This is a genomic window from Fibrobacter sp. UWB16 (genome assembly GCF_900215325.1).
Taxonomy (GTDB): domain Bacteria; phylum Fibrobacterota; class Fibrobacteria; order Fibrobacterales; family Fibrobacteraceae; genus Fibrobacter.
On record NZ_OCMS01000001.1, the window covers coordinates 1 to 115,343 of the forward strand.

Below are 115,343 nucleotides of genomic sequence, written 5' to 3' on the forward strand. Positions count from 1 at the left end.
GCGAAAATACTGCAACCGGCATGGGGATAATCGCGCTAAAGCATGCGTTCAACAAAGACAAGCTGCTGGAACTGTTGCCTCAGTTCTGTAAATTCCTGGATAAAATGCCACGAAACGAGGCCTCTTGTCTGCTTGAAAAAACAAGTATATATTTCAAGAAACCCCTACGCTTCGGCAATGGAAAAGCAAGCTTTTCCGCTGCTCTCAGCTTGTAGGGTTTTGATAGAGTATTTAGGTAAAGATTTCCTAAAGGAGCTGAACATGGCGTTCGTAAGCATTGGGCAAAAATACGGTTTCGTAAGCATTGGCGACTATTTCCGCCAACAATTGGCAGAAGAGCGCCAGCAAATGACGGAAGAGCGCCAGCAATTGGCGGAAGAACGTCAGCAATTGGCGGAGGAACGTCTGCAATTTGAAGAGAAACTCGCCGATGAACGTGATAAGTTGAAAAAAGCCGAAGAAGAAAAGCTTCGTACGGCTCGAGGGCTATACAAAGATGAAGTCCCCATAGATATTCTTGTCAAAAGATTCAACTTGACCAAAGAACAGATTCTCAGAAAATAAAAAACGGGCGACCTAAACAGGCCGCCTAGTTTGTACATTCTTTCGTCTAGTTTATGCGCATTGCAGTGCGCCGAGCATGTCGTAGACTTGAGCTTCGACACTGAGGAGTTCCATGTCGTAATTCGGAGCCCATTCGAGAATAGGCACGTTGTTGGTCTGGGCATATTCGCGGAAAAGGCTCTTATCGCCAACGGAATGGCCCAACAGCACCGGACAAGTGTTATTATGAACGTTCAAGCCTTCAATAAGCTTGTCAGATTTAAACCCATAGGACAAATTGAAAACGAAGTCGGCGTTGGCACAAGCCTCGTCGATAACATCCTTGTCGGATTCTGCATCACAGGCAAAGATTTCCCCTATTTCAATATTACCGATAGCGTTGAAAACACCATCCTTGATGTCCTTGAGCATGGACAGGAGCCCATGGCCAAGGATCGTATCGGATCCCCAGATTAAAACATTCATACACTCACCTTCTTATTGCTTTTTGTGTAATGATTGTCTCACGGCACTCATTACTTTTTTATTACGCGCCGCATATATAGTAAAATTTACTCTAATTTGGAATAAAAAGTTAAAAAAATCATACAAAAATTTGACTTTTATCACACATCGTAAAGAAAATGCCCTGATTTTATACTTAACTAGCGAGGCATAATATACAAATGGATACCCAAGCTAAGCCCCGCCCGCATGATGTACTTTTTGGTTCTTGAAAAGAATAATTACTATATTTACGCCGGATTTTAACCAAAAACCCGCGAATGCGGGGCAAATAAAAAAGGAATAAACAATGTCCGAAAATCTCTCTGTACTGACCAAGGCCCGTCAGGCCTATCAGCCGAAGCTCCCGGTGTCCCTCAAGAATGGCGCCCTCAGCGTGAAGATTAACAAGGGTGCAGCTACGGAATCCGTTAGCGACCAGGCCAAGATCAAGGAACTCTTCCCGAACACTTACGGTCTTCCGGTTGTTCAGTTCGAAGCTGCCGAAGCCAAGGCTGGCAAGGCTCTCCGCATGGGCGTGGTTCTCTCTGGTGGCCAGGCTCCGGGTGGACATAACGTTATCGCCGGTATCTACGACGGCATCAAGTCCGTTTCCAAGGATTCCGTCCTTTTCGGTTTCCTCGGCGGTCCGAGCGGTCTCGAAAACGGCAAGTACATTGAAATTGACGACGCCAAGATGGACGCCTACCGCAACGCCGGTGGCTTCGACATGATCCAGTCTGGCCGTACCAAGCTCGAAACTGAAGAACAGTTCAACAAGTGCATCGCTGTTGCTAACAAGCTCGACCTCGACGCTATCGTTATCATCGGTGGTGATGACTCCAACACGAACGCAGCAGTTCTCGGTGAATACTTCCAGTCCAAGGGCGTCAAGACCTGCGTTTGCGGTTGCCCGAAGACCATCGACGGTGACTTGAAGAACGAATTCATCGAAACCTCTTTCGGTTTCGACACCGCTGTGAAGACCTACTCTGAACTCATCGGCAACATCATGCGCGATGCTAACTCCGCTCAGAAATACTGGCACTTCATCAAGCTCATGGGCCGCTCTGCTTCCCATATCGCTCTCGAAGCCGCTCTCCAGACCCACCCGAACATCTGCCTTATCTCTGAAGAAGTCAAGGCTAAGCAGATGAAGCTCAAGGACGTGATCAAGCAGGTTGCTGACGTTGTTTACGCTCGTGCAGCTCAGGGCAAGAACTTCGGTGTCGCCCTCATTCCGGAAGGCCTCCTCGAATTCATCCCGGACGTTGGCGTCCTTATCTCTGAACTTTCTGAAGCCCTCGCCCACCACGAAGCTGAAGTCGAAGGTCTCGACACGGCTGCTAAGGTCGAAAAGCTCTGCGCATGGGTCAGCGCTGAATCCGCTGAAGTCCTCAAGAGCCTCCCGGCTGGCATCCAGGCTCAGCTCATGCTCGAACGCGACAGCCATGGCAACGTTCAGGTTTCCCTCATCGAAACTGAAAAGCTCATCATCGAAATGGTCAAGAAGGAACTCAAGAACCGTGGTGACTTCAAGGGCAAGTTCTCTGCTCTCAACCACTTCTTCGGTTACGAAGGCCGTTGCGCAGCTCCGTCCAACTTCGACGCTGACTACTGCTACAGCCTCGGCTTTGCAGCCTCTGTTCTCGCCCTCAATGGCATGAACGGCTATATGAGCTCTGTCCGCAACGTCACCAAGGGTATCGAAAACTGGGTCGCTGGCGGCCTTCCGATCACCATGATGATGAACATCGAACGCCGTCACGGCGCCGACAAGCCGGTTATCCGTAAGGCTCTCGTTGAACTCGAAGGCCCGATGAGCGCTCCGTTCAAGTACTTCGCCGCTCGCCGCGACGAATGGGCTAAGACTGAATCCTACACCTATCCGGGTCCGATCCAGTACTGGGGTCCGAGCGAAGTTTGCGACATCACGAACTTCACGATCAAGCTCGAACGCGGTGCAATGTAATCTTTGATTGCATAAAGCAAAAAAGAGAAGCTCAACAGAGCTTCTCTTTTTTTTATTTCGCGAGTTTTGCGAGCACGTCAAGCACGCAAAAATAGCGGGCAGAGCCCGCCACATTTTCTATCCCTTATTCGCTTCGCTTGTGCTTAGCAAGTAAGCGTCGATGAACGGCTTGATTTTTCCGTCGAGAACGCCTGCCGTGTCAGACGTTTCAACGCCTGTGCGGAGGTCTTTCACAAGCTGGTACGGCTGCAGCACATAGCTTCGGATTTGGCTACCCCATTCGACCTTCTTCTTCTCGGCCATGCGGGCATCACGCTTCGCTTCTTCTTCCAAGCGGTAGTGTTCTGCAACCATGGTCTTGAGCATCTTGTAGCAGGTTTCGCGGTTTTGGATCTGGCTGCGTTCCGTCTGGCAGCTAGCCATGATGCCTGTCGGCAAGTGGGTCATACGCACTGCAGAATCCGTCTTGTTGATGTACTGACCTCCAGCACCACTACTGCGGTACGTGTCCACGCGCACTTCAGACATATCGAGATCAAACTCCACGTCTTCGTGTTCGGGGTACAGATAAACGGCCGTAAAGCTCGTATGGCGGCGGGCGTTGGCATCAAACGGGCTGATGCGCACCAAGCGATGAACGCCGATTTCCGAACGGAGCAAGCCGTAAGCATTTTCGCAAGTGACTTCAATCGTAGCGCTCTTGAGACCAGCATCTTCCGCTTCCTGGAAATCCACGACCTTGAAGTCCATCTTTTCGCGTTCAAAGAAATGCGTGTACATGCGGAAAAGCATGAGCGCCCAGTCCTGGGACTCCGTGCCACCTGCACCCGGATGGATAGACATAAGGCATGCACAGGCATCGTCCGGGCCGTTCAGCATCTTCTTGAATTCCATCGCTTCGACTCTAGACTTGAGGTCCGCAATGTCGGATTCGAGCGTTGCCGTGAGGTCGGCAGATTCCTCGTCCTTGCTCATTTCATACAGCTCGGCAAGGTCATCGCACGTCTGGGAAACTTCTTTCCAGGAATCAATGAGTCCCTTGAGGTTCCCAATCTTTTTCATCATCGCCTGCGCCTTTTCCTGATCGTTCCACAGGTTCGGGTCGCCGGAATCCTTTTCAAGGACATAGAGTTCTTCGGTCTTTGCCTCTAAGTCAAAGATACCCCCAGAGTTTATCGATGCGGCTGCGCAACTCGATAAGCCCGGTATGTGTAGTGTTGAATGCCATATCAAACCTCTAATATCAGCTAGTTAAAAAAAGAAGTGCCATCCTGAGTGCAGAACCGTAGATTCAAAATCGAAGGACCCAAAAGGATCTCTGGATTCTTCGACTTCGCTACGCTTCGCTCAGAATGACACGTACAAACAGTTCGTGCTATTACTTAGCAGCGCCGATTGCCTGAGGCGGTTCGTACTTCTTGTCGAGGTACTGGACCTTGTAGGTCTTGCCAAGTTCGTCGAGGTAAGCCTTGAGCTTTGCCTGGCGTTCCTGTTCGCGCTGTACACGCAAAATGTAGTCGATCTGGTGCTTGTAGCTTTCAAACTTGCCATCGTTCTTTTCGGTAAGCATGAAGATAGACACACCATCATTTTCGGTAATGACTTCAGAGATTTCACCGACCTTGATCTTGCCAACAGCCTTGGCAAAAGCGGCACTCTTGGACTTGGCGACAAACTTGTTCATGATACCGCCAGTCTTCTTGGCTTCCTTATCGTCGCTGTACATAGCGGCGAGCTGAGCAAACGTTGCCTTCTTGGAACGAACCTGGGCAGCAAGACCCTTCAACATGTCCTTGGCATCACTGATTTCCTGAGCGCTCTTACCCTTGGTAGAGATGAAAATACGAGCACCGCTAATGGTATCGTTGATAGCAACCTTGGACTGGTTGAGCTGCCAGAAAGCCTTGAGATCTTCTTCGGTCGGATCCTTCGGATACGGAACCTTCTTTTCGAGAATCTGTTCGCTCTTGAGCTGGTCTTCAATCTTGGACTTGAACTGAGCCATCGTCGTGTTAGACTTCTTGAGTTCCTTCTGAAAAGCATCTTCGCTCGGGAACTGCTTCTTGAAGAGAGCCGTCAAGCTATCAACCTTACCAGCGGACACCTTGATACCCATTTTCTTGGCTTCGAGCTTGATGAGTTCCTGACCCACGAGATTATCGACAACTGCATAGCGAAGTTGAGTCATCATTTCGTCGGTCAACTTCTGACCCGGAGCCTGCTGCTGACCGAGCATCGTTGCAAGGCTATCAATCTTACCACCAGAAATACCAGTTTTTTCGACGCGAATAACATCGAGGCTCTTCGAATTCATCAACTGAGCAGAGGCAATGCCGGCAGTAAGGAGCACGGCTGCAGCACCACGAGAAATAAGTTTAAGAGACATTATTTATCCTTTTATAAAAAAATCAAGGGTTTTAAAATTCAAGGGTTAATATAGAAAACTTACAACGCGCGAGCGTATCATCAGTGTGATTTTACGCAAACAAAACAATGTTCTTACAAAAAATTGAAGTTATGGCTCGTTTTTGCTAAATTATTGCACATGAACAAGATTAAAGTATATACGTTGCAAGGTAAATGGACTGGGGATTTCGATTCCAATAACAAGTGGTACAAGGACGAAGCGCTCAAGCTCAAGGGCAAAGACATCGATTTGCTCGTCCTCCCCGAGCTTTTCCACACTCCGTACTTCCCGTTCGAAGAAAACGCAGACTTTTTCGATTTGGCGATTGAAAAGGACCACCCGATTGTCGCCGAATGGCAAGAAATTGCAAAGGAACTGAACGCCGTTGTCGTGTTCCCGTTCTTTGAAAAGCGTGCCCGTGGCATTTACCACAACTCGGCATTCGTATTTGAACGCGACGGAAGCATCGCAGGGCTTTATCGCAAGAGTCACATTCCCGACGATCCCGCCTTCTACGAAAAGTATTACTTTATTCCGGGTGACACCGGTTTTGAACCGATCAAGACTAGCGCCGGTACGCTTGGCGTGCTTATTTGCTGGGACCAGTGGTTCCCCGAAGCAGCCCGCATCATGAGCCTCAAGGGCGCCGACGTGCTCATCTACCCGACCGCTATTGGCTGGATGGATTCTGAGCCCAAGGAAATTTATCCGAGACAGCAAGATAGCTGGATGACGGTCATGCGCGGACACGCGATTGCAAACCGCACATTCGTGATTGCAGCGAACCGCTCGGGTGTCGAAGGTCATCTCACGTTCTGGGGCACAAGCTTTGTCGCTGCACCGGACGGATACATCTTGCAAAAGTGCGATCCGGAATTCTTGGGTGCAAGCTATGTCGAGCTCGACCTTGCCGAAACCGAAGAAAATCGCCGTTGGTGGCCGCATTTCCGCGACAGACGCGTGGACTTGTACAAGGACATCCTCAAGATTTGGGCAGACTAGCATCACCGTCATCCTGAGCAAAGCGAAGGATCCAGTAAAAAGACAATTAAAAAGGATTTTTTCCATGACGAAAAATTCAATTCGTTATCCGGCGGAATGGGAAAAGCAGAGTGCCACGTGGCTTGCTTTCCCGCACAACAAGACGAACTGGTATGGTGAACGCGGCATCAACATCCGCAAGTTCTATGTAGAACTTATCCGTAACATCACGGAATTCCAGCCGGTGAACCTGTTGCTCCCGGCCAAGAACTTCTTGACCGATGAAGAAAAGGCGGCTCTCGTAAACCGCCCGTTCCCGGTGAACTTCATCGTCATCAAGACAAACGACATCTGGATTCGCGACTACGGTCCGTTCTTTATGAAGAAGGGCGACAAGAAGGTCGTCACTGAAACGCAGTTTAACGCTTGGGGCGCCAAGTTCCCGCCATGGGGACTCGACAACGCCATCCCGCAGAAGATTGCCGAAAAGCAAAAACTCCCGCTCAACGAAAGCGTTCCGTTCATCTTCGAAGGAGGCGCTATTGAAGTCAACGGTGACGGTCTCGGCATCACGACCGAAGATTGCCTTGTTGGCAAGAACCGCAATGACGAGAAGGATTTGAAGAAAGTCGTGAAAGCACTTTGCAAGGCTTTTGGCCTCAAGGAAATGCTCGTACTCCCGCACGGATTGCACGGCGACCACACGGACGGCCATATCGATAACGTAGCTCGCTTTGTCGAGAAAGACAGAGTCGTCATGTGCATGACGGACAACAAGCGCTCCCCTAACTACGCGATTTTGACCGATGCCAAGCAGTTCATCGAAAGCTGGCTCAAGGAACATTACGAAACCGCCAAGGTCGATACACTTCCGCTTCCGCCGCAGCGCGTGCTCGATGACGGACAAATTCTCCCGGCATCGTACATGAACTACATCTACGTGAACGGTGGACTCATCTTCCCGAAATACAAGTGTCCAAACGATGCGAAAGCCAAGAAGTATTTCGAGAGCGTGTACCCGGATCGCAAGGTGATTGGCATTGATTGCCGCACCGTGATTGAAGAAGGCGGCAGCCTCCACTGCATGAGCAAGCACGAAAGCGAGTAATTATTTCTTTCTCGCTTTTGCGATTGCTTCTTTTGCTAATTTATCTACAAGTTCATTCCACTTGACACCTGTATGGGCGGCGACCTTTTCGAACTGCACACGGTGCAGATAAGGTTTTGCAGCTGCCACATACATCTTGGCGATATTGCTCTTGGCTTGCCATTCGCCTTTTGCCCAGCGCGCAATGCCTTCGTAGTCATGGCAAATAACGCCATTTTGATTATGGGCATCAAGCCATTTCATTGCCTGGAACGAAGCCATCACTTCCCCATCGATATTGCGACTTTCGGCATCGAATGCTGTAATTCCCGAACCGCGGGCAAGTTCCTTGTCGTCTTCGGTTACAACAAAAGCCCAGCCGGCAGGGCCAAATCCCGGCGAAAACGAACCATCGACAAATACACGGATCCCATCGGGCGCAGGAGCCTCCATTCCGTCGAGCCAAGCCTGAGCCTCCTCGCGGGAACCGAAGGATTTGAACAAAACACCTTTAACCCCATGCGTGAGCTTAAGGCATTCATCCCACGTGGTTACAATTTTCTTTTCATTTTCGCTTTTTATGGCATAGAACTTCTGTTTAGGCATGGCGCAAATTTAATATATTTTTAATGAATTTAGAATTAGGAGACCTTTTGTTTTCTTCACAGTACTTTGCTGAAGGCATACGTTATTGCGTTTTGCGCAAGCTTTGCAAGCCACTGCTTTATCGGTGGTTTATTCACAAAGCGGGCAAACGAAAGAGCTCCAGGACTTTTTCGTTCCCCGAGTGCTTGCAGAATGGCGGCAAAGTCGTATTCTTTATGCCCGAGGAAAAGGAAGTCGCAAAAATCATCCTCGACGAGCTCCCCGTAGAAAGTCTCAAAACAATCTTGTTTATTGCCCACGGCGATCAAGAAATTCTCTTTTCACAGAAAAAGGCTCAGGTTTCTTACTACACTGATGATGGATGCCGCTACGGCGAAGATCAGTTCGATAGAATCGAATACCAGGTAAAAACTTACGCCCCCGTCGCCTGCGTTTATCCAGGCCCCCATAAACCGCAATTTTTATACCTCGCCCTCATTAGCGGAGCCGCTTGCCGAATCGGTTTTGACTGCGCCAGGGAGTACCCATTCCTCAATATGAGTCTCCACGAGCTCAAGACGATTTCGCCAGCGAGGATGATTGCCCGCTATTTTATAAAGGGTAAAATAGGCTAGCCATGCAAAAGATGTTTTCGACAATCATCACCGAAAACGGCGGCTATGCAGACTTGCACATGCACACCAAGCTCTCCGACGGCACCCTGTCCGTTGACGAGTTGCTCATGCTTTGCAAGCGCAAGGGACTTCGTTGCATATCCATTACGGATCACGACAATCTCGATAGCTACAAGCTCGCCGAAGAGCCTGCCAAAGAAATCGGCCTCGAAATCATCCCGGGGATTGAAATTTCTGCCGTGTGGCAGGGCAAGGACATCCACATTCTCGGTTACTTCTGCGACCCGACAAACCTCGCCTTGAACATGGAACTCGAGGATTTCGCCAAGCAGCGCATTGCCCGCGTAAAGGCAATTATCAAGAAGCTGAACGCGCTTGGCATCGGCATCACGTTCGAAAAGGTGCATTCGTACTGCAAGGGCAAAATCATTGGACGCCCGCACATTGCGATGTCGCTCGTCGATGAAGAATACATCTCAAACTTCTCCGAAGCGTTCACGAAGTACCTCGGTGACGGTTGCATCGCCTTTGTCGAAAAGAAAGGCCTTAACCCCCAAGAAACAATTCGACTGATTGAAAATGCCGGAGGCATTGCCGTACTCGCCCACCCGTACAAGTCTGGGCTCAGCGACCAGTTCATCGAGAACATGGTGGAATGGGGCATCCAGGGCATGGAAGTCTACAGCCCGGCACAAAAAGGCGCTGTTGGCCGCAAATACAAGGAAATGGCACAAAGGTTCGGACTTGTGGGCACTGGCGGTTCCGACTTCCACACCGAAAACGGGACTTACCCCCCAGGTTGCATGAAAATGCCCTACACCGTCGTCCAGGCACTCCGAGAAAGGCGCGAAAAATCTCGTGCAGAATGGTTCTAATGAATCGTGGTATTCTTCTAATAGCTGTATTGTCGACGCTTGTCTCAAGCGTTTTTGCGGACGTTATTCACGCCAAACGCTACACGCTCCCGACACCGCAAGACTCCATCTTTGAAACGGTTAACGCTCCCGATCCGGCTCCACGAGAAACCGACGCTGGACGTTGGATCATTCCGCTGCGCGAAGTCATGCAGCGCACGTACGACGTCTCGGGTCAAAAGTCCGAATGGGTGCTGGGCACGTCCATCCTTGGCAGTCCGGAACTCCATGCAAGGTCCCTTGGTATCGGGACGCTATCCAAACGTTACCCGAGCAAGCTTGCGGGCATATACACCACGCGCTTAAGCTATGACGGTTCGACGCTCGCCCTCAATGGCGAGAACGGAATCCTGTTTGAAGAACGCCGAGGCATCCCGGTTGACACCCCGATTACAGACATCAACTGGGAACGCAGCGCATTCGAAGGGAACGCATTGCGCCTTGATTTCCGACGCCTCATTACAGATTCCGTCACGCTCGATCTTGGATTGCAAAGCCATTCCAACCTGCTTTCGAAACCATTCGAATACCAGCCGGTGACGCATTCTCCGTTTTTTGCACTTGGCCGCGATTCAACGGATATTCCCTTTGGCGGGCGCAACATCGCCATGAACAGCATGCATATCCAGCCAATTGTCACATGGCGTTTTGGCTACGGCAAGGCTTTCTTTAAGATAAACTATTTGAGTCTCGACAATGCCGACAACACAACGCATGAAGTACTGCTCGACACGCTCGATCCAACAGTCCGCAAATTCCAGACAGATCCGTACAAGATTGTCATTGAGACACGCACTTACGGTGGTGGCGTTGAATTTTACCCCATCAAGGATTTGACGCTCGGCACAGAAATCCATTATGGCAATCACGAAATGGAACTGCGCAATTTGCCTAAAATTCAAAAAAGCATTGACACCACTTATAACAACTACAATCTTCCGGTATATACATACGACTATTACGACACCAACAAGACCCGTAACTTTGAAACCATTCTCGGAAGTTTCAATATCCGCTACAACATGTTCCTGAATCCGAGAATTCATTTTGAGTATGAATTCTTGAACACTCAAGAAACTGGAAACGACGATAAAAAGAAAGAATATTACCAAGACCGAGAAATCGGCTACGCCGAAGTTTCTGACACGCTGTTCGGAAAGGCATTTTTCCGTGTTCAAGCAGGCATGCAGCGCAACAGTTCGCTTTTAGACACTGTTGAATTTGCACCGGCCTTCTCGATTGACGGAACATACATCCTCCCCTACCACTTGATGGCAACAGCATCGTACCGTCACGACAACAAGTTCCCCGACGTCACACAGCTCAAGCTGACCGAATCCGGCCGAGTATCGTTCCCGAACGAAAACCTCAAATACGAAGTTCGCGACCGTGCAACAGCCAATATCACATGGAAAATGCGCGATGTCTTTTATGGACTTGGCCTACGCTATGAACACGCCAACAACCTGATCAAGCCCAACTGGGCCATCAAAGGATACCTCGATTCCACAACGACTTACGACAACATTAACGATGTTTCGATGAGCGAAGTTACCGATTCCCTGGAATACGCATTCCGCTATGGGAATCTCGATCACGCGCACACACTCGACTGGATGATGCAAGTGGGGTTCCGTCTTGGGAACTGGAAATTCTACCTGGAACGCGGGCAAAAGATGACGCGCACCAAGCTAATCGATACACCTTCGCTTTACTACAAAGGCAGCATCCATTGGCAAAATCGATTTGTGAAAGACAGGCTCGGCGTAAGTGTCCGCGTGGACTTCCAGTGGTTTAATAACCGCTATGACTGCACGATAGACGAGAACGGAAAGCCCAAGCTTGTCGAACTCAACAAGTACTTGGCCATGGATTTCGAAGCTCGCATGCAGGTTCTTTCATTTGAACTGTACAACCGCATCGAGAACTTCAACCATAGCATCTACGCGCCGGAAGCCGGCTACACCCCCGAAGGGTTGCGCTTCGCTTACGGCATCGTCTGGACATTCGGGAATTAGCAATTTCGTCATCCTGACGCCAACGGCGGAAGGATCCCGTCAAGTCTAGCTATGCAAATCAAGAAATGACTGGATTCTTCGTTCCCTTACGGTCTCTCAGAATGACGGCGAAAAAATTAAGCAGCCTGAATTCCGAGCAACACAAGATACGCAACATACAAGCTTAGGAGAAGCGCTCCCCCAATGCGTCCAAAACCAAACTGGCCGCCTTTTTTACGCTTGCGCTTCAGGAATGGGAAACTCATCAAGAACAGCAAAAGCGTCAGTGCCGACATGATCGGCACATCACGGCTCATCACTTCTGGATCAGCCGCCTGAATCGGAGCAATGACAGATGCAAGCCCGACCACGACAAGCGTGTTAAAAATATTGGAACCAATTACGTTTCCAACGGCAAGATCATTCTCGCCACGGCGTGCCGCAGCAATCGAACTTGCCAATTCAGGGAGAGAAGTCCCCACAGCAACAATTGTAAGCCCGATGAGCAAATCACTCACACCCAATGCCTGAGCGACATTTACAGCGCCCCACACAAGCATTCGCGAACTTACGATCAAAAGCAAAAGTCCCATCAGCAAAAGCAACGAGGAACTGACGATAGAAACCTTTTCTGCAGAGCCGTATTCCGAGTCTAAATCATCTGCCGCTGCAGTTTTTTTTCGTTTGCGCTTTTGCCTCAATTCACTCATGATGTTAAACGCCATAATTGCCACAAACGCAAGCAACAAGACGATACCATCCATACGCGAAACATTCCCGTCAATAAGCAAAAAGACCGTCAAAACAGTCATCGCGATGAGAATCGGGATATCACGCGACATCGCCTGCTTTTGTACGACCACGGGAATAATAAGCGCCGTTACGCCAAGGATTAGCGCAATGTTTGCAATATTGGAGCCATAAGCGTTTCCAAGAGCAAGCTGCGGAGTATTATTCAACGCAGACAAAACTGAAACGACCATCTCCGGCGCAGATGTTCCAAAACCGACAATCACCATCCCGATAAGGAATGTGCTCATGCCAAAAAAATGGGCCACGCCGACGGCCCCATCCACAAACCAGTCTGCACTCCAGACCAGAAGAACAAGGCCCACGACAATGGCCGCAATAGATAGAATCATGTTATACTAGAATGCGTAGAAAGTTGCACCGACGGTGAACGACTTAGAAGACAGGTTGTTGACAGCCCATCCGTTATAATCTTCGTACTGGTTGTTGATGCCCCAAGTAAAGCGAGCGTCAAAACCGACATAACGGTTAGCACGGATACCCAGGCCAAATACGATAGACCAGTCGATAGCCGAACGGCAGTCGTTATCCATCATGTCTTCCTTGATATTCACGGACTTATCCGAAGCCTTCAGCTTAAACTTGTCTGCAGTCGCAAAAGACGGCTGGACACCCACATCAAAGAAGATGCTGGATCTAGCACTCTTCAAGGAGAGGAGTATCGGAAGAGAAATGCGATACTGGCTAAACGTTACACGATATTCGCCATAAGCTTGATTATAAACGTAATTATAGGTGTTGAGCACCTTGTCGTGTTCGAACATGACACCAGCCTTAATAGCCATGTTGTATTCATCCAACGGGAAGAGTGCAAAAGCACCTGCACTCCAGGCCAAGCCCGAATAATCGTCATATTCATAGCGGCCGTTATCGCCCATAAGGAACGCGCCACCAATAAAGCCCTGGACACCGAACGTAAAGTTCAGCGGGACAAGGCCACGTAGTTTGTCCATATCGGTCGAATCGGCAGTAGGAGCTTCAGTCACATAGATGGTCTTCACGACAGCGCCACTCGTTTCGACATCCGCAGGGGAATAAACCGGCTGGTAGACAAACTTTTTGGTCGTTGTCTTTTGGGCGACAGGCTTTGCTGCGTCGGCCCCACGAACGGCAGAAGGTTCTGCAAACAGATTTTCAGGAGCAAGTTCCTGTTCGACGGCGGTAAACTTATCTTGCGGAGCAGCCTGTACTGCAGGAGCGGCCTCAGCAGAGGCTTCTTGAGCAGGAGCTGCAGTCGGAGCTGCGGAAACAGCCGTTTCAGCAGGTGCAGCATTTTGAGCCATAGCGGCAGAAACCGCAAGAGCTGCCAAAATTCCAGTACATTTCAGATTCATATAATCCTCCAATGGTAATCACGTAATATTATAGTATTTTTATAATCGAAAAACCAATATAAAATACAAGCAAACCTTTGATAAAATACTAGATTACGCTATATGAAAACAAATATTGTATCTACAGCTTCGGGCAAAGCGAATGCATACGCCCTCTTTTTCGTGAAGAAATCTGTCCAGTTTTCCAACGCCCTTTCGGAAAGCGCAGAAAAGCAAGTTGAATCCGTCTTGAACGGTATGGAAGAGGGTCCGTTCGAAGACTTAGAGTTTTTGGAAATCGACAACCAGCCGACCATTTTTGTAAACGCCGCCAAGGAACGCGGCCTCTCGTCGCTCGACCACTTGCGCATGGCCGCCTACCGCCTCGCCAAGAAAGCAAGCAAGCGCCAGATTCCTGTCGTATCGATCATGCTTGCCGATGCAGCCCCGGAACAGTTCAAGAGCATTTTGCACGGTCTCCACTATGCAAGCTACAACTTTGACGCCTACAAGAGCAAAAAGAAAGAAGCCTTCCAGGTTACATACGAACTCGTCGCTGGTGATCAAACGGCCGAATTCAAGAAAATAGCCGACACCGTCGCTATCGAGCACAAGGCCATTGTCCTTGCCAAGAACCTCATCAACACAAGCGCCTCTGACCTTACGCCTGCTGAATTTGTCGAAAACGCAAATACCATTGCCAAGTACACTCCGGGCCTTTCGATCAAGGTTCGCAACATGAAGCAACTCGAAAAAGAAGGCTTCATGGGCCACGTGACCGTTGGCAAGGGCAGCTCGCATGAACCGTACATGATTACGCTCAGCTACGATGGAAGCAAGAGCGCTCGCGGTAAGGCTACTGCTAAAAGCGCGAATAAAAATGCGCGCACGTCCGCAGACCACTTGGTATTTGTCGGCAAAGGCCTCACGTTTGATACGGGCGGTCTCTGCCTCAAGCCACCTAAATCCATGCCCGAGATGATCAGCGACATGAGCGGAGCCGCAACAGTGCTTGCCGCCATCCAGGCCATCGCAACGCTTGAACTCCCGATCAAGGTGAGCGCAGTGTGCTGCCTCGCCGAAAACGCCATCGGCAACAAGTCCGTATTGCCGGGCGACATCTTTACCGCCAAGAACGGAAAGACCGTGATGGTTGACAATACGGATGCTGAAGGCCGCTTGGTTCTCTCGGACGGCCTTGCCGAAGCAGGCCTCATCGGAGCAACGCACATTATCGATCTCGCGACACTTACGGGAGCCATGGTTCGCGCACTCGGTTACGCTGTTGCCGGATTCTTCAGCAATGACGACGATCTCGCCTTGAAGGTCATCAACTGCGGCGAAGCCTGCTGCGAAAAGTTCTGGAGCATGCCGCTCGAAGAAGAATACGCCGACGCATTGAAGGATCATTTCGCCGACCTCAAGAACACCGGAAGCGACGCCGGCGCCATTGCCGCCGCCCTCTTCTTGCAGGAATTCGTTCCTGAAAACACAGCTTGGGCACACTGGGATATCGCAGGTACAGCATTTGTAAGCAAGAGCTGGAAGTACACCGACTTCGGTGCAACCGGCTTTGGCGTACAAACGCTTATCGAACTTGCAAGACGCATGTCCGGCGTAGTTTGCGAAGAAGCCGCAAACAAAGATACAGATGGCGAATATGTCGCTGTAGAAGCATAAGCGGATTTTAAATAATTTGCTTATCAAATCCTCAAAGTGAGTATTATAAAACCTTCAGATTTCTGAAGGTTTTTCTATCTTTGCGATGTATGAAAAACGTTGATACTATTGCCGTTTTGGACTTTGGTGGGCAGTACGCTCACTTGATTGCCAACCGTGTACGCCGTCTCGGCGTGTTTACCGAAATCCACTCCCCTGCCGCCCCGGTTTCTGAACTCGAAGGTGTGAAGGGCATCATTTACAGTGGTGGTCCGTCCAGCGTTTATGCTGCAGACGCTCCGGAATACAATCCTGAAATATTGAACCTCCCGGTGCCGAAGCTCGGTATCTGCTACGGTCACCAGCTCATCGCCCAGCAGTTGGGCGGTCACGTGGAACCGGGCAAAGTCAAGGAATACGGCATTGCAGACCTTATCGTCGGCGATGAAAAGTGCCCGCTTTTGAAGGGTCTCCCGAAGGCATCCCCGATGTGGATGAGCCACGGTGACCAGGTCACGAAGCTTCCTGAAGGCTACAAGATCGTGGCCAGCACCAAGGACTGCGAAATCGCAGCCGTTGCATTCGATAGCGACAAGCCTGAACGCCAGATTTTCGGCATCCAGTTCCATCCAGAAGTCACGCACAGCAAGTTCGGCATGAAGTTGCTCGAAAACTTCGTCGACTTTACGGGAGCCAAGAAGACTTGGAACATGAAGAGCTATCTGCCGCTCATTACGCAGCGCATCAAAGACCAGGTCAAGGACCGCAAGGTGTTCTTGCTCGTGTCTGGCGGTGTGGACTCCACGGTGGCATTCGTGCTCTTGAACCGTGTACTCGGACCGGAAAAGGTTCTCGGCTTGCATGTGGATAACGGCATGATGCGCCTCGGCGAATCCCAGAAGATTATGGACTTCCTCACGAAGGAAGGTATGAACAACCTCAAGATCCGCGACGCCAGCGAACACTTCCTTGCCAAGCTCAAGGGCGTAACCGCTCCAGAAACCAAGCGCGGCATTATCGGTAAGGAATTCCTGACGGTCAAGGACGAGGAAATGGCTAAGCTCAACCTCGATCCGAACGAATGGATGATGGCTCAGGGCACCATCTACCCCGACACCATCGAAAGCGGCGGCACCAAGAACGCTGACAAGATCAAGACGCACCACAACCGCGTGCAAGAAGTTCTGGACCTCATGGAAAAGGGCCTTGTGCTCGAACCGCTCGCTGACTTGTACAAGGACGAAGTCCGTGCCCTCGGCGAAGAACTCGGCATTCCGCACAACCTCGTGTGGCGCCACCCGTTCCCGGGGCCGGGTCTCGGTGTTCGTTTGCTCTGCAGCGAAGGCAAACTCACGAACGATATGGTGAAGTTCGAAGACGTGAAGGACACCGCAGGTCAGTCCCTCGCCGATTACCTCAAGGCAAACAACATTGCTGGCCGCATGCTCCCAATTAAGAGCGTGGGCGTTCAGGGTGACGGTCGTACTTACGCACAGCCGTTCCTCATCACGACTCCGGGCTTAAGCTGGAAGGATTGCGAAAAGTTCTCCACCGAACTTGCCAACCGCTTCAAGGCCATCAACCGCGTGATTTACCAGATTGGTAGCATCGCCGATGAAGATCCGAAGCTTGTCGAACAGTACGCCACCCGCGAAAACTTCGATACGCTCCGCAAGTTCGACAACATCTGTACCGAATTCTTGCAGGCGAACGACTTGTACGAAAAGATCTGGCAGATGCCAGTCGTGCTCGTTCCGCTCCGCACGGCTAACAAGCCCTGCATCGTGATGCGCCCGGTGAACTCCACCGAAGCCATGACGGCAAACTTCGCCGAAATCGACCAGGGCATGCTCGCTGGTCTCTGGCGCAAGTTCGAAGCCGAAGGCGCAGGCTCCCTGTGGTACGACGTGACGCACAAGCCGCCTGGAACCATTGAGTGGGAATAACCACCAATGTAACTTCGCACCGACCGTTCCACCTTGTGTGAACCACGGTTCCAATCCAAGTTTGCAAACACCGAGAGTAACATCTCGGTGTTTTTTTTGTTTGCAACGGGGTTTGAAACGAGGGTGCAACACGGCTTGAACCAAGGGTTGAAAACCCGTTCAAACCCAGGTTACAACAGGGCTTGAAGCGAATTGCTTCGAACCAAAGGCGCCGCTTTTTGCAACGAGGTGGCAACGGTGGTTCGAAACCAGGTTGTAAACAAAGTTGCAAACGAAAGGTTCAAACAGGGTGGCAAAAAAGTTGGAATGGACTGTTGCACATGTTGGAACAACGGACGCAAAGGGACAACCAAAGGAGGTTAACCCCTCAAAAAAAATTCAGCCGAATGAGACAAACTCATTCGGCTTTTTCTTTTACTTTTTCCGCTTTATCTTAAACAAAGTCTTGACTTGTAAAGAATCTTCAGTGCCATACATATCGGTGTAATGAGCCATCCACTTGACCGTTGTATCTTTTCGCGGCAATTCCGTCGAATCGGCATAAACATTCACATAGGACTGATACGCAATTAATTTTTTCGGATAATCGATATACACGGTTTTTGTACAGCTAGATATTTCAATGAGATAAATCCCATCCGAAATAAACGTCGTATCCGCTTTACGTGTACCATCTTCTCCATCTAGCACAAGTAACTGCCCTGAATTTTTAGAAACATACGCCCAATCAGGCAAACCGCTGTATTCTATATAGTATGCATCAACAAATTTCCGGGATTCACCCTTTAAGTTTTCGGATGCATAACTCGTCGGTTCAACAATTACCGTATCAAAGGCGGCTTTCAGCTTTTTCGAATCAAATTTGGGGATTTCAACATATGGCGGAATATAATCCATCAGTCGATTTTTGCCATAGTTGATGTAAGTCGTGTCTCCACGCTTGATTTCTACCTTCTGGTGAGTTACCGGCTCGTCATCCGACCTAACGGACGATTCCGCTTTTGAATACACGATTCTGCAAGTCGAATACGTTTTCTTTAAGGTACATTCAAAATATCCCTTCCAAAGGTTGCAGGACATTTTATCGGTTGTCGCGGTTACCGTATCCAATTTGTCTTTGCCAGAGAAATACACAAAGCTGTAGGCCTTGGTATTTACGAACGCAGTATCGCAAACAACATCTTCAGGGCAGCCCAAATTTCCGCTATTTATAACTTCTCCGCCACAGGCAAGGAAGGAAACAGCAGCGAAAGCAAAGGCAGAAACAATCGAATAACGACTTAATGTTTTCAACTTCATAATCACTCGCAATCCAAGCAGGTCCATTCCACTACACCATCGCCATTGCCATCAAATCGTTCGCGGGTGTACTTTTCGATGTCGATGAGGAATCCAATTTCGCCAGCATTTTCAGTGCAGCATCCATCGCAATCGCTGTCGGAGCACATGTCATAAACCACGGCGTCAATCGTGGAGCCGTTCATGCGGAGCCTGAAAGTCTTAAGCTTATACTGATTCCAGTCCTTTTCGTGAACGGCAATGATATTGTGCTGACTCACCCATTCTTCGGTCATTTGATCTTCAATGCCAGCAAAGTAACCCGCCCAGGTGCAGCCATTGTACTCAATGCATTCTTCACTATCCGGTTCTGGCCATGACGTGTACCAAGTAAGATTCGCCTGGTGCCAAACGGTATCCGCGACTGTTTCACTTGATGAAGACTGTGCGACATTTTCCGTGCTACTACTAGATGGCGTTCCCGGAACGGAGTCCGGGATGACAACGCCTGAAGAAGATCCCGGCACTTCGGCAGGCTCAGAGACCTTAGAATCCGGGATGACAGTGCTGGATGACAATTCCGCGGAGTTCCATACAGCCGACGCATTCTCGTCGCTACAGGCAACAATTCCACCAGCAATAGCGACAATCGCAAAAGCCTTCAAAAAATTCATCAGTGCACATCCATTTTAGAGAACAGGTTCAACACAACGACTCCCGAAACAATCAGGAGCAAGCCAATATAAGCACCAATATCTGGCACCTGTTTAAAGGCTACAATTCCGATTATAGTAATTAAAGCAACCCCAAGCGCAGACCAAATCGCATAAGCGACCGCAATTGGGATGACTTTTAGGCAAACGCTCAAGAAATAAAGGGATGCCACATAGCAAATGAGCGAAGCTACCGTCGGCACAACACGCGTGAACTGTTCCGAAAATTTCAAAAGCGTTGTCCCCGCCGTTTCGCAGACAATCGCAAGCAAAAGCATTAAATAGTACAATTCAGCACCTCCTTCTATTACAAAATAATAAATTTTGTACAAAAAAAGTAGGTAGCCTCAATTTACATAATCGCTATACCGAGGCTTATCGCGAATATGTGATTGATATAGTAGTTTTCGTGTTTGACATCGCGGTATTTATCGGAGAACGATCCAAATTCTGCAATATACTTAAGACGAAGCATTAGTCCTAAATTAAAGCCGATGTCGCCCGCATTAATATAGCCCGAATCAAAGCGAAAATCTACGTTTTCTCCCATAATAAACGTAGAGAAATCCATATCATCATTACCATTATTGAAGATATTTCCACCAAAACCAATAAAGGGCTGCAGTTCCACATAACGTGTATTGAATACCGCGTAACCCAAAGTAAGCCCAAGGGATTCGTCCGTTGCTTCATTGTCGCGATCATATTCGGTAAAGTAACCATCGTCGTAGAGGTATGGGAAACTATGTATCAATCCCCAACCGTAGTAAAAGCCTACCGCCACTCGCGATAGTTGCAATTCGAAATCAATAATGAAAGGGAAGCCCATCTTCACATCAAGATACTTATTCACATCACCCGTAGTAGTACCAACCCACGAGCCAAAGAATAAAGCGATATCGATCCAATAGCTCCGTTCGTCATCGGAACTTTTCCCAGATGTACCAACTGGTTCTGCCCACAGGCAGGTCGATGCAAGCAGTAGAATGGCCAGCAGACTTTTAAATTTGTTCAGAATCATTTGGCAGAAATATAAAAAAAGAACCCGTTTCCGAGTTCTCTTTTTACAAACATTCCTCCGACAAGGAGATGCCCGCTTTCTCGGGCATGACAATTGTGGAGCAAAGCTCCACCACTGCCTACGGTCTACTAATTAGCAGCCGAGCTTTTCGAAGAGGTAAGCTTCGAGCTTGTCGATAGCGACGAGTTCCTGCTTCATGGAGTCGCGTTCGCGAACAGTCACGTAGCCGAGCTTTGCCGGATCGGATTCACCCTCGCCAACAGTGTCGAAGTCAACGGTCACGCAGAACGGCGTGCCGAGTTCGTCCTGACGGCGGTAGCGCTTACCGATGGACTGCGTTTCGTCGTATTCGACGTTCCAGCGGTTGAGGAGTTTCTGGTAAAGTTCTTCGGCCTTTTCCTTGACCTTGCCCTTCTTCACGAGCGGAAGCACGGCAACCTTGACCGGAGCGACCTTCGGATCGAAGTGGAGCACGGTACGTTCGTCGTTTTCGAGCTTTTCGACTTCGTAAGCGTTGCAGAGAAGCACGAGGAGCAAACGTTCCACACCGAGAGACGGTTCGACAACGTACGGGATGTAGCGCTTGTTCTGGACCGGGTCAATGTATTCCTGCTTGACCTTGGATTCGTTCTGGTGCTGTGTGAGGTCGTAGTTCGTACGAGATGCGATGCCCCAGAGTTCGCCCCAGCCGAACGGGAATTCGTATTCGACGTCGGTGGTGCCGTTGGAGTAGTGAGAAAGTTCTTCCTTGGCATGTTCGCGGAGGCGGAGCTTTTCACGCTTCACGCCGAGATCGTTCACGAGCCATTCGAAGCAGTACTTACGCCAGAAGTTGTACCAGTCAAGTTCAGTACCCGGTTCGCAGAAGAATTCAAGTTCCATCTGTTCGAATTCGCGAGTACGGAAGATAAAGTTACCCGGAGTAATTTCGTTACGGAAAGACTTACCGATCTGACCGACACCGAACGGGATGCGCGGGCGGACGTTATCGACAATGTTGCGGAAGTCCACGAAGATACCCTGAGCGGTTTCCGGACGGAGATAGACCTTGTTGCCTTCGCCTTCGATCACGCCAATTTCAGTCTGGAACATGAGGTTGAAAGCACGCGGCTTTGTCCAATCGGTCTTGCCGCAAGTCGGGCATTCGATCTTGTTATCCACCATCATCTGGTGAACTTCGTCAAAATTCTTACCAGCGCAGCAGCCTTCGCCGAGCTTTTCTTCGAGGAGCTGGTCAGCGCGGAAACGTTCGTGGCAAGCGAGGCAGTCCACGAGCGGGTCAGAGAAGTTACCCACGTGGCCAGAGGCCTTCCAGACGCGGGGGTTCAAAAGAATAGAGCTATCGAGACCAAGCACATCGTGGCGGGAAGTCACGAACTTCTTCCACCAGAGATTCTTGATGTTGCGCTTGAGTTCCACGCCATACGGACCGTAGTCCCAAGTGTTGGCGAGGCCGTCGTAAATTTCGGAGCCGGGGAAAATGAAGCCGCGGCGTTTGCAGAGGGAGATGATGTCCTTGAGGGCATCCTGAACTTTCTTTGCCATTATATATCCTTTATCGGCCGTGCCCATGAGGCATGTTTGGCCGGACTAGGAACCTACCTGGATGATAGGCCCTGACGGGGACAAATATAGAAAAAAAGACCCCACTTGCGCAGGGTCTAGTTTGCTCATGGAGTCTTAAAACATTTCACTTATCGAGCATTCACAATCCTCTGCTCAGACCCAATGCGAAGCATATAGGCCCCACTCTGAGGAACATTCACCGAGAAGTTAGCGGCGTCAACGCGAGCGTTGTAAATTACGCGTCCCTGCATATCGAGTAAATTAACATCAGCACCGACTTTAGCGCCCGAAATCTGGAGATTGCGGCCATTCACGACAGCCGTGAATTTTGCAATAGGCGCAACCTTTTCAAGCTTCATTCCCGGATTAAACTTTGTCCAAATTCTGGACTTGCACACAAACACGGTCTTGAGTTCTGTCACATAATACGTCATATTTTCGCGCTTGACAGTGCAACTCGGCATATCTTCTTCAGTGCCCACAGCTTCGACAACGATATCCGGGATAGCGCTGGAGCTAGATACAGCCTTCGAACTTGAAGATGTCGATTTTTTGCTACTTGAAGAAGCTGGTTTAGCACTTGATGATGAAGCCTTTTTACTGCTAGAAGAAGCGGCTTTGGCACTCGAGCTAGACGCAGCCTTTGCACTGCTAGAGGAAACAGATTTTGCGCTTGAACTGGATGCGGCCTTTGCGCTGCTAGAGGAAGCAGGTTTTGCGCTTGAGCTGGATGCAGCCTTTGCGCTGCTAGAAGAAGCAGGTTTTGCGCTTGAGCTAGATGCAGCCTTTGCGCTGCTAGAAGAAGCGGCTTTGGCACTCGAGCTAGACGCAGCCTTTGCACTGCTAGAGGAAACAGATTTTGCGCTTGAACTGGATGTGGCCTTTGCGCTGCTAGAAGAAGCGGCTTTGGCACTCGAGCTAGACACAGCCTTTGCACTGCTAGAGGAAACAGATTTTGCGCTTGAGCTGGACTCAACCTTTGCACTGCTAGAGGAAGCGGGCGTTGCACTTGAGCTAGAAGAAACTACAACCTCACTCGATGAGCTCGAAGCAATCACGGAGCTAGAACTAGAAGCTGCCTGTTCACTGCTAGAAGAGAACTCTTCTGCACTAGACGAAGATAAATCAACAGATTCAGCAACAAAAGATGCAGTAACTTCAACATCAAAATTCGGCATGTCAAAAGCGCAGCTACCTTCAACAGCGCTACCGCCCATTCCCCACATGCCAGGAATTTGCGAGCCAGGTTCTACCTGAGTGCAAGGCACAATAGTACCATCATCAAGGTTCTTGCTTACGCGAATCGAAGCAAGCTTAAAGCCATTGGCGGCACTCGGACTTACAGTAACTCTTGTACCCGGCTTGGTACGATCCCTATAACGGTCATTAAACGCAAGAGATACATTTCCGTTATCTGTATTTTTAACAATAAGGAAATAACGAAGCGATTCAAACGAAGCCGAAACAAAAACATCATGATTTGGCATCAAGAACTGCTCATCATTTTTTTCTGTCGTAGAAACAGTTCTTTGATCACGAGCATCGCCGTACGCATCATAAACGGTAAAGCCCTTAAATACTTTTCCATCAGGGATTATCGGTGTTACGCTAAGCCATGAGCCTGCAGGCGCTTCACTGACAACAGCTTGATTCAGCATAACGTTGAACGACTGTTCTTCGTCACTACCGACTTTATTAATTTTGTAATTTTGAGCATAGACGCTCATGGCGAACGCAAGCGTCGCCCCCATTCCAAGGCAGATTTTTTTCCTCATACAAATCCCTAACTTTTGTATTCTCAAATTTAGTATAAGTTTTTTCATGTGCAATATATCACAATTAACGAAATATTACAAATAAGGAATTTATATGCAAATAAACATTGAAAAAATTTCAAAAAACACATTTCTGAAATATCGAGAAATTCAGAACACCACAAATTAGGTAAACAAACCATTACAGTCTTTTTAATAGATTCACCATATCCCATTTTAGTCCGTAAAAAAAAGCTTTTATTTTTTGATATATTTCAACCGTATTTATAACGAAAGAGAATATGGAAGAACCAAAGAAAAAAGGCGCCAAGCCCGTCGAACATAAGAAAGAACAGGAACGATGCATTCTCGTAGGCATCGCCACACCCAAAATTCGTCCGTGGCTTGCAGGCGAGCAACTCGCAGAACTCGGTCGCCTCGCCGAAACCGCAGGCGCATACGTCACTCGCAGCTTTTTACAACGCGTACAGAACTTCAGCCCGGCAACACTCATTGGCGAAGGCAAGGTAAACGAAGTCAAACGCGCGCTCGAAGAAGACAACGCTAAGATGGTCGTGTTTGACGACGACCTCTCGGGTTCGCAAGTGCGCAATCTCGAAGAACGCATGCCCGGCATCAAGGTTCTCGACCGCACAGGACTTATTCTCGATATTTTCGCAAAGCACGCCGTCACGGCAGAAAGCCGCCTGATGGTCGAAGTCGCGCAATTGCAATACATGATGCCGCGCCTCACCGGTGCGTGGACGCACCTTTGCCGCCAGCACAATGGCGGCATCGGCACCAAAGGGCCAGGCGAGACGCAGCTCGAAACTGACCGCCGCATGATCCGCAAGCGCATCCAGGAACTCAAGAAAAAGCTTGAGAAAATCGAAGATGCCCGCGAGCAGCAAGCAGATAAACGAAATGACATTTTCCAGGTCGGCATTGTCGGCTATACGAACGCGGGCAAGTCCACGCTCACGAACCGCTTAACAGGCGCCGACGTTTATGTTGAAGACAAACTCTTTGCAACGCTAGACAGCACTACGCGTAAGCTATTCCTCGATGGCGAAAACATCATCCTTTCCGATACGGTCGGATTCATCCGCAAGCTTCCCCACAACTTGATTGAAACATTCAAGAGTACGCTCGGCGTGGCCGCCCATGCGGACTGCATCTTGGAAGTCGTTGACGGAAGCGCCCCGGACTACCGCGATCATTTGGAAGTCACGCACAAGACGCTCGAAAGCATCATCGACAAGGATACTCCGAGACTCCGCGTATTCAACAAGGTCGAAGTTGCCGACGAAGCACGCCGCACAGAACTCTTGCAGAACTATCCTGACGCCATTCAAATCAGCGCAAAGGAGAACATCGGCATGGAACGTCTGCGCGCAGCCTTCAAGGAACAGCTCGAACGCTGGCACGAGAAGCGAGCCGCCGCCGAAAAGCACGAAAAAGAAATTGCAGAAGCACCGTGGCCGCCGGAGGTAGGGGGATGAGGTGTGAGGTCGGCACGTTGTGCCTCTGGGGTATGGGCTCGAGGCTTACGCCACTCTGAGGCATGAGGCTTTTAGAATTAAACTTCATGATTCGTCATTCTGAGCGGTGAGAAACCGCGAAGAATCCAGTCAAGTTTCAAATCGCCCTGGATGCTTCGTTACACTCAGCATGACGAAAAAAACATAACGACCCCATCAAGCAATGACCAATGACCAATGACTAACGACCATTCACCCCTAACCACTAACCACTGTTTACCAACCACTTCATCATGAATAAGCAAGAACTTAAAGAAAAGTATGGCAAGAAGCGCGTTCCGCACGAATGGCGCAAGACAGACAAAATTTCTACGCTGATTACGACGTTTTTCGGCTCCGGAATGAGCCCGAAGGCCCCCGGCACCATGGGAAGTCTCGCCGCTGCAATTGTCGCCTACCCCATGGCGATTTTTTTCCAATCGCACTTAGGACAAGACGAAGTTCTCTACATCGGCGGCACGAACTTCGGTATTTTCATAAGCCTGACCTTCCTTGCTGCCGCATTATTCGTCTTTTTCTCCGCCATTCCATTTGTGAAAAAAGCCATGAAAGATACCGGCACCGAAGACCCTGGCTGGATCGTGATTGACGAAGTTTGCGGCATTTTCATGGCACTAGCATTCGTTCCGAGCGATGTCATTATACACAGCCCTTGGATTCTCGCCATCGCATTTGGATTGTTCCGCTTTTTCGACATTCTCAAGCCGCTCGGCATCCATAAAATGGAAAAACTCCCCGGAGCTTGGGGAGTTATGGCAGATGATCTGCTCGGCGGAATTTACGCAGGCATTCTGCTTTGCCTTGCCTTAACATTAATTGTTTTATTCAGCTAAAAAAAGTGATGCCCGCTCGGAGGCGGGCATGACATACAAACAACGCCCGCGCAGTTCATTCTGGCGGGCATATTAAGCGATTTACTAAACGATTTTATTCAAATATCTTGTTGTACAAACCCGGTGCGAACTTCTGCATGTACCCGAGCACGAAAATCACGGAAATGATAATCGGCAAGCCCCACTTGAAGTAGAGATGCAAAATCTTTAACTTCGGGAACTTCATGCCCACACCCAAATTCGCTTCAGAGATAAACTTGAACTGCCCCCAGCCATAGCGGGAGTTGCAGAACAGCACAAAGATAAGCGAGCCCAACGGCAACAACGTATTCGAAACGAGGAAGTCCTCCAAATCCAGAACGCAGCTGCCAGGGCCAAACGGTTCAAAGCCCGAAAGCACGTTAAAGCCGAGCGCACACGGGAGCGACAAAATCGTAATTGCGACAAAGTTCCACTTCACCGCCTTCTTGCGTTCCACATTGCGCACATCCATCCAGTAAGCGACAATATTTTCAAACACCGCCACAAGCGTAGAAAGCGCTGCAAACGACATAAAGAGGAAGAATGCTGCACCGCAAACACGACCTGCCGGCATCTGCGCAAACACGTTCGGAAGCGTTGCAAAAATAAGCCCCGGACCAGCATCCGGCTTGAGTCCAAACGCAAAGCACGCCGGAATAATGATAAGTCCAGCAATCAAAGCGACACCTGTATCAAGCACGCATATATGAGCAGCTTCGGTCAAGAGCGAATGCTGTTTCTTGATGTAGCTACCGAAAATGCTCATGGAGCCAATGCCAATGCTAAGCGTAAAGAACGACTGGCCAAGAGCCGCAAACACGACCTCGCCAATCCCCGCTTCCTTGAGCTTTGCAAAGTCCGGCAGCAAGTAGAACTTAAGGCCTTCGCCTGCACCCGGGAGCGTGAGCACGCGAACCATCAAGATGAGCATAATGATAAGGAGCGCAGACATCATCGTCTTCGTGATGCGTTCCACACCGCGCTGGAGTCCAAGCGCCACAATCGAAAGCCCCGCAAAAGTTGCAACGACCATCCAGAACGAGAGCAAGGGGCCATTTCCGAGCATTTTGCCAAACTCAGCACCGACTTCTGCAGGCGTCATCTTCATGAGGTCGCCCATCGTCACCATGCGGTAGAAGTAATAGAGCATCCACCCCGTCACTGTCGTATAGAACATCATGAGAAGGTAGTTACCCACAATCATCGGAACTCCTGCATAATGCCACTTTTGCCCCGGCTTTTCAAGGATGGCAAACGAACGGCCCACGCCACGCTTAGACGAGCGGCCAACCGCAAATTCCATCACAAGAATCGGGAATCCGAAAATCAACAAGAAGAAGAGGTAAATCAGCACAAAGGCGGCACCGCCATACTGCCCCGTGATAAACGGGAAACGCCAAACGTTGCCAAGACCGATGGCGCAACCGGCAGCAATCAGAATAAAACCAAGACGGGACTTAAAGTTTTCTCTTTCTGTCATCATTTACCTCATGCACAAATCTAGAACTTAATCGGGTAAAGCAAGTACCAGTGGAACTCCGGATACACCTGAATCGTAGGCGCCGGGAGCTTAAAGTAGTTCAGCATCTTGATGGCAAAACGCGCAAAACGGCTTTGCGGACGGAATGCTTCAAGGTCATAATCCAAGGCGACATAAACTTCACGACGCGGATGCGGTTCCTTGGTAAAAACCTTCTCGTCAATGCTAAGACCAACGGCAATGGCAAGCCAGCTCGGATAATACTTGCGAACCGATTCCGGCAAAAGCCTGTAGGGCTTGACCGAAAGCCAGAACGTCTGGTTCACGTAGTCATCCGTAAACACGCCGCCCGAAGCCGCATGATTCGAATCATAATAAGCATTGGAATTAATCCAGTAGCTCCATTTGAGGTCTATATATTTAAATAGGGGCACATAGCGTTCCGCCATCGGCAAGAATCCGCCAAGCCCACCCGAAAGCACGTCAAAAATGCTAAAGCCCCACGTCGGAGCAAAGCCATCCTTGACATCAATGGCAATATGCGTTGCCAAAGCGGATAAACCCGCAAACAAATAGGACTGGAATTCGCTAGCCCCTGCCCAGTGGTAGCCTTCGTAAAAGAACTCGCCAAGGACAACGCCTGCCGCAAAATGGCCAAACTTGTCCAAATTCAGCGCATAATCAAAGTCGTTCTCAAAATGGAAATGGGTGCGTTCATCATCCCACCAGCCCTTTTCAAAAACAAACCCATAGGCAGCGCCATAGGCAATCAAGGTTAGAGACGCGACACCGAAAAGCTTAGCCGGTTCAATTTCCGTTTTTATATCAGTAGGATCTTCACTTCGGTAATCCCAGGTAGAATCGCGCCACGTGAGCGGATCCCCCGGAGACGACAAAGCTGCCGCCGGGAGCACCAGCGACAGCAAAAGCAAAAACGCAGAGATTTTAGCGTTTATTTTACGAGAAGCGGAAGAGCCAATTGAAAAACCATTGGCCTTACGCATTAATTCCTCGCAAAGATAATAACTCCATTTTGGCCTCCGAAGCCAAAGCCATTGCTCATAGCGTAGTCAATCTTCTGGTTGACGGCACCATTTGCGCAGACATCAAGATGAATAGCCGGATCCTGGTCGAACACGTTGAGCGTACCGTGAACCTTCTGATTCATAACGGACATGATGGTCACAACGGATTCGAGAGCACCTGCAGCACCCAGGCAGTGGCCGAGCATGGACTTCGTCGAGTTGACCTTGAGGTTGTCGAGAGCCGATGCAGAGGACTGCTTGAAGAGCGTTTCGATGGCAGAGCATTCTGCAATGTCACCGAGCGGTGTGGATGTACCGTGAGTGTTAATATAGCTAATATCCTTAGCTTCGATGCCAGCTTCCTTGATAGCGTTAGCCATTGCGAGCATCACACCCTTGCCATCCGGACGCGGAGCGGAGATGTGGTGAGCGTCAGAGCTTGCACCGACACCAGCGATACGGGCGAGAATCTTTGCACCACGAGCCTTAGCGTGAGATTCGCTTTCGAGCACGAGGACTGCAGCACCTTCACCAATCACAAAGCCATCGCGATCCTTGTCGAACGGGCGGGAAGCCTGTTCCGGAGCATCATTGCGCTTGCTGACGGCCTTCATGCTGGTAAAGCCAGCGAGGCTGAGCGGGTTCACCGTTTCGTCGGCACCACCAGCGAGCATCACATCGCAGCGGCCGAGACGAATCATGTCATAGGCATTGGCGATGGAGTGGTTGGAAGTTGCGCAAGCGGAAGTGACCGTGTAAGACGGACCCATCCAGCCAGTCTTGTTGCAAACTTCACCAGCCGGCATATTCACGATAGCCATCGGAATATAGAACGGGGAAACACGGGACGGGCCACGAGTGCTAAGAGCCACAGCGGCGTCATAGCAATACTGCAAACCACCGATACTGCTACCAATGATAGCACCGCAGCGTTCCGGATTTTCATTTTCCGGAGCAATGCCAGCCTGGCGCAAAGCCTGGAAGGCAGAGTAAACAGCATACTGGATGCAACGGGAGAACCTGGACTGGTCTCTGGTGCTGTAGATTTCCGAAGCGTCGAACTCACGGATTTCGCTAGCCATGCGAGAGGTGTAAGCCGAAGCGTCGAAACGCTGAATGGGAGCAATGCCAGACTTGCCCTGGAGCAAGTTCTGCCACAATAATTCGGGGGAGTTTCCGAGAGAGGAAACGCAGCCCATACCTGTAATAACAACATTTTCCATAATGCGCCAAATATAATAAAAAAAACGGTAACATTTTCGTAAGCGACGCAAGAAAAAGACAATTTGTAACAAAAAATTACATTTTCAAGAATATTTTTATAACTTTGCAAGAATTTATCCATATATATAGCATTTTCCTTCATTTCTATTACGCAATACTTACAAACCATTATTAGTCATTAGTCAGTAGATATAGTCCCCTGTGTCATCCCGAGCGCAACGTAAGTGGAGTCGAGGGATCCAGTAAAATTTTCATGTCAAGAAAGGAGATTCCCGCTCAGTGGCGGGAATGACAAGTCAAGTGGCGGGAATGACAAGTCAAGAGGCGTGAATGACAAAAACAAGGCGGGAACACGATTCAAAAAAATGCTATTATTCGCGCGTATGCCAAAGAGTTCTCGAAATTTAGTTTGGATGGACCTGGAAATGTCCGGTCTCTATCCTGAAAAAGATGTCATTCTCGAAATTGCGACCATTGTTACTGACGCCAACTTGAACATCCTCGCCGAAGGCCCTGTTATCGCTATCCACCAGCCCGAAAACGTTTTCGAAAGCATGGACGAATGGAACACACGGCACCACAACCAGAGCGGCCTCGTGGACCGTTGCCGCCGTTCGCAGTATTCCCTCAAGGACGCCGAACAAGAAACGCTCAAGTTCATCAAGCCGTTTACCGAAAAAGGCAAGAACCTCCTCTGCGGAAATTCCATCACGCAAGATAGGCGTTTTTTGTACAAGTACATGCCCGAAATTTCGGAATGGCTCTGCTACCGCAATATTGACGTGAGCTCCATCAAGGAACTCAGTTACCGCTGGTACCCGAACCTCGAAGATTTTCAGAAAGAAAAACGCCACGAAGCTTTAAACGACATCCGCGAAAGCATCGCCGAACTCGCCTATTACCGAAAGACCATCTTCAAGTAATTCTATGGAAAGACTCCCCTACGCCCAGAGAATGCGCAACCGCTGCATTGCGATTACTGTTCTTGTCACGATTATTATTGCCATTGTTCACTGTTCCACCAAAGACGATCCTGTTCCACCCGCAGAACCTGCCGAGCCGCAAGTTGCAACAGCCGTAGACACACTCGCCCAAGCCATAGCCCCAAGCGATACAAATCAAAATCCGAACGGACTTGTCGCCCTGAAAGGCATCGAAGACGAAGACTTTGAAAGCTCGGGCAACACAGCCAACGGAAATGTGGCAAGCGCAACAAACGCTACTGCCGAAAGCACAGACAGCGTCCGCGACACGCTCCATATCAAAGCACAAAAAGATCCGCTCCTCGCCGACAAAATCGACATTCTTTTACGCCGTTACCACCCGGACTTGGGCGTTATCCTCGTCGTGGATACCAAGACAAACGAAATCATCGCCTGGGGAGAACGCCGAGACGGTCAGGTTCAGAACAAGCCCGACTACATTGGCCGCGCCACCTTCCCCGCAGCATCGCTTGCAAAGCTTGTGACGATTGCCGCCGCCATGGAAAGCAACCGCTACTCGCTCAACACACCCATTCCGATGATCGGACGCCACCACACGCTTTACCTGAACCAGCTCCGCGTCCCCGAAAAGTATAACGGCCCCACGATGGAACTCTCCGAAGCGTTCGCCCGCTCCGCCAATCCGCCAATGGCCATCGTCGGTAAAAACGTCGGAGGAAAGCGCCTCAACGCCGCCGCCGCAAAACTCGGCTACAACAAGAACTTCCCTGGCAACGCCCCGAATGCCTCGCGCTACACCGCCCCGGACACGGGTTACGGCCTTGCCGAAGTCGCCTGCGGCTTTACAACCTCGACGACACTTACGCCGCTCCTCGCCGCAGCGCAAGTCCGTGCAATCCTCACCAAGAAACCCCTTGAAATTCCATGGGCTCGCGACATGGCTCCATTCGCCCCGCAAAAGCCACTCGCCCTCAACCTTGGCAAATTCACCGAAAACACATACTACGGTCTCCGCGAATCCATGCTCCGTTCCGTGACACAGGGGACAGCCCGCAAGCACATGTCCACAAAGAACATGGCCCGCAAGAATTTCGAAGCGCTCCGCCTCGGCGGCAAGACAGGCTCTCTCGATGGAAACGACCCCGCCGGACGCTACGACTGGTTCATGGGATTTGCAGAAGCGAAAAACGATCCGAACAAGTCCATTGTCGTCATCGTGATGCAGATGCACAAGGAAATGCGTTCACAACCGGCAACGCAGGTAGCCGCAACCGTCATCAATTACTGGGCACACCAAAACCTGGACCTGAAAAAATAATTTAGATTTAAACACAAAAGAAGAAGGCTTATCATGGAATTATCTTGGTGGAACTTAATACCGACTTATTTTGATGGAACGGCATTCCAGCTCGGGAATTTCCCGGTGCGCTGGTACGGCATCATGTACATTTTTGCGTTCGTGACTGCCTACATCACCATGTGGAAAATCAGCCAAAAAGAAAAGCTCGGCTACACCAAGGAACAACTCGACAACATCTTCACGTGGATTATCGCGGGCATTTTGCTAGGCGCACGCCTCGGTTATGTGTTCTTCTACAAAGCAAGCTACTATCTTGCAAACCCGACTGAAATTTTATTCCCAATGATCCATGACGACCTCGGTTACCATTTTGTCGGGATTTCCGGAATGTCATACCATGGCGGCCTTATTCTTGGCATCATCTTCTTCTGTATCGGCGCAAAACGCAACAAGCTCGACGTCTGGAAAACATTGAACCTCGCCATGCTCGCCGCCCCGCTCGCCTACACCTGGGGCCGCTGGGGCAACTTCATCAACGGTGAACTTTTTGGCGAAGCAACGACTAGCGCTATCGGCATGTGGTTCCCGCTCGCTCACGACAGCACGCTAGCAAACCCGATACTCCACCACCCGAGCCAGCTTTACGAAATGGTCTTCGAAGGCATCGTGCTCTTTATCGTCTTGTACAACCTGCGCAAGATCCCAAAGCTCCACGACAAGATTCCTTGCCTCTATTTGATGGGTTACGGACTGTTCCGCTTCTTCATTGAATTTTTCCGCAAGCCGGATGCACACCTCGGACGCGTGGACCTCTTTGGCATGAGCCGTGGACAGACTCTCTGCTCCGTGATGATCCTCGCAGGCCTTGTGTGGATGATTTATCTGTTCTATAAAGAAAAGAAAGCTAATAACCCTTAAACAGGTTTTCCCAGAGGCTACGTTCTTCTTCGAACTTCTGGGCAAACAGCTTGCTCACTTTCTTGTAGACCGCCTTGACGTGTTTAGCGAGCTCGTCGGTCACATAGTTTTCAGCACCGCCATCGTCGGCACCAGCCTCATTCATGAGCTTCATCCACTGGCTTTCCTGATTCTTGCTGCCTAACGTAGACGAAAGCGACGTATCCTCGTAGCACTTACTGTCCATGTAAGACTTCCAGACAGACTGCGGGATTTTTTCAAGGAACTTCTTGATAAACGGTTCCGCATTCGTAGAATAGCCATAAGAATTACCGATCAAGCAAATCAAAGGCACATTGATAACGCGCCCGACATTGACACGGCTCCACGCTTCGTCCGTCATGTCGAGAGTCGCATTGTACAGGTCTTCAGCAGGCTTCGGTTCGTTATAGAAGTTGTCAATTCCCAAATGCGCATCACGCAAATGATTGAGGAAATCCGACAACGGCGAAGAATCATCTACAGCTGTAGTTTCAGCAACCCCGGCATTGACGGCAGACGCAAGCGAAGCAGTCTTGCCATCTACGACCTCACCCGATTTCTTGGCATTGGCCTGAATTTCCAGATTTTCACATTGATCCATGACCGTGGAATCAAACGACGAAGAAACACGGAACTTGTGATAGAACCTGATGTTTCCTTCTTGCGACTGGAAATAAAGAGCCTTGTACTTGTCATTGTCTTTGAACAAATTTGCAAGAGCCCTGTAAGCGCGGTGTCTTGCTCCCCCAGACGTAAATTTACCACGATGGATAGAAACAAAGCAGTGAAATGCGCGCACGCAACCGTTCGTATCGATGACCGTAATACCGTCGTAGTTCAGCATCGAGATGAACATCTTTCGGATAAAGTTCTGTTCATACAGGTCGCGGAAAGTCTGCGTTTCAAGCATGGAATCCGGCTTGATTTGCATTTCCTTGTAATCGTCAAAAACAATCTTGCCGCTGTCGAAATTTTCGTCTTCATTGCCGTTCCACGACGGATCGACAAACAGGCAGATTGTGCCATGGACTTCCCTCTTGATCTGCGAGAAAAGCCCCGCCCAAAAGCCCTTGGGGTACGATTCCAGGTTATTGTCTTCTAAATTGTCAGAGAACTCATTTTCATCCAGGTCAAAACGGATAAGCAAGTGATCGTTGACCCCGGACGAGGTATGGGAATTTATACAAATCTTGGAACGGTTGACGCATTCAATCAGCAAAAAGCCTTTTTCGAGAAGAGCGCGTTCGGTTTCACCCGCATTGCCGATATCCGACTGGAACACCCCCACCTGGATCGCGGACTCCGCCTTTTCTCGGGTCTGGGTCTGCTGAATAATCAGGTCACAGCCGCTCTTGCAGAAATGAATGACGTCTTTCAAGCAGGCCTTGACGCGCTCCTTGAAAAGGCTCTCTAAAGCATCTCCCGAAAATTCATAAATGCGGCGGTTCCAACCCATGGGCGGGTTTCCGTTACCCATGATGATTCTGAACGTAAAATGGTCGTTTTCTTCCTGATAGTGCGGTACGCTCGGCAAAATTTCGATAATAGCATCAATAACCGCTTCCTTCATATCAGGAAGCTTGCGCAAAAAGAACTCCTTGATTCTCTTTCTGTCGAGTCCAACGACGTTCGAAGAATTGTCAATTTCTCCACTCATACAAACCCATTAAGTTTCTTATTAATAATATACATTGCTATATCATTTTTTGGACGGGAACATCCTATTTTTTTGTTCCAATTTGCGCTATTTTTGCCTAAAACGGCAAAAAAGACTATCTTTTGAATTGCTTTTAGCAGGAGTTTTAATATGGCAGGAATTACTTACGAAATTGACGACAAGAACATCGTTGAACAAATCAAGTCTGATGCCATGAAGGTCGCAGCAGAACTCGTCGAAGTGGCAAAGCTCAAAAAGGGCGACATTGTCGTCGTCGGCTGCAGCACCAGCGAAACTTTAGGAAACCAGGTCGGTAGCCACTCCGTCCCGGAAGTCGGCAAGGCCATTTTTGACGGTCTCCAGAGCATTTTCGGGGCCAAAGGCGTCTACATTGCCGCCCAGTGCTGCGAGCACCTGAACCGCGCCATCATCATCGAGCACGATGCCGTCCCGAATGCCGAAATCGTAAATGTCGTGCCACAGCCCAAAGCTGGCGGCTCCTTCGCTACCGCTTGCTACGCAAGCTTCAAGGCTCCCGTAGCGCTCGAGCACATCAAGGCAAATGCAGGCATAGACATCGGCGGGACCCTTATCGGCATGCACCTCCGCGAAGTCGCCGTCCCGGTGCGCTTAAAGCAGAACCACATCGGCAAAGCCATCATCATTGCAGCCCGTACCCGCCCCAAGTTCATCGGAGGTGAGCGTGCGCACTACAACGATTCCCTGAAGGATGGATATCCGGAGTTTTAGCACTTTTTTGTTGCTTTTTCATTTTATTTTCTTACATTTAGCGTATATGAAAAAACGAGTTGCTCTACTTTTCGTTGTTTTCGGTGTTTTCTTCGCTAACATCACCGGTTGTAATGGATTTTCCAAGGACCCTCCACACAATGTCTCCAACGCAAATTCATCCCTATACACAATCGGTGTCGAAGAAAAATCCAGCATCTACGAGAATGTCTCAAAGCAGCTTACCAAGGCCAAAGTCAAGCAGTATCCAGACTTAATAACCGCCTATTTCGCATTGCAAGTTGGCGATATCGACATCTTGTCATACAACGAGATTATCCTCTCGCATACCTTTAACGACAGCATGAGCGGGCTTACGTTTATCGATAACGATATGAACTTGCCCGAAGAATTCGTTATCGGCATGAACAAGCACAGTGCCATCCCCGATCTCAAGGGGATTATCAACAAGCTTATCGATAGCTTAAACGCCGCAGGGACTCTCGCCGAGCTAAACGACCATTGGAACAAGAACTCAAAAACAAATCCGCTAATCAGCACCAAGGAAAGCGAATCCGAACAAGTCCTGAGAATCGCCACATCAGCCGACGTTCCCCCGTTTTCATTCACCAGCGGGAACCAGATTGTCGGGTTTGATATCGATTTAGCGAAGCTCCTCGAAGAAAAACTGAACGTCAAGACCAAGATTGTCAAGACGGACCGCAACAAGCTCGTCACGACACTCAAGAACAACGACGCAGACCTCATCATTTCGGCATTCACCGTCTGCGAATGCTTCCAGAACGAAATAGACTATTCAAAGCCCTACTACATCGGAAAAACGGCTTTTGCCATCCGAAACGACTTTGGCAAAGAGGCAACAATCAGCAAAGTTCCTAAGATGACGTATCTCGAACCGAAGAAACCGGACGAGATATACAAGCTTACCGACCTCTCCGGTAAATTTGTCGGAGTCCAGACCGGGACAACGCTCGACGAACAGGTGCAGCAGCTCATCAAGCTTCCGCGCATCCAGTATTTCGCGAACATTCCCGAAATGACCAAGGCCCTGGAACAAAGAAACCTGGACGGCATCGCGGTGGACTACTCGGTTGCAGAATCCATCCTCAAGCAACATCCGGATTTTTCGATTCTTAAAGACCGCCTGAACAAGGATGAATTTGGTATCGCCATGGGCAAGAACAGCCCGCTCAAGGCCAGTATCGATTCCTGCATCAAGGTGTTACAGCAAAAAGGCGAAATCCAGAAAATCAAGAACAAGTGGTCCAAGAACAAGTCCGCCGTCAGAGTGATGAAACAGGACTGGATCGGAACGGACACGCTCGTTGTCGGTACAGAAGCACTTTATGCGCCCTATGAATTTTACCAGTGGGGCGAGCTTTCAGGCATCGACATCGACATCATGTACACCATCGGCAAGATGCTGAACAAGAACATCAAGTTTGCAGACATGAATTTTGACGTGTTGATTCCGTCGCTCGTGAACGAGAAGACAGACCTCTGTATTGCGGCCATGAGCATCACCGAAGAACGCAGCAGTCAAATCGACTTCTCGATTCCTTACGACAAGAACGAATCCGTCATCGTCGTACACACGCCCCAGCACGCCATCGAAAAAATCGGTGACTCCACTGGAATCTTAAGCCAAATCTTCCAGAAAATACAAGACTGGTTTAATTAGGAGTTGCTACAAGGCCTTGTGGTGCCGCATGGCACGAATGTTGCGCGGCAAGACTTCCTTGTGCCACTTGATCCATTCATCGTAATAGATGTAGCGTTTTTCACGCTGGCGGAACTCGCGCCCATGCACAACGCGGCGCCCGCCCCGTTCTTCCACAGGAATCACGATATGCAGGCACTCGTGATAAACGACCCCCGCAATTGCATACAAAGGACAATTTGCAGCATCATAACCGCGGCTGATACTAATCAGATGGAAACTTTCACCCGTCACCGGGTCCTTGCGCACCGAATGGAAACTTAACCCGCCCACACGGTTGCTCCAGGTGATCCTACACGTGAGCGCTCCATCGAAATACGTATTGTTGATAGCGGCGAGCACATCCGTCAAGTTGTGATGGACGCCCTGCGGACGAATTGGCGGCAAGCGTCCCTTGCTCGCCAGCGGAGCTTCACCTTTATCTGTAAAAATCTGGTCTACCGCCTGCCAAAAGCGGTTTACCAAGTCCTTGATAATAGCCTTGTTTTTCTGCGTTTTACGACGCACCGCATGTTCAGCCCACTCTGCGGCCAGTTCACGAGCATCGGCAAATTCAGGGGCCTTCATATACGCAGGCAGCAGGACTTCCGGATGCCCGAACAAGAATCCGCCCTTGCAGCGGATGCTTTTTTTCATCAGGGGATTGTACTTGAAATGCACAAGGCCGTTGGCGGAACATTCCGGCGACGGCGCCTTGACTTCGGGCACCTCCGGTTCAGCGACAAAGCCGAACAAATCCAACTGCCCATCATTCACGCGCCAAGCACTCCTTCATAGCCATTCAGTGCCAAGAGACCGCCAAAAAAGCTTTCGGGCAAGTCCAGAGCCGCATAATGTTCCGAGATCCCGTAAACAGCATCTTCAACAACATCTGGCATATAAACTATGTAGCTATCATTCTTTTCGGTCTGGAGCATATCTGGCGTGCAGTACTTCGGATCTGTTTCGCTAAAGTACATACGGCAAGAGACCGTGCGCAGTGGATAGACAGTGCAGTCCCCCACCCCGTTCGAGAACGGGCACGAGTGCCACCAGGAGAAATAGTCGTGGAGCGCCTTGTCTTCGGCATCATCCTCAGAAAAGCCCTCTTCCTTGCGCGATTCGAACAGAGATTCAAACTTGTCCGACCGCATCTGGCAGGCCTCCATCAACGACAGGAGGTCGTCCCTCTTGCGCAGCTCGCTGTACATGAAAATCAGCTCGAACGGTTCCACCGACATCGGGTAGTGGTGGCAACAGTTCCCGCAGGCGGGCCTACACTGGATTGGGCGCGGCTGTTGTACGAGCACGGCCTTCAAGTACTGATCGTAGGCGGCATGATATGCTTCGGTGAACTTGAGTATTTCGGGCAACTGTTCGCGCAAATTGTCCGGACCTATGGCGCATTCGCGGCCCAAGGCGGTCGCAATTCCGTCTAGACGGTCCCTTTCGACCCGGAGCAGGGTGGACAGTCGCATTTCGGCAATGCGATAAGCCTTCGTCGGAAAATACTCTTTATAAGCATTCATCGAGCGCAAATATATTTTTTTACGAGAATACCGTAAAAAGCGCAAATAAAAAAAAGCACCTTATTCATTTTTGAAAAAATGAAATTATTTTATTACATAGGGTAATGAAATAATATTTTTCAGGATCGGCAATATGAAAAAAACATTGCAAGGCAAATGGATGTGGCCTACGGCAATAGCATTGTCTATAGGCATTGCAGGTTGCAACCTGTTCCACCCAACAGATGGCCGCGATGCAGATAGCGATGATGCTGCAGCGCTGACTCTTGAAGGTCAAAAAGAGTTCCAGAACGCAAACTACCACGCGGCCCGCACATTTTTCAGCAGAGCCGTCAAAGCCGACTCCGGACACTCGGAAGCTTGGGTCGGGCTGTCCAAATCAGTCCTCCACACCCAGAAAGGTATCAATGTATTTGAGCTAGTTTCCTACGCACAGACCAAGGAGACAGAAGACGGCAAAAGCGAAAGCGTGTTCAATACGATGTCCGACGCAAAGGCGGATTCCATTTCAAGAGGAATCGATTCCGTCATGATTTACCTGAACAAGTTCATAGCCCGAGACACTACAGGCAAGACGGACAAGAAAGTCAGATTCAGGGATATTGCCGACAGCTACACCATTTTGCAGCTCACCAAGGCCGCCCTCCGTATCAGGGCCGTGAGAAACCAAATGCAAGAAAAGCTTTCACTTACATCCGTGGTCTCTGCTAACAATTCAGGCATGATGATGGACCTTACCGTGCTTAGCGAAATGGGCGACAGCCTCAAGCCGTTCCTTAACGACATGGCCTCCGCCGCTGAAGCTATCAAGGCTGCTCCAGAAGCCGCCGCTGAAATCATCAAGGCTTACCTCCCCGACTCTACCCGCCAGGACTTTGACGACGATGACTACGCCGATGTATCCGTTGGGCTTGCCAACTCCATTATCCAGATGAACGACAGAGCCCAGAGTGTCGAAGAAGACCGTAATGACGTGTTCTTCAAATTCGGCAACAGTCGTGATGACGACGGCGATGGCTGCGTAGACGAAGAAGTTCTTGACAATTACGACAACGATGGCGACGGCGAAATAGACGAAGACGTTCGCGACAGCCGTTCGATTGTCTTGATGAAGAAGAGACCGCAAAATTATGAAGAATTAAAAGCAGCAAGCCAGGATGTAACGAATTACGACCTCACGAAGGCCCAAGTGGATTCGTTAAAATTCATCGAAAAATACCATCCAGTAGACATCGACATGAATGGAGTATTTGGTCCTGTGGTTGAAGGTGATCCTGAATCTCCCCCAAATGACCCTTATGAATGGCATTACGTCTACAGCGATCCTAATGAAAGAGACGAACAAAAGAACCACCTGCTCCAATTCACAAACAAACTCAAATTCAATTATACCAAGAACGGGTTGTTCCTCGAAAAGGATAACGATCCTGTGATGCAGGACGCTGAAGAAATCGAATCCTTGATCAAGAACAAGGAACTCATCCGCAAAGATACCATTTACGATCCAAGCAAAAAATTACCCAAATACAACTTGAAAAAACGTCAAGAAATGGTTGGCGGATGCTGGAACAATTACACGGAAGAACAATTCCTCCAGTGGTTTAATAGGGGAGACGCAGAATGAATAAATTAACTTTACTTGCCGTTCTCGCCTGTACTTTTAGTATAGCTTCTGCAAAAGCGCCGACGCATTTTTCGTTGCGTGCGGAATCCATGGGTGGCGCCCATGTCGCAGTTGTTGATGACAAAGAAGCCATCCATTATAACTATGCTGGTTTGAGCCAAATCAACCGCCTGGGCAATTACGAAAAGCGCCCAGAGCAAGGTTATTACCCCCGAAACTGGATTGGCGACATGCGCCTCACATTCGGTGGTGCGGGTGACATTTTCAAGTTCCTATCTACGTATAGCGACGTGAAGGATGTCCAGGACTTGTTCAGAGACGCTCAAAAAGATGCCGGCTCCCAATCCAGCCAGACAAGTGCCATTCTCGATTCCTTGGTCAAGAACCCCAAGTACATCAAGACATTAAACTCTTACGACCATAAGACCATGGAAGCAAGAGTGAAGTTCGATGCAGAAATGGCGTTCCATAACTTTGGTGCCGCATTCTGGATAAACGGAGGTGTTGCGCCGTACATCGAAGCAGGCTTAATCCTCCCCTACGTCGTTGTGGACACATTCGTTATCGACGCAGTCGCCCAGATTGGTGGAGCCTACGAAATCATCCCCAACCAACTTTCAGTCGGTTTGGGTGGTAAAATCGCCAAGCGACACAAGACCAACATGGTAACCATCGGCCTTGCCAATTACAGCACGATCGTCGACACCCTTAAGGATCAAGCAAGCGACGCCACGGACAATTTCTTCGATTCCAAGACGTTCTCGTTTGGCCTCGACTTAGGTGTGCTTTACCAGTTCAACCGTGAAATACGATTCGGCGCATCGCTCAGAGACATTTACTTCAAGTCTCTCGCTGGTGAAACGTTAACTCCGAATTTTACCATCGGTGCAAACTACAGCCCGAAATTCATGAACAGCAATACGGGCTTTGGCCGCAAATTTAACGTGGCCGTAGACTTTGCCGACATGTTCAATGCCGATAGAAATTACAAGTTCTTTAGCCACCTGAATTTCGGTTTTGAAATTGAACAGACTCTTGCCGCAATTCCGGGACTCAATAACGAAATCCGCTTTATCGCTTTGCGACTTGCAGGCGGTTTCAGAGGCGGTTACCCGTCAGCGGGTATCGGGCTTGAAGTGTTGCGATTCTTCTCGATCGAAGCCGCTACGTGGGGCGAAGAACGCGGATACTACACCGGCCAGGACGAGAACCGAATCTACATGGTCCAAGCAAGCATAGGATTCTAGGTTAGACAAAGGTCGCGCATTTGAAAAGCGCGACTTTTTTTATGACGAGAAAAGGCGGAGTTGAGCTCCGCCTTTGATGTATGAGGTTAGGGATGACTTATACACTTGTCACCCCGGACGCCGTTCCGGGGTCTATTATTTTTTCACTTTCACGACTCTTGCCTGCGGGTTCTGCTTGCCGAGCAAGTCGTAAGTGCGGGAGGTGCGCAAGCTGCGGGACTGCGCCGGGCGATTGCGCTTGAAAACGGAAATCGTTCCATCGTCGGTCTTGAAGTTTTCCACATGCGTAATGCCGTTGTTCACGTAATCGTCAAGGCCGTAAGCATGACGCATGATGTTCAGAACGTCCTTGTCAAACACGGAGCCGTCCGGTTCTGTCTGGCGGCGGATAATCGTCATGTTGTTTTCGCCTTCGTGACCGGTATCCCAAGCAATCGGCACCACCTTGTTTTGTTTTGCAAGTTTCATCACGGCATCGTAATAAGCGAGGCGGCCCTTGCGGTGTTTCGCATACTTGTCGCCCGTCAACACGCCAACGCGGTCATTAGCACCGAACTCGCCGATAATCACAGGCACGCCCTTATCGACAAAGTTCTTTTTCATCTTGCCAAACTGGTCCTGAATTTGAGCACTCGTGCACTTGTCGCCCATGGCACCTGCCCAAGCGTTGTAGCCGCAGTTATGCACAATATCCGCACCAGTCGCGAGGTCGTCGCCCCAGTAATACTGCGGATAGACTTGAGCGCCCCAATCAACAACGTCATTCAACAGCGTGTAGGTATAAGGGTCATAGAAATGCACTTCGACCATCAGGCGGTTTGCAAACACATCCTTCGGGAGCTTGCTCACAGGCATCACTTCACTCGTGCGGTCGATGCTTGTCGAAGGGCCCTGAATCACGAGCGTACGGCTTGCGTTATTGCCGCCTGTCGCACGCACTGCATCCACGAACGTCTGATGATAAACCATCAAAATTTCAGTTTCGTGCTTGTAATTATCGTCTGTTGTCGCGGGCTCGTTTGCACTGGCGAAAAGCAAATTTTCGTTATAGTTTTTGAAGTGCGTTGCGATTTGCGTCCAGTAAGATTTCTGCTTGGCGTTCACCTCGTCCTTCTTGGCATCCTTCAAATTTTCTTCGAGCCAGCCGCCATCCCAATGGATATTGAGAACCGTCACTAGCCCCGCGCGCATGCACATATCCACCACAGTCTGCACCGAATCCATCCAACTTTTGTTGATGACTCCGTTACTCGCATGGCTATCCCAAGCGCAAGGAATGCGAATCGTGCTGAAGCCCGCCGCCTTGACCGAATCAATATACGCCTCGGTCGGGAACTTATTGCCCCACCCCGTCGGATTCCCTGGAACTTCCATCGTGTTTCCAATGTTTATGCCAAAGCCCATCTTCGCAAACATTTCGTTTGCCGTCGGCAAATCTGCCGCGAAGGAATTTGACACCAATGCAAAAGAGAACGCGCTGCAAAGAGCAGCAACGCGAATGTGCTGTTTCAACATAGTTAATCCTTTGGTTCTATGCCATTCGCGTTTTATCCCCAAACAACGAAAGATCATACACCGAATTTAAATATATAACAAAGAACGGCGAAAGCCCAAATTCTGCCGTTAAAAGCGTTGACGATTTGTCAAATGAGAATCAGCCACGCCCGCAAAAGCGGGGCATTATTTCCCATTTTACGGGATTGATTCTTCCTTAATACTTTCAAAAAGAGCGTATCCTCGGGCAGCTTTCAACATATTCGTGGTAGTATCAATTTGAACGCCAATAAAACCGGTATAAAGCCTCAAAGGAATCATTTCACCTAAATACTTCCATTCAATCCGTATCGAGGTCACACCTCTAGGAACATTATTAACATCCAGTTGTTCATTCCAATCCGGAGAATGCCTTTTATAAGCTCCAATAGTTTCGTTTAAGTAATTGCTCTCGTTTATATCTAACCCTGTGTATGGGAAAAATCTAGAAATCCAACCGTTAAAGGTCACATTTCCACAAAATTCTGGAATGTAACGCTTGTATATTCCTCTCCAATGTTCCATATTTATTTTGCCATCAAAGACATTGATAAATTCATCTAGAACAGGATTAAGCCCAACGGCCCACCAATCCATATCCAGACGCGATGCAAGTCTGTTAAAAGCATCCTTGAGCAAAACCCAGTCTTCTTTTTTACCATTTATCTTGATTTTGGGGATTCCGCAAAGCGAAGAAACCACATACTCGTAATATTCAGCAGCCACAGCCATGACCATCGCACTAGAAATGTTATAATCCACCGGGCTTGTCGTCGAGAACTTTGTTTTCAACGATAATCCAGTCTCTTCAGGCAACTTGGACTGCAATGCTTCAAACAAATTCGCAAGCGTCCAGAACCATTCATAATGCGTTGATTCGGTGGTCAGCGAATTGTCCTCAAAAGTAACTACAGTATCCGTTCCCGGAGAAACAAATTTATCTTTCAAAGCTTCGCGATTGCTTTTGACATGATAACGGAAACCATCCAAAATCATAAGCCAAATATCATCTGGATTTATTTCTAGGGAATAATGATTGGCAAACGCAAGTTCAACGACATCAAAGAATGATGATACATCAGAAGACATTCCACTGATAAAGGGACTTATTGAATCAGAATACGCATAAAAAATCTTGCGTCCTCTTTCTTGTTTATTTTTAGAAAAATGTTCTGCAAAACCACCCTTTTCAACAGGAACAAGTTTCTCTTTAAAAGGTTTGCTTTGAACGCTAGAATCAACGATCATGACATACGCACTCGTATCGCGGACAAAGCCTTCGAAACTTTGCTTCGCGTTCGAAGACAATTTGATGACTTTTTCGTCTCCGCAAGAAGAGAGAACGCATGCGGCAAGGAGGAGGAAAAGGAATTTGTAAACAGAAGCCATGTTTATAATATAACAACATGACCGTCCATAGATTTAATATGGTATAGTAAAATAAAGTAGATACAAGATGGCGATCCCGGAATAAATCCGGGATGACATGGTCGAAACGGGATTACTTACCGCTCATGATGGCGGCGAGGTCGGCACCACTCAAGTTCGTCTTTTCGTTAAGGGCGGCAACGATTGCGGTAAGCGACTTTTGGCAAGCCATCATGAGGTTATAAACTTGTTCGACAACGTTTGTTTCGGCAAGCTGGTAGTAATAGCAAGCCGCCTGAAAGCTTTGGTAATCGGGATCGCTCCTGTAAAGTTCCATCGGAAGTTCTTTCATAACAGTGTCGAGATCGCAAGCGAAATTTTTGCGGATTAAAAAGTCCGACATATGGCCCGCAATGGCAATGTGGGCAGCACCATCGAGCGAGCTCCCGGGCATGCGCGTGGCACTCGGCTTTTCCTTGGAATTGTTGATTCTGACGTAATCAATTTGGCGTTTGAACAGGAAAGCGATTAGAGCGTGGCCCGCCTCGTGGCGGCAAAGTTTTTCATATTCCTGTTCACCGAAAAAATCAATTAAGGTTTCGCGAGTTAATGTTTGTTCTGACATTTTTCAATCCACCTGTCTAAAAAATCCATCTGTTCGTCGGTATGGAACCAATGTTCGCCGCCTTGCATAATCGTGAGCGACGCGCCCACTTTTTGAGCAAAATCTCGCATCGTTTCAAGGTTGGTCAAATTGTCATTGGAGCCATACAAAATATGCGTCGGGATATTCCATTCGATGGGATTTTCTCGCACGTAGCAAAGGTATTTCCAAGAAAGCGTCTCGCCGAAATTCGTCGCGATTTCGCCTTTTTCGCGAAGTTCATCTTCGGAGACATTCGCCCACAGCATCATATTGCAAATGAGCTTTTCCAAGTTCACCATCGGAGAAATGAAGAGCGCCTGCTTGATGCATTTTTCGCCCAAAGCGTTCATCGAGAAGAACGCGCCAATGCTATTTGCGATAAGCACGACTTCGTCGTATTTTGTGGCAATCGAATCAAAGTAAGCCGAGAATTCCTGCTTGGCGTCCCACGGGGTTTCTGCCTTGTAATCAAAACCGATGACATCAAAATCCGGGAAAAGAGGTTTGTAATGATTGGCCTCGTCGGCGTTACCGCCTTTCCCGTGAATGTAAATAACGAGCTTTTTCATTTTTCACATAGAAAATACAAAAAACTACACCTTTCGGCTAGAGATTGAGATTCATTTTACCAAAGCAAGCAACTGTTCCTTGGTCACAAGGTTCAGTACCGAAAACGCCGTCATTTTACAGCCTAAATCCATAATCGAAGCCCCAACATGATATACAGTTTCGTCAACAATGATAAATCTGTCGTGAACATCACGCATTGTCCGCAATACAACAGTCGGAAATTGCCGATTTATGCGGTCAACTTCATCGTTCATCGCACGCGTAATTCGAGCGGAATAAATGACGGCATTGACACCAGCAACTCGTTTTGCAACAAGCGAAAGCGATGTATCATTAGCAAACGGATCTATGATTATGATTTCTTTTTTCGCGGAGCGAACTAATTGCACTGCAAATTCATAACCGCTCCAACGAGCATTAGCTGGTATAACGCCCTCGCTAGGTGGAAGATTTGCTTTGACAAAGAAGTCCACCTGTTTTTCAAGGTTAACAACACGAGAATCCAAATTCTCGAGTTTATTTTCTTGAGAAATCAATCGTTGGTTAACACTATACCCCTTAAGCAAATGCTCTTTGAGAACCTGATTTGCCCATCGACGAAATTGTGTACCTTGGATAGATTTTACTCGATACCCGACAGAAATGATGACATCGAGATTGTAGAAATTTGTAGGTTTGGTAGAAAAATCGGAATTTCCGATTTTTCTTACCGATTCATTTTTCAATATTTCACCCTCAGATAGGGCATTTAATATATGCTCGTTTATAGTTGAACGAGATTTCCCAAAAAGAAGAGCCATTTGATCAATCGTCAGCCATACTGTTTCGTTTTCAACTCGTACAGGCAACTGAATAGCACCTTCAGGCTGGTACATGATAATTTCACCATCTAATGATAAATTCTTCTTATTCATAATACCTCCAGCCGACTACATACAAAAAAAGACGGCATAAAATCGTTCAAGAATTAAAATAGATTTTAAGAATGTCATATTATGACATTGCAGTTTATTTTTATAAAAAAAATCCGCCCCTGCGGTGAAGCAGGAAGCGGATTTACTACATAATGCTACAAAGCTATTTACTTGCTTGCGTATGCAGCTTTTGCAGCCATGTCAGATGTCATATATCTGAGATCTTGTATAAGATTCGGATCCTGACCTCCGGACAGCGAAACGGCCTCTTGCATAACGCGCAAGCCTTCTTCAGCCTGACCGAGCCGATACAAGGCCAAAGCTCGACCACCCATAGCATAAGTGTCCATGCTATTGATGTTCAAAGCCTTCTCGTTTGCTTCAAGGCACGATTCATAGTTGCCGCACATGAATTCGCTGTAGCCAATAGCCCTGTAAACATCGGCATTATTGGGATCCAGTTCCTGCGCACGTTTCAAAGCAAAGGAGGCTTCTTGGTAGTTGCCCTGAGGAATCAACGCTTCGGCCAGCTTGAGCAAAGCAGAAGCACTGTCGCACTTGCCATACTTTGTTTCCTTTTCCTTTAGAGAAAGGTTGTATGCGCAATATTCATTTTCCTCATAAATGCTACCCTTCATCGTGAGACGCGTATTCGGGCAGCCGCCAAGGCACTTGGAACCATAAATGCACTTTTTGCAAGAACCAGAAAGTTTGTCCTTAGTCATCTGGCGACGCCACAAAAATGCGTTTTTATCTTCCCAAATTTCACGCAACTTTCTTTCGCGGATATTCCCTTCGATGAATTCCTTGGAACGAATCGAAGTACAACCCAAGATATCACCATTATGCAAAATCCCGAAACCACGAATTCCCGCATTGCAGCCATCCCACAAGGAATAACCATTTGACTTGTAGGACATACGCCTTGTTTCAAGATCCTTCATTGAATAGTATCCAATACAATCCGCAGGATAAATATCGATCCTACCCTCTTTTGCCGTATCGTAACAAAAATCAATGATATCCCTGACCTGTCTCGGTTCAAGGAGCCAATCAGGGCGTTCCTTCAAATTGCCCATAGGCAAACCAAGTTGAACCTGCCACGTGTCAACGCCCATGCGGATAAGCTCTTCCTTCAATTCCGGAAGATTATCCATATTCTGCTTCGTGATAGTCGTGACGGCACCGGTCTTTATTCCCAATTCCTTCATTGCGGCGAAAGCTTGCCTAGCATGTTCAAAGGCACCTTTTTTCCTGATTTTATCATGGATTTCAGGCGTTCCGTCAATGCTAATCGCAACCGTGGCAATACCATTCTCTTTTAACTTTTTTGCCATCTTTGCGTCAAGGAGCCAACCGTTCGTGATCATATTCACGATAACGCCATTACCAGAAAGACGTTTCACCAATTCAGGCGTATCTTGTCTCGTAAGAGGTTCGCCTCCAGACAAGGTAATCCATTTCAGTCCAATATCAGCAATCTGATCACACAAATCAAGAGCTTCCTCGGTGCTCAATTGTCCCGGGAGAGCGCCCTCACAAGAAGAACCACAATGCCCACAGCGAAAGTTGCAGCCCATCGTTACTTCCCAGACTGCAGTGATGGGCTGATACCCAATATTTGCCATAAAAACCTCTAAGCAGCCTGCCAGCATTCAAGGCCAGCAGGCTGTTTTTATCATGTATTCTGATTTATTTTAACAGTCAGACTTCTGCGAATCGCACTTGAAGCCGTACATAAAAGCAGCGTCTTTTTTCGTTGCTGCATCTTGAACGCCGCACGGATAGCCGTACTTCAAGGCGGCATCCTGTACTCCGCAGGGATAACCATACTTCAAAGCGACGTCATTTGTACAGTTCTTGTAACCGTATGCCATGGCAGCTTCCCTGTTCGATGCAGCATCCTGAACACCGCAAGGATAGCCATACTTCATCAAAGGCAAATCGCAAGGATAACCGTACTTCATCAAAGGAGCATCATTTGTGCCGCAGGGGTAACCGTACTTCAAAGCGGCTTCTCGATTTGGAGATGCGTCCTGAGCTCCACAAGGATAGCCATACTTCATCAAGGGTGCATCATTTACACCACAAGGATACCCATACTTCACTACAGGTGCTTCGCTTGTATTGCAAGGATAACCGTACTTCATCAAGGGTGCATCTTGAACGCCACAGGGATAGCCATACTTCATCAGGGGAGCATCCTGAACTCCACAAGGATAGCCATACTTCACAACGGCTTCTTGCGAGCCGAGAACAAGGCCATAGGGCATTGCAGGGCCGGCAACAGCTCTGATTGTAGCGTCAGAGTTTTCGCTAAATTTTGCAAATTCATCAGAATCGCTCGGAATTACGTTCAACAGCACCGTATGCGTCTTTTTCGTAGCGGACATATCCGTAAAGTTAATCAACGTGAATTCAAGTTCAGACTTGTCTTCCGTTGCAGAAACAGCTCCAAACCAGAATCTCTGGATAACAGGAGCAACCCCTGTTGCTGTTGAGATTGTCTCTGTACTCAGCAGAGCGATGCCCTGCGGAAGTTTGGTCAGAGTCCAACCATAATTTGTGGAACCGAACATTGATTGCAGTTCAATCGAGAAGGATTGACCCTGTAATACAACCATTTCTTTTGCCATAAAATACCTCTTTTTGGTGAATTATTGGAAATTCATCATTTATCTTAAAAATTTATTTTATGGTCAGCTAATTGTAACAAAAATATAACAAAACTTTGTAAATAATACTTTATTGTATAAAACAAATAAACTATTAAAAACAAGCTATAAAAAAAATCCGCCCCTGCGGTGAAGCAGGAAGCGGATTTTTCAAACGTGTAAGGCGATCCCGGCACAAGGCCGGGATGACGGCCATGATGACTCAATGCACACCCGGCACAAGGCCGGGATGACATGCAAGGGGATTACCCTACGAATATACGACCGTTGCGGAACAGCTGCATCCACGGGCCATCTTCACCCCATTCTGCCGGGTGCCAAGAGTATTGGCAGGTGCGGAACACGCGTTCCGGGTGCGGCATCATCACGAGGGCGCGGCCGTCTTCAGAGCAGAGGCCGTTGATGCCAAACGGGGAGCCGTTCGGGTTGAGCGGGTAGCGTTCGGTGTATTCGTGCTTGCCATCCACATAGCGGAGCGCCACGAGACCGGTCTTGAGGCAGGCTTCGGCAGCTTCGCGGCTTGCGAATTCAGCACGGCCTTCACCGTGAGCAACAGCGATCGGGAGGACAGAACCTGCCATGCCCTTGAGGAGCACTGCCGGCGTATCTTCGACCTTCAAAGAGCAGTAGCGAGCTTCGAAGCGTTCGGAGATGTTCTGCACAAAGCGCGGCCAGTGCTTAGCGCCCGGAATCAAATCCTTGAGGTTCGAGACCATCTGGCAACCGTTGCAAACGCCGAGCGTGAAGGTATCCTTGCGGTTGAAGTAAGCTTCGAATTCAGCGCGAGCCTTCGGGTTGAACAAGATGCTCTTGGCCCAGCCTTCGCCTGCACCGAGAACGTCACCGTAGCTAAAGCCACCGCAAGCAACGAGACCGTTGAAGTCCTTGAGGCTTACGCGACCGGAGAGGATGTCCGTCATGTGAACGTCGATAGATTCGAAGCCAGCCTTTGCAAATGCGGCAGCCATTTCGAGTTCGCCATTGACACCCTGTTCACGAAGTATTGCCATCTTCGGGCGGCTTGCGTAATCCTTGATGACCTTGGCGCTAGCAGCGAGATCGAACGTGACCTTCGGCGTGATACCCGGATCGTCCTGTTCGAGCTTGAGCTTGTATTCGCTTTCGGCACATTCCGGATTGTCACGGAGGGCGGCAATGCGGCGAGTCGTATCACTCCAGATGGCGCGCAGGTCAGAGAGGCCTTCGGTGTAGTCGCCAATCACAATGTTATACGTATCGTTAAGCTTACCGATTTCAGAAACGGTATCGCCGAGACCGACAGCTTCGAAAGCAGCCTTCACAGCAGCGAGGTCTGCGTTTGCAACCTGGAGGACGGCGCCGAGTTCTTCGTTGAACAAAGCGTCAATCACATTGCCCTTGAGAGCTGTAGCGTCGAGCGTTACGCCCACGTGACCGGCAAATGCCATTTCGACAACCGTCGTGAAGAGGCCGCCATCGCTCTTATCGTGGTAAGCCATAATCTTGCCATCGGCATTGAGCTTCTGGATGGTTTCGAAGAAGGCGCGAAGTTCCTTAGCGGAATCGACATCCGGAGCCTTGTCACCGAGGAGGTTGTAAACCTGAGCGGCAATGGATGCGCCCATACGGTTCTTGCCACGAGCGAGGTCCACGAGCACAAGCGTCGTATCCTTCTTCTGCAAGAGCTGCGGCGTGAGCGTCTTGCGCACGTCGGCACACGGAGCAAAGGCACTAATCACAAGAGAAATCGGAGCGGTCACGCGGTGGCTACCCTTTTCGTCCTGCCACACAGTGCTCATGCTCATGGAGTCCTTACCGACCGGAATCGTAATGCCAAGTTCCGGGCAAAGTTCCATACCGATGGACTTCACGGCTTCGTACAAGTCAGCGCCATCACCTTCGTAGTTCGGCGTTGCCATCCAGTTTGCGGACAAGTTTACGCGGCCCATATCCGGGACGCAAGCGGCAGCCATGTTCGTGAGGGATTCAGCAACCGTCATACGAGCTGCAGCAGCCGGAGAAATGAGAGCAATCGGAGCGCGTTCGCCCATACTCATGACTTCGCCTTCGTACGTGTCGAGCGTTGCACTCGTCACGGCGCAGTCAGCAACCGGCACCTGCCACGGACCAACCATCTGGTCACGGCAAATCATACCCGTCACGGAACGGTCACCAATGGAAATCAAGAACGTCTTATCTGCAACGGTCGGGTTAGCAAGCACGCGATGTGCAAGTTCCTTCACCGTCACACCAGCCGGCACCACCTGAGAAGAGAGCGGGCGCTTCTGGGACTTTTCATTGCGGATCATGCGAGGCGGCTTGCCGAGGAGAACGCCGAGCGGCATGTCAATCGGAGTCGTACCGAAGTGCTTGTCTGTAAGGGTCAAGTGCTTTTCAGGGATTGCCTCGCCCACCACGGCGTACGGGCAGCGTTCACGCTTACAGATAGCGTCGAACACATCGAGCTTGTCACCAGCAATTGCGATAACATAACGTTCCTGGGATTCGTTACTCCAAATTTCGAACGGGCTCATGCCCGGTTCGTCATTCGGCACGTTGCGGAGTTCAAACTTACCGCCGAGGCCGCCATCGTTCACGAGTTCCGGGAAGGCGTTCGAAAGTCCACCTGCACCCACGTCATGAATAAACGTAATCGGGTTTTCTTCGTTCATCGCCCAGCAGCGGTCGATGACTTCCTGGCAGCGGCGTTCCATTTCCGGGTTTTCACGCTGCACAGAAGCAAAGTCGAGAGATTCATTACCGGCACCGTTAGCAACAGAGCTAGCTGCACCGCCACCAAGACCGATCAACATGGCCGGACCACCAAGAACGATCAAGTGGTCACCCGGGTCGATGTGGCCCTTTTCAATGTGCTGGTGCTTGATGTTGCCAAGACCGCCAGCAAGCATAATCGGTTTGTGGTAACCACGAACTTCAGTACCCTTTTCAGAAGAAACTTCCTGTTCGAACGTACGGAAGTAACCGAGGATGTTCGGACGACCGTATTCGTTGTTGAATGCGGCACCACCGAGCGGGCCGTCAATCATAATGTCGAGAGCAGAAGCGATGCGGGACGGGCTACCAAAGTCCTTTTCCCACGGCTGAACTGCACCCGGAAGCTTGAGGTTTGAAACGCTGAAGCCCGTAAGGCCAGCCTTCGGCTTGGAACCCTTACCCGTTGCACCTTCGTCACGGATTTCACCACCACTACCCGTAGCGGCACCCGGGAACGGAGAAATCGCCGTCGGGTGGTTGTGGGTTTCGACCTTCATGAGGATATCGACTTCTTCGTTGTGGAAGTCGTACTTGTTGTTGCGCGGGTCAGCGTAGAAACGGCCAGCCGTTGCACCCTTCATCACAGCGGCGTTATCCTTGTAAGCGCTGAAGATGTTGGAATTGTGGAGCTGGTAAGTGTTCTTGATCATCTGGAACAAGGACTTGTCCTGCTTCACGCCATCGATGGTCCATTCGGCACCGAACACCTTGTGGCGGCAGTGTTCCGAGTTTGCCTGCGCGAACATGTAAAGTTCCACGTCGGTCGGATTGCGCTTGAGTTCGGTGAAGTTCTTGACGAGGTAATCGATTTCGTCCGGAGAAAGAGCGAGGCCCATTTCCTTGTCGGCCTTCACGAGGGCGTCGCGGCCTTCGGTAAGCACCGGAATCACGTTCAGCGGACGCGGTTCTTCCTTGCTGAAGAGCACTTCGAGGGAAGCGGTGTCAGCAAACACGGCCTGAGTCATGCGGTCGTGAATCTTGGCAGAAACCTTTTCGCGGGCACCGGCGGGAGCAGCACCTTCAAACTTCACGTAGTAAGCAATGGCGCGTTCGATGCGCTTGATTGCCGGGAGGCCGCAAATGTGAGCGATATCGGTAGCCTTCGAGCTCCACGGGCTGATTGTACCCGGACGCGGGCAGACCACAAAGAGTTCACCTTCGAGCGCCTTGACTTCGCGCATCGGGCCGTAATGAAGGACCTTTTCGAGCGTTTCCTTTTCGGAAGCGGTCAGGTCGGCGGACAGATCCACCACATGGAGGAATTCGGCATACACAGATGCAACCGGAATCCCAGCGGCCTTAAAATCAGATGAAAGCTTTTGCAGACGGAAATCCGACAGAGCCGGAGTACCACGAAGAATGAGCATTTTGACCTCTTTTAGCCTAAATATTTACCGCCCCAAATATAGCAATTTAGGGGAAAGATTAAAGACTAGAAAGACGAAGACAAGAATGCAATGAAGGTGGCTAAAAAAGAGGTTTGAGGCAATCGAACAGACTTTTTTTTGCGTTTTTATGCTACTAAACATTCATTTTCAGCAATTTAGTAGCACATTTTTTACTTTGTTCAATAGATTTTTGATAATGAAAGAGTGTCATATGCTATTAAATCAGCATTTCAACAATTTTAGTAGCATAATTACAGCGTTAATTCTGAAAAAAAACGCCCAGATTGGTTAATTTATTCAAAAATTATGCTACTAAATTCGGATTTTTAAGCATTTAGTAGCACATTTTCGCATTTTGTCCACTTTCAGCGAGCGAAAAACGCTTTTTCAGCAAAAAAAAGCTCCGCAAATTGCGGAGCCGTTTCATAAAATGTAAATAGAACTGTGTAAGGAGATTCCGGCTCGGTGGCCGGAATGACATCACTGCCGGGAGATGCCCGCTTACTTCGACTGCGCTCAGCACAGGCTCCGGCGGGCATGACAATTCACAATTACAGTCTCTTGAGGACTGCGGCGGCGTGGTGGATGAAGCCTTCTTCGTTCGCCACGACAGCAATTGCCTTCGCGTTCTTCTTGATAGCCTTTTCGCTATACTTGATGATGCTCATGCGCTTGAGGAAGTCATAGACGCCGAGCGGGCTGAAGAAGCGACCCGTGCCGTTCGTTGGGAGCACATGGTTCGGGCCTGCAAAGTAGTCGCCCACCGGTTCAGAAGACCAGGGGCCGATAAACACGGCACCCGCATTTTCAATCTGGGCTGCCATGGATTCAGCTTCGTCGGTCATGATTTCCATGTGTTCCGGAGCAATGGCATTAGCAATGGCCACACCGTCGAACCAGTCCTTCACCACAAGGATGCGACCGAAGTTGTCGAGCACCTTTTGGAGCAATTCGCGTTTCGGGGAATTTTCCACCTGAATGTCCACACATTCACTAATCATCTGTGCGGTTTCCATGTTGTCTGTAATGCAGATAGCAGCTTCAAAGCCAGAACCGTGTTCCGCCTGGCTCAAGAGGTCAGCAGCGACAAAGTCCGGATCGCAGGTGTTGTCTGCAAGCACGAGCACTTCGGACGGGCCAGCCACCATGTCGATATCGACAATGCCAAAGACTTCCTTCTTCGCAACGGCGGCAAAGACGTTACCCGGGCCCACAATCTTGTCGACACGTTCCACGACGACCTTGCCCTTGCCATCCTTGGCTCCGTAAGCGAGCATGCCGATAGCCTGAGCGCCACCGATGTGGTAAACTTCGGTAATGCCGAGTTCGCAAAGCACAAAAGCCACCGCGCGATTGATTTCGCCCTTGATCGGAGTCACGACAACGATGTCCTTGACACCAGCGACAATGGCCGGAACCGCATTCATAATGACGGTACTCGGATAAATGCCAGCACCGCCCGGAACATAGAGACCCACGCGCTTCATCGGACGAATACGCTGACCGAGAACCACGCCGTCCTTGCCTTCCATGAGCCAAGAATCTTCCATCTGGTTCACGTGGAAATCGCGAACATTCTTGATAGCCTGCTTGAGAGCGCGCTGCATTTCGGGCGGGCACTTGGCGGCAGACTTCTTGATTTCGGCTTCGGACACGCGGAGGTTCTTGCCTTTGAGGCCATCGAACTTCTGGGCGTATTCCACAGCCTTCGCATAACCGCCGTTCTTGATGTCGGCGAGAATGTCCATGACCTTGTCGTGAATTTCCTTGCTCGGAGCAACTTCACGACCACAAATTCTGTCAATCTCTTGAGACTTCGGAGTGACTTTTACGATTTTCATTTTAACAGACCTTCTATTTTTTAAACTCTAAAACCCAGCGCGGTTCGGCAAATTGTCACGGTTCAGCTATTTTACACGGACGCCACATCCAAATGCTTGTATGCATTCGGGATAACGTTGTCTTCAAGCAAAATCTTGTACGTAAGGCCATCGACAAAAGCAGTCCAACAGGCCTCAATGATGTTGCTCGAAACGCCGACCATGTTCCAGTAGCCGTGTTCATCGCCAAACGTCGTCCACACGCGAACCGTCGCATCGGATGCCACATTGGAACCGAGCACGCGCACCTTGAAGTCATCCAGGCGCACACTTTCCATGCACGGGAAGAACGGCAAAAGCGCCTTACGGAGAGCGGCATCAAGAGCGTTAACCGGACCGTCACCTTCGCTCACCTGGTGGCTAATCTTGTCGCCCACCTGGAGCTTGACCGTAGCCTGCGACACAGAAACACCCTGCGGCGTTTTGTCTTCAATCACGCGGTAGTTGAGCACTTTGAACGGTTCCTTGACCATTCCCAAGTGGCGGTAGACCAAGAGCTTGAAGCTCGCTTCGGCGGAGTCGAAATGCCAGCCCGCATTTTCGCGTTCCTTGATTTCCTTGAGGAGGCTTGCCACCACCGGATCCTTCTTGTCAATGCCCGGCTTGATGGCCTTGAGCTTTTCGACAACGAGAGAACCACCGGCCTGGTCGCTCGTGACAAACACGCGGTCGTTGCCCACGGTATGCGGGTCGATATGTTCAAAGCTGCGGCTGACTTTCATCACACCATCGATATGAGCACCGCCCTTATGGGCAAAGGCAGCATCCCCCACATACGGAGCATGCACGTCGCTCGGCAAGTTCACAATCTGGTCGATGTTGCCGCTCAGCTGGCGCAAGTGAGAGAGCTTCTTGGCAGCCGTAAAATCGCAGTCCATCTTGAACTTCAAATCGGCGGCAATCGTCGTGAGGTTTGCGTTACCACAGCGTTCACCGTAGCCATTCACCACGCCCTGCACCATCACGCAACCCGCCTTCACAGCGTAAATCGAGTTTGCCACGGCAAGACCACTATCGTTATGGACATGGATGCCAAGCGGCGTCGAAATTCTAGCCTGAACCTTCTTTACGATTTCTTCGATTTCCCACGGCATCGTTCCGCCGTTCGTATCGCAAAGCACAATGCAATCGGCATGGCCAAGTTCAGCCGCCTTGAGCGTTTCGAGCGCATATTCCGGATTCGCCTTGTAGCCATCGAAGAAATGTTCCGCATCGTAAATCACCTCTTCGGAATGTTCCTTGAGGTATGCGACAGAAGACTCGATCATGTCGAGGTTTTCTTCGAGAGTCGTGCGGATAACGTCCGTCACATGCAAATCCCAGCTCTTGCCAAAAATCGTCTTGACCGGAGCTTCGGACTTGATGAGCGCCTGCAAAAGCGGATCGTTCTCGGGCAAAATACCCGGACGGCGCGTAGAGCCAAATGCGGCAATTTTTGCATGCTTGAGCTTTACGTCCTTGATGAGCTTGAAAAATTCCTCATCGGTCGGATTGCTGGGGTTCGGCCAACCGCCTTCAATATAGTCAAATCCAAAGTGGTCCAAAATTCGAGCGATCTGGACTTTATCAGCTAAGGAGAGACTTATTTTACGGTCTTGGTTACCGTCACGGAGCGTTGTATCGTATAAAAGGACTTTCATGTGGGTAAAAATAGAAAAAACATCACCGTCATCCTGACACTGAAAGTGGAAGGATCCAGTAAAATCAAGACATAACTGGATTCTTCGTCCTTGCGGACTCAGAATGACGTATGAAGCAAGAATTGAATATGAGCTTAGTTACTCGCGATCGTCGAGGGGTTCGGCGTCTTCGGGTTCTTCAACAGTCCATTCGCGGATGTGCTTTGCAAGTTCAGTTGCTCCAGCGCGTTCCACCTCATCCGAAATCGCATTCAGCTCAGACGCATCGAGGCCCGGCAAATCGCGTTCGTAATGATTGACGTAGCTTTCGAGCAATTCGAACTTCTTGAGATTTGCAAGGAGCATCATCAAGCTCGTGTCGCACTTGCCGCTATCGCGGTACTTGATGTGATCGAACAAAAGCTTGTCGACGCCAGCGTCGTCCTTGAGCATGCAGAGTCTCGAGAGGTTCATGACCTTCGGGTAGCATTCGTACAAACGCGTGGCGTACTTGAGACAATCCGTCTTGCGGCCTTCGCGGTCAGCAATGGCGGCCTGCAAATCGAGGAACGCTTCTTCGTCTTCGGCACCCGGATCTTTCACATCGCCAAGCCACTGCTTTGCCATAGAAATGTTGCCAGCAACAAAGTAGGAGTTTGCAATGTCGATGAGCGTTGCATTGCTCTTGTCCGGGTCCTTGTAAAGCGAAGCCTTCGCAAAGTTTTCAGTATCCTTGATGGCATCCGCCATATCGCAAATCGCATCGAGAACGTCTTCGCGATTTTCAAGTTCCGTCGCATCAATCACGCTCAGGAGCTCTTCAATCAAAGCCTTTGCACGTTCCACCGGCATTACATCTTCAATCGAGAGGAACACGACCTCGCGGCCTTCCCCACCCACATGGCGCACCGCCAAATCGTGGATCAGGTCCGCAATGTAATCCTTGTCGTCATAAGTCTTCGCGACTTCGATAAAGAACGTTCCGGCATCGTAGAACAAGTCGTTCCACGTATCCATTTCTTCGTCGTCTGCCTTGAAAGCCAAGAAATCGCAGCGAAGCGTCCAAGCCAAAAGTTCAAGCTGGAGCTTCACATCCTTGATTTTTTCAATATCGTCAAGACCATTCGCAATAGCCTCGTACAGTTCGTCCGGGCGGTGCAACAAACGGCTTTGTCCGTTCACAATTTCGCAAAGAGTCTTGCGAAGACGGTCTTCTTTACCACGAAAAGCCGCCTCAGCAGAAGGCGACTTCCAAAATTTTTTCTTTTTAGCCATGTTCTAAATGTAGAAATTACTTAATCCAGCTAAAAGACGGATAGCCGTTAAACTTGGTCGGATCGATGGTCCAAACACTGCCGGCGCCGTTCAATGTAGCCACAAACGTAGCAGCCTTCATATCGGCAGTCGTAACGCCCGTCGGGATGGCGATGCCAAACGGAGCATCACCACCAAAGACCTGGCAGCCTTCACCAACCGTCGAGTCATAAAAGACATTTGTCAAGGTGATTGTCGATTTGCCACTGCCGGCCACGGTTCCTGCATAGTTTTCATTAGGAATCGTTCCTGCATTATAGCTCGATTCGACATTGGACTGGCCATCAATAATGCCTGCAAGACCGCCCAAATTGGAAGCCTGCCCAGCCAATTCACCTTGGTTGAACACATTCTTTGCCGTAGAGTTTTTCAAGCTACCGAAAACGCCACCAGTTGCCATTGCCTTCTTTACAGAGACCTTCCCTGCATTGAAAACTTCATTGACAACAGAATTGTTCGAGGTTTCCGCAAAGACACCTGCAACATTGCTCATCGCGCCTTCATCGGCGGTAACAGCACCATAATTGCCAACGTGATCAGCCTTAGTCGATGAAAGGGAGGCGATAACACCAGCGACATTCGAAGTTCCTGTCACGTTACCGTAATTCAGCAAATCACGAACAAAGCCAACGTTTTCAGCAGCACCTTCATTTTTAGTTGTAGTGGCAAAAGCACCAGCAACACCACCTACAGTGGACTTGCCCGTGACATCAGCTTTGTTCACCACATTATCAAACGAACCATCTTGCAAGCGGCCAACAACACCACCCACAGAATTTTCGCCCTTTACAATACCAGAGACTGCAACATTAGCCACACTGACATTCGAAGCTTCACCGACTAAGCCGCCTACGCGGTCCTTTCCGCTAATTTCGATATCTTCAAGAACGCAGTTTTCTACGATCGTCGAATCCATCTTTCCGGCAAGGACACCTGCATTTGTGCCGACGCTCATCTTGGCGCCCTTAAGCACAACATTACTGATGCGAGCTCCACGGGTCAAGCCAAATAGACCGCTATAGCTAGCCGTATCGCTGATAGTCAAGCCTGAAATTGTTTTGGAACTACCGTCATAAGAACCGCTAAAGGAGCGATTTCCATACCCATAGGCATTCTTTCCAAAAATGCCAATCGGCTTCCATGCTTTTGTAAGCGCAATATCTGCGGTCTGTTTAAAATACATGCCCCTAAAGGTCATTGCTGAATCGCTTACATAGAACTCGATGGATGCAAGTTGCTGTTCATTGGTAACAAGGAACGGATCTTCAGCTGTTCCGCTACCACTCCAGACATCCGAAAAATCTCGAGTTAGCTTGACCTCTTTCTCGTTTTCTGGAATAGAGTCAAGCGGGGGCTGCTGTTCTTCAGGTTTTTCACTTTCAGGCGCTGTAGTTGCAAACGATGAATTATCATCACTACAGGCAAAAAGAAACATTGGCAACGCTGCCACAGATAAAATTTTCGCAAAACGCATATCCAACCTCTGGTGTAAATTGCCACACTCCTCGATTTAAATTAAATAAAAAAAGACCGGAACGTACGTCCGGTTCCAGTCTTTTTTCACATTTTTTAAGGGAAATCAGCGAGCGTCGCCCAAAGCCTTACTTACCGTGGTGTTCAGCGTGGTGTTCGCAGCCGCAGCCGCCGTTACCATCGCAATTTTCCTTGTTGCCATGGCCACCGCATTCGCATTCGTGGCCTTCTTCGCCGCACTTGCATTCATGGTCTTCGCCGTCATGACCACCGCAGCAGCAGTGATGTTCAAACGGCTTGAGGTCTTCTTCTGTTGCTTCACGGACGGAGACAACTTCGATAGCAAAGTTGAGATTCTTGCCAGCAAGTTCGTGGTTTGCATCGATGATAGCCGTCTTTTCGCCAACAGACTTGATGCGAATCGGCATCGGGCCATTCGGAGTCTGGGCATAGAACATCATGCCGGCTTCGACATGATCGACACCCTGGAAAACGTTCAGCGGAACTTCCTGGGTCATGCGTTCATCGTATTCGCCGTAACCTTCAGCCGGAATGACGACAACATCAAACTTGTCGCCCATATCGTGACCGACCATAGCCTTTTCGAGGCCCGGAACGATCATGTGCATGCCCTGAATGTACTGGAGCGGTTCGCGACCTTCCGAAGAATCGATCACGGCACCTTCGTCGGACTTGAGGGTGTAATGCATCTGGACGACTGTTTTTTCTGCAATTTTCATAAATATCCTTTAGAATCGCGAGTCAAACCCGCGGTTGAACTATGAGTCGCAAATGTAGAAAAATTAAGAATTAGGATTTCGGAGTTCGGAGCGATCTTAGCAGCTCAACTGGCTTTCGCGGTATTCGCCGCCGAAGGCATGCCCACTTACAGAGAGTATCGGCGGGAACTGGATGCGCTTAGCCAAGGCAAGTCCCTTGAACCTACGGTACCAGAACCGCATGTCCTCGAGAGCCGCTTCAACCGTCGGGAGATGAGCCTTAAAGTAGGCGGCATCCACACCGAGCGTTTCGCAGAGAGTCCCTTCCATCGCAAGCCTTTCGGTATGCGCAAGGCTCACGCCCTTCTCGACCCACATGGCAAAGAGCTTGTCGTGGTATGGGTAAAGGATCGGGTCGCCCTTGCCTTCATCGACGTTCATCGCTTCGGAGAGTTCCGCACTCGCCGGAATATCGATCGAAGCCTTCGGGATGATTTCTGAATCACGGTTAATGTAACGAGCAAGCGCATAGACCTGCGTTTTCCACAAGTCTCCAAGAGCGCACATCACGCCGCAAGTGTCACCGTACAGAGTGCAGTAACCGACCATCGCCTCGCTCTTGTTGCCGTTGCAAGTCACACCAGCGCCAACAACAGAAGCCACCGTTGAAAGGATCGATGCAGAGCGCGTCCTCGCCTGCAAGTTCTCGTGGTTGATCCCTGCAATTTTCATCACGGTGTCGTTGCGCACAAAGGAGCAACGTTCCAGCGTGTGGCAAACAGATTCAATAATGTCCGAAATTGGAGCGACCATGTACGGCGTTCCAAGGTTCTCGGCCAAGTCACGAGCCGCATTCTTTGTCGTATCCGAATTGAAGCGCGTCGGCATGTTCACGAGATACACGTTCTGCGGTCCAATCGCTTCGGCATAAAGCGCAGCAGAAACAGCACTATCAATGCCACCGCTTGCGCCAATGACCATGCGCGAGATATGGAACATCTTCAAGTTTTCGCGGATCATGAATACAAGCGCATCGTGAATTTCGGCGATTTCGCTCGTGTACGGTTTTGAAGAATCCGCATAAACTTGCACATTGCCATCGACAAATTCGACCACCGCTCCGGCCTCGCTAAAGAGAGGCATTTCAAAGACGATTTTTCCATCGCAGTCAAACACACGGCTGCCGCCAGCAAGCGCATAGATGTTCTTACCGGTATTGTCAGTCCCGACACCGTTCAGGCAAATGACCGGCATCGCACAATCCTTCGCCAAGTGCGAAAGTTCCTTGTTCTCGACTTCGCGACGGCCAACCACATAAAAGTCACTGCCATGGGTCACATGGGCCACATTCAAAAGTGGCGTATCGTCAAGCACGTCACCGCACAAGAAGAACGGCATGTTGCCCGCATACTTGCGGATTTCGGCCCAGTCTACAGGGAGAGCCTTGTTCGAAGGCCCCGTCAAAGCATTTCGTGGAAACACAACGCAATCTACTTCGGCAGCCTTAGCGCGATCAAAAGCAGCCTTCATCGTTTGCATATTTGCCGAGACATTGCCCGGCAAAATCTTCATCTGTACCACATAAAGTTTCATTTGGATATCCTCTGCTCTAGAAAATAAAAAAATGCACCGCCCATGAGCGATGCATTTTCTTAAAATACATTCCTAATTCCGAAATCCTGATTCCAAATTATCCGGCTTACTCGTACTGCGGAGCATCGAAAGAGGTCGGGATTTTCGGCGTATCCGTATCATTATGAATGAACGAGAATCCGCTAATCTTGTTGGTTGCTTTATCGATCGGTCCCGTCTGGAGCTGTCCATGGAGGCTCGATGTGCACTTATCCGGATGCAAGCACCCCTTATTGCGCATCATCATGTGGTAACCATAGATTTCCCAGACGCCATTCTTGGCCTCAACATTCTTGTTGCCTTCAAATGCAGAAAGTTCGTAGGTACCATCAGCCTTGAGCGTGAATTCCCAATCGATACCATCTTTCTTAGCTTGCCATTCGCCGACAAAATCGCTAGCCTTTTCGTATTCATATTCGCTAGCTTCGACGTTGCAGTTCATTGTCGCACCATCTGAAGCAATAGTGTTGTCCGTTCCGACAGAATAGGCATACATCGAATAAACAGGCTTGCTGAAATATGCAGGGCGCATCAACAACGTGCTACGCTGGATGTCATAATGCCCGCCGATCCAGTAAGCAAGCTTTTTGCCCGCCGTAACGTCAACGATATACGAATTGTCGAAGAACGTAAATGTTCTCGTCGTATCGCCATCGGTGCATTCGAAAATTTTGTTCTGAATGTCGGCAGCTTTGGAGACTTTACCCTTCTGAACAGCAACGCTTGCCTTTACAGCTTCGTTATAATCTTTCGATCCGTTGACAGAATACTTGACAACGTCATCCTTATCGACAATGAACGAAAGCGTGAAACCGTCCTTGGACTTGAGTTTTTCCAAAATCTTTTTAACGGCATCCGTTTCTGCATACTGCTTGCCAACATTGTCATCAGTGAATTTAACTTCGCCATTTGCAAAATCCGTATAAGTAACAAGCCACATTTCATCTGGAATGCGGAGAGCGATAAGGCCCTGCTTACTGCCGGTCGACAGGTAAACAGTCTGGTCAAAAATCTTGAGTTCATAGTTCTTTTCGAGGTCTGCAAGCTTTGCAGCATGAGCGCCTTTCGGCGCGTCAGCAGAAGACGAAGATTCCGGTTCTTCAGCGCTTGAAGAGGACTTGTCATCATCCTTGGAATCAGAAGACTTTTCATCATCCTTTGCAGAGCTAGAAGAGCTCTTTTCGTCCTTGGAATCAGAGGACTTGTCATCACCCTTCTTAGAAGAGGAGGACTTGTCATTATCCTTTGAATCAGAAGACTTCTTATCATTGGATTTCGACGAAGAGGACTTTTCGTCGCATTCATCGGAATCGCAATCATCTTCTTCGGAAGAAGATGATACTTCTTCTTGGTTATTCTTTGGAGAAGAAGGGCTATCGTCGTCTCCGCAAGCAGCAAAGAGGAAAGCCGAGGAAACTAAAAGAGCAAGTAACTTTTTCTTATTCATACATATTAATATAATCTATTTAGTCCAATTTGGACCAATAAATGTTTACAAATTACACAGTAAACAAGCAAAAAAACGCTTAAAAACGCCAAATTTTCGAGAAAATGTATTATATGGAGATGCCCGACTGTCATCCCGGACTTGTTCCGGGACGGGCATGACAATTCCTAATTCTTAATTACTAAAAAGGGCAACCCGGATGATATTCGAGGTCGCGTTCGGCATCTTCGATGGACGGGGCAGCATCGTACAAAAATCCCGCTAAAGCCTGCTCGGCAGACACGCGCTTGCCTCCAATCCAGTTTTTCAGGACGGCAAGTCGTTTGGAAATCCACCACGGAAGCGGAACCATCAGATGATGCATCCCGGCGTCAGTCAGCACATGCTTAGCCATCTCCGCCATCGTCATGACCGTCGAGCCCGCAAGGGCGTAAGTCTTCCCCACCGCACTTTTCATAAGCCCAGCCACAGCGATTCCCTTGACCAAATCCACACTGCAAACCGGACGTTTGAGACATTTGCCACCCCCCGGCATAAAATAGACCGGGAATCGCTTCACGTAATCGCGGAACATGTTGAACTCGACACCGCCCCCATCGCCAATCACAAGCGTCGGGCGCACAATCGTCCAGTCAAGTCCGGAGGCATGCACCAAAGCCTCGCCCTTCTTTTTGCTTTCGCCATAAGGCGTAAGCACTGGGTACGTCACGGAAATGCTAGAAACATAAAGGAATCGCCGCACACCAGCAAGTTTGCAAGCCTCAATAACATTGCGGGTTCCCCACGTATTCACGTGTTCAAAAGTACCGCGTTTTGTCGATAAAAGAATTGCCGCCAAGTGATAGACGACATCGACGTTTTCGAACGCATCTCGGATAGAATCAAAATCAGTCACATCGCCATAACGGACGTCCACCTCGCTCGGTAAGGACTTCGCCAAAGAATCGCCCGGAAGCGTCAAGACGCGGACACACACTCCCCGTGCTATTAGTTCCCGGCACAACGCCTTCCCTACGACGCCGGCGCCACCCGTTAAAAGAGCAATCATGCTAGGCTTCCAGCATATAACGGATATCTTGAACACGCCTTGCGAGGGACGCATCCGTTTCCATCTGCTTTTTGAGGGAATTTATGGCGGCGATTACAGTGGCATAGTCCCTGCAGAACATCGCACCGATATTCTGGAGCGAATCGGTCGTGAGTTCGCGGCAAAGGAACATCGCCACCTTGCGGGGCATAGAAATTGCGGCAGACTGGCGCTTGGACGAGAGTTCACAGACTTCGACTCGGTAATCCATAGCCACCGCTTCAATAATGTTCTTGGCAGTGAGTTCCACATGGCCGCCATGTTCCGACGGTGCCACGAGGCGCTTCACGCCATTCAAGTTCAAATCAGCCTTGCAGAACATGTTCATCGCGCCAAGGAAGTTCAAGAGACCTTCAATCAGGCGAACGTTCTTACGCGGCTGCATCGAGAGGTAACGGCAAATTTCTTCGCGGTCAGCCTTTGCAAACGGCAAGTCCTCGGACTTCTTGCTGATCAAGTTCATGCGGGTTGCAAGGTCCGGTTCATCAATGCCCACAGCCACACAGGAGGCAAGCGGAGCAAGGAGCTTCTTGGAAATACTCGGAATCGAAGATCTCGAAGAACCGCGGGATTCGTTATCCGTATCGACCACCCTAAACAAGTTCGGATGGCGGTCGCAAGAAATCACGACCTGCTTGCCTTCGGCGCGCAAATGCTTAATCAGAATAGCAAGGCGGTCTTGCGTCCAGAGGCCCTTTTCCAAGAGCTGCACATCGTCGAGCAAAAGCACATCGCAAAGCTCATAGCGTTCGCGGAACTTCTGCGCAAGCTCGCGCACATTGCCCGTCTTGTTGTGGAGTGCAGACGCCATAGCCGTTGCATCACGCAAAAAGTCATAAGCGTGGCAATAGACAATGGAAGCTTCTGGACGGCTCTTCTGGATTTTTGCGGCAATGGACTGCAACAAATGCGTCTTGCCAAGGCCACTTTCGCCATAGACAAAAAGTGGATTCAAAGCCGGGTCACCCGGATTTTCAGCAACAGCCTGGCATGCGCGGAAAGCCGTGGAATTGCACTCCCCTTCGACAAAGTTTTCAAAAGTATAGCGGGCGTAAAGTGCCAAAGGCTGCTTCGGGCGCTTGACTTCGGCCTTCTTTTTCTCGGGACGTGGAATAACCGGCATCGTGAGCTTGATTTCGGGAATCGGGTCCGTTGGAGCAATCTGACGGATGCGATAATCAACAAATTCACTACCAAATACAGCTGTAAAGGACTTGCGCAATAAATCGCCATAGTGGGAATTCACCCAGTTCTCGCGAAGCTCGTCGGGAACAGTGAGCAAGGCATAGCCATTGCACATTCCCTCATAACCAAGAGCGTCGAGAATGACGGCACCAAAAAAGTCCTTACATTCCGAACGCACGCGGTCGAGCACCTGTTGCCAGGGCGACTCTGCAATATCCAACAAAGAAACAGTATTTTCCACGATCTAAAAAACCAATCCAAAGTATAAAAGAGCAAGCAAAAAATAAGAAACGAATCCCGAACCACAAGCACCCCAACTATTTTTTTTTCGAAATCCCTATTTTTCGCTCAAAAATGGCAAAAAATTTTTAGAAACAATTTTTATCACACTTTTTCCAGTTTACACCACCCTTACGAACGTATGTGCAACAAAATTATCACTTATTATTAGCACAAGTTATCAACAGGTATTTTTTCAAACATCCCTTGACAAGAATTTCCTTACTTTAAGCATACAAAATATTATACAAATGGCGAAATTTGCTCAAAAACGCCACTTTTTTGCATTATAAAAAATGTAACTTGGTGAAAATCAACAAGTTACGTGCAAGCTACAAATACAAAATTTTGGGATTTTTTAAGGTTTTCCATAAACCTAAAACAAACGCTATTCCTTAGCAATTTTATCGTACGCCTGGATGAGCTCGCGGTCCATGTCACGGCGGTGCGCCGGGGACGCAAACTTGTTGAGCACCTGGCTCTTGTAAATCGTCCAGTTGCGCGAGAAGGCAATGTGCATCACGGATGCAATCAGAAGCCCCGGCAGTAAACTATAGCTACCTGTCATTTCGCAGACCATCACGACGCCTGCAATCGGAGCTTTTGCAGCCCCCGCAAAGAACGACGCCATCCCGACGAGAATGAACATTTCGGGCATGCGGATAACTCCCGGGAACGCAAGTTCGCATATTCCTGCAAACATAGCGCCAATAACCCCACCAATAAATAGCGATGGTCCAAAGACACCCCCGGAACCGCCCGAACCGACCGTAAGCGCGGTCGCCACAATCTTTGCAAGCACGATACCGAGCAAGAGCAAAACGCCCCACAGCGAATGCGGCACAAGCCCCGCCATTAGGTTGTCAATAAAATCAAAGCCGCCACCCGAAACTTCCGGGTACGCAAGAACCAACAGAGAAATGAACGCGCCACCCAACGCAGGCTTGAGCCATACAGGGATTTCCCACTTGCTGAAACGGCGCTCCGACTCGTAGTAAAAACGCACGTACAGGTACGAGAATGGGAAGCAAAGTACGCCAAGCAACGCACATGCCAAAAGCTCGACGCCCCCCGTAAACGGGAACGCAGGCACGCCACCGATCAAAGGCGAAGTCCCCACAAACGCCACATAAACAGCAAACGATACCACCGAGGATACAATCGAAGTTGCAAAAGCGTTCGATTCAAAGTCCTCGCGGTAAAGCATTTCGACCGACGTGAGCGCACCTGCAAGAGGAGCCTTGAAAATAGCGCCAAGCCCTGCCGCCGTGCCCGCCAGCAAGAACTGTCCACGCATCATGCGCGGCATCTTGAAAAACTTGCAAATCGTCGATGCAATGCCTGAGCCAATCTGCGAAATCGGCCCTTCGTAACCTGCCGAACCGCCCGTCGCAAGCGTGATGATGCTTGCAAAGAACTTGACCGGCGCCACGCGCGCACGAACGTTCCCGCCCTGATGATGGAATGAATAAATCATCTTGTCGGTGCCCTGCCCCGCCGTCTCCGGCGCACGCGCCACCTTGTGGATGAAAAGCCCGACAACAAGCCCGCCAATCGCAGGCACCGCAGCAAAAGCGTACCACGGCAAAATTCCAAGCGTCCACGGCATGCGAACCCAATCCACCGCGTGGTCAAGCCCCCAATGGAACGCGACCGCGACAAGCCCCGTCACAAAACCGATTACTGCGGCAAGCCCAAGCTTTGGCAAGTAACCGTTCACCACGAGGAGTTTCGCTATTGTACGATGAATCCGCTTCACAGGCCGCAGCTACTTTTCGAGAACTTCAAGCACGAGCTTTTCGAGCATTTCAAAGCTCGGAGCGCCACTCCAGACGCGCTTGATATAGCCATTAGAATCAAGAAGCATGAGCGTCGGGACCGCATGAATCCCGTAACGGCGCCAGAGTCCCTGATCAGCATCGCGGTAAAGCGGATACGGAGATGCATGTTGCTTCTTGTAGAAAGCAAGGAGCGGCTTGGTCTGTTCGGACGAAATGCCGATGACTTCGAGCCCCTGGCTAGAATACTTGTTATAGATTTTTTCGAGCACGGGGAGCGTCTGGCGGCAAGGTCCGCACCAAGTGGCCCAGAAATCGAGAAGTGTCGCCTTCGGAGCTTCCTTTCTCTTTTCGCCATTCTTGTAGAAGTTCTTGCCAAATTCAGCCATCTTGCTTCCGATAGCAGAACCCGTGAGGCTTGAAATATCGTCCGGGCGTTCCGTAAGCGTGACAGTCAGCGGGATACGCTTGCCATCGCGGAAAATTTCAATCGCAACCTTCGAACCGACTTTCGCCTTCTTCATGACATCTTGCATCTGCGCCACGTTGACCAAATCCTTGCCATCAAAACCGATAACCAAATCGCCCGAAACAACACCAGCTGCCAAACAACCCGATTCCGGATGCACACCAGAAACAAGAAGCGCAAGGTGATTTTCATAGAGGGATTTCTTGTAAATGAGTCCAAGCCACGGTCCCGCAAACGCAGAAGCCGAGAGAAGCATGATAACACAAATTGCACGAATGATTTTCGACATTTGATCCATCCTATAAATTGCTATTTAAAAGAGATAAAAACCGATATTCATAGCTGCAGTAAAATGAGCCTCGCGATAAGAAAAATCATTTTCCTTTTTGGTTAGAGGCTCGCCAATAATGTAACTGGCGTTCAATTCGATACGGCACAAGAAACTTGCGTTTTTGAAAAAGGTAATATCACGTCCATAGCCAAGCGTCACTCGCGGAGGGAAATAGCTTTTGTCAAAGTGCTCAAAAGAGACAAACGAAGCGCCTAGGCGAACAAAGTCATCTTCGCGAGTTCCGCGGAAAAAGAATCGCCAATCTACGCCAAGTTCAAAATAATCGCCCGAAAACAAGGCTGCCCCAAAGAAGTCCACCGAATGGTGCTTATGGAAGCGATACTCGCCACTCAGCAAGATTCCGGGATGCACAGCCCCCAAATAATAGACAAGTTCTAGCTCGCCTCCAAACGAGAGCGCCGAAAGCGTATCAGCCACAGGAGCCTCTTCGTAAGGTTGCTCGATAAAGTATCCAGCAAAAGACTGGACACATACAAGCAAAAGCGCTGCGAAGAATATCCTAAGGCTCCGGAGCATCAGCGATCATTAGCCCTTTGGATTCTTGGCGTCGTAATCAGCGAGAGTCCTGAAACCGTCTTTCGAGAGAGCTTCTTCAAGTTCCTTGCGCATGGCATGGGCAGCCATCCAGCGGAAAGCCACAACAGAATAGCACTGCACCGCATCGACGCCTAGCTTGATAAGGTCGTAAATCTTGTAGCCATGGTCAATGCCACCGCAAGCCATCACGCTCATCTGCGGGTAATGTTCGCGAATGAACTTGACATTCTTGACCATGTTTTCGTAAAGTGGGCGGCCAGACATGCCACCGCGATCGCCGTCAGCACGGAGCGGGGTCAAATCATTGTACTTCACATGAACCGGGAGGTCGGTGAGCTTTTTAGTCGGATACGTATTGCCGATGACAACGCCATTCACGCCTGCCTTCACAAGAGCATCCATGATGGTCGCCGTATGTGCTTCGGCCATATCCGGGCTGAGCTTTGCATAAACGGCCTTGCGGTAGCTTTGAGCATCGCGGTATTTCTTGATTTCAGAGAAAATCTTGTCGATAAAGGACATGTCAAGATCGAGGCGGTTCTCTCCCGTATTCGGGCAGCTCACGTTAATTTCGATGTAGTCTGCCACGCGGTAAGCAATGGAGAAACTTTCGATGATGTCCTTGACTTTTTCATTTTCGTCCGTAAGGCCCGGAGTTTCGGCAACGGAGATGCCCACGCACATTTGAGCCCTATGAGCGGCTGCAATTTGAGCGTCCGTGCGACGTGTCACCGCTTCAACGCCATCGTTATTGAGGCCCATGCTGTTGTGAATAGCACGGTCTTTTTCAATAAATCCGATACGCGGTCTATGCGTATTTCCTTCGCGGACGTGACGAGTAGCTGTCCCGACGGAGATGCCGCCAAATCCCATGTTGGCAAAATCGCAAATGCGAAGAGCCGTCTTGTTTGCACCAGCCGCAAGCACAATCGGAGCCCCAAAATGGAGCGGATTCGAGCCATCGGCAAACGTCACCACGCGATTCAGAGTCTTGCTCAAGTCCGGGCGACCGCCCATGAACGGAATCACCGGAGCAAAGCGTGCCACATGCTTAAAAGAATCATGGCGAAATTCCGGATTGTTGTGGAAAATGCGACGAATGAGAGCCAAGATGCGGTCGCTCACGCGCATGTAATATTCGTGGTTGATGCAATTATTGTTCATGGGTAGTAAAATAGAAAAATCTGCCACCAAAGACATCCCCGCAAGACTTATAGAACCAACAAACCACCTATTGCCATGATTCGAAAAATTTTATAATTCTTACTAGACAAGAGAGTAAATTATGCAAAATCAAATCAAGAAAGATATTCACGAAAACATGCCACGCTATATCGACATGCTTTCGAGCCTGGTAGCCATCCCCTCCATCAGTTTTGACAATTTTGACCAGAAGTACGTTTTGGACTCCGCGAACACCGTCAAGGCGATGTTTGAAAAAGCGGGACTCACGAACATCCAGTTTTTGATGCCGCCGAGCGGGCGCCCGAGCGTTTACGCAGAAAGCCTTACAAGCCCGGACAAGCCGACCATCCTTTTGTACGCTCATCACGACGTGCAGCCGCCCATGCGAGAAGCTTTGTGGGACACGCCGCCGTTTACGGCCACGCAGAAAGGCGACCGTCTCTTTGGACGCGGCACCGCTGACGACAAGGCGGGAATCATCACGCATCTCGCAGCCCTTGAACAGGTTCGCCGCGAACTCAAGAGCAACGGTCCGAACCTCAAGTTTATCATTGAAGGTGAAGAAGAATCCGGAAGCGCAGGCTTCGAAAAGATTCTCACGGAACATGCAGAACTCTTGAAGAGCGACGCCGTCATTATTGCAGACCTCGGGAACTTCGCGAAGGGAACACCGTCCATCACGACGACGCTCCGCGGCATGAGCGCCATCAACGTCACGCTCCGTGCGACAAAGGCTCCGCTCCATTCTGGCTCTTGGTCCGGCCCGATTCCAGACCCCGCCCAGGCTCTTTGCCGCATGATTGCAAGCCTCACCGACAAGGACGGCAAGATTCTCATCCCGCATTACGAAGATGACATTATCCCGCCGACCAAGGAAGAGCTTGAATCTTACAAGTCGCTCGGCATGACCGAAGAAATTTTCCGCAACGACGGCGGCGTTCTTGAACAGGTCAAGTTGAACGTTCCCGAAGACGAAATTTTGCTTTCGTTGTGGCGCCGCCCGAGCATCATCGTAAGCACAATTGAATCCGGATCCCGCGTGAACGCCGGTAACGTGCTGCAAGACAGCGCCTATGCCCGAATCGGCATCCGCCTGGCACCCGGCATGGACGCCGTGAAATGCACCGACATGCTCGCCGACTTCCTCAAGGCCCAAGTTCCGAACAACATGGAAATCACCATCGACAAGGAAGGCGGCGCCAATCCGTTCACGACCGACACGAATCACCCGTTCTTCAAAAAGATGAGCGAAGCCATGACAGACGCTTACGCCTCCCCCACCAAATTCATAGGCTGCGGCGCAAGCATCCCAGGTGCAGAGCTTTTCCGTAACACGCTCGGTAACATCCCGATTTTGCTCACGGGCCTCGAAGACCCGGAATGCAATGCCCATGGCGAAAACGAAAGCCTTTACCTGCCCGATTTCGAAAGCGGAATCGTTGCAGAAGCGCTTTTCTTTGCATCTATTTCGTAAGGAGGAACTATGAAACGTAAAAGACTCGTCGTACTGACAGGCGCAGGAATCAGCGCGGAATCTGGCCTCCGCACATTCCGCGGAAACGACGGCATGTGGGAACACGAAAACATCGAAGACGTCTGCACGCCAGACGCCCTCCGTCGCGACCCGAAGCGCGTCAAAGACTTTTACAACTTCTTGCGAAAGGGTCTCCCCGAGCATCAGCCGAATGCGGCGCACATCGCGCTTGCCAAGCTCGAAGAGCGCCTCGGCGACGAATTCTTGCTCGTGACGCAGAACGTCGACGACCTCCACGAACGTGGAGGAAGCAAGCGCGTTTTGCACATGCACGGAGACCTGATGAAACTCCGTTGCACCAAGAACGAGCATGAATTCGAATTCACGGGAGAAGAAACATTGGACACAAAATGCCCGATTTGCGGTAGCCCCGTGCGCCCGGACATTGTGTTCTTTGGCGAAACGCCTTTGTACATGGACGAGATTCAAGAAGCACTCATGAACTGCGATGAATTCGCCTATATCGGCACAAGCAGCGTTGTGTATCCAGCAGCAGGTTTCAAGAGTTTTGCGAAATCGTACGGAGCAAAAGTCACTTGCTTAAATCTAGAAACCCCCTATGGCGACCCGTACACGGACGTCGTCATTCAAGGGAAAGCAACAGAAATCGTTCCCAAGTGGTGCGAAGAATTCAAGTAGTCATTAGTTTTTAGTCATTAGTTTTTAGTTAATAGTTTGACGAATTTCACGATTATAATTCTATCGACTATTGACCAATGACTATTGACTATTTTTATTCAGCACAAAGCTTGCCGAGCTCATCTCGTTTTTCGAAAAATTTGACCAAAAGTGCGCTGTAATCCATTTGCGTGCGATTGCGCAAGAGTTCGGTAATCTCGACAGCAAGCGTATATAGCGGCGTGAGCGAAAGGTTCCCGAGAACGCCCTTTAGTGCATGAGCCGCTTCAAACGCACCATCCAAGTCCTTGGCCGCAACTTTCTTCTCCAATCGTTCAAAAGTAGCGTCGTCAGGAATCGTCGTCACCAGTTTCAAATACAGGGCTTCGTTTCCAAAGCAGCGTTCAAGGCCTTCGGCCGTGTCGACACCGAAAGAATTCAGTTTTTCAATAGTAATCACAGGTTATTCCCCTTTTTTCAAATTTTTTTCACTTATTTCACGCTCTATAAATGGAGCAAAATCCATTGCAGGCACAGGCTTGGAGAAGTAATACCCCTGAATAATATCACAGCCCATTTGTTTTAACATGTTTAACTGAGATTCGGTTTCAACGCCTTCAGCAACTGACGGAATCTTGAGAAACTTCGCAATTTCAATAATAATCTTTACGAGTTTCAAGTTGCATTCGTCCTTTTCCATATTACGGACAAAAGACATATCAATCTTTAATACATCAACCGGGACCGTAGTAATCATGTTCAAGGACGAGTATCCTGCACCAAAGTCATCCATTTCTATGCGGAATCCATTTTTACGTAGCTTGTCAACAACCTCGACAAGTCTATTCGTATTTTCGGAATATGCACTTTCTGTGACTTCCAGCATGATTTCGCTCGTAGAAATTTCATACCTTGAACAAATGTCTTCCAGCTTTGCTTCAAGATCTGGATCCATGATGTTTATACGGGAGACGTTCACAGATACCGGTATAGATTCTCCATACAAATCTTTCCAACGTCGGATTTGTGCAGCAGATTCCTTCCACACATAGTTATCCACTTTGCGGATAAGCCCGTTAGATTCAAATAATGGAATAAAATCACCTGGATTAATGAAGCCCAGTTTCGGATGAATCCAACGCACCAGCGCCTCAGCGCTCGTCAGTCGCGGTTTTTCACCCACAATGCTATACTTGGGCTGGTAATAGACTTTCAATTCCTTATTGGCAATGGCTTCATCAAGATCATGGATGAGAGTTTCTTCAAAGATATACTTTGCATGCAATTCATTATTGTAACGCGCAATACATTTCGATGAATCACCGCGATTTGAATCACAGGCGATCTTTGCGCGGTCAAACCAAACTTCAATTTCGAATTCTCGGCTGACATTTTCCCAAATTCCATAACGGATTCGAATATTGCTGATATGGAAAAAGCTTGCAATTACAGAATCTAAGGCTTTACGCAAATCAGAATAATCTTCCTGATGCTCTGCAAAAATGTAGAACGTATCCGCATGGGCACGGCACGCAAAAGCATTCATCTGCGGAACAAGCGCGAGCAGGGCTTCACCAATTTTGGAAAGGAGCATATTGCCAAAAGCACGCCCACAAAATTCATTCACCAAATGGAAGCGTTCAATATCGAAAACCAGAGCGTCCCTGGGAATCTGCTTACCCAACAGTTCCGATCGGCGTACATACTCAAAGAAGTAGTCTTTAGCCAAAAGCCCCGTAAGCACATCTTTTTCGGTATTGCGGATGATACTTTTCTTTTCAAAAAGTTCAATAATGCGCTCGCACCGAGCTAATACAACTTCGGGCAAATTGAACGGTTTCGTGATAAAATCAGCGGCTCCAAGCTTTAGACACTTGATTTCAAAAGCCTTCTCCGAAGTCATTACGACAACAGGAATCGACTTTAGACGATCGCTTTCAACGCGGTGTTCCAGGAACTCGATGCCACTCATCACAGGCATAATCAAGTCCAGCAACACAAGCGAATACTCGACATCGGGATTCATCAGCATCCCAAGTGCGATTTTTGCATTGCTCGCGTAATCGACCGTATAAACCGTCGAAAGGAAATTTCCTAAAATTTCGCGGTTCACCATTTCGTCGTCTACAACAAGTACACGACGCCTTAAAACACCCTGTTGTCCAACAAAATCCATGTGGGCAATCTCCAATCCATTCTATGAGTCTAAATGTAAGAAATAGACACAAAATAGATTATGTTTTTTTAGTTACATTTTATTCATTATAAAGCTTTATTTACAGGTTCACGATGTCTTCTTCGTAATTTCCGATATCGGGAATCATCAATCCAATCAATTTATTTGTTTTGTCCATAATTTCCACACCCGTAAAAAAGGTGTGACAAATTTAAACATAAAACTTATGTATGAGTATTTCTTTTTTATTACTTATTTCACAAATAACAATGACACTTTATGTCATTTTACTAAAACTTCTTACATTTATATAACTTTGCTATCAAATTTATTACAATGACAACTTATAGCACAACGTTACTTATATTTGCGCTTACTTAATACAAATACAACCTAACTTATAAAGGGAAGGATTATATGGTGTGGAAAAAAAGGAACGGCATAAAAGACACAGCCGTCGGAAACATCGTTATGGCCATAGCTCTAATCGCAGGCTTTATAGTCCTAGGCTATAGCGCGGTACAAAACGTTAGCTCCATGTTCATGGAAGAACTGGCCGGACGTAGAGAACAGTTTGTTGAGTCAAAACTTGAAGACTATATCAACAGCCTTGAATTTGCTGTTGAGCTTTTGACAACAGAAAATTTATCTAGTGAAAAAAACTTTCAATCATACCAGTACCGTCTAAAGCATGTCTATGGATTGGAACGATTCGCCTTCGTCGATTCAAACGGGCTCATTTACACCTCCAACGGAACACGTAACGACATCGATCTTTACGATTTCGATTACAAGAATCTCACCAAGCCCGTAATTTCACTAAAAAAAGCCGAAGACGAGAACAAGACACTCATCGTCGCTATTCCAATTAACAACAAATATTACAACAAGAAAAAACTTGTCGTTTCCTTTATGGAAATCACCATTGCGCGCCTTCTCGAAGGAGTTTCCCTACAGTTAGACACGAATAGCGCGGCATCTTGCAACATTTATACAAAAGACGGCAAGTCGCTGAAGAGCATGGTTCTCGGAGGACTCACCAACGATGAAAACTTGTTCACAGCCATGGAGCACGCAACATTTGAAGATGGCTACACCATTGACAAGATTCGTGAAGACTTCGCGGCTCACAGGCAGGGTTCTACGTCATTTTCATACAACGGCATGCAAGAAACCGTTTATTATATGCCCGTCAAGTCTACAGACTGGATGTTGACATACCTCGTTCGTGACAACGTTTCCACAGAACAGATGAGTTCCTTTTCTGAAGGCATTCTTGAGAGGAACCTCATCATCGCCATTATTATTTTATTCGTCATCATTATCTTATTCATTTTCTTCCTTATCCAAACACGACGCACAGCAAAGCTCAAAATCGAGCGTGAAATCATTGATGCCGAAAACAGAGTCAAGCAGAAGAAACTTGAAGACGAACTTGAGCTCCAGCAAAAGCTCATTGACCAGGAGCGCAAGCGTAACGAACAAAGTTACATGATTACGGCAATGGCATCAGATTACCAAAGCGTTTTTTATGTAGACCTGGAAGAGGACATCTCTATTTGCTATCGCAAAAACGATTCCGTTCCAACACCATTCAAGAAGGGTGACAAATTTAAATTCAGCGAATCGTTTACTCAATACGCCCATAAATACGTCGCTCCGGAATACCAAAAGAAATTTCTTGAATTTATCGACCCCGCAAACATTGTCAGGAGATTGCAGAAAAACGCACTCATTGCGTTACGCTACATGGTCATCCGCGACGGCAAGGAAAGCTACGAAATGCTTCGCATGGCAGGCGTGCGAGATGACGAGAACAGCGAAACGCTCCGCATTATTGGCGTCGGGTTCTCCGACATTGACGAAGAAATGCGCGACTCTCTCGCCAAAAACCAAGCACTCATTGATGCGTTAAAGGTCGCCGAAGAAGCGAACAAGGCAAAGACCGTTTTCCTCTCGAACATGAGCCATGAAATACGCACCCCGATGAACGCCATTATCGGTCTTGACAGCCTTGCACTCCACGAAGAAAACATTTCCCCAAAGATGCAAGACTATCTCGAAAAGATCGGTTCCTCTGCCGAGCACCTTTTGAGCCTCATCAACGAAATCCTAGACATGAGCCGAATCGAAAGTGGAAGACTGACTATCCGCAACGAAGAATTTTCTTTCACGAAACTTCTCGAACAAGTGAATACCATTTTCAACGGCCAGTGCGAAGAAAAAGGCATCCATTACAGCTGCAATGTCGACCCAAAAATCGACAGCTATTATATTGGCGACGGCATAAAGATCCGCCAAATTCTCATCAACATTCTTGGAAACGCAGTCAAATTCACGCCGAAGGACGGCAATATAGCCTTTGACATCAAAAAGACGGCTAAATTCGACAAAAATTCTACGCTCACCTTCAAGATTAGCGACACCGGCATCGGCATGAGCAAGGAATACTTACCCAAGCTCTTTGAACCGTTCAGCCAGGAAAACTCGGGAACGACAAACAAGTACGGAAGTAGCGGTCTTGGGCTTGCCATTACCAAGGGTATTGTCGACATGATGAACGGCAAGATTGAAGTCGAAAGTGAAAAGGGCAAGGGTACGACATTTACGATTACGCTCACGCTTTTGAATTCTGGCCGCTCCGATGTTATCGAAAGTAACGATGTGGAAATCCGTCCGAGCGAAATGAGCGTCCTCGTCGTCGACGATGATGATGTGGCATTACAACACGCCAAGGTCGTTCTTGAAAAGTCGGGAATTGCCGTCGAAACAGCCCCTTCAGGACGAGAAGCCATCGAGATGGTAAAGCTCCGCCACGCTAGATGCAACCCATACAGCCTTGTCGTTTTGGACTGGAAGATGAACGAAATGGACGGCGTAGAAACGGCTCAACAAATTCGCGCAGTCACAAGCGACGACACGGCAATCATCGTGCTCACGGCCTACAACTGGGACGATGTTCTGGACGAAGCGCACGCCGCTGGCGTCGATAGCTTTATCGCAAAACCGATCTTGACGGACCACCTTCTGGACGAACTCAAGGACATCCTCAAGAAGAAACGCCAGCATACAGCACCCAAAAAGACGAAGGCGGAACTTACAGGAAGATGCATCCTCCTTGCTGAAGACATGGAAGTGAACGCCCAAATCATGATTGAAATTCTGAAGATGCGTCAGGTGAGTACGGAGCATGCCGAAAACGGAAGAATCGCCGTCGAGATGTTCGAAAAATCACCAGTCGGCTATTACGACGCCATTCTTATGGATATGCGCATGCCAGAGATGGATGGCTTGGAAGCGACGGCGGCAATCCGCAAATTGGACCGCCCCGACGCCAAAAAGATTCCGATTATCGCGCTCACGGCAAACGCATTCGATGAAGATGTTCAGCGCAGCTTGCAAGCAGGCCTCAACGCACATTTAAGCAAGCCTGTAAAGCCCGATATCTTGTTCGAAACGCTCGAAGGAATGCTGTAATAACTATCCTATCTCTAAAAGGAAGGCTGCTCGTTTTGAGCAGCCTTTTCTTTACTTTTCAATTTTCTTTTCGGCAGTATCGTCTTTAATCAATCGGACAAAAGACTGCGAATGTGTACTGAAAGTCACGCGACCGGGGAAAATTTCAAAGCAGAACTTGTCCTCGGAGGTCCAGAAATGACTAAAGAAGTTATTGCTGATACCTGTGCTGCATTTGACCGGAGTCGCTTCAAATCCCAAGTTATCGGTCGGGGTCACATTACACTTTTCCCAGCCCTTGCGAGACATGAGCACGCTCGACGGGTCACCAAGCCCTAAACCAGCAGCAGTCTTGATCAATGTTTCAAAATCCTTTTTGCTAGGAACGCGCCAGCCCCTTACGGCACAATACTTGTTCACCGAGCTCCATTCGTACAAGCCCTCGCCCGTATAACCCACGCACTTGTACTTCAAGGGTTCCTTCATCCACACTTGATCGCCAATCCTTACGGTCTTGTAGACCTGACCATCGCGAGGGTCGACAAACTGTGATTCAAAAAGATTCGGGGAAAGCGAGAATCTTTTTTGCCAAATATACTCTTGCAAAATATCTAGCATTTGTGCGCAAGGTTCAAAAGACAAGCCTAAATCCACGCAAAGCCGTCTTTGGCAAGCCTCCAAAACTTCTTGCTGTTCGCCATCCGAAAAACTTCTGACCTCATACATGCTTGACGGAATTTGCTTTAAGACAAGCAGGAACAATCGGTCCTTGGCATCCGCAAATTCGGGAGCGTTTAAATCGCGCAGTTCTTTTTCCAAAGTCGATTCGTTTGCGAAAATAGAATCACCGACTTTTTGCACAAGAGCATCACACAAAGCCTTGACATCTTTTTGCGCCACCTTGACCGCTGGGCGCACCAATTTTGCACCGCAAAACGGGCAATTTTCCATTTTATCGATTAAAGCATCAAAATCTTTTAGATTCTTATGACACTCTTTACAGAACATAACGTTCTCCCCAATAATATTATCGAGCTTTCAACATCCATAGGGAGCCTCTAAAAAATTTAGCGGCAACCTTCGATGATAATATTAAAAAACGAGAAAGAACGGGATGTAAAACTTATGCAAAAAACAATCGCTAGGATTAATTACTTGGCACAAAAGCAATAGGCGAAATGATTCGCTTCGGCAATTTTCGTCGGAAGTTCGGCGGAAAGGCATTTTTCGCGAACATCGGCAGAAGATTGGGCGCATTTGCAACAGCGATCGGCAAAGCGGCACCCCTCAGCAAAGTCTTTCGGATGAGGCACGGAGCCGGGAATGGACGCGAGCGTGCGCAAGTCGCTATGGCTTTCGGGAATCGCAGCAAGGAGGCCTTGCGTGTAAGGGTGCATCGGATGGTTGATGACTTCGCGGACGGAACCTTCTTCGACAATGCGGCCGGCATACATCACGGCCACGCGGTGCGCGTACTGCGAAACAATTCCCATGTTGTGCGTTATGAGGAGAACTGCTGTTCCCGTTTTCTCGGCCATTTCCTTGAGCACGGCAAGCACTTGAGCCTGCACGGTCACATCCAAAGCAGTCGTCGGTTCATCGGCGATGATCAATTTGGGCTTTGGCAAAAGCGCCATCACAATGCACACGCGCTGGAGCATGCCGCCCGAAAGTTCGTGCGGGTACGAATTCAGAACGCGGTCAGGATCGGTAAAACCGGCCAAGCGAAGCTGCTCGCGGATAACGTCGAGAGGATCGTTTTGCGCATTCCGAGATGGCGCCGAGACTGCACCCTTCGAGACTGCGCCGAACTTAAAGACTTCGAGGAGTTGCTTTTTGATGGTGACGACGGGATTCAGCGCTTGCATCGGTTCCTGGAAAATGCACGCAATTTCGGAACCGCGGACGGATTGCAAATCCTTAAGCGGGAGCTTTACAAGGTCGCGGGCATTTTGAGATTGCGCATCATTCGCCCTCACATCGAACAAAATCTCGCCGTTCACAATCTTTGCACTTGGCCACGGCAACAAGCGCAAAATACTCATCGCAGTCACGCTCTTTCCGCAACCGGACTCGCCCACCAACGCAAAAAATTCGCCTGGGAAAATGTCAAACGAGACGCGGTCCGTCACTTGCAACGGTTGCTTGCCGTCACACGAGTTACCGTTCTTGTCGAACCCGAACGCCACCGAAACGTCTTTAACACGCAAAACGGGGACTTTACTGGATCCTTCGACGGAGTTTATCCCGGACTCCGTTCCGGGACTCAGGATGACGCGATTATCTTGACTAAACATAACGGTCTCCCGACTTCGGATCCATTGCATCTCGAACGCCTTCGCCGACGAAAGTCGTAAGGAGGAGCGTTACAAACAACGCAGCGACCGTGCTCACGGAAATCCACGGAGCATAGAGGTTGTTGAGCCCCTGGCTCATGAGTTCACCCCAACTCGGCGTCGGCGGCTGGAGTCCAAAGCCCAAGAAGTCAAGCGACGTGAGGCTCCCGATTCCACCGATAAGTGTGAACGGGAAGAGCGTCACCACAGGCGTCATCGCGTTCGGCAGGATTTCCTTGAAAAAGATATGGCGATGCCCAAGTCCAAGCACCTTCGCAGACATCACGTACGTCATGCTGCGGAGCTTCAGGAATTCCGCACGCATGTAATAGCTGAGCGAAAGCCAGTTGAACGCCGCCATAATCAAAATCAAAAGCCAGAAACTGCGGCCGTAAATACTGCCGATGAGAATCACCACGTAAAGCATCGGGAGCGACGACCAGATTTCAATCATACGCTGCATGCCCGTATCCCAGAACTTTCCGAGATAGCCCTGAATACCGCCAATGACAATGCCAAGGAAAGTCCCTAGCACGGTCAAGAGCAAACTGAAGCTAATGCAAATACGGAACCCGTGAATCAAGCGCGAAAGAACATCTCGCCCATTGCTATCGGTCCCGAGCCAGTGCTTTGCGCTCGGCGCAAATGGAGGGGTTCCCTCCTCGCTCAGATCCGCCTTCAGCGGATCGTGCGGCACTGGCGGCATGATCGTCCACATCTCGGGGCAGCCTCCAGCACGCGGGAATCCATCTTCTTCATCCTGCTTACATTCTTCGACATCTGCAAAAAGCTTTGCGTAATCCTGTTCCGTCTTGTATTCGCCACCAAAGTCTGCTTCGCTGTAACGCGCAAACGCCGGGAAATAGCTCTTGCCGTTGTAACGCAAATAGAACGGCTCGTCATTCACCGTCCACGGGCTCGTGAGCGAAAGCAAGTACGCCACCACCAGAATTACAAGCGACCAAAAGGCGCGCTTATTCTTGCGGAAGCGCTTCAAGCGGTTCAAAGTTTCTGTCGAAAGTCTAAGTTTCATAGATTAAACAAGGTTCGGCACATTTTTTGCGGCAGTCCCGACAGCGGCAAGCATTAAATACTCGACTCGATAAATTCCTTGCGGAACGTCCCGTTGCCGAGCAAAATATCAATCGGCAGCTTGTGGAACTCGTACTCGTACGGAGGCTGCTTCCACGCAAAATCCTTCGGGTATTCGTTGAAAATATACTGCAACAGCTTCACCGCCATTTCAAAACTGCGGAACTTGTTACGGTCCGTCACATGGATCTGCGCACCGCCACAAATCTGCCCCGCGCCCTTGTGGAATGTCGGCTGGAAGTAGTTTTCGCGGAAATACACACCCGGGAGTTTGAGCCCGTTCATGTACTTGCAAAGCTTGACCGCATCGATAAACGGCGCACCGAAAATTTCGAACGGGCGCGTCGTGCCACGGCCTTCGCTCACATTTGTTGCTTCAAACAAACACATGCCCGGATACACAATTGCAGTATCGAGCGTCGGCATGTTCGGGCTCGGCAAAATCCACGGGAGTCCCGTTTCGTCAAACCACATGCGCTTATCGTAGCCGTCCATGTGCATCACGTAAAGTTCGCACTTCGGGAAACGTTCGGCCTTGAACTGTTCAGCAAGTTCTCCAATCGTCTTTGCATGGCGCGTGCGGATGCTATGGAGTCCCACAAAGCTCGTGTAATTGAGGTCGAGCACCGGCCCTTCTTCATCCACGCAGTTAATCGGATTCGGGCGATCCACCACGACCACCGGGATTCCCGCCTTTTCGCATGCCTTCATGCAAAGGAAAAGCGTCCAAATGAACGTGTAGTAACGCGCGCCCACATCCTGCAAATCCACAAGCATCGCATCCACATGCGAAAGCATTTCTGCGGTCGGTTCACGATGTTCACCGTAAAGGCTGTAAACCGGAATATGCAATTCCGGATCTTCGTAGCCTTCCCATTCAATCATGTTGTCTTGCGTGTGTCCCTTGATGCCGTGCTGCGGGCCAAACAAAGCCGAAAGCTTAAAGAGCTTGCCATCCAAATCCTTGAGCAAGTCAAGCGTATAACTCAAATCGGCACAGACCGAAGCCGGATGTAGAACCGCACCCAGGCGCTTACCACGAAGTACCACCGGGAAACTTTTTTCAAAATGGGAAAGAGCTAACGTAACCATATTTTAAAAGTAGAAAAAGCCCCAAAAAGGGGCTTATAAACAAAGACTTAATTGCGTCTATTTCGATTTTATTCGTGGACCACAACTTTTTCAAGTTTCTTGTCCTGAACCTTCACGCCGTCCCAGAGAATCGCATTGCTGATTTCAGAATTTTCAATCACGCAGCCATCCCCAACCGACACGTTAGGACCGACCTTAGAATTCTTGATGACCACGTTCTTGCCGATGTAGCAAGGCATGACAATTTCAGAACCGTCAAACTTCGGAGCCACCTTTTCGTTGCGTTCAAGAACATGCGCATTCGTTTCAAGCAGCGTCTCGACAAGGCCGCAGTCCAGCCACTTTTCAACCGGAGCCGTGCGGAACTTGCAGCCGCCCTGAATCATGCGTTCAAGAGCATCCGTCAACTGGAATTCGCCCTTCGTACGGATGTCGTTCTGCATGAGGTAGTTCAAGGCCTCCTTAAGAGCTTTGACATCCTTGATATAATAAATACCAACAATTGCCTCGTCCGAAACGAACTCCTGCGGTTTTTCTACAAGACGTTCAATATGGCCATTCTTATCCGTCACTGCCACACCGAAACGCTTTGGATCAGAGACCTTGAACGTGTAGAGAATATTTTCCGTAGCCTTGTCCAGAATAGACAAGTCCGCCTCGAACAGCGTATCGCCAAGAATAATCAAGAGAGGTTCATCGTCGTTCACATACGGGAGAGCAAGGCTAATAGCTTCACCCAGCCCCTGCGGATTAGACTGAACCACCGTGCGCACAGCGCCCCATTCCGATCTCTGCTTTAAAAAATCATCAACAACGGAAGCCTTATACCCCGTTATGAAAATCGTCTCGGAAGGCTTCAAAAAAAGAGCACCATCAACAATCCAATCTATGATTGTCTTACCAGCAACAGGAAGCAAGCACTTAGGCAAATTTTCCGTGTATGGACGTAGGCGAATGCCATTTCCAGCAACAGGAAGAACAATTTTCATTCAAAACCCTTTTTATTACAGTGTGTATCAAACACCCTTACTTAAGGCAAAATATAAAAAAAATGTATCTAAAAAAAAGCATAAGCATTTATTAAGGTCTTTTTTCATTCTATGTAATCACTGCTCCCGCAACAAATTCTATAAAAAAACACCATCTCGTTAAAGATGGTGTTTAGTGGATGATGCAGGGGTCGAACCTGCGACCCGCTGATTAAGAGTCAGCTGCTCTACCAACTGAGCTAATCATCCAAAATTCTTAGGTCGCTTTTCAGCTATGTCTTTGCAAAAATCAAAAGTCGCAGTTTCAAAGTTCGTTAGATTCCACTTTCGCTTTCAAAAACGCTTAGCTTTGTCTGACGCTTTTGTATTTGCAATACCTCACCTTGCGGTTTGGTATTTAGTGGATGATGCAGGGGTCGAACCTGCGACCCGCTGATTAAGAGTCAGCTGCTCTACCAACTGAGCTAATCATCCAAAATTCTTAGGTCGCTTTTCAGCTATGTCTTTGCAAAAATCAAAAGTCGCAGTTTCAAAGTTCGTTAGATTCCACTTTCGCTTTCAAAAACGCTTAGCTTTGTCTGACGCTTTTGTATTTGCTGCACCTCGCCTTGCGGTTTAGTGCTTAGTGGATGATGCAGGGGTCGAACCTGCGACCCGCTGATTAAGAGTCAGCTGCTCTACCAACTGAGCTAATCATCCATAGTCGCTTAGGACGCGCTCAATGTTAGAAATATTGAAAGCGATTGGCAAGGGGAATATGGAGAAAAATTTTATTTTTTTTGCTATATTCTACGTTGTAAACAATTTTTCGCATCTATCACCATGACAAAACTGCTCCCCGCACTTCTATTTTCGCTGTTATTTCTAGCCTGTGGCGATGAAAAATCCCCAAATTCTCCCGATGACGATGAAAAAGTCTCAAGTTCTTCCCAAAAAGATTCCAAGTCGAAAAAAAGCTCTTCTTCAAGAAAAGACAGTTCTTCTTCGAAGAAAAACTCTTCGTCAAGCTACAGCTCCTCCTCTACAAAAAGTTCTTCTAGTTCAAAAACATACTCCACAGAATTTAAAATCGACCCTAAAACGGTCTCCAAAGGAAAATTCACCGACAAGCGCGACGGACAAGTCTATAAAACCGTTACCATAGGCGACCAAACATGGATGGCTGAGAACCTGAACTACAAGACGAGCTCCGACAGCGAATGCGAAGCCGACTCCACAGATAAAAAGTGCGAGAAAAAAGGATTACTCTACAAATGGCAAGCCATAATCGATGCCGCTTCAGGTTATTGCGAACCCTATAGAATATGCGCTGAACCCATTCAAGGTATTTGCCCCGACGGATGGAGAATTCCTACAAGAGATGAATGGGACACACTTATAACTCGCATCGGCATTCGAGATAAAGACGGAATAAAAATTGAAGCAGGTTATCGCCTTCGCTCAAAGGACTTCTACGGTTCTGACGTTTACGGATTTTCTGCACTTACCGTGGAATTTTGGACATCAACAAACTTCAGAGACCAAAGAGACGACAGACGCGTTGTAACCGCTAAATTAGGTGAGGACGCATACTTGTCTGGATCTGCCCAAGACTATCCAAAAGCATATCTTCGTTGCATTCAAGATACAACCCCCAAACCAGATTTAAACAACCCAGCTACAATCAGGTCTTACGACAAAAACTGCAAAGATTCGGTTTGGACCCCTAAGATTCCGCCTTGCAATATCAATGGCAAAGACAATTGCGAATACGGCGAATTTGAGGGCAAAAAAACAATAAAAATCGGAAATCAAAAATGGATGAACTACGATAAAACCGTATATCCACTTTACGACTCACGAACATGCCCCTTGGGATGGCGAGTTCCAGACCCAAAAGATTGGGACGAACTCATTCAAAATGTCGGAGGAAAATGTTTTGCCACCAAAATGTTGGCTTCGCAAAAAGGCTGGGAAAGCGGGAATGGATTTAACGCTTACGGATTTGACATTAAGCCGACGGGCTACTACTCCACATGGCTTGATTACGAGAAAAAAAGAGTTTCTCAAGGGCGAGAATTTTATGAAAAAGAAACAGCAACCACATTTGTCGTCAGAGACAGCTTAAATACAACATATAAGTACATGGCATATTTTTCCACAGGACGTTCGTTCTTTTTGCAATACAATGATGATTATAGTGCCAATCTTTATTGCGTCACAAGTACCCCTGCGCCGGATATCTCAAGTTCTTTCTTTAATCCAAATTTCAATTACGGAGAATTCACTGATTCTCGCGACGGGAAAACATACAAGACGACAATAATCGGTCCGCAAAAATGGATGGCTCAGAACCTGAATTACGAAAGCGATTCTAGCGTCTGCTATCAAGACTACTTTTATTCAAGTTATTGCAAATCACTAGGACGGCTATATTCGTTCGAGGATGCTCAAAACGCATGCCCCGCAGGGTATCATTTACCATCAAAGGACGAATTCGACACACTGATGTCCTTCGGAGCCATTTACCACAAAACAAACAACTTGTTCTCGGCCTACAACTTTGGTGATGATACTTACGGATTTTCATTAGTTATGGCGGGTAGTGGAGAAGGTTCTACGTTTTTTAGTGGTTTTTACGACAAAAAACAAGCAAAAAAATTGTCTTATAACGGAGCGGCATTCCTTTGGAGCAGCACGCCAAAATCTGATTCTACTGCATACGGATTATATGCATACAAAAGCGATGTGTCAGACACTTTACATGTAGGTTATTCAAAAACATCTGGATTATGGAGAACCTACGCGTCTGTCCGTTGCCTAAACGACACTCTCTTTAACGAAGAATCCAAATAATGAGTTTCAATTCCAACCGTCTAGACGCATTTCTTTCGCACCTCGGAGTCGAGCGAAACCTTTCGCCCGTGACTATCCAGAGCTACCAAGAAGACTTGCGACACTTTATTGCCTGGCTAGACGAAAATGGGATTGACCTCAAGGATTTAAAGCCCGAAAAGCTAGACGAATTTTTGACATTCACTGCGGGGCAGGAGGAATACTCCCCCACATCTGTCGCTAGGCATTTTTCGAGCCTGCGCGGGTTCCTCAAGTACATGCAGAACCAAGGCGAGTACGATTACAGCACTGAATCGATGCTTGCAACACCCAAACTCGGGCACTACCTGCCGCAATACCTGACCCGTGAAGAAATCGACAGCGTATTTGAGAGCGCTGCAAACGGCAAGAATCCGCTCCGCGATACCGCATTGTTCGAACTGATGTACAGCGGCGGGCTCAGAATTTCAGAAACGCTCGGCATAAAGCTTTCGCAAATCGATCTCGAAAACGAATGGCTGATGCCCATCGGCAAGGGCAACAAGCAACGTCTTGTACCGCTCGGCAGCAAGGCGAAAGAAAATCTCCGCGCATGGATTGAAGAGGGCCGCCCCCTCACCCACCCGACTACAGACAACATCATTCTCAACGCGCACGGTAAGCCGATGACCCGCATGGGGGCATGGAAAATCGTTCAACTGCATACAATGCATTTGAGCAAGCAAGTCTCGCCGCATACGTTCCGCCACAGCTTTGCCACGCACTGCCTAGAAGCGGGTATGGACTTGCGCGTATTGCAGGAACTGCTCGGACACGCCGACATCGGGACCACGCAAATTTACACGCACATCGACAAAGAATTTATCAAAGTAGAACACCGCAGCTTCCACCCGAGAGAACAAGCGCATTGACATGCGCTGTTTTTCTATTTAAATTTTCCGCAAAATTTTATTTCTTTATCCTGATTATCGGGGAAAATCATGAAAAAAGTAATTCCAGCCCTTTTATTTGCGGCCACTACAGCTGCTACAATCTTTGTAGCCTGTAGCAACGAGTCTAGCGACGAGAACCTCCCAAGAGAAATCATTACGGAAGTCGAGTCGATCTACGAACTTGGAAAATGTGGCGACGAAAACGAAGGCGACACCGTATACGCCAAAAAAGAAGACGCCGAATACTACTGCCACAACGAAAACTGGATCCCCGTTTCCAATGAAGAATCTGAAAAATCATCTAGCAGCAGCAAGGTAAGTTCCTCGTCCATGACCAAGGACGAACTCAAGAAGTTCACCGAACTGTGTAAGGCTTCTGGAGGTACCACCAAAGACGGTGTTTGCGTCTGTAAAAAAGAGCTCTGCGATGTCGGTGCAGTCTGTAATACCGTTACAGGTATTTGCGGCAACCAAAGCAAGCCCACTGATATACCACCGGATTCAAAATCCAGCGACTCTAAATCCAGCGATGACCCTACAGAACTCACCTTCGCTGACCTGTGCGTAGCTTCCGGCGGCAAAGCAAAAGACGGTATCTGCATCTGCGATAGCGAACGCTGCGACAAAGGTGCTGTCTGCAACACCATCACGGGAGTCTGCGGGAACCAGAGCAAGCCCTCCGATGTTCCACCGGAATCCGACCCCATCGACCCTTCTACCGACCTTACCTTCAACGATTTGTGCAAGGCGTCTGGCGGTAATGCCAAAGATGGCATCTGCGTCTGTAAGAAAACATCCTGTGACGAAGGCGTACTCTGCAACACCATCACGGGTGCCTGCGGAAACCAGAGTGAACCTGTCGAAAACTCTTCGGATTCCAAGTCCAGTTCTTCTACAGAACCCACCTTCGCCGACTTGTGCGAGGCATCCGGCGGTACAGAAAACGACGGAGTCTGCGTCTGTAAGAGTTCCCCCTGTGACGAAGGCGTGCTTTGCAATACCAAGAGCAAGGAATGCGCCAACAAGGACGTCTTTGAAAAAGAATGCAACGACAGCTACGAAACCAAGTGCAGCAACAGCGATGCCGACATCGGATTCGTAAAGGAATGCATAAGAGGAGTCGTTGTGAACCGCTCTTGCGGTACAGTCTCATGTAACGAAGAAGGAACGGCATGCGGTAAATGCCTCAATAGTGCCCCCCAGACTTGTACCGAAGACAAAAATTTCCACGCAACCGTCACCCGCTGCGAAAACGGAAAGAAGGTAACAGAAAGTTGCGGAGCATTCTCCTGCGACCCGCGCGACAACGGTTGCGGCGAATGCACGAACTACGAACACACCTGCACCAACGATGAAGCCGGAAAGGGAACCGTCTACGAGTGCGTCGCCGGCGAAGCCAAGAAGGCCATTTCCATATGCGGCAACAAGTCATGCCGTACCGACAAGGCTATCTGTGGCGAATGCCTTAACGGCGAACTGAGGTGCGACAACGACATCAACAACAACGCCATCATGTACAGGTGCGTCGACGGGCAATGGGAAAGACTCCATAACAAGTTCGACCCGCTCGACAAGGACAATTACAAATGTCCCGTCGCTTGTAGAGAGGGCACCGATCCACAGATAATGGATTACGAATGCGACATAAACCAATGTTCTGATTGTGATCCATGCTGGGGTGAACCAATGGTGGGATCTCCCTCCAATCCAAACCCCTGCTACGACGAGAAACGTTGCAAACAAATTCTCAAGGATGAAGATCCTGACTACCCGCCGTTCAGGGATTTCGAAACGAAAAATAAATGGAAGGCCCTGATTCCCGAAGAAAAAATGGCCGTGAAGACCGTTACAGGATACAACTGGAAAGACTATACCCACACTGACGTTAATGACCGAGTGGGGCCTTTCGAGTTTGACCTTACAAACGAGACGCGCCGCGTATCGTGCAACGCCTTGGGAACCTACTTCGGCAAATGCCACAACACCCTGCAGACCTGCATCAACACAAGTTATCACAAAGGCGGATTCATGGTGGTCTGCGCTAACGGTGAACTTATCGACGAAGAGAAGAAAGGAGACGGAATCGCTTGCAATTGCGAAATAACAACTAACAACGCCGAGGGATGTTGTTACACCAGAAGTGCCTGCTTCAAGCAAACCAACTGGTCTAGGGACCGTTGCGCTAAGCCCAAGAGTACCGCTGCCGACGAATAATTTCATCGACTTTTCAAGAGAAAGGAACCGCAAGGTTCCTTTTTTTTTATAACCACGCCATCAACCTATTTTAAGTACAAATTTCATACAAGGAACCTTGTTTCAAAGCACCAGTAATTTATATTTTATAAAGAAAACTTTATATAAACATTATTGCAGCGGTCATCAAAATAGGGCTCTATGAGAAATAAAATTTTCATTCTACTAACAGCATTTTTGTTAGCCATGACATCCTGCGGAGATGACAAGTCATCCGTTTCCGCACCTGATGATGAAACATCTCAAGAAGAGGATTCTAGTTCATCTAGCAAAAAAAGTTCCAGTTCGAGCAAGAAGGGCTCCAGTTCCAGTACTAGTTCCAGCTCTTCCCATAGGGCTCCGCTTTCGTCAAGTTCCCTTTTCGATGTCTCTAAAATCGAGACGGGCTCGTTTACCGACAAGCGCGACGGTCACAAGTATAAAACCGTTACCATTGATGGGCAAACATGGATGGCACAGAACCTGAACTACGCGAAAGCATCTAGCATCGGTTGCCATAAAGGAGACAACAAGGACTGCACCAAATATGGAAGAATCTACACTTGGGGTGATATTCTCGATTCCACTAAATCACATTGTGGACTCCATGATAAGTGTAGTCCGCCTCTACAGGGAATTTGCCCGGATGGATGGAGAATTCCGGCTGCATGGGAATGGGTTGAGTTGCTAGACAAACTGTATGGGTCGTCGCCCGATTTCCACAAATGGTCTGGTCTCTCTCCGTATCTATTTTCCAAGGATAATGATTATTACGAGGGAATTGATGCGTATGGTTTATCAATCGCCGTCCCGGGAAAAGATGATCAAGCAGCCCTTGATTTCTTTACAATTACGCAATGGTCGTCCGGTTCACCAGACTTCATTAGATTCTCCTATTCGGGAGCCGGAGTCCATGGTCCCGCAAATGTTACGGACTCAGCCTCGTTGCGGTGCATCAAAGGAGATTTGATTCCCGATGTAACTAGGCCGACGACTACATTGGGTGTGCGTGGCGATGACCGCAAGGTGTGTAACGGAGTTGAACCAGAATCTTTTATTAGCACAAAGGCTTGCAATAAAAACGGAGAAAACAAGTGTAGAAAAGAAGCAGACGGCAGCACCTATATTTCAAAATGGATACGCAGTTCTAGCGATTACTATTTTGAATATGGCCCATTTAATCTATTCATTGAAGAAAAAGGCAAAAAGACGTGCCCCTTTGAATGGCATATTCCTGGCAGAAGCGAATGGGAAGATCTTCTATATACTGCCGGTGGCTCCTGCTATGCAGGGTACACGCTCAAGGCGCAAGAAGGATGGGGCGACGATTACGCCCTTGATGCACTTGGTGTCGGTATTAAGCCCATGGACAGTGATGGGGTCACATTTCCTATAGGAGGGAGCAAGAAGGGCGAAATAACGGGAACCGTAATATTTAAGAAAGGCTCGAATATCGCGACTTTAAGTGACGATACCGCGAACGTGTCCGGGGTGCTTTGCATGAAGGGTCGCCTTATTGATGATACATTGAGTTTAATGAACCCCAATCTTGAATATGGGGAATTTACCGATAAACGCGATAACAGGACTTACAAGACCATAGACATCGGGCACACCAAGTGGATGGCGGAAAACCTGAATTTTGAGACTGACAGCAGCATCTGTAATGGAGGAACCCGCGATATTAATTCGTTCTCATGTAACCGATACGGAAGGTATTATCTGTACGAAGATGCGTTGACGGCCTGCCCTGCAGGGTGGCGCCTGCCCACAAAGGAAGAATTCGACACATTGGTGTATATAGCCCCTAGTAAAAAAGCCCGTTATTTGGTATCCGAGGAGAATGATACCTACAAGGGGTACAACACTTTGGGATTCTCGCTTATAATGAAAGGGTATATATGGAATGGCAGGGATGATTTTAGAGATACGGCTACCTATCTGTGGTCAAGTACAGTGTACAAAGATTCTGCGGTATACACCTTGGTCGCCTATAGAGTTGCCTATACAGATTCTGCGTACGTTTCTAAAGCATACGCCAAGGAAAACTCTAAGTTTAACGTCCGCTGCGTGAGCGAAGAGAAGGTGGCGTACGGGTATAAGGGGACATACGGCACGCTTGTCGATGAACGCGACGGCCATGAATACAGGACTGTAGAAATCAACGGCACGACATGGATGGCCGAAAACCTCAAATACGAATCTAAAAACAGCACCTGCAGAAAAGATTCCTGCGACATCTACGGATTACACTACACTTACCCGTTTGATTCAACAGGTTCGAACCCCCTCTGCCCCGATGGTTGGCATGTTTCGACGACCGCAGATTGGGATAGCCTGCTCGCCTTTGCCCAAGCAAACGATTCAGCAACATATGCCTACGATTTGAGATACACATTCAGATGGCCTTCATACAGCCAGGGTGGTGATACGTATGGCATGAGCATTATCCCGAATACCTGCTACCGGTATAATGACGGCTACGACTTGGCCAATGTCAGTGACGAGGCCGTGGCGTGCATTGGTGCGGAAGACGTTGTAAACGAGAGGGGCTACTATTACATCATGTCGTCTACCCAAACCAATCGCGTGAACAAGAGAGTTTATAAAAGATCGATAAACATGAGTAACAACCTCTACCGCTTCGGAATCCGCTGTGTCAAGGACAAATAACAGCAAAAGTTTCTATCTTTACGCCGTTCAAATTTAAACAAGGATTAACAATGAGCAAGAATTACAAGATTGCAGTGCTCCCGGGCGATGGTATCGGTCCGGAAGTGATGAAAGAAGCTGTCCGCGTGCTGGATGTCGTTTCCAAGAAGTTCGGTTTCGACGTGAACGCCGAATGGGCAAACGTCGGTGGTGCAGCATACGACGAAAGCGGTTCTCCGCTTCCGGAAAGCACCCTCAAGCTCGGTGAAGCTTCTGACTGTATTCTTTTCGGTTCTGTCGGTGGCCCGAAGTGGGAACACCTTCCGCCGAACCTCCAGCCGGAACGCGGCGCTCTCCTCCCGCTCCGCAAGCACTTCAAGCTTTTCTGCAACCTCCGCCCGGCCCGCGTCTATAAGGAACTCGCAGGCGCATGCCCGCTCCGTGCTGACATCGTTGGCGATGGTTTCAACATCCTCACTGTCCGCGAACTGACGGGTGATGTTTACTTTGGCCAGCCGAAGGGCCGCGAAGGCGTTCCGGGTTCCAAGGAAGAAATCGGCTTTGACACCATGAAGTACAGCCGCTACGAAGTCGAACGCATCGCTCGCTTCGCTTTCGACGCCGCTATGCTCCGCAACAAGAAGGTTGCCAGCATCGACAAGGCCAACGTGCTCACCACGAGCGTTCTCTGGCGCGAAGTCGTGAACGAAGTCATCAAGGACTATCCGGAACTCACTCTCGAACACCTCTACGTGGACAACGCTGCCATGCAGCTCCTCAAGCGCCCGCGTGAATTCGACGTGCTCCTCTGCCCGAACCTCTTCGGCGACATCCTCACCGACGAATGCGCAATGCTCACCGGTTCCATGGGTCTCCTCCCGTCCGCTTCTATCGCCGAAGGAAGCTTCGGTCTCTACGAACCGGCCGGTGGTTCTGCTCCGGACATCGCAGGCAAGGGTATTGCTAACCCGCTCGCACAGATTCTCTCCGTGGCCCTCATGCTCCGCTACACCTTCAAGGAAGAAGAAGCTGCAAAGGCTATCGAAGCTGCTTGCGAAAAGGTCATCGCTCAGGGTTACCGCACTGGCGATATCTACCAGGAAGGCTGCACCAAGGTCGGCACGACTGGTATGGGCGACGCTATCATTAAGGCCCTCGCCTAATCGCATTGTCATTCCTGCGAAGGCTGTCATTCCCGGTTCCGACCGGGAATCTCCTTTTACAAAAAAAGCGACCGGATTTCTCCGGCCGCTTTTTTTTGTAAGAAGGATAACTTAACCTTCGCGAATCAGACGGTTTTTATTACTTAGCGCAACCCGTGCCAAGCGTACCTTCCAAAACGGATTCGCACTGAGTCTTCATCGCAATAGCTTCGTCGCTACCTGCCGGGAATTCAAGGCATTCGCCCAAGACACCCGGAATGTCGCAAGAAACCATGTCGCCAGACTGCGTTTCACCAGAGCCCTTGTTTTCAGGATCCTTGTTTTCAGGATCTTCTGTTGCGGTAGATTGAGCCGGCATGAATTCCTTGCAAGCCTTCTGTTCGATTTCAAAAAGCGTTGCCTTATCAAAAGATGTACTAGAAGATGCAATGTTCAAGTATGCATCAGCAGTGCAATAGTGGATGCCGCTGAAATCGGCAAAGTTCTTGGAAACGCATTCAAGATGGGACATCGGGTAAATCGAGTAGTTCATATTGACATAACGTCCATCTTCTGGATCAAGGAACACAAGCTTCTTCTTGGGAACCGTATCGCCCTTCAAGTCTTCATCCTTATAGAAGTAGCTCCATTCAGCATCATCCATGGTAAAGTCGCATTTTGTTTCAGGCACAAACGTATACTTGTCAAACTCACCACCTTCAATACCGGCCCTGCACGCATTCTGCACGTTATGAAAGACATTTTCGCGAGTTCTATTTGCAAAGTAACCTTTTTCCGTCGTGCTAGAAACATAGATAACCGTGTTTCCATCTTCGTCACAAGAACGTTCACCCACAAAAATGCCGTCAGAAGACTTATTTGAAGAAGTCGGATCAATGCGGCACATCATGCTCGTCATGCTGCCCGTATAGCGGATGGAATCGCGAATGACAAGGTCTTCGCCCTTGATTTCATACGTTGTTGTAATCTTAGCATTGTTCTTTCCATCACTCCCCTTGTACGAAATCGTCCAGACATCGTCCGTAGCCGCAAAGCCACAGGGATCTGCTTCTTTCACAGAAGAACTGGACGGTTCTTCAGCAACACTCGAAGAACTTGCAACCACAGAACTAGAACTCGGAGAAGACTCAACAGAACTAGAAGACACCTTCGTATCAGGCGTATCAGAAGCTGACACTGGAGATGAGGAATCATCACCGCAAGCCATAAAATTCATAGCCATAGAAAGAGAAAGGCCAAGGCCTATCTTTTTGTAATTCATATATAACACTCCTTTTTTATTTTAATCGTAAGGCCAAATATACAAAGTTTATACATAAAAAACAAACTTTTTCTAATAAAAAAAGCAATCAGATTACTCTAGTCGCTTTTTACATTTTCACACAATCGCAAATGAATTACTTAAAAACAAACAACAACTTAATCACTTAAAGACATGCAATGATCGAAAAGGGAATCAACAGCAACTTCCATTTTTTCTGCAAGAGGTTTTACAATCTTATCCTTATATTCCCCATATTTTTCATAAAACTCAATTGTAGTACTATGTGACCCATCGGCGCATGCAAACTGTAGAGGTCGAGGATTGTCACAAGGAGCAGAACCAAATGCCTTACTCCGTCTTATCTCATGTAAATTATCCAAGCTATCAAGGGCATTTTTTAAACATACTTTCGTTAAATCAGAAAGGGGGACTGTATCATTTTCAACCTTATTCTTCTTTCTATCGAGATAGAGCCTTGCGTCAACCGAAGCCATATCAATAGCACTTTCTTCCGAGAACTCGCATTCACAGAAAACCGTCTCCACATAAATTGGTTCACATGTTCCATCGTAAGGATGAGAATCCGTCATTGGAACATTAGCCAAATTATACCAGTCAATACTTATAATATTAAAGTCTGTATTTTCTGCATTATAGTTGAATATAAATCGAACGCCCTTTAAATGTGCGAGGACATCTTCCATTGGCACAAGTCCAATTTCAGACCAATTTTGATTATCAGTGTAAAATCCAAATCCACCCCACATATTGCACAATTTTTTACTTTTAGACAGAGAATTTTCAGAATCCCACGAATATGTACGGAACCCATAAGTAGATATTTTATTTAAACTAGCAATAGAATCACTAGGTATAAATTCTACCGTAATATCCCCCGAATATTCCATACAAATTCCTTGCAAAGCGCTAGCATCGACTTCTTTAATGTTTCCCAAAGAATCCTTCCCCGCAAAATAGAATTCCACAGAAGCACGCCTGTCAAATACATTTTCGGCATCGGAATCAGCTTTATTTTCATTCAATTCATATACAACCTTACCACACAAGCTACCACCGCACTTGTCAATCACATCGGCAAGTGCCATGGAATCATATTCGGCCGTAGCCACACCAGGCCATTCAAATCGTACATTGCCACCATCGCTCTGTTCTACATGCCAAGTCCAAATACCCGAAGTATTCGTCCCATTATCGAAACCTGTGTGCACGCGGTATTCCGATGTACGGTTCCACATTTCAGGCGACCATATACACCCTTTTTCCACGGCTTCCAAGGAATCCTTCACGCCAGCCACACTGCACAGCACAGGCGATCGCAGGTTATTCAGATTATTTCCCATATTCGGAACACTCGTCGATCCCGAAACTGGAGATGAATTGTCGGAGCAAGCCACAAAAAGAAGCGCACCCAAAGCTATCAAGCTGTAAATTCTCTTGTTCATATTATTTGTCCTCATCTTTATTCAATTTCCAGGTTAGCGGGAATAGTTGCATATTCAAATGATAAATTTGATCAGCCTTTTCTATTTCCGAAGGCATTGCGGCAATTTTTCTTCGAAACGAATCGATTTCTTGCACAATGCGTTCATAGCATTCGCGATTGACCGTAAAAGTCACACTAGACACGCTGCGTTCTTGTGGTTCAAATCGTTCAATTGATTCATCGGCAAGCTGCAACATTTTGTGCTGCATAGCGTGCACGGCATAGGCCATACCTTCCTTTGACGCGGCTACATTCTTTTCGGTCTGGCGATACGAACCATCCGCACCTTTCTTCAGAAATCCCGCCTTCGTCAAGAATTCGAGCGATTTGCTGACTTCTGCGGCTGTGATTTCGTTGCAGCAAGTTTTAGCAATCTGCCCTGGAGTGGCGCCAGGCATCATCGGAGCAAGTTCGCGAACAACCTGATTTTTCCAACCATCGAAATACTCGACAGCTTCTTTATCGACGACGCGTACTTTGTACTCAAGCGCAATCCGACGCATTTCTTTCCAATACGGCATTTTGGATTCGTCATCCTTGGCATTGCAAAAATTGACAAGCGCCTTGAAAATGACACAACCTTAATAATTTAAAGCGATAAAAAAGGAGATTCCCGATCAAGTCGGGAATGACATACTAAAGAGGAGGAGCCCGCTCGATGGCGAGCATAACAGTTCAATAAAAAACACCCTGCCGCGAGGCAAGGTGCATTCTGAATAAGTTTCAGCGAACGAATTAAGCGTTCTTCGTGAAGTCCACGTATGCCTTGAGCACGTCGAGGAAGACTTCGTCCGGAGTGTTGTCGCCAACGATGTGGCTGATGATCTTCGGATCGTACTTTTCGAGAACCTTAGCGGTGGATTCCTTGTAAACCTTGAGACGGTTCTTGATGACGTTTTCGTCAGCGTCGTCCTTACGGCCTTCGATCTTAGCGCGGTTGAGGAGGCGGGCAACGATAGTAGCTTCGTCCTTGATGTCGAGAACGAAGATGTGCTTCACGTCAACGATCGGCTTGATGAGATCGACCTGAGCAACCGTGCGAGGAATACCGTCGAGGAGGAGGGTGTCCTTTTCCGGGTTGAGCTTGTTCGTGTTCACGAGGCCTTCAACAAAGCGGCCGAAGATTTCAACGGTTGCTTCATCCGGAACGAGGAGACCCTTGCTGGAGTAAGAAGCAAGGAGCTTGCCGGATTCGCTAGACGGAGCGATGCCACGGAAGATGTCGCCCGTGGAGAGGTGCTTGAGAGCGGTCGTAGCGGCGAGCTTTGCGCCCACAGTGCCCTTGCCAGAACCCGGTGCACCGAAGATAAGAACTGCAGAAATCTGAGACATTTATAACCTCATAGGTTGATTGTTAATTTTCGCGACAAATATAGAAAAAAAGATGACCCCGACACCCTGGAACTCGTCCGGGGCAGGCTCAGCCGAGGTAACAAAGCACTACGACTTGATCTTTTCGCACTTGAACGAGAGCTTGCCATTTTCAACGCCCACGTAAATCGTGGAGAAGTCCGTCATCGTCCCGAGCAAAAGCCCTTCGGCGATTTCGTCTTCCACCAGATTCTGAATGGAGCGGCGGATCGGGCGTGCACCCAGCGAAGCATCGTAATTGTGGTTTACGACAAATTCCTTTGCTTCCTGGCTCATTTCCAAGAGGATACCGCGATCGGAAAGATTCTTCTGCAAGAATCCCATCTGGATATCCACGACAGAAACGAGGTCCTTCTTCGAGAGAGCTCGGAACACAATCTGTTCGTCCACACGGTTCAGGAATTCCGGAGAGAACACGCGCTTGACTTCTTCACGAATAGCGGTTTCCATGCGTTCGTAATCGTCGGTCTCGCCCATCTTGGTAAAGCCCATGCCACTGCTATGGCGAACTTCACGGGCACCAGCGTTACTCGTCATGATGATAATCGTATTCTTGAAGTTGATCTTGCGGCCATAGCTATCCGTCAAAATGCCATCGTCCAAAATCTGGAGGAGCAAGTTGTAAATGTCCGGATGCGCCTTTTCAATTTCATCGAGCAACACCACAGAATACGGATGCTTGCGAACCTTTTCGCTCAGCTGACCACCGCCATCTTCAAAGCCCACATATCCCGGAGGAGCGCCAATCAAGCGGCTCACGCTATGCTTTTCCATGTATTCGCTCATGTCGATACGCACAAGCGAATCTTCGCTACCGAAAAGTTCCTTGCAAAGCACCTTCGCGAGTTCCGTCTTACCCACACCCGTCGGGCCCAAGAAGAGGAAGCTGCCCATCGGGCGCTTGTTGTTGCGGATGCCTGCACGGCTACGGCGAATGGATTTCACAATTGCATCCACAGCCTGGTCCTGCCCAATCACGCGCTGCTTGATTTCATCGCCAAGGTGGATGAGCTTTTGAGCTTCTTCGCCACCGAGCCTGCGAACCGGAATTCCCGTCATCTTGCTGATGACGTCACGGATAACGTTGTCATCGACAATCGGCGTTTCGGATTCTTCGCTCTGCAACTGCTTTTTGCGTTCGGCAATGCTGTTCTGCAATTCTTCTTCGCGAGCGCGAAGCTGGGCTGCCGAAGTGTAATCCTGGTTGGCGACAGCCTCTTCCTTTTTCTGGAGGCATTCGCCAAGTTCGTCTTCCATGTTCTGCAAATCCTGCGGAATCTTGATGGAATTCAAGCGCACGCGTGCGCCCGCTTCATCGAGCACGTCAATGGCCTTGTCCGGCAAGAAGCGTTCGCTGATGTAGCGTTCACCAAGTTCAACGGCAGCACGCACAGCATCCGGCGTATAACGCACATTGTGATGTTGTTCATACTTCGGGCGGAGGCCATCGAGAATTTGGATAGAATCTTCGACCGTAGGCGGATTCACGACAATCGTCTGGAAGCGGCGTTCAAGAGCCGGATCCTTCTCGATGTACTTGCGGTATTCGTCAAAAGTCGTTGCGCCAATGCACTGGAGTTCACCACGTGCAAGAGCGGGCTTAAAGATGTTCGAAGCATCGAGGCTGCCTTCAGAGCCGCCTGCCCCCACAATCGTGTGGAGTTCATCGATAAAGAGAATCACGGAATTGCCAACGCGCTGGAGTTCCATGATGAGGCCCTTCACGCGTTCTTCAAACTGGCCACGATACTTTGTACCTGCCACCATGGCGGCAACGTCAAGCGTCACAACGCGCTTGTTCGCAAGCAAATCCGGAATCTTGCGCTGCACAATCTTGAGAGCAAGGCCTTCAATAATCGCAGTCTTGCCCACGCCCGGTTCACCAATGAGCGCCGGGTTGTTCTTTTTGCGACGGCAAAGGATCTGGATCAAACGTTCAATTTCTGCTTCACGACCGATAATCGGGTCAAGCTTGCCTGCGCGAGCCATCGCCGTGAGGTCACGACCGAAATGTTCAAGAATCGGCGTCTTGGAACGGGACTGCGGATTCGCCTGACGAGTTTGCGTATAACGTTCACGCGGTTCATCTTCGGGCTGACCATCATCCATCGGCTGTCCGTCAGCCTGGCGCTTGATTTGCATCAGCATTTCCTGATAGTTTTCAAACGTCACGTTGTACGTCGAGAGCGTTGCTGCCGCCGGAGAATCGGTCTGCTGCAAAATGGCAAGCATCAAGTGTTCGGGGCCAATGAACTGGACGCCCTCTTCCTTGGCAATCTTTGCTGCATTGTAAAGCACAGCCTTGCACTGCGCCGTAAAAGTCAAAAGGCCGCCGTGGGCATCGCCACCGACCGTCATGAGGCCACCGTTCGTACTCAGCGCACGCTGGATGGTTTCACTGAGTTCTGTCAGGTTGACCTTCAAAGCCTTGAGCGTTTCCGAGGCAACACCAGAATCCTCGCGAACAAGACCAAACAAAAGGTGTTCTACCGTTACGCAGTCGCTCCCTAAATTGCGGGCCGCAATACGTGCCGCCTGCAGCGCTGCTTTTGCCTTAGCTGAAAAAATACCGTTAATATCTGCCATAAATTTCCTTCCACCTACTCCGCATTCTGAATAACACCATTATGCATAATCACACGGCGTTTTGCAAACTGAGCCAGTTTTTCATCGTGCGTCACTATCAAGAACGCCTGATGGAATTTTTCATTAAGTTCGCCAAAGAGTTCGTTCAATTTCGCCGAATTCGCTTCGTCCAGGTTACCGCTCGGTTCATCTGCAAAAACGAGAGATGGGCTATTCATGAGCGCACGCGCAATTGCAATTCGCTGGCGTTCGCCGCCCGAAAGTTCTCGCGGCAAATGCTTGAGGCGTTCCTTGAGTCCAACCGTTTCCAAAAGCATTTCAGCACGTTCACGGCATTCCTTTTCGGGAGTCCCGAGAATGCGGCCCGGCACACAGACGTTTTCGAGTGCCGTAAATTCCGTCAACAAATGATGGAACTGGAAAACGAACCCAACATGCTTCCGATGGTACATATCGCGTTCTTCGCTACTGAATTTACTGAGCGGCTTGCCCTTGAACAAAATCTCACCCGAAGTCGGCGTATCAAGCATTCCGACCAAATTCAAGAACGTCGATTTGCCGGAGCCCGACGAACCCGTGAGCGCCACAAGTTCGCCCGCATCCATCGAAAAATTCACGCCCTTGAGGATTTCAAGTTTTTCACCCGTCTCGGAGAAAACTCTGCGAAGGTCGACTGTTTGCAATAAACTACTCATGTCTAATCGCCCCCACAGGATCCAAACGGCTTGCTTTCCATGCCGGCAAAAGCGTTGCAGACACGCAAAGCACAATACCAATCAAAAAAATCAAAATGACGTCAATCGCATGCACCGAAATTGGGAAATACGGAATCACGTACACATCGCCCGGCAACTTAATGAAGTGGTAAGCCTCTTGCAGTTTGCACAAGATAAGCCCAATCGAGCCACCCACAACGGTACCGCCCACGCCAATGAAACTACCCATCAGCATGAACACGCGCATCACGCCCGCCTTGCTAAAGCCCATGCTACGCAAGATGCCGATTTCCTTTGTCTTATCAATCACCACCATGATAAGCGAGCTAATGATGTTGAATGCAGCGACCAAGATAATCAAACAAATCACCGCCGCCACAATGAACTTTTCGTAGTTCATCCACTTGAGGAGCGTGATATTTTTGGACTTCCAATCCATCCCGTAGTACGGATAAGAGAGCCAAGTCGCCATGCTATCGACCGCCTCGCCCGCTTTCCAATGATCCTTGATGCGGAACTGGATGCCGGTCACGGTGTTCCCCATGCCGAGCAACTTCTGCAAATCCGAAATGCCGACATACGCAAGGTTTCCATCGTATTCGTAAGTACCCGTCTCAAAGATGCCGCTCACCACGCACATCATCATCTTCGGGCCACCAGCACTCATCGCCTCGTCTGGACTCTGGAATGTCTGCAACACGAGTTTGTCACCAACGACAACGCGCAAGCGCGCCGCAAGCCCAGTCCCGAGAATAATTCCCGGACGGAGTTTGCCACCCATGTCCTGCAAACTATCGACAGAGTATTCTCCCCACTTGATGTACTTGTGGATATCCGTCACGCCCTTAGCAGTCGCCGGGTCAATGCCGTAAATGACAATGCCATCGTTCACCTTCTTGGAGCTGATGCCCACCTTGTAAACGATAAACGGCGACGAAGCGACTACGTCAGGCACACGCTTTTGCACTTCCTGCGTGAGGCTATCGTACGGACCAATCGGATTGCCATTATACGCCATCAGTTCAAAGTGAGCGTCCTTCCCAATCATCTGGGCTGTGACCTCTTCTTCGAAACCGTTGACCGCCGCAAGCGCCACCACCAGCGCAAACACGCCAATGGAAACGCCGAGCATACTGAAAATACCAATAAGCGAAACAAAGAGGCTCTTGCGTTGAGCCCCCAAGTAACGCCAAGCAATGAGGAGTTCGAGTTTGTTCATCTTAGGCGAGAAATAAACGAGATGCTACACTTCCGGCTTCATGAGCGGGAAGAGCTGCACGTCGCGGATGGTCTGCTGGTTCGTGAGGAGCATGACCATACGGTCGATGCCAAAGCCCACGCCGCCCGTCGGCGGAAGACCGCTTTCCACAGCGTGCATGAAGTTTTCGTCCATCGGGTGGGTTTCACCTTCACCACCGCGTCCACGACGCACCTGGTCTTCCAAGAGTTCGCGCTGGCGGATCGGGTCGTTAAGTTCGGTATAAGCGTTACCGAGTTCCCAGCCGTTGGCATACGGTTCGAACTGTTCAATGAGGCCTGCAGTCGTGCGGTGCTTCTTGCAAAGCGGAGTGCTTTCGGTAGGCATGTCCTTGATGATCGTCGGCTGGATGAGCTTGCCTTCCACCGTGAGGTCGAAGAGTTCCAAGATGCCACGGCCACGAGTAAATTCACCATCGAGGTGACCACCGAGTTCTTCCATCTTGGCCTTGATTTCGTCGTCGCTCATGTCGTTGACCTTGATACCACCGAACTTTTCAATGGCTTCGATCATGCTGTAGCGCGGCCACGGAGCCTTGAAGTCGATTTCCTTGCCCTGGTAGTTGATCTTGGTCGTACCGTTAGCGGCAATGCAAGCGCGTTCGTAAATGTTTTCGAAGTGCACCATCATGTCGTTGTAGTCGGCGTAGGCTTCGTAGAATTCGAGGCCAGTGAATTCCGGGCTATGCGTACGGTCCATACCTTCGTTGCGGAAGTTCTTGCAGAACTCGAAAACCTTTTCCATACCGCCGATGATGCAGCGCTTGAGGTAAAGTTCCGGAGCTACGCGCAAGTAAAGCGTCATGTCGCAAGCATTGTGGTGCGTCGTAAACGGACGGGCGTTTGCACCACCATAAATCGGCTGCAAGGTCGGGGTTTCGACTTCGATGAATCCCTTTTCAATGAGGTATTCGCGGATTGCCTGCATAATCTTGGAACGCTTGATGAAGACTTCCTTCACATCGTCGTTCAAAGCCATGTCGATATAGCGCTGGCGGTAGCGGGTGTCCACGTCGGCAAATTCGTTGAACACAACCTTATTGCCATTTTCGTCAATCTTTTCCTTGGCGACCGGGAGCGGGCGCACAGCCTTCGAAAGCATCGTCACCTTTTCGGCACGCACAGAGTATTCACCGCTCTGCGTTTCGAACATCGTACCGTTCACACCGATGAAGTCACCGAGGTCAGTCATCTTCACGATTTCGTAGTTTTCTTCGCCCACTTCGTCACGGGCAACCACAACCTGCAAGCGGCCATAGCGGTCCTTGAGGTGCATAAAGCACATCTTGCCCTTGCGATTGAAACGCACAACGCGGCCGGCAAATGCAACCGGTTCCTTGGTCACCATCAAGGCATCCTTGTTTTCCTTCAAAACCTTGGAATCATGGGTCCTGTTAAACTTGTGCGGATAAGCATCCACACCCATTTCCTTGAACTTGTCGAGCTTAGCCAAGCGAGCCATCACCTGGTCATTCATGTCTTGCATTGCCATATTATTTACCTCGTGAATAAATCACGTCTTAAATTTGAACGGGGTAAAGATAGCTTTTTAGTAGACAGTAGGAAGTAGTAAGTAGGAAGTTCGCGGCCTTAAACAGAACATACAGCCCCATTTTGCCAGTTTTATGCTATTAAAATAGTATTTTTGTGTTTTTAGTAGCACATTTTTTACTTTGTCTAACAAATTTCAGACCGAAAACTAAGCGTACATACTACAAAATCTGGCATTTTTCACTTTTAGTAGCATATTCAATGCGAAAAAACACCAGACACGGCACAAATCCGTATAGTTTGTATAAAATTCATGCTACCAAAGAAGAGATTCGTCCATTTTAGTAGCACATTTTTGGATTTTACGCCATTTTAGGGAACCGCAAACTGCACCCAAACGCGCCGAATTCTTCGTCATTTTAGATAAGCATTCCATTGACCCGCGGATAAAAGACTCACCCACGATTTCCGCATTTAAAGCGAGAGTCTATCCGCACGCAAAGCCCTGAATTTTATAAAAGCATCTGTTTTTTACTGAATGACGAAAGGCTCTTCAGTCAAAAAGATCTATATTAATTTAACAAAAAAATATAGAAACGATATTTCTAAAATTGATTGTAGAACTAATTCAGAAAAAGTTAAAGGGTGATGAATAACAAGGCTTGAAGCAGAAAAGAGGAAAACATAATGATAGATGATTATATTTTACAGAAAGACCGGAACATAATAAATTCATATTTGAAAAAAAATGAATTTCCTCCCAAAGAGAAGTATATTGATTTCTCTTGGAATCCTACCTTATTCTTTGCAAAAATCATTCTAGCTTCGCAAAATCATACGGCGTTAACCGAAACGGCCATACATACAGAAATTGTTGAATATAACCAAGCAAAAGGAACGAATGTTTCGCTAGATTATTTGTTAAACCGATTCTGGTTAAGAAATGTTTTGGGGCAAATAAAAATCTCAGGAGCAGTATTACGATTGTTCTTGGATGATAAAATTGTAGAAATACCAAAAGAGATTAAAGACGATGAATTAGTAGAAAACTTCCTTTTTATGGAGTTCTTAGTAAAAAAATACAAATACGAAGATTCAAGAACCTGCGAGATTTCCTCGGAAGTATTTGACTCAATATACATAGGATTCAAGAATTTTTACCCCCAAATGTCCGAATTAGATACTCTTTTGCAGGAATATTCAATAACAAAAGAAGAGGATAAATATGTCTTTGTATTGTGGAGGCTAGAACTAAAAGTCGATAAAGGCTTTTTATCGTCGTACATTTTATACTCATTGTTCCAAATTAGAGATTCCTCACAGGATGCAAAATCACTAAAAGAATGGTTGATTGCCACAAAGTTTATTTTTTGTCCAGAAGCATTTGAATCCCTTTCTGAATGGCATAAAGAACGTTTTATAAAAACAGCCCTGGAATTGTTGAAAAATGAATATGATTTGGAAGATGGTCGTGAGAATGAAAAATTTTTATTGAACGAAGATTTGAGTTTTTGCTCTTTTTATTCAGCAAAAGACATTATATTGAGAAATGGATTGTCTGATTACACTATAGAATCTAAAGAACCTTTTGTTCAGTGGTTAAAATTCTTTTCAAATCGAGAGAGAGGGGTAGATCTCTTAGATTTTTCGATTCGTGAGGATTGTGTAAAGCTCCTGCAATCACTGCTGATTTACGCAATAAAGAATCCACGAGTCATTAATGTTTTAGACTTATTTGAAAATAAGTCATATTTACTATATCAAACAATCTTTTACCTAATTCGATTTAATCCTACTCATTTATTGGCATTTATTGATGATAAAAGATATGGATTATTTTTCTTTTGTTCATTTATCATATTATGTGAGGATTCGTTCAAAAAAAAGTTTGCTGATGAACATATTCCTTTTAAACTAGTTGATAAATACACGATTTTATTTTGTGAAAAGAATTTGATCTGCAAAGAGAATTATCATGATGCTTCTTTGCTTTTAGTGTTTTTGATTGAAGGAATGTACAACAGCAAATGGCCATTTTTATACAGAAATGTTTATGAAAAGGTTTGCTCATCACCCATATTTAAAAAACCAACAAAATCTTGTGTTGCGGCGGCTTTGGACTGCTTTGAAAAAAATGCCAAAGATATATGGACTCAGCGTATTTGGCAAATAAAAATAAGTGAATTTAAATATTTATTCTTTTTTTATATAAAGGCTGAATCGTTTGAGAAAAAACAATGTTTTGATTTGATAAAGACATTGTACGAAAATTCTGTTCTAAAAAACGAAAAGTTCAATTATTGGAGAGAATGGAATGAAATTGATTCGTTTGAATGGGGAGTTTTTTTTAATCAACTCTATGAACTAGATGAATTAAAAGTTTTTTGCTTAGATATTTTCAATTATCTCAATTTTGATGAGAGCGAAAGTGATTTTGATAAAAAGTATTCTGGTCCAAAAAAACTTCGTTTGCATCTAAAATTATTGTGCACGGTCTATTCTGAATGGCGTAAGTATGAAAGCAATGAGAAAGCGGAAAGGCTGGAAGAATGTATTGTTATAATTCTTCAAAATTGCTTTGTAAATAAAATTGAATCGAAAAAGATAGCCATTTTTGACCTACTATACGAATCAAACTTGGGTTTTGATTTTAGTACGGAACTGTTTCCGCAGGTGATTGACGTATTGAAGTCTTTTTCTGAGCCGAACAGAAAGAAGGTTCTGCTGGCAATGTCAAAAGGCGATGACTTAAGACTGATGACAAAGACGTATAATTTAATGGATGATGAAGAAGATCAACGCTTTTTAAAGGGGTTGATGGACTTTTCAACAGATGTCGAGAAATCAATCTCATTTTTTGACGATTACATTTCTTTTTTGCAAGATTTATATAATTCACATATTAACAATGAGTTCGCAGATAAGCTATTTGAAAAATTGGATAGTTCCATCAAAAATAGAGCAAAGGGACTGATAATCGCGCCCTTTGTATTGAATGCGCAAATTTTGAAATTATATAGTCTATTTTGGCATAACAATCAAATGGGTTTACTTGAATACAAGAGTCCTTATAAGGATCCAGATGGACGGTATAAAGATGGCTTGATTAGTTTGGAAAATGAGCGGTACTTTTTGCTGACTCGAATGTATATGAAAAATGGAAAGAATGAGGAAGCTCAGAAAAATGTAAAAAAGATTAGATGTCAAGATTCTGATTATTTTGCTTTGAAGTACAAGTCTTTTGCACTTTATATATCCGTTTTTTACTCGAAAAACAGCTGCAATTATGCAGAATTGTTAAAACAATGTGACTCGCTAATTAGAGTGACAAAAAATAAAATGGGAGAAAATAAAAAAATATCGTATGAAGGACTTCAATATTTGTACTACGCTAAAGCGAGTCTTTTAGAAAAGATTGGGGATTGTGATAAGCTCTATCAATTCTATAATTCTGTAGAAAATAATTATCATACCAAATTGGATTTCGCCAAACCGGTTGCGACTTGTCTGCTCAATAAAGGACGGAATATAGAAGCTTTTAAAGTTTGTAATGCTATTCGACCATCTGAAAAGGAAAAAACAGAATATGAAAAACTAAAGAAAAGCATTCCAGCAGAAGATGAAATTTCTCGCTTAGCTAGTTCTTATAGGGAAATCATATGTTTAAGCAAAGAAGATCGATTCAAAGTTTTGCCGGATGTTGTGTGTAAACATCGAGAAAACGTTGGCAGTTTTGTTATTCATTCAATATATTTTTGCTTGGAAAAAATTCTTCGGAAGATTAAAACACTAAAACTTTTGCCAGAAGATAATAAAACTGATTTAATTCAGATAACACTTGAAGCATATCTAAAGACTTTAAATTACGAAAACGATAAAGATCAACCGCATCGAGGTCTTTCGTCATCGAAGAAACAAGCCGGTGAGTTGGATTTTGTATTAGATTTTGATACATATTCCGTTGTTTTTGAAGCCGTAAGATGTGATTCGTTTAATCAAAATGTAAGAAAACATATTTTAAAAATATTCCATTATGATTCGTCAAAGAGAATTTTCGTTAACTTGTTGTATTATGAAGGAAACAATTCTGATTTCTTGAATCATTGGGAAATAATTACTCAAAAAACATCCAATAATTCAGATGTCGTGTATCCACACAATTTTAAATGTTTGTCTTGTAAAGATATCTCTAATGAATTTGGAAATGCTTCAATTAAAGTTTTGAAAAATACTCATGAAAACGAATTAGAATTTTATCATATATTTGTCAATTTAAGTTATGCGGATTAATTTTTTTAATGGGCATGAAATTAACCTTTTAAAAAGCCAATTTTCACAACAAATCGGAAGACTGAAGCGTAGAGTATAGAAGTCCGCCGGTATCCCGCAATCAGCCCTCTAAGCGTAAAAATCGTAGTTTCATGACGCATTCCCCCCCCCCACACACTCTCTCAGTATCAGGAGGGGCGCCCATGCGTAACAAGCTCATTTTGACACTTTGTGACAAAATGGGAATGTATATTTGGTGGCGTAGTAATCTTGCGTTTTTTTTGGCTTGTAACGCAAAGGAGTTGATGATGAAGGAAGTGAAAAGTGTCACATAAACTTGCTGATGGAACCTGGTCGCAAATTGCGACTGGTTCCTTTTTTAATACGGAGGTTGACGAGTAATAAAAAGTAATATATATTTATTATGTACAATATTTTAATGTCGAGAAGGGTCTCTCGGGCTGTTTCAGCAATGCCCCAAAAGCAACAAGAAAAACTTGCGTTGCTTGTTGATGACATACGAATGAATGGTCCCGTCAGAACAAATTGGCCAAATTACGGAATATTGGCAGGAACGTCTACTCATCATTGCCACCTTTCCCACAAATGGGTGGCGTGTTGGGTTGAAACGAAAAAAGGAATAACTGTGGAGGTTACTTATGCAGGCAGTCGTGGAAGCGCCCCCTATGCAGAACACTGATGAACCGGTGTCGTTCAAGGTTTCGGGCAAGAATATTCCGAAACCTGTCATTGCCTTTTTGGACGCGCTGTTCCCCGATTCCGTCCGTATCGAAGACGACGATGACGTTCTCGAGCCAGTGGAAGAAATGGATTGGTACAAGAAGGCGAAAAAAAATATAAATCCAGCCAAGACGCTGAAAATAATGCGCATAAACGCAGGACTTACGCAAGCGCAGTTGGCACAAAAAGTTGGTCTCGCAAAACAAAATTATAATTCGCTTGAACGAGGAGCCAGGCCCATTTCTATGCTCATGTCAAAGAAGTTAGCCGATGCGCTCGGGACATCTTATTTGATGTTTTTCCGCGAAAATAAAAGTCGGTCGCCTTAAATCCGCCGTATGTATTGACTTTGGCGATTTGAGGTAATATACTTTTTTGACGGGAACAACAGCAGCCACGAAGAGAAATTTCGCATTTACAAAGGAACCCCAAGATTCGCTTTAAGAAAACGAAATAGCAACAACAATATAATAGGGATAATAATTATTCCCACACAACAGCCTAAGCCAACAATTTCATCATCATCTAAGTCTTTCATTACCACTTCAACATATTCAACTTTCGAAGGACACTATCAATCTCTTTTTGGAAGGTCGGATCTTGGAATTTATCACTCATCTGCCCATAAGGACTTTTCGGATTTGGCTGCCGCAAAATTTTCCTGTCATTTTTTTAAACTATCCGAAAATTTTTCAGTTTTTTTACGAGATTCTTCTAGCCAATATTTATCAGAATTAGTCTTTGTCAAATAGAAAAAAGGTTCATATTCCAACAACTTTGAAGTAACAACTTGAGCCAATCCCACAGAATCATCAAAGTTCAAAAAAGTCATCACGTTTCCGTTCTTAATCGTAACAAAATTTATTTTTTCCCTTTTTTCGTCTTTATAATAAATTCTAACAACTGATGACTCAAAAGAATTTTCAATCGGTTCATCGTTTAAAGATTTTGGATCAAATACCAAAGCTTCAAACTCAACCGGTTCATTTGAACTTGTGGGCTGAATAGCGCATACAGTTCCTTTACATTCGATTTTTATTTCAGAATCGATGCAATCCTTATTAAGCAAAGCCAATTCCAATGGAAACAAAGCAACCAAAATAACAACAAAAAAAGAAAGTATTCTTTTCATAATCTAGGCTCACTAATAAACAGCATTTACTTCCCGAAAAGGCCCAAAGAAATGTTTTCCCAAAACAATGTAATAGCCCGTCCTATCATAGCCATTCAAAAAATCAACATATTTACTCTCTTCATACTTCACGACTCCGATTACGCTCTTGATGCCATGAAATTCGGCCATTAAACGAATGGTATCCTTATCAAGAACTTTCAATTCATTTTTCAAGAAATAACGGTCTTTTTCTGTAAAGCAATAATCAAAGCAGTCCGTTTCAATCTCGACAAAAGACGTGTTCATTGTAAACGATTTTTTCATCGGTGATTCATCGTGCATCACATAAAAAATAAACACCAAACACACTAGCAAAAAGCTAGCGATAAAAGCAAATGCGATTTTGATTATCTTTTTAACGTTCATCTTCAATAGCAATCCGACAAATCAATATTATTTTGCACATCATCCCAAAAATTGGGACTTAAGCCATTTTTATCTGATGATTTCTTCTTTTGAGCTTTTTCTCTTTCTATTTTTTACATCGCGCAAGTCATGCCAATTGGTACAGGCATAATTCTGCAAAGCATAGTCCTTATTCCGTTTTTCAAGCATAGGAATAAGGAACCGTACGGTCATCACCTTTTCCGTATTAAGGGAGCCCTTTGAAAACAAGTCCCCCGCGCCCCACAAATCGGCAAGAGCGACAGAATCCGTTTTTCCAGCTAAAGACTTTATCTGTACTACATCAGCCGAGTCAACCATATTGCCATTTTCGGAATTTTCATAAGAAATATGATATGTCAGAATAGCATCCTTTGACTTGAACTGAACAACACCATCATAATCAACAGCTTTCTTTACAGGGAACAATGTCAAACTTTCGCTCGAAGCTACGTTATTCCCAAACGTGAACATAAACTTTTCAGGGACATTAAATTTATCAAAAGCAATATCCACATTGAGCATTTCAATGCAGTTTAAACCACGAGCCTGCACGCAGGCAACGCAAAGGAGAAGAAAGAAAAGTAATGATTTCATGCTTTTCAATATAAAAAAACGACAACTTCGTCAAAAGTTGCCGTTTAAAAAAATCATTGGATTCTATCGGCCCGTCGGGCCTCCAGAATGACAAGAATAAACTACCCTTGCGAGGTTTCGGCGAAGCTCAGGCGTTCGTAATTTTTGAGCGCGAGGTTCAGGCGGTACTCATTCGGGAAGAGGCACACAAGATTGCGTTCCTTGTCCATCATGCAGTCGCCGGCATATTCTTCGGCGAACTTGCCCACGTCAGCTTCGGGGCCTTTAACCCAACGGATGCAATGAGCAGGCACGCGGTCGAGCTGTACATCGGCGCCGTATTCGCTCTGCAAGCGGAACTTGAGCACGTCGAACTGGAGCTCTCCCACAACGCCCACGACAGGCACAGCGGACTTGAGCGGTTCATAGAGCTGCGTTGCACCTTCTTCCGAAAGTTCTGCAAGGCCCTTCGCCATCTGCTTAGACTTGAGCGGATTCAAAAGTGTCACGCGGGCAAAGTGTTCCGGCGCAAAGTCCGGGATACCCGTGAAGTTCATCTTTTCGCCATCCGTAAGCGTATCGCCAATGCGGAAAAGTCCCGGGTCGTTGATACCCACGATGTCGCCCGCCCAGGCATGGTCAATGACTTCCTTATCCTTAGCGAGGAAGGCGGTCGGAGCAGCCAAGCGGATGTCACGACCAGTACGCACGTGGAAAACCTTTTCGCCACGGGTAAAGCTACCCGAGCAAATGCGGAGGAATGCCGTGCGGTCGCGGTGTTTCGGGTCCATGTTGGCCTGAATCTTGAAGACGAATGCGCTGAAAGCGTCTTCGTCCGGCTTGACCGGGCGCTTGTCGGTGTCGCGGATCATCGGCGGCGGAGCGAGTTTTGCAAAAGCGTTCAAGAGCTGGCGCACACCGAAGTTGTTCACAGCAGAACCGAAGAACACCGGGCACATTTCGCCCTTGAGGAACTTTTCGTGGTCGAACGGATCCATACCGCCTGTGACCATTTCATACTCTTCGCGGAATTGCGCAACCCAGTTTTCACCGCAGAGTTCAACCAAGCGCGGATCGTCCGGACCTTCCATCTGGATAATTTCTTGCTTGCCATCGTCCGGATTGAACGTGTGGAACGTGTTTTCGGCAATGGAATAGACGCCCTTGAAAAGCTTACCGACGCCAATCGGGAGCGTAAACGGAGCGGTCTTAATCTGCAAAACGCTTTCAATCTGATCGAGCAAGTCGAGCACGTGACGACCGTCCAAGTCCATCTTGTTGATGAACGTGATAATCGGCGTGTGGCGCATACGGCAGACATTCATCAAGCGAATCGTCTGCTTTTCAACACCGTTCACGCTATCGATAAGCACCAAAGCAGCGTCCACGGCAGTAAGCGCACGGTACGTGTCTTCGCAGAAGTCCTGATGCCCCGGGGTATCGACGAGGTTGAACATGCAACCTTCAAACGGGAAGTTCAGCACGGAACTCGAAACAGAAATACCACGCTGTTGTTCAATCTTCATCCAGTCACTAACAGTGTAGCTCTTGTTGGCCTTCGCGCGCACGTGACCAGCCTCGCGAATCACATTCCCGTACCACAGGAACTTTTCGGTGATGGTGGTTTTACCGGCGTCAGGGTGGCTGACAATAGCGAAAGTGCGGCGTTTTTCAATTTCTGGATTCATGGCGCCAAATATAGTAACTTTAGGGGTTAAGTTCAATGATGGGGTCATCCTGAGCGAGAGCCTCGAAATATCTTTTTATTTTTAAGGATATGGCAACTAAGAAGACGCAATCTAGAACCGCAAAGAATACGAGGACTTGGGTAACGCATGAGTTTCCCGCACTTTTCGATGATAATTCGGAAGTTCTTTTGCTCGGTTCCATCCCCTCGCCCAAATCGCGCGAACAGGGATTTTACTACGGACACCCGCAAAACCGTTTCTGGAAAGTTCTCGCAAGCGTCTTAAACGAGCCTCTCCCTGCGACCATCGACGCGAAAAAAGCGATGCTTTTAAAGCACCACATCGCCCTTTGGGACGTTCTCGACAGTTGCACCATCATCGGGGCTAGCGACACGAGCATCGAAGACATCGTACCCAACGACATCGCCACACTCCTCGCCAAAACGAAAATCAAGCGCATCTTTTGCACAGGCACCACCGCCCACAAGCTCTACGAAAAATACTGCGAAGCTGCAACCGGAATCAAGGCGGTAAAACTCCCCTCTACCTCCCCCGCCAACTGCGCCGTCAAATTCGAGAAACTCGTAGAAGCGTATAAGGCAATTCTTTCCGCTTAATACGAGAAAGGAGATGCCGGAACACCGTCCGGCATGACAAACGCACAACAAGTCGGGGGTGACACATCAACACGTGTTGTCATCCTGAGGCCGTAGGCTGAAGGATCCAGTTAATTCTAGCCAAGAATCACTGGATGTTTCACTTCGTTCAACATGACGTAACACAATCGTAATAGGCGCCCCCGGCACATTGGCCGGGGTGACAATCACACAAATGTCACTGGATACTTCGAGGCTATTCGCCTCTCAGTATGACGTATGCACAGACAGCATCTCGGCATGACGTATGCACGGACTGCACCTCGGCATGACATTTGCACAATTCAAACGCAACAAAAAACGCCCCGCGGCTTTAACCACGAGGCGCTCTTTATTTTACAAGGAAATCCTTATTTCTTTTTCTTGTTAGCGTTATTTCCGCGGACATCCTTCGGCTTGAACTGAACGCTAATTTCCACATTCGTCACCTTGGAACCGAGTCCAGACGGGTCAAACACCTTGTACGTAAATTCATCGATTCCAGAGAAGCCCTTGTTCGGGGTATATTCGAAGGAACCATTCTTTTCGTTCAAGACGATTCGACCATTGCGCGGCTTCATCACGGTCTTCACAGATTCGAGCTTGTCGCCGTCCGGGTCCTTCGCAGCAGACATAAGGCCTGTTGCAGCCGGGACCTTGAGCACTTCACCTTCGCGAGTCTGGTAAGAGAGCGGCTTCGTTTCCGGAGCGTTATTCACAGCAATCACCGTAAACGTTGCTGTCTTGTGAGCCGTAGCGCCTTCCGGGTCGGTGACCGTGAACGTGATGCGTTCCGGCTTGCCCTTCCAGTGAGAATACGGCTGAGCCACGATTACAGTCTTCTTGGCCTTGTCATAAGTCACCTGCAGCTGCTTATTGCCAGTGAACTTCCACTTGAGATCGTCGAAGTTGTGGTCCTTATCGCGAGCGTACTGGTCCAGCTTAATCGTAGCAATAACGCCTTCGTTCTGATTTTCCCTAATAGTGTAGTCAGGAATGTCGCGCATCACCGGAGCTGCATTCACATGCTTCACGATGAACTTCACAACAGACTTGTCCGTGCCACCAGCCGGGTCAGTTGCGGTAAAGATGATGGTTTCGTCACCGAACCAGTTGTCTCTTCTCGGCTTGATTTCAGCAACGCGGTTGGCGTTGATTCTCACGTCGAGGTTCTTGGCACCAGAGACCTTCCAGCGGATTTCATTCTTCTTGTGGTCCGGATCCGAGACAAAGTCATCGAGATTGATAGACTTGAAAGCCTTGCCTTCGAGAGTCGTCTGTCCCGGGATTTCCTTCACCACCGGAGCGTCGTTCACGGACTTCACCGTAAAGCGCACTTCAATAGAAGCCTTTTCCTTGCTCGGGTCAAACACGTTGATCGTCACCGTTTCGCTACCGTTCCAGTACTTGTTCGGGATTTCAACAGTGAGAATACCCTTTTCACTGATATTGTACTTCAGTTCATGCTTGCCAAAGGTCGGAGCCGGTTCTTCTTCAACATGCTTCTTTTTCTTCTTATCCTTTTTCTTGTCCTTCTTCTTGGACTTTGCAGGTGCGGCAGAAGCAAACGGATTTTCGCCATCGATAGACCACTTGAGTTCATCGACCTTGTTATCCGGATCCGTCACATACTTGGTCAAGTCGATTGCCGGGAAGGTCTTCTTTTCGTCAATGACCTGCGGCGGAATCGTCTTAAACTTCGGAGGATCGTTCACCGGAGTCACTTCGAATGTAGCCTTGGCAGACTGCTTGTCGCCAGCCGGGTCCATCACCGTGAACACGAGCGTTTCCTTACCAAACCAGTTCGGGTTCGGAGTCGTCACCGTTGCACGTCCATTCTTGATATCCACAACGAGTTCGTTGTTACCAGCAACAGACCACTTGAGTTCATTCGGCTTGTTATCCGGATCATGCACAACCTTGGTAAGGTCCACCATCGTGAACTTTTCCTTTTCCTTGATCTTCTGATCGCCAATCTGCTTGACAATTGTCGGCGGGTCATTCACCGGAGTCACTTCAAAATCAATCTGCTGAGAAGCTCTTGCACCTTCCGGGTCCGTCACATCGAGGCGGATCTTTTCAGAACCGTTCCAGTACTTGTCCGGAGTCGTCACAACCAACTGCTTCTTGGCATTGATCGTTGCCTTGAGAGCGCGGGTCTGGGCAACTTCGATCTTGAGAGAACTCGTCGGATGATCCGGGTCAGAGATGAACTTGGTCAAGTCAATCGGTTCAAAGTGTTCCTTTTCCTTGATTGTCTGAGCAAGAATCGGTCTGATAACTGGAGCGTCGTTCACAG

Annotated in this window: 88 protein-coding genes, 3 tRNA genes and 1 pseudogene (1 of these 92 running past the window's edge); 30 read left to right on the plus strand and 62 right to left on the minus strand. The window is 48.2% G+C overall.

What is annotated here, in order from left to right; all coding sequences use genetic code 11:
- Together CRN95_RS14955 and CRN95_RS00010 are read left to right on the plus strand one after the other, a co-directional pair.
- Positions 1 to 215: pseudogene (locus CRN95_RS14955) on the plus strand (hypothetical protein); the annotation flags it as partial.
- A 46-nt stretch (positions 216 to 261) separates the two neighbouring features.
- Positions 262 to 564, plus strand: coding sequence for a hypothetical protein (locus CRN95_RS00010; RefSeq protein ID WP_097019734.1), 303 nt, complete (start codon positions 262 to 264; stop codon positions 562 to 564).
- A gap of 51 nt (positions 565 to 615) precedes the next feature.
- On the opposite strand, the gene CRN95_RS00015 is transcribed toward CRN95_RS00010, so the two are convergent.
- On the minus strand, positions 616 to 1,029 hold the full coding sequence (locus tag CRN95_RS00015) for a hypothetical protein (protein ID WP_088629653.1): 414 nt from the start codon (positions 1,027 to 1,029) through the stop codon (positions 616 to 618).
- Positions 1,030 to 1,357: 328 nt separating this feature from the next.
- On the opposite strand from CRN95_RS00015, the gene CRN95_RS00020 reads away from it, so the two are divergent.
- The gene (locus CRN95_RS00020) at positions 1,358 to 3,019 is read left to right on the plus strand and encodes a diphosphate--fructose-6-phosphate 1-phosphotransferase (RefSeq protein WP_088629652.1); all 1,662 of its coding nucleotides are present in this window, start codon (positions 1,358 to 1,360) and stop codon (positions 3,017 to 3,019) included.
- A 117-nt stretch (positions 3,020 to 3,136) separates the two neighbouring features.
- On the opposite strand, the gene prfB is transcribed toward CRN95_RS00020, so the two are convergent.
- Together prfB and CRN95_RS00030 are read right to left on the minus strand one after the other, a co-directional pair.
- A protein-coding gene (gene prfB, locus CRN95_RS00025; protein ID WP_103143256.1) for a peptide chain release factor 2 occupies positions 3,137 to 4,247 on the minus strand; the annotation gives its coding sequence in 2 pieces (ribosomal slippage) (positions 3,137 to 4,174 and positions 4,176 to 4,247; 1,110 coding nt in all).
- Positions 4,248 to 4,397: 150 nt separating this feature from the next.
- Positions 4,398 to 5,405 (minus strand): peptidylprolyl isomerase, encoded by a 1,008-nt coding sequence (locus tag CRN95_RS00030; protein ID WP_097019736.1) that lies wholly within the window; start codon positions 5,403 to 5,405, stop codon positions 4,398 to 4,400.
- A 159-nt stretch (positions 5,406 to 5,564) separates the two neighbouring features.
- On the opposite strand from CRN95_RS00030, the gene CRN95_RS00035 reads away from it, so the two are divergent.
- Complete coding sequence (locus tag CRN95_RS00035) at positions 5,565 to 6,428, plus strand: carbon-nitrogen hydrolase (RefSeq protein ID WP_015732470.1); 864 nt, start codon at positions 5,565 to 5,567, stop codon at positions 6,426 to 6,428.
- A 64-nt stretch (positions 6,429 to 6,492) separates the two neighbouring features.
- The gene (locus tag CRN95_RS00040; RefSeq protein WP_097019737.1) at positions 6,493 to 7,515 is read left to right on the plus strand and encodes an agmatine/peptidylarginine deiminase; all 1,023 of its coding nucleotides are present in this window, start codon (positions 6,493 to 6,495) and stop codon (positions 7,513 to 7,515) included.
- Here the strand turns inward: CRN95_RS00040 and CRN95_RS00045 are convergent, their stop codons facing one another.
- On the minus strand, positions 7,516 to 8,100 hold the full coding sequence (locus CRN95_RS00045) for a viroplasmin family protein (protein WP_088629648.1): 585 nt from the start codon (positions 8,098 to 8,100) through the stop codon (positions 7,516 to 7,518). It lies immediately after the preceding gene.
- A gap of 23 nt (positions 8,101 to 8,123) precedes the next feature.
- Here CRN95_RS00045 and CRN95_RS00050 point away from each other — a divergent pair, with 23 nt between their 5' ends.
- Genes CRN95_RS00050 through CRN95_RS00060 form a run of 3 tightly spaced genes read left to right on the plus strand, consistent with a single transcriptional unit; the run spans position 8,124 to position 11,646 of the window.
- Positions 8,124 to 8,714, plus strand: coding sequence for a hypothetical protein (locus CRN95_RS00050; RefSeq protein WP_235002782.1), 591 nt, complete (start codon positions 8,124 to 8,126; stop codon positions 8,712 to 8,714).
- Between the two features lie 2 nt (positions 8,715 to 8,716).
- A complete protein-coding gene (locus CRN95_RS00055) occupies positions 8,717 to 9,589 on the plus strand; it encodes a PHP domain-containing protein (RefSeq protein ID WP_088629647.1) in 873 nt (290 codons plus the stop codon).
- Positions 9,589 to 11,646 (plus strand): hypothetical protein, encoded by a 2,058-nt coding sequence (locus CRN95_RS00060; protein WP_235002783.1) that lies wholly within the window; start codon positions 9,589 to 9,591, stop codon positions 11,644 to 11,646. Before CRN95_RS00055 ends, CRN95_RS00060 begins: the two co-directional genes overlap by 1 nt.
- A gap of 116 nt (positions 11,647 to 11,762) precedes the next feature.
- Here the strand turns inward: CRN95_RS00060 and CRN95_RS00065 are convergent, their stop codons facing one another.
- The gene (locus CRN95_RS00065; protein WP_097019739.1) at positions 11,763 to 12,767 is read right to left on the minus strand and encodes a calcium/sodium antiporter; all 1,005 of its coding nucleotides are present in this window, start codon (positions 12,765 to 12,767) and stop codon (positions 11,763 to 11,765) included.
- 6 nt (positions 12,768 to 12,773) lie between these two features.
- Positions 12,774 to 13,769 (minus strand): porin family protein, encoded by a 996-nt coding sequence (locus CRN95_RS00070; protein WP_097019740.1) that lies wholly within the window; start codon positions 13,767 to 13,769, stop codon positions 12,774 to 12,776.
- 102 nt (positions 13,770 to 13,871) lie between these two features.
- Between CRN95_RS00070 and CRN95_RS00075 the strand changes: the two genes are divergently transcribed.
- Together CRN95_RS00075 and guaA are read left to right on the plus strand one after the other, a co-directional pair.
- Positions 13,872 to 15,428: a M17 family metallopeptidase gene (locus tag CRN95_RS00075; protein WP_097019741.1), complete on the plus strand. Its 1,557-nt coding sequence runs from the start codon at positions 13,872 to 13,874 to the stop codon at positions 15,426 to 15,428.
- Positions 15,429 to 15,517: 89 nt separating this feature from the next.
- The gene (gene guaA / locus CRN95_RS00080; RefSeq protein ID WP_097019742.1) at positions 15,518 to 17,353 is read left to right on the plus strand and encodes a glutamine-hydrolyzing GMP synthase; all 1,836 of its coding nucleotides are present in this window, start codon (positions 15,518 to 15,520) and stop codon (positions 17,351 to 17,353) included.
- Positions 17,354 to 17,767: 414 nt separating this feature from the next.
- On the opposite strand, the gene CRN95_RS00085 is transcribed toward guaA, so the two are convergent.
- The 6 genes from CRN95_RS00085 to CRN95_RS00110 all read right to left on the minus strand — a co-directional run bounded on the left by CRN95_RS00085 (position 17,768) and on the right by CRN95_RS00110 (position 23,706).
- On the minus strand, positions 17,768 to 18,652 hold the full coding sequence (locus CRN95_RS00085; protein WP_097019743.1) for a hypothetical protein: 885 nt from the start codon (positions 18,650 to 18,652) through the stop codon (positions 17,768 to 17,770).
- A gap of 2 nt (positions 18,653 to 18,654) precedes the next feature.
- Entirely contained in the window at positions 18,655 to 19,305 is a 651-nt protein-coding gene (locus CRN95_RS00090) for a hypothetical protein (protein WP_235002784.1), read from the minus strand.
- Entirely contained in the window at positions 19,305 to 19,634 is a 330-nt protein-coding gene (locus tag CRN95_RS00095; RefSeq protein WP_235002785.1) for a multidrug efflux SMR transporter, read from the minus strand. Before CRN95_RS00095 ends, CRN95_RS00090 begins: the two co-directional genes overlap by 1 nt.
- Positions 19,635 to 19,696: 62 nt before the next feature.
- Positions 19,697 to 20,365, minus strand: a complete 669-nt coding sequence (locus CRN95_RS00100; RefSeq protein WP_097019745.1) for a hypothetical protein — start codon at positions 20,363 to 20,365, stop codon at positions 19,697 to 19,699.
- A gap of 132 nt (positions 20,366 to 20,497) precedes the next feature.
- A complete protein-coding gene (locus CRN95_RS00105; protein WP_014545160.1) occupies positions 20,498 to 21,910 on the minus strand; it encodes a glycine--tRNA ligase in 1,413 nt (470 codons plus the stop codon).
- 149 nt (positions 21,911 to 22,059) lie between these two features.
- Positions 22,060 to 23,706: a hypothetical protein gene (locus CRN95_RS00110; RefSeq protein WP_097019746.1), complete on the minus strand. Its 1,647-nt coding sequence runs from the start codon at positions 23,704 to 23,706 to the stop codon at positions 22,060 to 22,062.
- A 281-nt stretch (positions 23,707 to 23,987) separates the two neighbouring features.
- On the opposite strand from CRN95_RS00110, the gene hflX reads away from it, so the two are divergent.
- Together hflX and CRN95_RS00120 are read left to right on the plus strand one after the other, a co-directional pair.
- A complete protein-coding gene (gene hflX / locus CRN95_RS00115; RefSeq protein WP_097019747.1) occupies positions 23,988 to 25,187 on the plus strand; it encodes a GTPase HflX in 1,200 nt (399 codons plus the stop codon).
- Between the two features lie 272 nt (positions 25,188 to 25,459).
- On the plus strand, positions 25,460 to 26,059 hold the full coding sequence (locus tag CRN95_RS00120; RefSeq protein WP_097019748.1) for a phosphatidylglycerophosphatase A: 600 nt from the start codon (positions 25,460 to 25,462) through the stop codon (positions 26,057 to 26,059).
- A gap of 94 nt (positions 26,060 to 26,153) precedes the next feature.
- On the opposite strand, the gene CRN95_RS00125 is transcribed toward CRN95_RS00120, so the two are convergent.
- The 3 genes from CRN95_RS00125 to fabF are packed head-to-tail and all read right to left on the minus strand — an operon-like array spanning position 26,154 to position 29,808.
- Positions 26,154 to 27,560 (minus strand): sodium-dependent transporter, encoded by a 1,407-nt coding sequence (locus CRN95_RS00125; RefSeq protein ID WP_097019749.1) that lies wholly within the window; start codon positions 27,558 to 27,560, stop codon positions 26,154 to 26,156.
- A 20-nt stretch (positions 27,561 to 27,580) separates the two neighbouring features.
- A complete protein-coding gene (locus CRN95_RS00130; RefSeq protein WP_097019750.1) occupies positions 27,581 to 28,564 on the minus strand; it encodes a hypothetical protein in 984 nt (327 codons plus the stop codon).
- Positions 28,564 to 29,808: a beta-ketoacyl-ACP synthase II gene (gene fabF, locus CRN95_RS00135; RefSeq protein ID WP_088629632.1), complete on the minus strand. Its 1,245-nt coding sequence runs from the start codon at positions 29,806 to 29,808 to the stop codon at positions 28,564 to 28,566. The genes CRN95_RS00130 and fabF overlap by 1 nt, the downstream gene beginning before the upstream one ends.
- A gap of 384 nt (positions 29,809 to 30,192) precedes the next feature.
- On the opposite strand from fabF, the gene orn reads away from it, so the two are divergent.
- Genes orn through lgt form a run of 3 tightly spaced genes read left to right on the plus strand, consistent with a single transcriptional unit; the run spans position 30,193 to position 32,971 of the window.
- Complete coding sequence (gene orn, locus CRN95_RS00140) at positions 30,193 to 30,732, plus strand: oligoribonuclease (protein ID WP_088629631.1); 540 nt, start codon at positions 30,193 to 30,195, stop codon at positions 30,730 to 30,732.
- A gap of 4 nt (positions 30,733 to 30,736) precedes the next feature.
- Complete coding sequence (locus CRN95_RS00145; protein ID WP_097019751.1) at positions 30,737 to 32,071, plus strand: penicillin-binding transpeptidase domain-containing protein; 1,335 nt, start codon at positions 30,737 to 30,739, stop codon at positions 32,069 to 32,071.
- A gap of 33 nt (positions 32,072 to 32,104) precedes the next feature.
- The gene (lgt, locus tag CRN95_RS00150; protein ID WP_088629629.1) at positions 32,105 to 32,971 is read left to right on the plus strand and encodes a prolipoprotein diacylglyceryl transferase; all 867 of its coding nucleotides are present in this window, start codon (positions 32,105 to 32,107) and stop codon (positions 32,969 to 32,971) included.
- Here the strand turns inward: lgt and CRN95_RS00155 are convergent.
- Positions 32,958 to 34,649, minus strand: coding sequence for a hypothetical protein (locus CRN95_RS00155; RefSeq protein ID WP_097019752.1), 1,692 nt, complete (start codon positions 34,647 to 34,649; stop codon positions 32,958 to 32,960). The genes lgt and CRN95_RS00155 overlap by 14 nt on opposite strands.
- Before the next feature lie 150 nt (positions 34,650 to 34,799).
- On the opposite strand from CRN95_RS00155, the gene CRN95_RS00160 reads away from it, so the two are divergent.
- Both CRN95_RS00160 and CRN95_RS00165 read left to right on the plus strand, forming a co-directional pair.
- Complete coding sequence (locus tag CRN95_RS00160; protein ID WP_088629627.1) at positions 34,800 to 35,399, plus strand: TIGR01440 family protein; 600 nt, start codon at positions 34,800 to 34,802, stop codon at positions 35,397 to 35,399.
- A 46-nt stretch (positions 35,400 to 35,445) separates the two neighbouring features.
- Positions 35,446 to 37,080 (plus strand): transporter substrate-binding domain-containing protein, encoded by a 1,635-nt coding sequence (locus CRN95_RS00165; RefSeq protein ID WP_097019753.1) that lies wholly within the window; start codon positions 35,446 to 35,448, stop codon positions 37,078 to 37,080.
- A gap of 6 nt (positions 37,081 to 37,086) precedes the next feature.
- Here CRN95_RS00165 and CRN95_RS00170 read toward each other — a convergent pair whose 3' ends face one another.
- Entirely contained in the window at positions 37,087 to 37,875 is a 789-nt protein-coding gene (locus tag CRN95_RS00170; protein ID WP_097019754.1) for a hypothetical protein, read from the minus strand.
- A complete protein-coding gene (locus tag CRN95_RS00175) occupies positions 37,872 to 38,627 on the minus strand; it encodes a hypothetical protein (protein WP_088629624.1) in 756 nt (251 codons plus the stop codon). Before CRN95_RS00175 ends, CRN95_RS00170 begins: the two co-directional genes overlap by 4 nt.
- Positions 38,628 to 38,760: 133 nt before the next feature.
- Between CRN95_RS00175 and CRN95_RS00180 the strand changes: the two genes are divergently transcribed.
- Together CRN95_RS00180 and CRN95_RS00185 are read left to right on the plus strand one after the other, a co-directional pair.
- Positions 38,761 to 40,251 carry a hypothetical protein gene (locus CRN95_RS00180; RefSeq protein WP_097019755.1) on the plus strand — a complete coding sequence of 497 codons (1,491 nt, stop codon included), beginning with the start codon at positions 38,761 to 38,763 and terminating at the stop codon, positions 40,249 to 40,251.
- Positions 40,248 to 41,498 (plus strand): hypothetical protein, encoded by a 1,251-nt coding sequence (locus CRN95_RS00185; protein WP_097019756.1) that lies wholly within the window; start codon positions 40,248 to 40,250, stop codon positions 41,496 to 41,498. The genes CRN95_RS00180 and CRN95_RS00185 overlap by 4 nt, the downstream gene beginning before the upstream one ends.
- A 135-nt stretch (positions 41,499 to 41,633) precedes the next feature.
- Here CRN95_RS00185 and CRN95_RS00190 read toward each other — a convergent pair whose 3' ends face one another.
- The 21 genes from CRN95_RS00190 to CRN95_RS00290 all read right to left on the minus strand — a co-directional run bounded on the left by CRN95_RS00190 (position 41,634) and on the right by CRN95_RS00290 (position 70,281).
- Positions 41,634 to 43,013 carry a glycoside hydrolase family 5 protein gene (locus tag CRN95_RS00190; protein WP_097019757.1) on the minus strand — a complete coding sequence of 460 codons (1,380 nt, stop codon included), beginning with the start codon at positions 43,011 to 43,013 and terminating at the stop codon, positions 41,634 to 41,636.
- Positions 43,014 to 43,190: 177 nt separating this feature from the next.
- Positions 43,191 to 44,420: a DUF4419 domain-containing protein gene (locus tag CRN95_RS00195; RefSeq protein ID WP_097019758.1), complete on the minus strand. Its 1,230-nt coding sequence runs from the start codon at positions 44,418 to 44,420 to the stop codon at positions 43,191 to 43,193.
- Between the two features lie 112 nt (positions 44,421 to 44,532).
- Entirely contained in the window at positions 44,533 to 45,024 is a 492-nt protein-coding gene (locus CRN95_RS00200) for a hypothetical protein (protein WP_097019759.1), read from the minus strand.
- Positions 45,006 to 45,614, minus strand: a complete 609-nt coding sequence (locus tag CRN95_RS00205) for a carboxylesterase (protein ID WP_097019760.1) — start codon at positions 45,612 to 45,614, stop codon at positions 45,006 to 45,008. The genes CRN95_RS00200 and CRN95_RS00205 overlap by 19 nt, the downstream gene beginning before the upstream one ends.
- 51 nt (positions 45,615 to 45,665) lie before the next feature.
- On the minus strand, positions 45,666 to 46,529 hold the full coding sequence (rhuM, locus tag CRN95_RS00210) for a virulence RhuM family protein (RefSeq protein ID WP_097019761.1): 864 nt from the start codon (positions 46,527 to 46,529) through the stop codon (positions 45,666 to 45,668).
- Positions 46,530 to 46,696: 167 nt separating this feature from the next.
- The gene (locus CRN95_RS00215) at positions 46,697 to 48,157 is read right to left on the minus strand and encodes a radical SAM protein (RefSeq protein WP_159462245.1); all 1,461 of its coding nucleotides are present in this window, start codon (positions 48,155 to 48,157) and stop codon (positions 46,697 to 46,699) included.
- A 69-nt stretch (positions 48,158 to 48,226) separates the two neighbouring features.
- Positions 48,227 to 49,165, minus strand: coding sequence for a hypothetical protein (locus CRN95_RS00220; protein WP_097019763.1), 939 nt, complete (start codon positions 49,163 to 49,165; stop codon positions 48,227 to 48,229).
- Between the two features lie 284 nt (positions 49,166 to 49,449).
- On the minus strand, positions 49,450 to 53,325 hold the full coding sequence (gene purL / locus CRN95_RS00225) for a phosphoribosylformylglycinamidine synthase (protein ID WP_097019764.1): 3,876 nt from the start codon (positions 53,323 to 53,325) through the stop codon (positions 49,450 to 49,452).
- Positions 53,326 to 53,897: 572 nt separating this feature from the next.
- Complete coding sequence (gene hisD / locus CRN95_RS00230) at positions 53,898 to 55,187, minus strand: histidinol dehydrogenase (RefSeq protein WP_014544877.1); 1,290 nt, start codon at positions 55,185 to 55,187, stop codon at positions 53,898 to 53,900.
- Positions 55,188 to 55,258: 71 nt separating this feature from the next.
- A complete protein-coding gene (gene cimA, locus CRN95_RS00235; protein ID WP_097019765.1) occupies positions 55,259 to 56,866 on the minus strand; it encodes a citramalate synthase in 1,608 nt (535 codons plus the stop codon).
- A gap of 138 nt (positions 56,867 to 57,004) precedes the next feature.
- Positions 57,005 to 58,120 (minus strand): hypothetical protein, encoded by a 1,116-nt coding sequence (locus tag CRN95_RS00240; RefSeq protein ID WP_097019766.1) that lies wholly within the window; start codon positions 58,118 to 58,120, stop codon positions 57,005 to 57,007.
- A gap of 16 nt (positions 58,121 to 58,136) precedes the next feature.
- Positions 58,137 to 59,609, minus strand: coding sequence for a hypothetical protein (locus tag CRN95_RS00245; RefSeq protein ID WP_235002788.1), 1,473 nt, complete (start codon positions 59,607 to 59,609; stop codon positions 58,137 to 58,139).
- A gap of 151 nt (positions 59,610 to 59,760) precedes the next feature.
- Positions 59,761 to 60,372 carry a peptidylprolyl isomerase gene (slyD, locus tag CRN95_RS00250; protein WP_097019768.1) on the minus strand — a complete coding sequence of 204 codons (612 nt, stop codon included), beginning with the start codon at positions 60,370 to 60,372 and terminating at the stop codon, positions 59,761 to 59,763.
- Between the two features lie 96 nt (positions 60,373 to 60,468).
- Positions 60,469 to 61,944 (minus strand): NAD(+) synthase, encoded by a 1,476-nt coding sequence (nadE, locus tag CRN95_RS00255; RefSeq protein WP_097019769.1) that lies wholly within the window; start codon positions 61,942 to 61,944, stop codon positions 60,469 to 60,471.
- Positions 61,945 to 62,050: 106 nt separating this feature from the next.
- Positions 62,051 to 63,430, minus strand: a complete 1,380-nt coding sequence (locus CRN95_RS00260; protein ID WP_235002789.1) for a hypothetical protein — start codon at positions 63,428 to 63,430, stop codon at positions 62,051 to 62,053.
- Positions 63,431 to 63,611: 181 nt separating this feature from the next.
- A complete protein-coding gene (locus CRN95_RS00265) occupies positions 63,612 to 64,478 on the minus strand; it encodes an NAD(P)H-binding protein (protein WP_159462246.1) in 867 nt (288 codons plus the stop codon).
- Position 64,479: 1 nt separating this feature from the next.
- Positions 64,480 to 65,943 (minus strand): DnaA ATPase domain-containing protein, encoded by a 1,464-nt coding sequence (locus CRN95_RS00270; RefSeq protein ID WP_097019772.1) that lies wholly within the window; start codon positions 65,941 to 65,943, stop codon positions 64,480 to 64,482.
- Positions 65,944 to 66,369: 426 nt separating this feature from the next.
- On the minus strand, positions 66,370 to 67,740 hold the full coding sequence (locus tag CRN95_RS00275; RefSeq protein ID WP_097019773.1) for a chloride channel protein: 1,371 nt from the start codon (positions 67,738 to 67,740) through the stop codon (positions 66,370 to 66,372).
- A 9-nt stretch (positions 67,741 to 67,749) separates the two neighbouring features.
- The gene (locus CRN95_RS00280) at positions 67,750 to 68,517 is read right to left on the minus strand and encodes a thioredoxin-like domain-containing protein (protein WP_088629758.1); all 768 of its coding nucleotides are present in this window, start codon (positions 68,515 to 68,517) and stop codon (positions 67,750 to 67,752) included.
- Positions 68,518 to 68,541: 24 nt separating this feature from the next.
- Entirely contained in the window at positions 68,542 to 68,997 is a 456-nt protein-coding gene (locus CRN95_RS00285; protein WP_235002790.1) for a hypothetical protein, read from the minus strand.
- A gap of 108 nt (positions 68,998 to 69,105) precedes the next feature.
- Positions 69,106 to 70,281, minus strand: coding sequence for a dihydroorotate oxidase (locus CRN95_RS00290; protein ID WP_097019775.1), 1,176 nt, complete (start codon positions 70,279 to 70,281; stop codon positions 69,106 to 69,108).
- A 121-nt stretch (positions 70,282 to 70,402) separates the two neighbouring features.
- Between CRN95_RS00290 and CRN95_RS00295 the strand changes: the two genes are divergently transcribed.
- Both CRN95_RS00295 and CRN95_RS00300 read left to right on the plus strand, forming a co-directional pair.
- Positions 70,403 to 71,776, plus strand: a complete 1,374-nt coding sequence (locus tag CRN95_RS00295; protein ID WP_097019776.1) for a M20/M25/M40 family metallo-hydrolase — start codon at positions 70,403 to 70,405, stop codon at positions 71,774 to 71,776.
- 9 nt (positions 71,777 to 71,785) lie between these two features.
- Entirely contained in the window at positions 71,786 to 72,475 is a 690-nt protein-coding gene (locus CRN95_RS00300; protein WP_097019777.1) for an NAD-dependent deacylase, read from the plus strand.
- Positions 72,476 to 72,569: 94 nt separating this feature from the next.
- Here CRN95_RS00300 and CRN95_RS00305 read toward each other — a convergent pair whose 3' ends face one another.
- Positions 72,570 to 72,914, minus strand: a complete 345-nt coding sequence (locus CRN95_RS00305; protein ID WP_088629600.1) for an Hpt domain-containing protein — start codon at positions 72,912 to 72,914, stop codon at positions 72,570 to 72,572.
- Positions 72,915 to 72,917: 3 nt separating this feature from the next.
- Positions 72,918 to 74,630, minus strand: coding sequence for an EAL domain-containing protein (locus CRN95_RS00310; protein WP_088629599.1), 1,713 nt, complete (start codon positions 74,628 to 74,630; stop codon positions 72,918 to 72,920).
- Positions 74,631 to 75,047: 417 nt separating this feature from the next.
- On the opposite strand from CRN95_RS00310, the gene CRN95_RS00315 reads away from it, so the two are divergent.
- Positions 75,048 to 78,107, plus strand: coding sequence for a hybrid sensor histidine kinase/response regulator (locus CRN95_RS00315; RefSeq protein ID WP_097019778.1), 3,060 nt, complete (start codon positions 75,048 to 75,050; stop codon positions 78,105 to 78,107).
- A 51-nt stretch (positions 78,108 to 78,158) separates the two neighbouring features.
- Here CRN95_RS00315 and CRN95_RS00320 read toward each other — a convergent pair whose 3' ends face one another.
- The 8 genes from CRN95_RS00320 to CRN95_RS00355 form a co-directional block, all read right to left on the minus strand.
- Complete coding sequence (locus tag CRN95_RS00320; RefSeq protein ID WP_097019779.1) at positions 78,159 to 79,094, minus strand: FISUMP domain-containing protein; 936 nt, start codon at positions 79,092 to 79,094, stop codon at positions 78,159 to 78,161.
- A 143-nt stretch (positions 79,095 to 79,237) separates the two neighbouring features.
- The gene (locus tag CRN95_RS00325; protein ID WP_097019780.1) at positions 79,238 to 80,383 is read right to left on the minus strand and encodes an ABC transporter ATP-binding protein; all 1,146 of its coding nucleotides are present in this window, start codon (positions 80,381 to 80,383) and stop codon (positions 79,238 to 79,240) included.
- Positions 80,376 to 81,455: an ABC transporter permease gene (locus CRN95_RS00330; protein WP_097019781.1), complete on the minus strand. Its 1,080-nt coding sequence runs from the start codon at positions 81,453 to 81,455 to the stop codon at positions 80,376 to 80,378. The genes CRN95_RS00325 and CRN95_RS00330 overlap by 8 nt, the downstream gene beginning before the upstream one ends.
- Before the next feature lie 53 nt (positions 81,456 to 81,508).
- Positions 81,509 to 82,606, minus strand: a complete 1,098-nt coding sequence (locus tag CRN95_RS00335) for an exo-beta-N-acetylmuramidase NamZ domain-containing protein (RefSeq protein ID WP_012819955.1) — start codon at positions 82,604 to 82,606, stop codon at positions 81,509 to 81,511.
- Between the two features lie 68 nt (positions 82,607 to 82,674).
- Positions 82,675 to 83,595, minus strand: a complete 921-nt coding sequence (locus CRN95_RS00340; protein ID WP_097019782.1) for a sugar nucleotidyltransferase — start codon at positions 83,593 to 83,595, stop codon at positions 82,675 to 82,677.
- A gap of 176 nt (positions 83,596 to 83,771) precedes the next feature.
- Positions 83,772 to 83,844, minus strand: a tRNA-Lys gene (locus CRN95_RS00345).
- 152 nt (positions 83,845 to 83,996) lie between these two features.
- Positions 83,997 to 84,069: transfer RNA gene (locus tag CRN95_RS00350), tRNA-Lys, on the minus strand.
- A 152-nt stretch (positions 84,070 to 84,221) separates the two neighbouring features.
- Positions 84,222 to 84,294, minus strand: a tRNA-Lys gene (locus CRN95_RS00355).
- Positions 84,295 to 84,417: 123 nt separating this feature from the next.
- Here CRN95_RS00355 and CRN95_RS00360 point away from each other — a divergent pair.
- From CRN95_RS00360 to leuB, 5 genes are all read left to right on the plus strand, one after another.
- Positions 84,418 to 86,430, plus strand: coding sequence for an FISUMP domain-containing protein (locus tag CRN95_RS00360; protein ID WP_097019783.1), 2,013 nt, complete (start codon positions 84,418 to 84,420; stop codon positions 86,428 to 86,430).
- Positions 86,430 to 87,320, plus strand: coding sequence for a tyrosine recombinase (locus tag CRN95_RS00365; RefSeq protein WP_097019784.1), 891 nt, complete (start codon positions 86,430 to 86,432; stop codon positions 87,318 to 87,320). The genes CRN95_RS00360 and CRN95_RS00365 overlap by 1 nt, the downstream gene beginning before the upstream one ends.
- A gap of 69 nt (positions 87,321 to 87,389) precedes the next feature.
- Positions 87,390 to 89,555, plus strand: a complete 2,166-nt coding sequence (locus CRN95_RS00370) for a hypothetical protein (protein ID WP_097019785.1) — start codon at positions 87,390 to 87,392, stop codon at positions 89,553 to 89,555.
- Between the two features lie 225 nt (positions 89,556 to 89,780).
- Positions 89,781 to 92,246, plus strand: a complete 2,466-nt coding sequence (locus CRN95_RS00375) for an FISUMP domain-containing protein (RefSeq protein WP_159462247.1) — start codon at positions 89,781 to 89,783, stop codon at positions 92,244 to 92,246.
- A gap of 50 nt (positions 92,247 to 92,296) precedes the next feature.
- Positions 92,297 to 93,388, plus strand: a complete 1,092-nt coding sequence (gene leuB, locus CRN95_RS00380) for a 3-isopropylmalate dehydrogenase (protein WP_014547244.1) — start codon at positions 92,297 to 92,299, stop codon at positions 93,386 to 93,388.
- Positions 93,389 to 93,527: 139 nt separating this feature from the next.
- Here leuB and CRN95_RS00385 read toward each other — a convergent pair whose 3' ends face one another.
- The 8 genes from CRN95_RS00385 to lysS form a co-directional block, all read right to left on the minus strand.
- Complete coding sequence (locus CRN95_RS00385; RefSeq protein WP_097019787.1) at positions 93,528 to 94,649, minus strand: hypothetical protein; 1,122 nt, start codon at positions 94,647 to 94,649, stop codon at positions 93,528 to 93,530.
- Between the two features lie 158 nt (positions 94,650 to 94,807).
- Positions 94,808 to 96,115 carry a hypothetical protein gene (locus CRN95_RS00390; protein ID WP_097019788.1) on the minus strand — a complete coding sequence of 436 codons (1,308 nt, stop codon included), beginning with the start codon at positions 96,113 to 96,115 and terminating at the stop codon, positions 94,808 to 94,810.
- A 1-nt stretch (position 96,116) separates the two neighbouring features.
- On the minus strand, positions 96,117 to 96,728 hold the full coding sequence (locus CRN95_RS00395) for a DUF4423 domain-containing protein (RefSeq protein ID WP_255405729.1): 612 nt from the start codon (positions 96,726 to 96,728) through the stop codon (positions 96,117 to 96,119).
- A gap of 163 nt (positions 96,729 to 96,891) precedes the next feature.
- Positions 96,892 to 97,488, minus strand: a complete 597-nt coding sequence (locus tag CRN95_RS00400; protein WP_014547240.1) for a nucleoside monophosphate kinase — start codon at positions 97,486 to 97,488, stop codon at positions 96,892 to 96,894.
- A gap of 108 nt (positions 97,489 to 97,596) precedes the next feature.
- Positions 97,597 to 100,113: an ATP-dependent Clp protease ATP-binding subunit gene (locus tag CRN95_RS00405; protein ID WP_088629586.1), complete on the minus strand. Its 2,517-nt coding sequence runs from the start codon at positions 100,111 to 100,113 to the stop codon at positions 97,597 to 97,599.
- Positions 100,114 to 100,127: 14 nt separating this feature from the next.
- A complete protein-coding gene (locus CRN95_RS00410; protein WP_088629585.1) occupies positions 100,128 to 100,808 on the minus strand; it encodes an ABC transporter ATP-binding protein in 681 nt (226 codons plus the stop codon).
- On the minus strand, positions 100,801 to 102,048 hold the full coding sequence (locus tag CRN95_RS00415; RefSeq protein WP_088629584.1) for an FtsX-like permease family protein: 1,248 nt from the start codon (positions 102,046 to 102,048) through the stop codon (positions 100,801 to 100,803). Before CRN95_RS00415 ends, CRN95_RS00410 begins: the two co-directional genes overlap by 8 nt.
- A 24-nt stretch (positions 102,049 to 102,072) precedes the next feature.
- Complete coding sequence (gene lysS / locus CRN95_RS00420; RefSeq protein WP_088629583.1) at positions 102,073 to 103,578, minus strand: lysine--tRNA ligase; 1,506 nt, start codon at positions 103,576 to 103,578, stop codon at positions 102,073 to 102,075.
- Positions 103,579 to 104,264: 686 nt separating this feature from the next.
- Here lysS and CRN95_RS00425 point away from each other — a divergent pair.
- Positions 104,265 to 107,867, plus strand: coding sequence for a hypothetical protein (locus tag CRN95_RS00425; RefSeq protein ID WP_097019789.1), 3,603 nt, complete (start codon positions 104,265 to 104,267; stop codon positions 107,865 to 107,867).
- 638 nt (positions 107,868 to 108,505) lie between these two features.
- Positions 108,506 to 108,916, plus strand: coding sequence for a helix-turn-helix transcriptional regulator (locus tag CRN95_RS00435; RefSeq protein WP_097019790.1), 411 nt, complete (start codon positions 108,506 to 108,508; stop codon positions 108,914 to 108,916).
- A gap of 335 nt (positions 108,917 to 109,251) precedes the next feature.
- Here the strand turns inward: CRN95_RS00435 and CRN95_RS00440 are convergent, their stop codons facing one another.
- From CRN95_RS00440 to CRN95_RS00455, 4 genes are all read right to left on the minus strand, one after another.
- On the minus strand, positions 109,252 to 109,719 hold the full coding sequence (locus CRN95_RS00440; RefSeq protein ID WP_097019791.1) for a hypothetical protein: 468 nt from the start codon (positions 109,717 to 109,719) through the stop codon (positions 109,252 to 109,254).
- A 12-nt stretch (positions 109,720 to 109,731) separates the two neighbouring features.
- On the minus strand, positions 109,732 to 110,127 hold the full coding sequence (locus CRN95_RS00445; protein WP_088629579.1) for a hypothetical protein: 396 nt from the start codon (positions 110,125 to 110,127) through the stop codon (positions 109,732 to 109,734).
- A 69-nt stretch (positions 110,128 to 110,196) separates the two neighbouring features.
- Entirely contained in the window at positions 110,197 to 110,742 is a 546-nt protein-coding gene (locus CRN95_RS00450; protein WP_088629578.1) for a hypothetical protein, read from the minus strand.
- 101 nt (positions 110,743 to 110,843) lie between these two features.
- Complete coding sequence (locus CRN95_RS00455; protein ID WP_088629577.1) at positions 110,844 to 112,409, minus strand: peptide chain release factor 3; 1,566 nt, start codon at positions 112,407 to 112,409, stop codon at positions 110,844 to 110,846.
- A gap of 89 nt (positions 112,410 to 112,498) precedes the next feature.
- Between CRN95_RS00455 and CRN95_RS00460 the strand changes: the two genes are divergently transcribed.
- Positions 112,499 to 113,026 carry a DNA-deoxyinosine glycosylase gene (locus CRN95_RS00460; protein ID WP_097019792.1) on the plus strand — a complete coding sequence of 176 codons (528 nt, stop codon included), beginning with the start codon at positions 112,499 to 112,501 and terminating at the stop codon, positions 113,024 to 113,026.
- Positions 113,027 to 113,415: 389 nt separating this feature from the next.
- On the opposite strand, the gene CRN95_RS00465 is transcribed toward CRN95_RS00460, so the two are convergent.
- A protein-coding gene (locus CRN95_RS00465) for an Ig-like domain-containing protein (protein WP_088629575.1) crosses the window boundary here: on the minus strand, positions 113,416 to 115,343 show its 3' portion. 4,474 nt of this gene lie beyond the right edge of the window; only the last 1,928 of its 6,402 coding nucleotides appear in the window; its start codon lies beyond the right edge, outside the window; it ends in the stop codon at positions 113,416 to 113,418.

What these genes read in the sequence shown, in the direction of transcription:
- CRN95_RS00310 (WP_088629599.1), bottom strand. Translation starts at nt 74,630, where the DNA reads ATGGATTTTGTTGGACAACAGGGTGTTTTAAGGCGTCGTGTACTTGTT.
- purL (WP_097019764.1), bottom strand. Translation starts at nt 53,325, where the DNA reads ATGCTCATTCTTCGTGGTACTCCGGCTCTGTCGGATTTCCGTCTGCAA.
- CRN95_RS00105 (WP_014545160.1), bottom strand. Translation starts at nt 21,910, where the DNA reads ATGGCAAAGAAAGTTCAGGATGCCCTCAAGGACATCATCTCCCTCTGC.
- CRN95_RS00045 (WP_088629648.1), bottom strand. Translation starts at nt 8,100, where the DNA reads ATGCCTAAACAGAAGTTCTATGCCATAAAAAGCGAAAATGAAAAGAAA.
- CRN95_RS00260 (WP_235002789.1), bottom strand. Translation starts at nt 63,430, where the DNA reads ATGAATAAGAAAAAGTTACTTGCTCTTTTAGTTTCCTCGGCTTTCCTC.
- CRN95_RS00085 (WP_097019743.1), bottom strand. Translation starts at nt 18,652, where the DNA reads ATGAAGTTGAAAACATTAAGTCGTTATTCGATTGTTTCTGCCTTTGCT.
- CRN95_RS00335 (WP_012819955.1), bottom strand. Translation starts at nt 82,606, where the DNA reads ATGGTTACGTTAGCTCTTTCCCATTTTGAAAAAAGTTTCCCGGTGGTA.
- CRN95_RS00215 (WP_159462245.1), bottom strand. Translation starts at nt 48,157, where the DNA reads ATGGCAAATATTGGGTATCAGCCCATCACTGCAGTCTGGGAAGTAACG.
- CRN95_RS00190 (WP_097019757.1), bottom strand. Translation starts at nt 43,013, where the DNA reads ATGTTGAAACAGCACATTCGCGTTGCTGCTCTTTGCAGCGCGTTCTCT.
- CRN95_RS00295 (WP_097019776.1), top strand. Translation starts at nt 70,403, where the DNA reads ATGCAAAATCAAATCAAGAAAGATATTCACGAAAACATGCCACGCTAT.
- fabF (WP_088629632.1), bottom strand. Translation starts at nt 29,808, where the DNA reads ATGGAAAATGTTGTTATTACAGGTATGGGCTGCGTTTCCTCTCTCGGA.
- CRN95_RS00390 (WP_097019788.1), bottom strand. Translation starts at nt 96,115, where the DNA reads ATGAACAAGAGAATTTACAGCTTGATAGCTTTGGGTGCGCTTCTTTTT.
- hflX (WP_097019747.1), top strand. Translation starts at nt 23,988, where the DNA reads ATGGAAGAACCAAAGAAAAAAGGCGCCAAGCCCGTCGAACATAAGAAA.
- CRN95_RS00425 (WP_097019789.1), top strand. Translation starts at nt 104,265, where the DNA reads ATGATAGATGATTATATTTTACAGAAAGACCGGAACATAATAAATTCA.
- CRN95_RS00200 (WP_097019759.1), bottom strand. Translation starts at nt 45,024, where the DNA reads ATGTCAGAACAAACATTAACTCGCGAAACCTTAATTGATTTTTTCGGT.
- CRN95_RS00035 (WP_015732470.1), top strand. Translation starts at nt 5,565, where the DNA reads ATGAACAAGATTAAAGTATATACGTTGCAAGGTAAATGGACTGGGGAT.
- CRN95_RS00340 (WP_097019782.1), bottom strand. Translation starts at nt 83,595, where the DNA reads ATGAAAATTGTTCTTCCTGTTGCTGGAAATGGCATTCGCCTACGTCCA.
- CRN95_RS00280 (WP_088629758.1), bottom strand. Translation starts at nt 68,517, where the DNA reads ATGTCGAAAATCATTCGTGCAATTTGTGTTATCATGCTTCTCTCGGCT.
- rhuM (WP_097019761.1), bottom strand. Translation starts at nt 46,529, where the DNA reads ATGAATAAGAAGAATTTATCATTAGATGGTGAAATTATCATGTACCAG.
- CRN95_RS00440 (WP_097019791.1), bottom strand. Translation starts at nt 109,719, where the DNA reads ATGAAAAGAATACTTTCTTTTTTTGTTGTTATTTTGGTTGCTTTGTTT.
- CRN95_RS00315 (WP_097019778.1), top strand. Translation starts at nt 75,048, where the DNA reads ATGGTGTGGAAAAAAAGGAACGGCATAAAAGACACAGCCGTCGGAAAC.
- CRN95_RS00265 (WP_159462246.1), bottom strand. Translation starts at nt 64,478, where the DNA reads ATGATTGCTCTTTTAACGGGTGGCGCCGGCGTCGTAGGGAAGGCGTTG.
- CRN95_RS00405 (WP_088629586.1), bottom strand. Translation starts at nt 100,113, where the DNA reads ATGGCAGATATTAACGGTATTTTTTCAGCTAAGGCAAAAGCAGCGCTG.
- CRN95_RS00400 (WP_014547240.1), bottom strand. Translation starts at nt 97,488, where the DNA reads ATGTCTCAGATTTCTGCAGTTCTTATCTTCGGTGCACCGGGTTCTGGC.
- CRN95_RS00175 (WP_088629624.1), bottom strand. Translation starts at nt 38,627, where the DNA reads ATGAATGCTTATAAAGAGTATTTTCCGACGAAGGCTTATCGCATTGCC.
- CRN95_RS00415 (WP_088629584.1), bottom strand. Translation starts at nt 102,048, where the DNA reads ATGAACAAACTCGAACTCCTCATTGCTTGGCGTTACTTGGGGGCTCAA.
- CRN95_RS00010 (WP_097019734.1), top strand. Translation starts at nt 262, where the DNA reads ATGGCGTTCGTAAGCATTGGGCAAAAATACGGTTTCGTAAGCATTGGC.
- orn (WP_088629631.1), top strand. Translation starts at nt 30,193, where the DNA reads ATGCCAAAGAGTTCTCGAAATTTAGTTTGGATGGACCTGGAAATGTCC.
- CRN95_RS00195 (WP_097019758.1), bottom strand. Translation starts at nt 44,420, where the DNA reads ATGGCTTCTGTTTACAAATTCCTTTTCCTCCTCCTTGCCGCATGCGTT.
- CRN95_RS00185 (WP_097019756.1), top strand. Translation starts at nt 40,248, where the DNA reads ATGAATAAATTAACTTTACTTGCCGTTCTCGCCTGTACTTTTAGTATA.
- CRN95_RS00055 (WP_088629647.1), top strand. Translation starts at nt 8,717, where the DNA reads ATGCAAAAGATGTTTTCGACAATCATCACCGAAAACGGCGGCTATGCA.
- guaA (WP_097019742.1), top strand. Translation starts at nt 15,518, where the DNA reads ATGAAAAACGTTGATACTATTGCCGTTTTGGACTTTGGTGGGCAGTAC.
- CRN95_RS00160 (WP_088629627.1), top strand. Translation starts at nt 34,800, where the DNA reads ATGGCAGGAATTACTTACGAAATTGACGACAAGAACATCGTTGAACAA.
- CRN95_RS00435 (WP_097019790.1), top strand. Translation starts at nt 108,506, where the DNA reads ATGCAGGCAGTCGTGGAAGCGCCCCCTATGCAGAACACTGATGAACCG.
- CRN95_RS00320 (WP_097019779.1), bottom strand. Translation starts at nt 79,094, where the DNA reads ATGTTCTGTAAAGAGTGTCATAAGAATCTAAAAGATTTTGATGCTTTA.
- CRN95_RS00330 (WP_097019781.1), bottom strand. Translation starts at nt 81,455, where the DNA reads ATGAAACTTAGACTTTCGACAGAAACTTTGAACCGCTTGAAGCGCTTC.
- CRN95_RS00385 (WP_097019787.1), bottom strand. Translation starts at nt 94,649, where the DNA reads ATGAATTACAAAAAGATAGGCCTTGGCCTTTCTCTTTCTATGGCTATG.
- leuB (WP_014547244.1), top strand. Translation starts at nt 92,297, where the DNA reads ATGAGCAAGAATTACAAGATTGCAGTGCTCCCGGGCGATGGTATCGGT.
- CRN95_RS00030 (WP_097019736.1), bottom strand. Translation starts at nt 5,405, where the DNA reads ATGTCTCTTAAACTTATTTCTCGTGGTGCTGCAGCCGTGCTCCTTACT.
- CRN95_RS00015 (WP_088629653.1), bottom strand. Translation starts at nt 1,029, where the DNA reads ATGAATGTTTTAATCTGGGGATCCGATACGATCCTTGGCCATGGGCTC.
- hisD (WP_014544877.1), bottom strand. Translation starts at nt 55,187, where the DNA reads ATGAAAATCGTAAAAGTCACTCCGAAGTCTCAAGAGATTGACAGAATT.
- CRN95_RS00060 (WP_235002783.1), top strand. Translation starts at nt 9,589, where the DNA reads ATGAATCGTGGTATTCTTCTAATAGCTGTATTGTCGACGCTTGTCTCA.
- CRN95_RS00205 (WP_097019760.1), bottom strand. Translation starts at nt 45,614, where the DNA reads ATGAAAAAGCTCGTTATTTACATTCACGGGAAAGGCGGTAACGCCGAC.
- CRN95_RS00070 (WP_097019740.1), bottom strand. Translation starts at nt 13,769, where the DNA reads ATGAATCTGAAATGTACTGGAATTTTGGCAGCTCTTGCGGTTTCTGCC.
- CRN95_RS00130 (WP_097019750.1), bottom strand. Translation starts at nt 28,564, where the DNA reads ATGCGTAAGGCCAATGGTTTTTCAATTGGCTCTTCCGCTTCTCGTAAA.
- cimA (WP_097019765.1), bottom strand. Translation starts at nt 56,866, where the DNA reads ATGAAAGTCCTTTTATACGATACAACGCTCCGTGACGGTAACCAAGAC.
- CRN95_RS00445 (WP_088629579.1), bottom strand. Translation starts at nt 110,127, where the DNA reads ATGAACGTTAAAAAGATAATCAAAATCGCATTTGCTTTTATCGCTAGC.
- CRN95_RS00090 (WP_235002784.1), bottom strand. Translation starts at nt 19,305, where the DNA reads ATGAATTTTTTGAAGGCTTTTGCGATTGTCGCTATTGCTGGTGGAATT.
- CRN95_RS00360 (WP_097019783.1), top strand. Translation starts at nt 84,418, where the DNA reads ATGACAAAACTGCTCCCCGCACTTCTATTTTCGCTGTTATTTCTAGCC.
- CRN95_RS00300 (WP_097019777.1), top strand. Translation starts at nt 71,786, where the DNA reads ATGAAACGTAAAAGACTCGTCGTACTGACAGGCGCAGGAATCAGCGCG.
- CRN95_RS00120 (WP_097019748.1), top strand. Translation starts at nt 25,460, where the DNA reads ATGAATAAGCAAGAACTTAAAGAAAAGTATGGCAAGAAGCGCGTTCCG.
- CRN95_RS00410 (WP_088629585.1), bottom strand. Translation starts at nt 100,808, where the DNA reads ATGAGTAGTTTATTGCAAACAGTCGACCTTCGCAGAGTTTTCTCCGAG.
- nadE (WP_097019769.1), bottom strand. Translation starts at nt 61,944, where the DNA reads ATGAAACTTTATGTGGTACAGATGAAGATTTTGCCGGGCAATGTCTCG.
- CRN95_RS00220 (WP_097019763.1), bottom strand. Translation starts at nt 49,165, where the DNA reads ATGGCAAAAGAAATGGTTGTATTACAGGGTCAATCCTTCTCGATTGAA.
- CRN95_RS00145 (WP_097019751.1), top strand. Translation starts at nt 30,737, where the DNA reads ATGGAAAGACTCCCCTACGCCCAGAGAATGCGCAACCGCTGCATTGCG.
- slyD (WP_097019768.1), bottom strand. Translation starts at nt 60,372, where the DNA reads ATGAAAATTGCAGAAAAAACAGTCGTCCAGATGCATTACACCCTCAAG.
- CRN95_RS00110 (WP_097019746.1), bottom strand. Translation starts at nt 23,706, where the DNA reads ATGAGGAAAAAAATCTGCCTTGGAATGGGGGCGACGCTTGCGTTCGCC.
- lysS (WP_088629583.1), bottom strand. Translation starts at nt 103,578, where the DNA reads ATGGCAATGCAAGACATGAATGACCAGGTGATGGCTCGCTTGGCTAAG.
- CRN95_RS00455 (WP_088629577.1), bottom strand. Translation starts at nt 112,409, where the DNA reads ATGAATCCAGAAATTGAAAAACGCCGCACTTTCGCTATTGTCAGCCAC.
- lgt (WP_088629629.1), top strand. Translation starts at nt 32,105, where the DNA reads ATGGAATTATCTTGGTGGAACTTAATACCGACTTATTTTGATGGAACG.
- CRN95_RS00100 (WP_097019745.1), bottom strand. Translation starts at nt 20,365, where the DNA reads ATGATTCTGAACAAATTTAAAAGTCTGCTGGCCATTCTACTGCTTGCA.
- CRN95_RS00180 (WP_097019755.1), top strand. Translation starts at nt 38,761, where the DNA reads ATGAAAAAAACATTGCAAGGCAAATGGATGTGGCCTACGGCAATAGCA.
- CRN95_RS00450 (WP_088629578.1), bottom strand. Translation starts at nt 110,742, where the DNA reads ATGAAATCATTACTTTTCTTTCTTCTCCTTTGCGTTGCCTGCGTGCAG.
- CRN95_RS00240 (WP_097019766.1), bottom strand. Translation starts at nt 58,120, where the DNA reads ATGGCTAAAAAGAAAAAATTTTGGAAGTCGCCTTCTGCTGAGGCGGCT.
- CRN95_RS00050 (WP_235002782.1), top strand. Translation starts at nt 8,124, where the DNA reads ATGAATTTAGAATTAGGAGACCTTTTGTTTTCTTCACAGTACTTTGCT.
- CRN95_RS00290 (WP_097019775.1), bottom strand. Translation starts at nt 70,281, where the DNA reads ATGAACAATAATTGCATCAACCACGAATATTACATGCGCGTGAGCGAC.
- CRN95_RS00065 (WP_097019739.1), bottom strand. Translation starts at nt 12,767, where the DNA reads ATGATTCTATCTATTGCGGCCATTGTCGTGGGCCTTGTTCTTCTGGTC.
- CRN95_RS00325 (WP_097019780.1), bottom strand. Translation starts at nt 80,383, where the DNA reads ATGTTTAGTCAAGATAATCGCGTCATCCTGAGTCCCGGAACGGAGTCC.
- CRN95_RS00460 (WP_097019792.1), top strand. Translation starts at nt 112,499, where the DNA reads ATGGCAACTAAGAAGACGCAATCTAGAACCGCAAAGAATACGAGGACT.
- CRN95_RS00370 (WP_097019785.1), top strand. Translation starts at nt 87,390, where the DNA reads ATGAAAAAAGTAATTCCAGCCCTTTTATTTGCGGCCACTACAGCTGCT.
- CRN95_RS00020 (WP_088629652.1), top strand. Translation starts at nt 1,358, where the DNA reads ATGTCCGAAAATCTCTCTGTACTGACCAAGGCCCGTCAGGCCTATCAG.
- CRN95_RS00075 (WP_097019741.1), top strand. Translation starts at nt 13,872, where the DNA reads ATGAAAACAAATATTGTATCTACAGCTTCGGGCAAAGCGAATGCATAC.
- CRN95_RS00155 (WP_097019752.1), bottom strand. Translation starts at nt 34,649, where the DNA reads ATGAGTGGAGAAATTGACAATTCTTCGAACGTCGTTGGACTCGACAGA.
- CRN95_RS00040 (WP_097019737.1), top strand. Translation starts at nt 6,493, where the DNA reads ATGACGAAAAATTCAATTCGTTATCCGGCGGAATGGGAAAAGCAGAGT.
- CRN95_RS00365 (WP_097019784.1), top strand. Translation starts at nt 86,430, where the DNA reads ATGAGTTTCAATTCCAACCGTCTAGACGCATTTCTTTCGCACCTCGGA.
- CRN95_RS00125 (WP_097019749.1), bottom strand. Translation starts at nt 27,560, where the DNA reads ATGACAGAAAGAGAAAACTTTAAGTCCCGTCTTGGTTTTATTCTGATT.
- CRN95_RS00375 (WP_159462247.1), top strand. Translation starts at nt 89,781, where the DNA reads ATGACATCCTGCGGAGATGACAAGTCATCCGTTTCCGCACCTGATGAT.
- CRN95_RS00165 (WP_097019753.1), top strand. Translation starts at nt 35,446, where the DNA reads ATGAAAAAACGAGTTGCTCTACTTTTCGTTGTTTTCGGTGTTTTCTTC.